Raw genomic sequence first — 115343 nt, 5'->3', positions numbered from 1 at the left:
CGCCACCCACACACCCCAGTCCGAAGAGTGGTAACCGCTTCACGTCTTCACGCAGACCCAACCGCATCGCAACCCGGGCGTCGATCGATGGTGCGGCCACTCCGGTCACCGTGGTGAACATCAGCACGTCGACGTCGGACAGCTCGAGTCCTGCGTCCGCCACGGCACCAGCGACCGCCTCAGCCCCCAGATCGACGGCTGCTGCGATCCAGGCGTCGTTGGCCGCGCCGAAGTCCTTCAGAACGCCGTACTGCTCGAGTGGGAGCGCCAGATGGCGTGACGACACCCCTGCGTTCGCGTGCAGCCGCCGCAGGAGCGCGTTGCCGCGGCCGTCCGGCAGACAGATCGCGGCGAAGGCGTCGGTGAGCTCCGCCTGCTCATACCGGTACGGCGGCAACGCGGGCCGGACCGCTGCGATCCGCGTCATCGTGGCATCGTGGTGTCGGTGAGAGCGCTGAAGGGACTGGCACTCGCCAGCCATCTCGGACCGACTGTCGCGGTCACGGCGCTGGTGACAGCCGTGGCATGGTCGGCCGGACGTAGTCCCGCCGGATGTCTCCTGGTCGCAGCAACGATCCTCACCGGCCACCTCTCGATCGGCTGGAGCAATGACGCGATAGATGCCGCCCGCGACACCATTGTGAACCGGAAAGACAAGCCGGTGGTGCGCGGGCTGGTGAGTCGCCGCACGCTCACGGTCGCCGCCGGTCTCATGCTGGTGATCACCATCCCCGTCTCCCTGGCCAACGGAATCGCGGCCGGACTGGTTCACCTGCTCTTCGTGGCGTGCGCCTGGGCCTACAACCTCGGCCTGAAATCGACCGTCATCTCCTGGCTCCCGTACGCCGTCGCGTTCGGCGCACTGCCGTCGTTCGTGACACTCGGCACCGCCCACACGTGGGCCCCGTGGTGGGCCACCACGGCGACCGCGCTACTCGGTGTCGGTGCCCACCTGGCAAACGTCGTACCGGACCTCCAGGACGACCTGGCAACCGGTGTACGCGGCTGGCCGCAGCGGATCGGCGCCAACGCCCGCCTGCTCGCCCCACTCCCCCTGGCCACAGCCACCGGACTCCTGGTGATCGCACCGGCCGGACCGATCGGCGTGGTCGGGTGGATCGCCCTAGCCATCGCCACAGCGCTCCTGATGGTCATCGTGCTGTGGCGGGAGGCGCCGTTCCTCGTCACGATCGCCATAGCCGGCGTGAGCGTGGCCGCGCTTGTCCTGCGCGGAGGCACGCTCTAACTCAGGCAGCGTCGGGTTTGAGCGGCGCGTTGCTGCCGAGGATGGCGGCTGTCAGGGCCTCGGCCGGTTCTTTGGCGGCTCGGGGATTGGTGATCAGCACCAGGTCGATGGGTGGCAACTCCGGGAGCCCTGCAGTGGGTGGCGGCTCTACAAGGTCCACGGGCATCAGGGAGCGGGCGAAGATCGCGATCCCCAGGCCGGCTCGAACCGCGGCCAGTACGCCGTTGACGCCGCGGACTATGCACGTGATGCGGCAGGAGCGGCCGGCCTGCTCCAGGGTCTGAACGCCTAGCGAGCGGCTGAGGCTGGGGGCCTGGTAGGCGACGAGTGGGACCGGACCATCGGGAGCTATCCGGGTGCCCGCGATGCCGGCCCACACCAGGGGGTCGCGGCGGACCAGCCGGCCGTTGGGTTCGTAGCCGGTGCCCACGGAGTGTTTGACGTAGGCGAGGTCCAGGTGCCCGGACTCGACACGGCGGAGCAGGTTCGGGCTCTGGGCAACGGTGAGCTCCAGATCGATCCGTGGGTAGAGCTGGCGGAAGTCGCGGAGGATCCGGGGCAGTGGGGTCAGCGCCAGGTCGTCGGTGACGCCGAAGCGCAGTCGGCCGCGGAGCTCGGAGCCGGTGAAGTAGCCGGCGGCCTCCTCGTGGGCGGCCAGGATCGTCCGGGCGAAGCCGGCCATGGCATCACCGTCGGCGGTCAGCGTGACCGTCCGGGTGTCGCGGAGAAACAGCGGTCTCCCCACCGCCGCCTCGAGTTTGCGGACGTGCTGGCTGACCGTCGGCTGCCGGATACCGAGTCGCTCGGCCGCCTGGGTGAAGCTCAGCGACTGGGCGACCGCGAGGAACGTCCGGAGCTGGTCCGGGTCGTACATCGATGGACCTCCTATCACAGGATGCAATAAGACTAATAGGAGTAATTCGCTGTCGGAATCCAGGGGCAACAGACAAGGATGGACATGTCCTCCCCTGACAACCCCACTCGCGTAGGGATTCCTTTTGACCACCCGGACCAGCGGTCCTGTCCGAGAAGCCGACAACCACAGCCACAACTCGACCCGACGAGCCGAACCCCACCGTCGCCCCGGGTTCCGCGAAACTTTCAGCGCGCTGCAGGTGCGCAACTTCCGCCTCCTGGTCAGCGGCCTGCTGGTCAGTTCGACCGGCGGCTGGATCCAGCGCATCGCCCAGGACTGGCTGGTCCTCACGATCACCGGCAGCGCCACCGCGGTCGGCATCACGACCGCCCTGCAGTTCCTCCCCACCCTTCTCCTCGGCCTGTACGGCGGCGTGATCGCGGACCGTTTCCCGAAGCGGAAGATCCTGCTCGTCACCCAGATCTCGATGGGCGCGGCGGCCGGTGTCCTGGCCCTGCTCGCGTTCACCGGCCAGGTGCAGGTCTGGCAGGTCTACACGATGGCCCTGTTCCTCGGCCTGGCCACCGCCGTCGACAACCCGACCCGGCAGTCGTTCGTCACCGAGCTCGTCGGCCGCGACCGGATCCGGAACGCGATCAGCATGGTCTCGTCGACGTTCCAGCTCGGCAGCATGATCGGTCCGGCGCTCGGCGGCGTACTGCTCGGCACGCTCGGCGCGGGCTGGGCGTTCGCGATCAACGCCTGCACGTTCTTCGCCTCGATCACCGCGCTCCTGAGGATGCGCGAGAGCGAGATGCCCGCCCGCAAGGCCGCCAGGCAAGCCGGTCTACGGATCCGGGACGGTTTGCGCGACGGCCTGCAGTACGCGTTCCACGAGCCCGCAGTCCGCTGGGCGATCGCGCTCGTCGGCATCTACGGCATGTTCGCGATCAGCCTGCCCGTGACCCTGACCGCGTTCGCGGATCGCGTCTTCCACACCGGCGCCACCGGGTACGGCGTACTGAACTCCGTGGTCGCAGTTGGTGCACTCGCCGGTGCGTTGCTGTCGGCGCGCCGCGTCCGGCCGACGCGCCTGCGCAATCTGGTCGGCATCGCGACCCTGCTGACAATCACTGAGGTGCTCGCGGCGATCCAGCCCTCGCTCTGGACCTTCATCCCCGTGCTCGCCGTCATGGGCATGGCGACCCTGATGTTCCTGACCGCCTGCCAGTCGATGGTGCAACTGACCACCCCGGACGGTCTGCGCGGTCGCGTGTCCGGGATCTACAACCTGGTCTTCATCGGCGGCGGCGCGATCGGCGGTCCGCTGGTCGGCCTGATCGCACAGAACTTCGGCGCCCGTGTCAGTCTCGCGCTGGCCGGTCTCGTCCCCGCGATCGCCACCATCGCCATCGGTCTCCGGCTCCGCAAGGACGGCCGCTTCAAAGTCGTCCTGGTCCGCACCCGCTCCCCCTGGCACCAGGTCCCGATCCGCCTGACCCTGCAGCAATCCGCCATCCAGCTGGCCGCCCCCAACCACGTTGAGCACCCACCAGTCACGATCGCGCCCAAGAAATGGTCGAGCGGCGCTCAAGGCGCGGAGTGCGCGCGGCCGCGACGGTCGCGGCTACGCACCAGCCGGAGATAGCGAAGGACCCCGAAGGCCGCCGGCGAAAGCGGTCTTCGGAGTCCCGAAATCACTTACGGCGCGTCGATCACGCCGACCTTCGGAACGGTCAGTGTGCGAGCGCCCTTGACGCCGCCCAGGATGACCTTGCGCAGAGCGGTGTTGTTCTTGGTGTTGCCCTCGATCAACTTGCCCTCCGGGTTCGCCTTGACCTCGACGAAGTACTCCCCGTTCGGCAGGTCGGTGATGTCGAACGACTGACCCGGCTTGGTCTGGTTGTAGGTGTCGCCGGATCCGACGTCCAGGACCTCACGCACCGACAGCGACGTGTGGTCGCCACAGGCGGTGTGCAGGTCGGTGTTCATCGGGTGCCAGTTGGCGTTCTTCACCGTGTAGTCCATCATGTCGGTCGCGGCCAGACAGAAGGCTTCCTTCTGGCTACGGACGACCTCGGACTGCTTGGCGTTCAGCAGGCTGTAGCGGGCGAAGTCGGTGAAGTGCCAATGCACGTGACCTTCCCGCGGGTCCCACTCCATCGTGCCGGTGTTCTGGTAGCCGATCTCCTTGCCCTTGTCGTCGTAGAAGTACTGGAACGCGTCCATCAGGTCCGCGCCCTGACGGCGGAAGCCGTCCAGCACCAACGGCGACGGTCCGGCGTTCCAGACGGTCGCCCCGAAGGACAGGTACTCCCGGCCGGCCTCCGGCGTCCCCTCTTCACCCTTGTCGATCGCCATCCCCCAGGCAGGCACCGAGATCAGGTCCGGCTTCGGACCCTTCGGCGTGCTGGGCTTGCCGGTCGGACGGGCCGCGTTCGCCTTCAGCGGCTGAGCCTTCGAGGCCTGCGCCTTCTGCCCCTTGGCAGCCAGGCAGCCCCGTACGCCGTGACCCGGGTCGCACGGGTCCTCCCCCGGAACGACGTTGACGTTCATCGTCAGCGTCGACTGGTTCGCCGGGATCTTGAACAGGTCCCGGTAGGCCTTGTTCACGGTGATCTTGGCCTTGTACTTGCCGACGGCAAGCTTGACCGGCTTCTGGTCGTACGAATAGGTGCTGGCCGACCAGCCGGTCTGCAGCCCCCAGACCGCACCCGTGGTGAACGGGTTGGAGTTGCAGTAGTCCGGGTACGGCGAGGTGGCCGGAGCGTCCGGCCGGGTCCGCGACCCGTCGCCGTTCAGGCACAGCGACTGGTCGACATCGAGAGCGGTCTTGCCCTGCGCGTCGGTCAGCGTGACGTGCAGGAACTTGCCGAGACCGGAGAAGTCGGTGACGAGGCCCTTCGGCATCGCGACCGGCTTGCCCTTCACATACTGCTTGGCGACGACGGGCGAGTTGAAGTCCGCGCGGGTCGCGCGCACCTCGATCGGCGCGTTGCCGGCGACGACGTACGTGCTGAGGTTCAGGTCGGTCCCGAACTCCTCGTCGGCGTTCAACGTCACTTCCGTGACCGGCGAGACCAGAGCCAGCGCGGGCCTGGCGGGCGCCGCCGATCCGGCTGCCGAGGCACTTGTCGCCGCGAGCGCGACCAGACCGGCAGCACCCGCTGCCGCGATCGCCGTTCGCACGGCTTTGTTCGACGTGATGATGATGGAACCCCCTCCACATCGGGCCGGGTCCTCACGAACCGGCCTCTGTGCGTACGACGCACTACCCCCCGAGGAAGGTTGATGACAGTAACGTCCCAGTCACGTCACAACGAGTCATCACGGCTTGATACTTGACGATGTAAATTAATCACACCTAGTCTCGGCCGGGTCCGCTCTCTTTCTCTCCCCGGACCCGCCACGGCGGATCCGAGACGGAGGAACCACCGTGAACTTGCGTATCCCCGCCACTCTTCTGGCTGCCGCCGCCCTGGTAACGACGGCAACCGTGATCGCCCCCGCCGACGCGGCCCAGCCCGTCCCGACACAGCCCCTGCCGGCACAGCCCGTGCTCACGAAGGCTCCCCGGCCGGTTCCCGCGAAGTACCCGCAGGTCGCCGCGAAGCCGTACCTGGGCTGGAGCTCCTGGAGCCTGCAGTCGACCAACTACCCGGGCGTGAACCCGGACGGCCCCGGCAGCTTCATCAGCGAGAAGAACATCCTCGCCCAGGCCAACGCGATGGCGACCAAGCTGAAGCCGTTCGGCTACGAGTACATCAACGTGGACGCCGGCTGGCAGGACGGCGGTGACGAGTTCGGCCGCCCGGTCGCGAGCGCGAAGCGGTTCCCGCGCGGGATGAAGGCCGTCGGCGACGACATCCACAAGCTCGGGCTGAAGTTCGGCATCTACACCGTGGTCGGCCTCGGCCTCGACGTCTACCGCGAGGGCAACACCCCGATCCACAACGCGCCCGGCTGCTTCACCCGCGACATCGTGTACCCGGACCTGCGCAAGACCAACGGCTGGGACGCGGCGTACAAGATCAACTACGAGAGCCCGTGCGCGCAGAAGTACGCCGACTCGATCACCAAGCTGTTCGCGAGCTGGGGCGTCGACTTCATCAAGATGGACGGCGTCGGCCCCGGTTCCTGGAAGGGCGCACCGGACGACCCGAACCACAACAACACCGAGGACGTCGAGGCCTGGTGGCGTTCGGTGCAGAACGCCGGCCGCCCGATGCAGTACACGCTGTCCTGGTCGCTGAGTCACCGGTACGCCGATGTCTGGAAGCAGAACTCGAACGGCTGGCGGATCGACACCGACGTGGAGTGCTACTGCGACACGATCGTCCGCTGGGACGGCTCGGTGAAGCAGCGCTGGTGGGACCTGCCGCAGTGGATCGACGACGCCGGCCCCGGGCACTGGAACAACCTGGACGCGATCAATGTCGGCGTCGGCGAGATGGACGGTCTGAACGAGGCCGAGCGACAGAGCTACATGAGCTTCTGGGCGATCAACGCCGCACCGCTGTTCGTCGGTGACGACATGACCAAGCTGGACGCCTACGGTCTCAAGCTGCTGACGAACCGCGAGGTCATCGCGATCAACCAGTCCGGCAACCCGGCCCGCCCGCTGAACCAGGACCAGCTGCAGCAGACCTGGTACGCCAAGAACGCCGACGGCAGTGTCACGGTCGGTCTGTTCAATCTGGCCGAGACGCCGGCCACGGTCACCGGTGACTTCGCTCAGCTCGGCATCAACGGCAAGGCGACCGTCCGCGACATCTGGGCCGACAAGAACACCCGCAACGTCGCCGGCTCGGTCAGTGCGGCGCTCCCGGCGCACGGCTCGAAGCTGTACAAGATCACCCCGAACAACCGCTCGTCCGTGAGCACTCCGGCCGACCTGACCGCGACTGACGTCAGCCGGACCACCACCTCCCTGACCTGGCGGCCGAGCACGGGCGCGTCGTCGTACAAGGTCTATGCCAACGGCAAGCAGGTGGCGACCACCTCATCCACGAGCGTTGTGGTGAGCGGGCTGCTGCCGCAGACGCAGTACACGTTCACCGTGAAGGGTGTGGACCGCGGCCGTACGTCGGACGCCGGCGCACCGATCACCATGCTCACGGCGAAGAACGGCGGACCGGTGCGGTACGAGGCGGAAGCCGCGAACAGCACGCTGACCGGCAACGCCAGCGCCAACGGCTGCACCCTGTGTTCGGGCGGGAAGAAGGTCGGCAACATCGGGTACGACGCCTCGGTCACTCTGAACGGCATCACCGTGCCGACGACCGGGACGTACCTGGTGAAGATCGCCTACACCGACGGCGACACCAGCCGGCAGAGCATGCTCACGGTGAACGACGGTGACAGCTACTGGGTGAACTACCACGGTCTCGGCGACAACGACTGGGGTACGCCGCAGGTCGTCTACCTGCCGGTGAAGCTCACCGCGGGGTCCAACTCGCTCAAGGTCAGCAACCCGTCCGGCTATATCGCGGACATCGACTGGATCACCGTCTGATACTGGGGGTATGAGCGACTACCCCTTGCCTTTCGTACCACCTGGCGGCAGCGCGCCGGTCCCTCGGCGGATCCGCGCGCTGCTCGACGGCCAGGTCGTCGTCGACACCCAGAACGCCCTCTACCTGTGGGAGTTCCCGCCGTACCCGCAGTACTACCTACCGCTCGCGGACGTGACCGACGGCGTACTGGTCGACACCGGAGAGACCAAGGTGTTCGAGCACGGGGTCGCGCGGGTTCATACCGCCGGTCGCGGCAAGGCCTGGGTGTACGACGAGCTCGGCCGGGTGCGGTTCCAGTGGGACGCGCTCGACAGCTGGTTCGAGGAGGACGAGGAGGTCTTCGTCCACCCCCGCAATCCGTACTCGCGGTGTGACGCGATCCGGTCGGACCGGCACGTCCAGGTGTCCCGGAACGGCGTGATCCTCGCCGAGTCGTCGTCGACCGTGATCGTGTTCGAGACCGGGCTGCCGTCGCGCTACTACTTTCCCCCGCTCGCGGTGAACTTCGAGCGTCTGACCGAGAGCGAGACCCGGACGGCCTGTCCGTACAAGGGCCGCACCACCGGCTACTGGTCGATCGACGGCCACGATCTCGCCTGGTGCTACGACTTCCCGACGGCTCCACTGCTCCCGATCACCGGACACGTTGCCTTCCTCAACGAACACGTCGACCTCACGATCGACGGTGTACCAATCGCTGGAAGTGTGCGCACGTAGTGAAGTCAGGCTCGCCGCAGTCCAAGGCGTGGCCGAGGAGGCGTCTGGCCTCCTCGGCCTGCTTGATCAGGTCGTCCAGCTGAGCCGCCTGCTCGGCCAGCACGGCGCGTCGCTCGGATCCGCCCGGGGCGTCGAACATCCGCCGGATCTGCTCGAGGCTGAGCCCGGCCGCCTTCGCCCGCTGGATCACCACCACCCGCGCCGCGTGCGACTCGTCGTACTCGCGCCGTCCCGAGACGCGGGCGAGCGGTGTCAGCAGGCCCACGTCCTCCCAGTGCCGCAGCACGTGCGTCGCCACGCCGAAACGGGCGGCCAGTTCGCCGATCCTCATCCAGCAAATCTAGATCAGATGATGGACGCGGTGCCGCCGTCCATCGTGATGACGGCGCCCGTCACATAGCTGGCCTTCTCCGAGGCGAGGAAGATCGCCACATTCGCGACCTCGGCCGGATCCGCCGGACGACCCAGGGGGATGTCGGCAACCATCTCGGTCAGCAGCTCGTCGCGCGGCCGTCCGCTCGCCCGGGTCGCGGCGTCCAGCCGGTCGTCGACCCGACCGGTCAACGTCAACCCCGGGTTGATCACGTTCACCCGGACGCCCTGACCGGCGTACGCCTTCGCGTAGCCGACCGAGGCGAGCATCAGCGCCGCGTTCGCAGCGCCGCCACCGATGTGCAACGGGTTCGCCGCCTTGCCGCCCGAGCCGACCACGTTCACGACCGAGCCACTGCCGCGCTCGGCCATCCCGCGGATGACGGCCTCGGTCGCATGCATGTAGGTGAAGTACTTCGCCTCCATGGCGGCGTGCAACGTCGTACTGCTCAGCTCGTCCACCGGGATCTGGCGCGCGGCCCCCGCGCAGTTGATCAGGATGTCCGGTACGCCGATCTTCGCGAACACCTCGGCCGTCGCCTCCGCGTCGGTCAGGTCGGCGAGCTCCGGGATGAACTCGAGCCCCTTCGCCGCGAGCTGCTCACGGGCCGCGCCGAGGTTGACCGGGTTGCGGGAGATGCCGAACACGGTCGCCCCTTCCCAGGCAAGCGCCTCGGCACAGGCCAGGCCGATCCCCTTGCTCGCTCCGGTGACGACGGCAACTTTCCCGGACAGTTGCAGATCCACTGCATTTCCTCCTCGGTGCTCTTAGCAACAAATTCGCATTTTCCCTTGGGTGGCCTTGAACGGGCCAGTACAGTGAGTGACTAGATCGACACTCTTTGTTTCGACGCCAGATGCCGTGAGCACCAGACGCCGGAGGGACCCGTGCCGACCATGTCAACTTCCCACTCACCACCGGCCTCGAGAACCAACTCCTTGAGGTCCATCCTTCATCATGACCTACCGGCCTCGCTGGTGGTCTTCCTGATCGCAATACCGCTCTCCCTGGGGATCGCCGCGGCATCGGGCGCTCCCCTGATCGCGGGCCTCGTGGCCGCGGTCGTCGGCGGTGTGGTCGCCGGCGCGCTCGGCGGTTCACCGCTCCAGGTCAGCGGCCCCGCCGCGGGCCTGACCGTTGTCGTCGCGGGCCTCGTCGGCCAGTTCGGGTGGGCCGCCACGGCCGGCATCACCTGCGCTGCCGGCCTGGTCCAGATCCTGCTCGGAGTCACCCGGATCGGGCGGCTCGCGCTCTCCCTCTCCCCCGCTGTCGTGCACGGCATGCTCGCGGGCATCGGCGTCACCATCGCCGTACAGCAACTTCATGTAGTGCTCGGTGGTCAGGCGCAGAGTTCGCTGATCGCCAACGTGGCCGCGCTTCCCGGACGCCTGGTCGCACACCATCCGCACTCGGTGCTGGTCGGTGTGCTGACCGTCGCGATTCTCCTGGCCTGGCCACGAATTCCGAGAGTCAATGTGGTTCCGGCACCACTGGTCGCGGTGGTCGCCGTCACGGCGACGGCCGCGGTCTGGATGCCCGATGTCACCCGGGTGAACCTGCCCGACCAGCCGCTGCAGGAGCTGATCCTGCCGGCCATTCCCAACGGGACGCCGGGACAGATCATCGCCGCCGTGCTGACCGTCGCCCTGGTCGCGAGCGTCGAGTCGTTGCTCTCGGCCGTTGCCGTCGACAAGCTTCACAACGGCAAGCGCAGCAACCTCGATCGTGAGCTGATCGGCCAGGGTGCTGCCAACGCGATCTCCGGCGCTCTCGGTGGGATGCCGGTGACGGGTGTGATCGTGCGCAGTTCGACCAACGTCGCGGCGGGCGCGAAGTCGCGGGCCGCGGCGATCCTGCACGGTCTCTGGATCGCGGCGTTCGTCCTCGCGGCCGGCTCGATGCTCGAGCTGATCCCGATGGCGGCGCTGGCCGGCGTCCTGCTGGTCACCGGGTTGCGGCTCGTGCAGCTCGCGCACATCCGCACGCTCCGCCGGCACGACGAGCTCCTCGTGTACGTCGTCACCGGCGCCGGCGTCGCCGTACTCGGACTGGCCGAAGGGGTGCTGAGCGGCCTGGTGCTCGCGATCGCGCGGGTGCTGTACCGGTTGTCGAGGGCAACAGTCACGGCGACCGAGGAGAACGGCGAGTGGACCGTGCAGATCCGCGGCACGCTCGTCTTCCTCGGGGTCTCCTCCTTGATCCGGACGCTGCGGTCGATCCCGACCGGTGCCCGGGTCCGCGTCGACCTGTCGGTCGACCATCTCGACCACGCGGCGTACGAGGCGATCGAGGACTGGCGTCGCGGCCACCTCGCCCGCGGCGGCTCGGTCGAGCTGAACCGGATGGCCTTCCGGGCCGCCCTACGCTCCACCCCCACGCACCGGCTGCTGCCCTGGCAACCCCAGGCCATCGCCGGGCCGGACGAGCGAGTGCTCGACGGCATCCGGGCTTTTGAGGAATCGGCCGATCAGATCCGGCCGATGCTAGCCAAACTCGCGGCCGAGGGCCAGCGCCCGACGCAGCTGTTCATCACCTGCGCCGACTCGCGGATCGTGCCGAACATGATCACCACCACCGGTCCGGGCGACCAGTTCTGCGTCCGGAACGTCGGCAACCTCGTTCCGCCCGACGGCTCCGGCAGCAACTCCGTCGACGCCGCGATCGAGTATGCGGTCGAGGTGCTAGGGGTCCGGTCGATCGTCGTCTGCGGTCACTCACACTGTGGTGCGGCCGCGGCCGCCCTCAAGGCGAACGCCACAGCCGGCACCGGCCTGCAGAACTGGCTGCGCCATCTCGAGCCATCGGTACGGCGGGCGCTCGCGATGCCCGAGATCATCGATCCGGCGACCGGGATGAAGCTGTCCCCGGCCGACAAACTGTCGGTCGCGAACGTCGGCGAACAACTGTCGAACCTGCGCAGCTTCGCCTGTGTCCGCAAGGCCGAGGCCGAAGGACGGCTCGAGCTGATCGGGCTCTGGTTCGACATCGGCGCGGCCGCGGCCCGGCTGGTGCTCGATCGTGAGCCCTATCTGGTCCGCGCCGACGAGGAGCTCGCCACCGCGGGCCGCCGTTCGGTCCGCTGAATCTCGTCCCCGGTGCCCCGATGGGCACCGGGGACGAACAGCACAAGCAATGGGATCGCGAGCGCGATCGCCACCAGCCCGTCGAACCAGTAGTGGTTGGCCGTCACCACGACCACGGCGAAGGTCAGCACCGGGTGCGCGATCCACAACCAGCGCCAGCGAGACTTCGAGATCCGGATCAGCACGACAGCGATCAGGAACGCCCAGCCGACATGCAGGCTCGGCATCGCCGCGAACTGATTCGCCACTCCCTCGGATGCGTCAGCGCCGTACACGGATTGTCCGAGCTGCACGCCGGTGTCCACCCAGCCCGGCATCATCCGCGGTGGCGCCAGCGGGAAGAACATGTGCCCGATCAGCGCCAGGCCGGTCAGCCCGGCCAGCGCCCAGCGCGCCTTCCCATAGGCATCCGGCCGGCGAATCATCAGCCAGAGCAGGACCACCGCGGTCAGCGGGAAGTGCACGCTCGCATAGAAGAGGTTGGCCGCGTGAGCCAAACCGGGGACCTGCAAGGCCTGGTTCTGTATGGCGGCCTCACTCGGCAGCCCGACCGCGTGCTCCCACCCGATCAGATCCCCTGCATGCCGGTACGCCGATCCCGCATGCTCGGCCGACACCAGCCGCCCGAGGTTGTACACCCCGAACAGCACCGCCAGCAGACCGATCTCCCGCAGGATCCGCCACACCCCTCCGCGGGGCGAATCCACTCCCACTCGCTCCAGAGCAAGCTGCGCCACGTTGACCCCCAGCCCAAACCGAACGCTCGTTCTCTGAGATTCCACTCTGCGCCTCGGCGCCGGGAGAAATCAAGAACGATCATTCGTTTTGGTCTGTGAACGCGGTCACAAGGTGGTGGGTCTGCCCGATCGGGCGGTCAGCGCAGCTCGCCGGGAGCCGCCGCGAAGGTGTTGCAGGCGCGCAGATCCCCGACCGTGAAGCCCTTCAGACTCCAGATCCGCCGGGTTGCCCCCAGGCCGTGCGTGTCGTCCATCGGCGAGAAGTCGTCGTACGTCGCGCTCCACGTCTCGACCCAGGCGTCGTCGATCGGAAAGGTCTTCCGTACCGAGGCCGCGAAGGCGCCGCTGAAACAGTCCGCCTGCAGCTCGATCCGCCGCGTCTCCTGCAGTTGGATGTCGACACCGTTGAGCGTCTCGTCGCGCGCATCCTTCACCTTTTGGATGCCGGTCAGCGCCTGGATGTGATGCGCGTACTCGTGGGCGATGAAGAAGACCATCAGGGCGCGATTGGCCGCCCGATCCTCCTTGTCGTAGTCGATGTCGACGCGCGCATCCATGTAGATCGTGCCGCGGCAGTAGTACAACTGGCCGTCCGGCGCGTCGCACGTCGAGTCCGGCGAGTGCCCGACGGTGACCACCAGCTGCGGCGCCTTGAAGGCGAACCCCGCCTTGCGAACCGGCGGCGCCCAGGCCTTGTTGAGGCAGGCAACCAGCTTCAGGTAGTAGGCGCGCACCTCGGCCAGTGCGGTCAGCTCGCCGGCCGGATCCGCGCACCCGGACGGCGCGAGCTTCCCGGCCCCGTAGATCGCGTTCTTCACCAAGGCCGGAGGCTCCGAGATCGCGGGCACCGGCGTACCGGGGACGTTCGACGGCGTCGTCGTCGGCAATGCCGACCGCGCCCGCGCAGCCTCGACGGCCGCGTCATCCGGCGGCGGGGACTCCTTGGCACAGCCGACAGCTAGTACGGCGATGCTCAGGCAGGCCGCGACGATCCGCATCAGCCGACCTCGCTGGAGGTGGCGGCATAGGTGTTGCATGCCGCCGGGTCCCCGGCCGCAAGCCCAGCCTTGGTCCAGCGAGCCTGATTCTTCGTGCTGCCATGGTCGTACCGCGGGTCGTAGACCAGCTTGAGCACCTCGTCGAACAGGGTGCGCCAGCTCGCGTTGTCACGGAAGTCGGAGTTCGCGCCGAAGTAGGCGCCGGCGAAGCAGGAGGCCTGCAGTTCGAATCGACGGGTCTCCTCGAGCGCCAGGTCCACGCCGTTGAGCTTGAGTCCGCGCTCGTAGGCGGCCTTCGAGATCCCGGTGAGCGCCTGGACGTGGTGGCCGTATTCGTGCGCGATGACGAAGGCCATCAACCCGCGATTCACCTTCGGATCCTCGTGGTGGCCTTCCAGATCAACCGTCGCGTCCAGGTAGATCGTGCCGTCGCAGTAGAGGCCGGAGCTGTCCCTCCTGCACGGCAGGTCCGGCGACTTGCCGGCGACCACGTCCAGCTTCGGCGGGGTGAAGGTGAAGCCGGCCTTGCGGATCACCGGCGCCCAGGCCGCATTCAGGCAGGCCACAGACTGCGTGTAGTACGCCCGGATGTTGGCCACTGAGGTCGCTTCAACCTTCGGCTCCGCGCAGCGCACGGCCGGCTTTCCGACGCGGTAGATCACGTTCTTCGTCATCTCGTCGGGATGCGGCGGGGCGGTGACCTTGCCGGGCGGCGCACTCGACGGCGTCACCGTCGGCACCGCCTCGCGGGCCTTGGCAGCCTCCGACGCGGCAGCGGCCGCCGGATCCTCGACCACGGCCGGCTTCGCACACCCCGTCAGCAGCAGGACCGCACACACAGCGGCCACACCCCGTCTCTTCACGGGGCCGACTGTAGGGCAATCGGACCGCCGTACAGCGCGATGCCAGGAACCTGCCAAACGGCGCGCCACCTACGGATGCAGCGAGCGCCCATGTCAAGGATTATCGGAGCATGCGGATCAGTCGAATGTTGTTAACCGCCTCCCTGCTGATCAGCGTGCTCACCGCGCCCCAGGCGCAGGCCGCTGCCACCTTCCCACGCATCGACGCGAGCGGATTCCAGCTCGTCTCCGGCGACACCTTCGCGACGTACGGCGGTCGCGTGGCGCAACTGGAGACCAAGCCGGCCCTCGCACCGGTCGGTGTCACCCAAGTCCTCGCAGCGTCGAATCGGACTGGACGCGCACTGTGCCACTCGACGTACCTGACCGCCGCACTGAATCCACAGGGGTTCTGCTGGCAGGACGGTGAGGACGACGACGAGAACGTCTGGATCCCACAGGGACTGTCGGGGTCCGGCGACGCACAGCCGGCCGGTGGTGCGCGCCGGGTGGTGGTCGCGAGCTTTCACAACAGCGGCGACACTGCGATCCGCGTGTCCTTCCTGGACGTAGCGACGAACAAGTACCGGCACGTGCTGCTGGTGGAGCCGACTGCGGATGGGAACTTCCAGGCGGTCGCCGGGCACGGCCACGGGTTGTACTGGTCCGGGAACATGCTGGTGGTCGCAACGGGCGGCGCCGTACTGCGGGTGTTCGACCTGCGACACATCTGGCGGACTGACACCAGCACTGGTGAGGTGGGGCTCGGTACTGACGGCAAGTACCACGCGCTCTGGCACGCGTTCGCGCTACCGCAGGTGGGTGCCTACTGGTACGCCGGAGGTGGGTGCGCCTCGACTACCGGCGTACGGCCGTGTTTCGCGAGTCTCGCGCTCGACCACGCGGGGACTGGTTCGTTTGTGGCGGCTGAGCACACCACTCGCGGCGGTGGGCGGATAGTGCGCTGGCCACTCGACAAGGCGACCGGTCTGCCTGCCGCTGGCACTGACGGAGTGGTGCGTGCCGTGGAGGCGTTCAACTCGCCGGTGTGGGGCATGCAGGGTGCGGTGTCCTACAACAACAGCTTTGTGATCGCTGGAGTCTGTCCCGAGTACGCCGACAACATCGGGGACGGTGTCGACTACCCCAGCTGCCTGCACCGGGGTACCGGTGGCGTTTCCACGGCTCTATGGACGAAAGCACCGAAGAACACCGAGAACCTGTCCTACTGGCCGGCTACCAACGAGCTGTGGCTGATGAACGAGCAACTGCGTGAACGCGTGACCGTGCACGTTGCCCTCTAGGAGTGTTGCTGGCGTAGTACTGCAAGGATGGGCGGGTGAGTGAGTTCTGGGACAGCATCACGTCAGCACAGCCCGAGCCGTCGATCCGCGTGGTGATCGGGACCGGCGTGGTCGCGCTGCTCCTGATCGCCTGGCGGCCCCTCTGGCGATTCACTCGGCAGGTGGTGACGATCGCGCATGAAGGTGCGCACGGTCTGATCGCCGCACTGGTCGGCCGAAAGCTGTCCGGCATCCAACTGCACTCCGACACCTCTGGAGTGACCGTGTCACGCGGTAAACCGACCGGTGCGGGAATGATCGCCGTACTGCTGGCCGGCTACCCCGGCCCGGCACTCTTCGGGCTCGCCGCCGCCTTCACACTCAGCCGTGGGTACGCCGTTGCGTTGCTCTGGGGACTGCTCCTCGCGTTGGTGATCCTGCTGCTGCAGATCCGGAACCTGTACGGCCTTTGGTCGGTGCTGGTGTTCGGTGCGGTCGTCTTCGGGGTCACGTGGTGGGGCTCAACGGCTGTGCAGTCGGCGTTCGCGCATCTGCTCACGTGGTTCTTGCTGCTCGCCGCGCCGCGCACGGTGATCGAGCTGCAGCGTTCTCGGCGCGGTGGGCAGGGTCGGAGTTCGGATGCCGATCAGCTTCGGCGACTGACCGGCGTACCGGCGGTGATGTGGGTCGGCGTGTTCGGGTTGGTCGCACTGGCCTGCCTGGCGGTCGGCGTGATCTGGTCCGGAGTCCTGCCGAGTTAGGTTCCGACGTCTGGTTCTGTCGGTGGTCGGGTCTAGGGTTGTGTGTCATGAAGGCGAACGAAGTACTTCTTGATGGCTTCAGCCGCGTGCAAGAGCAGGTGCACGAGGTGCTGACGGGGCTGGACGACAAGGTCCTCACGGCGCGACCGTCCGAGACAGCCAACTCGATAGGTTGGCTGGTCTGGCATCTGACCCGGGTCCAGGACGACCACGTCTCGGAGGTCGCCGGGCACGAGCAGACGCACACCGCCGATGGGTGGCACGAGCGCCTCGGACTGCCGTTCGACGCGGCCGATACCGGTTATGGGCACACGCCTGAGCAGGTGGGCCAGGTGACGGCCTCCGCAGAGCTGCTCGTCGGGTACTACGACGCTGTGCACGCTCGCACAGTGGAGTTCCTGAAGACGCTCGACGACCCGGACTTCGACCGGATCGTCGACAAGCGGTGGGATCCGCCGGTCACGCTGGGCGTGCGGCTGGTCAGCGTGGTGGACGACGACGCGCAGCACATGGGCCAAGCGGCGTACCTGAAGGGCCTGCTCAGCTGAGCTTGGTCTTCCAGAGCGCGCCGCCGGCGATCAGGTAGATCTCCTGGTCCGCCGTCCGGACCGCGGCCTGCACCGGCCCTTGGAGGCCGCCCGTGGACTCGAACACCTTCCAGTGATCGGGCTTGCCCTGGACGATCTTCACTTTGTTGTCCTGGGCAATCACTTGGGCGATGTCGCCGTCCGGGTCGGCGTTGATGAGCGGAGCAGGCAGCAGGTCCTTGTCGCTGACCGGGATCGCCGGTACGCCGCTCAGCCGCTGCGCCCCGGCGTCGCCGTACCGCCAGATGGCGAGCTTGTTGTCGACGAACCCGGAGATCACGCAGGACTGCAGACAGGTCGCGGTGTTCGCCTGACTGCGGCTGCCGGGGTCCGGCAGTGCGACCCGGGTCCAGCTCTGCGTCAGCTTCTGCGAGCGCCAGACGGCGGCGCCCTGCTCGACGACGTTGGGCGCGAGGCGGACCTGCGAACCGGTCAGGAGCAGACCATCGCCGTACGAGGTCGCATTGCTCGCGCCGACGAGGAGCTCCTTCGTGTTCTGCAGTGCGGTCTTCGCGGAGTCCTGCTTCACCCACTTGTTGTTGGCCTGCGGTAGCCAGACCGCGGCATCCAGGCCGGTCACGACTCCCTGCCACGAGCCGATCAACGCTTCCCCGGCCGGAGTGAGCACGGCCGAGTTCATCTGGCCGGCGGACAGGCCGTTGAAGGTGTTGAACGTCTGCGGGTGCTCCTGAAGACCGGCGTCGACCGAGCCGGTCCACACGGTCCAGCGGACGTTGCCGTGCGCACCACCCGTGGCACCGCCGAGGCCCAGGATCCGCTGGCCGTCCCAGGCGATCGAGTACCAGATCGCTTCGAACGAGTACGGGCTCGAGGCCGAAGGCTTGATGGCGATCGTCTTGCGCTCGGAGCCGTTCAGCAGGACGGCACCCGGGATGACCTTGGCGCCGGGGTGCTTGACGCCGACCAGGATCTGGCCGTCATGTTCGGCCAGGGCGACCGGCTCGGCGCCGACATCGACCTTCTCCCAGGTGAGCGTCGACTGCGCGGGCTGCTCGTTCTTGCTGCTGCAGGCCGCCAGGACGGAGGCGGCCAGGACAACGGCCGCGATGACGCGTCGCATCAGCGATTCTGCGGGAGGGTCGCCGGACGCTTCCGCCCACGCGGCGCCGACGGCGGCGGCACCATCGGCCCGATGTCGCCGTCCGGCGCGACATCGAGATCGACGATCACCGGCGCGTGGTCGCTCGGACCGGTCCCCTTGCGCGCCTTCCGGTCGATCCAGGTCGCCTGCACCCGACTGGCCACGGCCTCCGTCGCGAGCACCAGGTCGATCCGCATCCCGAGGTTCTGATGGAACATGCCGGCGCGGTAGTCCCAGTAGCTGAAGACCTGGTCGGTCGGCCAGCGATCGCGGACCACATCCCGCAGATCCTTCGCCGCCATCAACTCGGCCAACGCCTCACGCTCGGGCGGCGTCACGTGCGTCGAACCGACGTACGCCGCCGGGTCGAAGACGTCGGCGTCGGTCGGCGCGATGTTCATGTCACCGCAGACGATCTGGTCCGCCGGCCCGGCCTCGACCACCTCGGCGAGCGCCTTCAGCCAGGCCAGCTTGTACTGATAGTGATCCGAGTCGGGCTCACGACCGTTCGGCACGTAGAGCCCGTGGATGCGGATGCCGCCACACGTCGCCGCGACCGCCCGCGCCTCAGGATTCGGAAAGCCGGGCGCTCCCGCGATCCCGGTCGCCACATCCTCGAGACCAACCCGGCTCAGGATCGCAACGCCGTTCCACTGCACCTCGCCGTACAGGGCGGTCTCATAACCACGACCGGCCAACTCCCCACCGAGCAACGCCGTGAACGCGTCGTCGGCCAGCTTCGTCTCCTGCAGGCAGACGACATCCGGCTCCCGCTCGTCCAGCCACTCCAGAAGCCGAGGCATCCGCTGCTTCACCGAATTCACGTTCCAAGTAGCCACTCGCACCCGCCAAACCTACCCGCCCCCACCCCCATCCGTCCCCCACCCACCGCCGCCCCATCCACCGCTGCCACCTCGCGCCCAAAGGTGGGTCGCCTGCTCTTTGTGCACGCCGCGCATCTTTGAGCCCCCATCAACCACGCAAACCCCGTCGAAATGGTCGGTGGCTACCCAAAGCTGCCCCTCGCGCCCAAAGAGCAGCCCGCCCACCCTTGAGCACGAGGCGCAACTCTGGGCGCGGGGCGCAACTTTGGGCGCGCACCAACCACATGGAGCCCGCCGAAATGGTCGGTGGGTACCCAAAGATGCCCTGCGCGCCCAAAGAGCAGCCCACTCACCCTTGAGCACGAGGCGCAACTTTGGGCACGGGGCGCAACTTTGGGCGCGCACCAACCACATGGAGCCCGCCGAAATGGTTGGTGGGTACCCAAAGATGCCCTGCGCGCCCAAAGAGCAGCCCGCCCACCCTTGAGCACGAGGCGCAACTTTGGGCGCGGGGCGCAACTCTGGGCGCGGGGCGCAACTCTGGGCGCGGGGCGCAACTCTGGGCGCGGGGCGCAACTTTGGGCGCGCACCAACCACATGGAGCCCGCCGAAATGGTTGGTGGGTACCCAAAGATGCGCTGCGCGCCCAAAGAGCAGCGCACCCACCTTTGGGCGCGGGGTGGGTCGGCGTCTGGAGTAGCTGCTTCGTCAGGGAGTTATCCACCGATTTGAAATTGGCCGGTCACGGAGGGTGGTTCGGCTGCATCCTCTTGTCAGGAGAGAGGGAGCGGATGGCTGAGCACCTGGACTGCGAACCTGCCGACGTGACCGCGCTGGTCGCCTACCTGCGCGAGATCGGTCGGCACGAACTACTCACACTGGAGGAGGTCAACGAGCTTTCGCACTGGATCGAGGCCGGTGTCCTGGCCGCCGACCGCCTGACCGCGGATCCGGCGCCGGCCGACGCGGGCGACCTGCGGGAGGTCGTCCGGCTCGGGCGGCAGTCCTGGCGCCGGATGATCGAGAGCAACCTGCGGCTCGTGGTGACGATCGCGCGCCGCTACACCGGCAAGGGGATCTCGCTCCTGGACCTCATCCAGGAGGGCAACATCGGCCTGATCCGGGCGATCGAGCGGTTCGACCACCGCCTCGGCCACCGGTTCTCGACGTACGCGATCTGGTGGATCCGCCAGGCGCTGGGCCGCGCCATCTCCGACCGCTCCCGCCTGGTCCGGATGCCGGCCCAGGCCTATGCCGACGCCTGCCGGGTCGCCGGCGCCCGCCACGACCTGACCCAACGCCTGGGCCGCGAGCCCACCCCCACCGAGCTAGCCGGCGAGACCTCTCTCACCATCGCCCGCCTCGAGCGCGCCCACGCCTGGCAGATCCACCCCGAAGCCCTCGAGTTCGGCGACTCCGAGCCCCTCATCGACGACGAGGCGGTCATCCTCCAAGCAGCCCTCCGCCGCGACATCGCCTACCAACTGCAGTTCCTCGACGAGCTCCACGAGCAGGTCATCCGTCACCGCTACGGCCTCCAAGGCCACTCCCCCGCCACCATCGAGGAGACCGCCGCCCGCCTCAACCGCACCCCCGACCAGATCCGCGCCATCGAGCGCGAGGCCCTCCGTCACCTCCGCCGCCGAGCCACCCACCACCTCCGCGACTACGCCGCCTGACCCCGCACCGGCGGCGGGTTTGGCGGGGCTGGGATGATGGCGAGGTGAGATTCAGGCGCAGCACCTGGCCCCGTGAGCTTGCCGACGCCGTGGGCGGATCGGCCCCCGGGCGGAAGGAATCCATCCTGGCCGCGGCTCAGCTCGCCGACGGCAACTGGGTGGCGGGCACCCGCGCGGCCGTCTACCTCCCCACGGACGCGCCGACGGACACCGACAGCAAGCCGACCCCCGAGTCGGTACGACGGGTTGGGTGGGAGCAGATCGAGCGGGCCGGATGGGATTCGGAGGCGTCGGTTCTGCACGTCTACGAGACCACCGCGTTCGGGACGCCGTTGCGCGCGACCGACCTCAAGCTCAACGACCCCGGCCGCTTCGGGCAGTTGCTGCGTGAGCGGGTCGACGCGAGCATCGTCGTACAGCGCCATGTCCCCTTGGCCGGCAAGCGCGGCGTCCGCATCGTCGGCCGCCGGAACCCGGCGCTCACCGAGGCGCCGATCACCTGGAACTTCGTGCTGGACAAGGGCTTGGAGCCCACCCAGCCCGGGATCGTCGACGCCGCCGAAGCCGCCCTGGCCGCCGTCCGCGAAGAGTTCGGACTCTGACTCGGAAGGTTGAATCCCACCGCTGGAATCTCGTTTTTGCAGGACGCCTCCGGCCTGCTAATCTACTCAAGTCCTCAGGGGATCGAGGACAGAAAAATACGATCCCGCGTAGCTCAATTGGCAGAGCAGCCGGCTGTTAACCGGCAGGTTACTGGTTCGAGTCCAGTCGCGGGAGCTCCACAGACAGCAAGTCAGAGGCCGACTCCACCGGAGTCGGCCTTCGTCGTTCAAGGAGGTTTCCGCCCATGGAACCGCTGGTCTTCGAGCACGACGACGTCTACATCCACGTCGAGAGCGGCATCCTCGACCTGTTCAAGCAGAACCCGATGATCGGGGGCTACCGGACCCCGGTCAAGTGGGCGAAGGTCCGCTTCGCGGAGCAGAAGAAGGGCCTGAGCACCCTCTACTTCGGCAATATCCAGCAGCCCGACGAGCTGCTCTACGCGAGCGCCTCCGACAAGATGCCGTGGCGGATCGAGATCCGGACCACCGACGAGCCGCTCTACCGAGCGTTCTTCACCGACCTGGCCCACCGCATCAGCCGCCAGGTCGGCGCCTAGACACCCGTCCGCTACTTCTGCTTGCGCTTGTCGATCGCCCGCTGAATCCGCTGCTGCGGTTGCCCGGTCAGCTTGGCGATCAGCGGCACCCGGTACTTGTACGCCGCCACCGCCCCGACCACGAGCACCAGGAAAATGAACCAGCCCATCGCGCGTCCCTTCATCGGGTCCGACCGTCTTCCGGACCTGACCTCCATCATGCCCGCTCCACCCCCACAACCACTCCGTCAAACCCCTGACCCACCCCTGGTTTCCCCACCCACCCCCACACCTGGCACGGGGAGGTACCACCCCTGACCTGCCCAAACACCCACAACAGGTCGCAGACCAGGCCCAAAGGAGCCGTTATCCCCGCGTGCACCAGGCGACCGGACAGGGGCTAGGATCTTCGAGGCAGCAGCACCCGGGGCGGTAGCTCAGCTGGTTAGAGCACGGGACTCATAATCCCTTGGTCGCGGGTTCGAGTCCCGCCCGCCCTACCACACCCTCGAAACAGGCGGCAGCACTGCGGGCTCGCCTGCGCGAAGACGGGCATCGCGAGCGGATGCGGGCAACCTACCTCGGCGGTGTGGACGGCTAGGTCGACGACTGTCTTGCCATGACAATGCCCTGGGGATCGACCCGACCACGATCAGGGTCCCGTCAACGTCTGGAACGCCAGGAACTCCCAGCCGGCGGCCATGTACCGAGCGACGCCGACCTCGACGCGACCTATGGCTGCTACTCCACTTCAACGACCGTGGTTACCAGATTCGTTGACGATCGGGGATCACGTAGACAACTTCCTTCGTGCGATGGACGGCCAGGACTTCGTCGGCTCCATGGAAGGCAGGCTCAGTTGATTCAGCAGGCTTTGCCGTGACCCTGACGGCATGGTGCGGACCAGCATGACAACCGCGTTTGACGGCGCTCCCACGAAGGTGAAACCGCCCGAACTGGCCGCCGTCGCCTTCGATACCCTGCAGGACATTCTCTACCGTCGCGCAGGCGGGCCGCCCCGCATCAGTCTCGCCTCGACGGTGGGGAGGCTGCCGCCGGTAAGCGATGGACAACAGCACGGAGGCCACACTCGGCGTCCCACTCGCCACATTCGCCGTCCCTTCCTCCCAGGCCGGCGGCCACCGCATTGAGCGCAACGCACGCTATTTCGGAATTGGCCGGAAGCTGCCAGCACATCGCCGCTCCGGGTCGCGCGGGCTACGCTCGTTCGGCCTACATCGAGACTGGTCCGCCCGTCCTGCGGTATCACCTTGAGGAGCGCCGCCCGACCTCGCAGGGAATGTGATCGAACAAGTCGCAGGTCCCATTCGAATTGATGAGCACACGTGAGGGAGTTTGTCATGCGACGGTCACTGACGAAGGTTGTCGGAATAACTGTTCTAGCCATGACCGCAATGCTCATGGCACCGGCGACCGGATCCGCGAGCCCCGCCCCGGCGAAGCCGACTCCGGTCGTCGACTCCAAGGCACACGATCCGAGGCCAGTGGCGGTTCCCAGTGGCCTGAAGCTACTGGCCAGGGCTCCTGGCTCCCCGGAGTCGGGGCGAGACATCGCTTTCGAGAGCGCGGACTCCCGGCGATGTATGGACGCTGACCTCAATACGATCGGGGATGGGCAGATAGCTCAACTCTGGGACTGCAACAACAGTCAGCAGCAAGTGTGGCGCGCCACTTACTACAACGACACCGATATTCAGATCTCCAGTGGCCTGGGCAGCAACAGGTGCCTGGATGCCGATCTGAATTGGATCAACACGAACGGCGCGAGAGTGCAGCTTTGGAAATGCAATGGATCATTGCAGCAAAGGTGGCGCGTGTACGTCGTCAGCCCGGACGACCGTGCGATCATTCTGCAGAACCTGGCGGCCGATAGATTCGCGGTTCTGGATGCCGATCTGCACACGATGGATCGCAATGGCACCAAGCTGCAACTCTGGGACTACAACGGCGACGTTCAGCAGGTCTTTTACAGCAACCGGTACTGATCACATGCCGGCTCACATGGACCCGGCTCCTGTCGGGCGAGGTTACGTACTGCAGGCCCGGACGTACCAGATCGGTGTCCAGTCGTAGTGCACTGAGAAGTCAAACGCCATGGAGCCCGCGCAGTAGCCAGTTCGGGTGTAGGAATCAGCGATCGTGCCCGCCGTCTGATTGTTGATGAAGGATCCGTGCCCGGTCCAACCCGGCAGGCTGTAACGAGAGTTGCACTGATACAAGTCGACCTTGGTGCCGGTGTAGCTGGGGCCGCTGTCTGAGAAGTTGCGCGGGTGTTGCTCACCGGGGAGCGCGATCGTCATGACGGCGCCGTCGAACTGGATCCGATTCGGCGCCGTCTGCGCGCCTCCGCTGCGAGCGATGGTCCGGTCGACCTCGGCCTGCAGCCATCCGGCCTGGCCGTCGCTGAGCCCGGCAGCGGTTGCCTGCGCTGTGGACAGTGCTGACGGCAGCGATGCCGGGGCCGCCACGACTGATTCGGCAGTCGAAACGCTCAGGACCGCGATCAGAGATGAAATGATGCCTATGAATCGGGACGATCTCATGATTCCTCCCTTGTTCTTGCGAGCGGACAGAACGGCGTACGTTCGCTCGCCGGTACACCAAGAGTGTTGGCATGATCTCGCTCTGTCATGATCCTGCCAGGACTGGTCGGCCGCCAACTCCTGCACGTTGGCGGCGCTGCTCAGTACGCCGCGTGCCATGAGGGTGTCATTGGAATTTCATCGCCTTCGGTGACTATCGAGTGACGTTTCGCAGTCATGCTGTTGGACCTCACCGATTGGAGCTGAGCGATGTTCGCCTCTGGTGGTTCTCGATGGATTCTCGCTTTCGATGCGTCGTGTGGGACGTGTCTGAACATCTCGCAGGCAGTGGAACAGGCGGCGGACGGGCGCTTGTCCGTGCGGCCGTTGCAAGATCCGGAGGTTGTGCGGTGGCGCGCGGCTGTGTTGGGTGGTGACGCTGCCTTCGTTCCGACGTTGCTGCGGGTTGGTGGGGACGGTAGGCCGGAGGTTTGGACTTATCGGCGGATGGCGTTGCCGCTTGTTCGGTTGCTGGGGGTGCGGGCGACGCTGCGCGTACTGGCGGCGCTCGGGCGGCTGAGTGAGGAGGCGCGGGAGCCACTGTCTACTGCGGTTCCGGCGCGGGGTCTGAGCAGGAAGGCGTTTCTGCGGTTGAGTGCGGGCGCTACGGTCGCGGGCGGAATCGTCTTCGCCGGGACGGTCCCGGCATTTGCCGAGCAGCGCCGGTCGGCTGCCACAGCCTGGGTAGCTGCCAACGAGACCCGGCTGCCGCAGACTCTTGACGCCTTCGTCAGCTTCCCGCAGGTCTACCAGCAGGAGATCTACCTCGCACTGTCACCTGCACGGCGGGCCGGGTTGTGGCGCGAGCACGTCGCCGCGGTTCGCGCCGCCCAGCCGGCGTGGAACGAGCTGCAGCGTCGTGCCTACGAGACCGTGGAGCGAATGCTGGCGAACGACAACCTCTTCGACTTCGACCAGTTCGAGCAGCACGCACCGACGTTCGAGAAGATGCAGAGCACCGCCACGGATGCCTTCGGCCTCGACCGGGCCCGGCAGCTCATCGCCACACTCGGGCCGGAGAACAAGACCAAGATTCTCGCCGAAGGATGCAGTTGCTCGCGCGAGTCCGACCTCTGCGGCGTTGCCCCCTGGAACTGCGGATACACCGCACCGGCCTGCCAGGAAAGGCGCGGTTGCGGTGCTGGATGGGTATTCATCTGCAACGGACACTGCTTCTACTGAACCGCAGAGCAGTCAACCGAGGTGAGCGCCTTCGGGGTGCAGGAACTTGCCACTGGTATCTGTGAGGCGTGGCTCGCCGGGATCCTGGGTGGATGACTCGGAGATTGATCGCGCTGGTTGCTGTTGGGGCGGTGCTGGCTGGTGCGCTCGTCTTCCTGGGGGCGCGGCACTTGTTTCTGGCCGGGTCCTTTTGCCCGTTGAGGTTCGACAGTGAGAAGGTGCCGCGCCTGTCCGGCTTCGGTGGGAGTACTGCGGCCTACGCTGGGCCGGGTCCGCACAGTCTCGCGAGCTATCAGGCCGAGAGCGTGACTCCCGTGCTGTTCAAGATGGTGGCTTACAAACCATCGGACGAGGGCCTTCCGGCCTCCTGGGACGCGAAGTACGAGAACGGCAAGCCGGCCGACGTTCAGTTGCTGCTGTGTGCCTATGACAAGCAGTACGACGAGGATGCGGACAAAGTGAGCCAGGTACGGGGCCAGTGCGACGGCTACCGCTACCACGACTCCAACGGAGTCCCGGGGCCAGAGAGACAGATACCGGTGAAGGCTGCTCCCGTGACCTACCTCCTCTACGAGGCGGCCACCAAGCGTCTGGTCACCAGGTTCACCCTGATCGCCAAGGACTATACGCAGTCGGTCTGCCCGTATATCGCCTCCGCCGAGGATCCCGAAGTCTGGATCACCCCGAGACCGGCCGACCTCGCCGCCGCCCTCAAGCCTTTCGTCGAAGCATCCCGCTAGCGCGGGGCACGGTGGGTTCGACGGCTGGTTCCGGGGAAACGCCGAGTGACCTGGGGACCAACATTCGCGGACGTGAACACCCTTGCTTGGCGACGTCCGTCGGGTTGGCTTACTGTCAGGGTGACCAACTGTTCACCGTCCTCTCTCCCGGAGCCGTCGTGCCGCTTGCCGTGCGCCCCGCTGGTGCGTCGATTCTCTGCGGAATGGCGCTGATCCTCACCAGTTGCGCCGGCCACGACGCCGCGGGCGACGCTCTGAAGGTCACCGTTTCGCGGGGCAACTGCGGTGGCGGCTGGAAGTCTCCGCACAGTGGGCCGCAGGCCGTCCAGGTCAGCAATGTCGGCACGGTGACCACCGAGGTCGACCTGATCGACCCGGCGACCGGGGGCGTCTACGCCGAGGTCGAGGCACTGGCCCCGAATACGACCCGCCCACTGCAGCTCACCTTCGGCAAGGGCGACTACGCGTTCCGGTGTCTGGCCGAGGACACCGATGCGGTGACCGGGCCGACGATCCAGATCGCGGACGGCCCGCCACCACCCTCGCCGGCCATCCTGCCGATCAGCAACCAGGACCTCACCGGGGCGGTCGCTGCCTACCGCACCTACGTCAGCACCGGGCTCGGAACTCTCGCCGGCAACGTCACCACGCTGGTGCAGACACTGCGCGGCGGCGACCTGACCTCCTCGCGCTCCGCGTGGTTGACCGCTCATCTCGCATACGAGCGGCTGGGCGCGGCGTACGACACGTTCGGCGACTTCGCCGACCAGATCGACGGGATGCCGGACGGACTGCCCGCGGGAGTCAAGGATCCCGAGTTCGCCGGGCTGCGGCGGATTGAGTACGGCCTCTGGCACGGCCAGTCCCCCGCCTCTTTGGTTGCCGTCGGCAATCAGCTCGCCACCGCCGTGGCCGGCCTGCGCGCGGACTTTCCGAAGGAGCGGACCGACCCGAACGACCTGCCGCTGCGGGCCCACGAAATCATGGAGAACGCCTTGCAGTTCGAGCTGACCGGCCAGGCCGATCAGGGCAGCGGGACCGGTCTCGCCACCATCGGCGCGAACCTCGACGGCACCCAGGCCGTGCTGAACGCGCTCGCGCCACTGATGACCAAGCGGTACGCCGGTTGGCCCCAGATCGCGACGTGGATTGCCAAGACCCGCGAGCTGGTGACCAAGGCGCATCGGCCCGACGGCACCTGGATCGCGCCGACCGCATTGGACCCGCAGACCCGCCAGCGTCTGAACGCCGCGGTCAGCCAACTGGTGGAGGTCCTCGCGCCGATCGCGGCGATCGGTGACGTCCGGAGAACCTCATGAGCGAAAAAGCAGATCGGCGCGCGTTCCTCCGCGGCGCACTGACGGCCGGGGTGGCAGGCGTCGCGATCGGCGCAGGTGGCGGAGCCCTGGTCGGACGAGCCGATGCGACCCCAGCGGCCGACCCGGTCGTGCCCTTCCACGGAGTGCACCAGGCCGGGATCACCACACCGGCCCAGCCGCACGCCGTACATGTCGCGTTCGATGTTCTCGCTGCCAACCGGGCCGAGCTCACCGAACTGCTGAAGACCTTGACCGAACGCGCCAGATTCCTGACCGCCGGGGGTACGCCGCCCGATCCAGGCATCTCCGCGCCGCCAACCGATTCCGGCGTACTCGGCCCGGACGTCCCTGCCGACCGGCTGACTGTCACGGTCGGCGTTGGCGCCTCACTCTTCGACGATCGCTACGGACTGGCCGCGCGCAAGCCGAAAGGCTTGACCCCGATGACGACCTTCCCGAACGACCACCTCGATCCGGCCGAGAGCCACGGCGATCTGAGCATCCAGCTCTGCGCCGACAACCGGGACACGGTGGTGCACGCGCTGCGCGACCTCGCTCGGCACACCCGCGGTGCGATGCAGGTGCGCTGGCGCTACGAGGGCTTCAACTCCCCGCCCAGGCCGGCCGGCACGCCGCGCAACCTGATGGGTTTCAAGGACGGAACGTCGAACCTCGATGTGAACGATGCCGCCCTGATGGACAAGATGGTGTGGATCCAGCAGTCCGACCAGCCGTGGACAGTGGGCGGCAGTTTCCAGGTCGTCCGCCGGATTCGCATGCTCGTCGAGTTCTGGGACCGGGTCTCGATCAACGAGCAGGAGAACATGTTCGGGCGGCGAAGGGACACCGGCGCACCGCTCGACGGCAACCACGAGAACGACGTACCGAACTTTGCCGCCGACCCGATCGGCTCGGCCATTCCACTGACCAGCCACATCCGCCGGGCGAACCCGCGGACTCCGCAGAGCGACGACAGCCGGATCCTGCGCCGTCCCTACAACTACGACCGTGGCGTCGACAATGTCGGCAACCTCGACATGGGCCTGGTCTTCGTCTGTTACCAGCAAGATCTCCAGCGGCAGTTCGAGGCCGTCCAGCAGCGACTGGCCGACGAACCGCTGGTCGACTACATCCAGCCCGTCGGCGGCGGCTACTTCCTGGTGCTGCCCGGCGTGCAGAACACCGACGACCATTTCGGCCGCGGGCTGCTGACATGAACAAGGAGGCAAGTGTGGTCCTCAAGCCCCGCACCTGGAGCAAACGAACCCGTACGGCGGCCATCGCCGCCGCGGCCGGGGTCAGTGTGCTGGCGCTGGTCGCCGTGACCGGTCCCGCCTGGGCCGGCGGCTGGTGGCACCCCGGTGGCGACCATCACCAGCCGCCGGTGAGCGCGAGCACCCCGATCAAGCACCTGGTGGTGATCTTCGACGAGAACATCTCGTTCGACCACTACTTCGGCACCTACCCGAACGCCGCGAACACCGACGGCACGAAGTTCAAGGCCGCGCGCCACACCCCGAAGGTCAACGGCCTGACGCCGGCGCTGCTCAAGCACAACCCGAACCAGTACAACCCGAGCCGCCTGAGCCACGAGCAGGCGCTGACCTGCGACCAGAACCACGGGTACGGCGCGGAGCAGAAGGCGTACAACGGCGGCAAGGCCGACAAGTTCGTCGAGTTCACCGAGACCGACAAGTGCACCGGGCAACCAATTCTGTACGGCGCGCCCGGGCTGGTGATGGACTACTACGACGGCAACACGGTCACCGGGTTGTGGAACTACGCCCAGCACTACGCGCTGAACGACAACTCGTACAGCAGCGTCTTCGGCCCGTCCTCGCCCGGTGCGGTGAACCTGATCTCCGGCCAGACCCACGGGATCTACGCCGTCGATCCGATCACCGGTGCGAAGGTGACCGACGCCTACACGTCCGTCTCCCCCGATGCCAAGGGCATCGGCACGATGATCAACGACCCGGATCCGGCGTACGACGACTGCTCGGACAACAACCACACCTCGAAGAACGCGCTCGGCGTGATGACCGGCAAGAACATCGGCGACCTGCTGAACAAGCAAGGCGCCACGTGGGGCTGGTTCCAGGGCGGCTTCCGCCCGACCAGTAAGGCGAACGGTTACTCGGTCTGCGGCACCACCCACCAGAACATCGGTGGCAATACGGTCGTCGACTACAGCCCGCACCACGAGCCCTTCCAGTACTACAAGTCGACCAGCAACCCCAAGCACCTGCCGCCGACCTCGGTCGCCAAGATCGGGCACACCGACCAGGCCAACCACCAGTACGACCTGACCGACTTCGACGCCGCGGCGAAGGCCGGCAACCTCCCGGCGGTGAGCTTCCTGAAGGCCGGCGAGTACCAGGACGGCCACGCCGGCTACTCCGACCCGCTCGACGAGCAGCACTTCCTCGTGAACACGATCAACGAGGTACAGAAGTCCAAGGACTGGGCCTCCACCGCGGTGATCGTCGCGTACGACGACTCCGACGGCTGGTACGACCACGTGACACCGCCGAAGGTCAACGGGTCAACGGATGCGGCCCAGGACCAGGCAGTGCTCTGCGGCACCAAGCCGGCCGCCGGCGGGTACGCCGACCGCTGCGGCTACGGCCCACGCCAGCCCCTGCTGGTGATCAGCCCCTACAGCAAGACCAACTTCGTCGACCACAACCGCACCGACCAGACCTCGATCCTCAAGTTCATCGAGGACAACTGGCGCACCGGCCAGATCGGCGATTCCTCGTACGACGCCCGCGCCGACTCCCTGACCGGGATGTTCGACTTCTGGCACCGCCCGAACGCCCGCCCAGTACTCCTCAACCCCACCACCGGCGCCGTCACCAGACACTGACGACCTCGCCTGCGAAGGGTGAGCTCCGGGGAACACCGTGCCGGTCACGGTGTTCCCCGGAGTGCGATCAGAGGGTTGCTGTGATCGCGATCTTGGCCGGGTTCGGGCAGAGGAAGCTACCGCTCTTCTTCGGGACGCTCTGCTCGGGGAACGTGCCCGCGTTGCCGGAGTAGGTGCCGGTCAGCGTGCCTGAGTAGCCACAACCGATCGGCTTGGTCACGGAGACATCCAGGGTGAGGCTCGCGGCGTTGCCAGGGCCGAAGCTGAGCGTGCCGGACGCCGTACCGTCGGCGGAGCAACTGTTGTCGATGTCGATCGACTGGATCTGGACTGCAGCCGGCGGGGGGCCACCGGCATAGGTGAAGGTGAAGTTGCAGGACGTGCCCTGGAACGTGATCGTCCCGGAACCGGCCGCATCAGGCCGGGCAGACGCCGGACCAGCGGCCACACCAATGGACGAAACGACCAGCAGGGCGGACAAAACGGCAGTACGGAAGCGCATGGCGACCTCCAGGTGGGGGGCGGTTAGAGTCGCGGGGCAGCTGCCGCCAATGACGTTAAAGACCTCACCAGAGGTAGTCAACAGGTCACAGTGAGTTTTCTTACTTGTTGGTAGAATCACAGGACGGATGCCCGAAAGGGCCCGAGGTTGACAGCGTCAACCACACGCTACGATGCCTCGTGAGCTCCACCCGGGAATCCCTAATCACCGCCGCCACCGAACTGCTCGACGCGGGCGGGGCGGGCAACGTGACGCTGCGCGAGGTGGGCCATCGCGCCGGCGTCTCGCACAACGCGCCGTACAAGCACTTCACCGACAAGGAGTCCCTGCTCGCCGTCGTCGCCGCCCGCGAGCTCGATCAGCTGCGCGAGATGATGACCGCGACCCAGGCCGACGAGGTCGCGCCAGCGGAGGTGCTGCGCCGCATCCTTATCCAGTACGTCGACTGGGCGCTAGACCGGCCGGCCCGGTTCCGGCTCGTCTTCGGGCCGTGGACCCAGCCGAACGACACCCTGAGCACCTCCGCCGAGGCGACCTGGAAGCTACTGATCGAAGCAACCGCCGCAGCCCAACAGGCAGGCACCCTCCCAGGCACCGACCCCGAACGCATGGCCGCCCTACTACGAGCAACCACCCACGGCGCCGTCGATCTGGCCCTCACCGGACACTTAGTTGCTGATGGCAAGGGAAAGGCAACCCCCGCCCTCCTCGTCGCCGACCTCTTCGACTACCTGCAGAGCTGAGCTCAACCCCGAGACCGGGTGAAGGCGTACGTCAGGTACGCGACCTGGCCGACCCGCTCGACGTTCTCCAGTCGCAGATCGGCGGAGGTCAGAACGCTTGGAAACAAGGCCTTCCCGGCAGTCAGAACCGCCGGGACCACGCCGACCACCATGCGGTCGAGCAGGCCGGCCACTGCGAACCTCGCGGCGAGCCCACCGCCGCCGGCGATGAACACATCCTTGTCTCCCGCGGCGGCAACCATCGCCGCATGCACCGGCCGGACGTCGCCATGGACGAAGGTGATGTCCGCGCCCGGGATGGCGGGGAGTTCCCGGCTGCTGAAGACCCAGGCCGGTCGGCCCCGGTGCCCCTCGAGCCAGCGCTCCGGATGTTCGAGCAGGCCCGAGTCCCGCAGTACCGACTCGTAGCTCGACGAGCCCATCGCGAAGGCACCGATGCCCTTGAGGAACTCACTGAAGTCGCGGTCGGCCGGCTCGAGTTCGTACAGCCAGTCCAGCCCGTTGTCCTCCGCAGCGACGAAGCCGTCCAGACTCGCGAAGATGTAGTACGTCGTCAGCCCCATGCCCGAATCTTGCGCAGAGACCGGGCGAAGGAGTCAAGGGCCAGCGGACTCCGGCGCAGGGCAACGGACGACACCAAGGAAGCCAGACGTCGCGTCGGCGTACCGCAGCGCCCGACAGCACCTCGGGCAGCAGTCGCCACGCGCAATCGTCGCCACGCAGGCGGATCTCCCCCCATACGTGGGGGTGCGGCAGCAGCGGGTGGCGGTCACGGTGGTGGCCGGCGGTCGGTGGTGGCCGGCTGCCTCGTGTCGTGGCGAGGCGGCCGATCGAATGGTCACTCGATCCGAATCCGGCCGATCCTTGCGCTTGTGCGCCGAGGTCGTTCGCCTCGCCGCAGCAGTTGCAGATCGCACCGACTGCGGCAGCCGTGCAGGCGGATATTCCGGGGGCCGGGAGACGGGCCGCTGCGCTGCGAGCAACCGCCCCAGAGCTGTCGAGCACACCGCTCGGACTCTCGCGATGCTCGGATCCCTGCCGGCCTCCCACGCCTCGCCAAGGGTTTGGTTGCTGGCAGCAAGGAACTAGCGGACGCAGAGCTTCTCCGGCAGCGCGACACCGCCGGCACCTACACCCCGGGTGGGTCTTTGGGGATGCGGTGGGTGCCGGTGGGGTCGATGCGGAAGATGAAGCCGTGGGGTGTTGTCCATTCGATGGTTTTGGCGTCGATGCGGCGGACTGTCCAGCCGGAGGCGTGGGTTTTGACTCGGTGGGCGTAGCGGCTGAGGGGGATGAGGTTGCCGGTGTTGGTTTGGCCTGGTGGGCCGTCGGGGTCGTAGGCCTCGAGGTGGTCTTGGTCGATGTGGTTGGTGGTTTCGCGGGTGCCGTAGGGGAAGAGTTCGGCGGGGTGGGTGAGCTTGACGTGTTCGCGGATCTGGCCGGTGATCTCGTAGGCATCTGAGCTGACGGCTTTGTTGAGGTCGATGACGGGCTTGACGATGTAGGGGCCGTAGCCGGTGAGTTCGGTGAACTGGCTGAGTAGGAGCGGCCCGATCTCTTCTGCGCGCAGGACTCCGTCACCGCTGGCGAGGGTGTAGTCGGTGAGATGCACGTACACCTCGGTCTTCCCTGGGCGTGGCGGGGCAGGACGTTCACCGTGTGGGCGGGCATGGGCGTCTCGTTTGACCTGGGCGAGCCGGGCGGCGAGGGCACGTAGTTCGTCGGGGGTCATCGACTCGCCCGCCTCAGAATCACCACCGCCGCTCGCCGCCTCGAACGGCTCAGTCGCCCAGCCATCGCATTGATCGAGCGGATCAGGCAGATCGCTGCTACTGGGATGCGGCGCGTCACGATCAGCCTCATCATCCAACCCAGGCTCATCATCCAACCCGGGCACGCCACCCACGCCGGGCACCCTGACCGCACCATGCTCCTCGTCCGCACCAGGTTCGGTGACGGGACCTGGTTCGGTGACCGGGCCTGGCTCGGTGACCGGGCCTGGCTCGGTGACCGGGCCTGGCTCGGTGACCGGGCCGCGTTCAGGGACGACGTGGAGATCGACGCTCGCACGGTCTGCCCGGCGGTCTCGCGGCTCGTTGCCTGGAGCAACATCACCCGGCGCGACTGCCGGGTCGGGGATGTCCGCAGGCGCGGTGCCGGGGCTCGACACGAGGGCCGCATCTCGCGGGGAGATAGGTGTGGCGTCAGACGCGGGATCGGAAACAGGCGCGGGGCCGAGGGCAGGCGCGAGGGGCCGCCCTCCAGCAGACACAGGCGCCGAGGACACGGGAGTCGGGCCAGCAGCAGGTGCGCGCGAGCAGCCGGCAGAGGCGGCGGACTCGGGCGCGCGGCCAGTAGCAGACGCTCGGGCGGAGCCAGACGCCAGAGCGGGGACGGGAGCAGACACGAGGGCGCCAGCAGACGCGGAGGTCGGATCAGACGCGAAGCCGGGGTCAGACGCTGGAGCAGGGTCCGGCGTGAATTCCGCGTCGACTGCGGACGCAGGGTCGGGTGCGGACGCAGGTGCGGGTGCGGGTACGGATGCGGATGCGGATGCGGACGCAGGCTCGGGTGCGGGTGCGGGTGCGGGTGCGGGTGCGGGTGCGGGTGCGGGGGTGGTGTCTTGATATTGCCGGGCTCGAGCTAGGAGTTCGTTGGTGAAGACGGGGTCGGGCATGATGCCGACCGCCTCCGCGCGGCGGGCCTGGACGCTGCGCTTGTCGCCTTGGACCAGCAGGGCGTCGGCGATCTCGTCGATCTTCGCCTTGTGCCGCCGCACCGCCGCCGAGCCCGCCTTGATCACGCAGGTCTTGGTGCCGTGCTCATCAGACTGACCGACCCAGACACCACGCTCAGCGGTCTTCTCGTCAGCCTCGGACTTCGCCAGGCCCGGATCGGCATACATCTTCGCGGCCTTGATGATCTTGGCCAGCCTCGTCGGCGAAATCGTGTCCAGCAGATGCGCGACCCTCTTATCCACATACAGCGCCGCCTCCAACGACAACTTCTCGCACTCACGCGCCAGATTGCGCGCCTTCCACGCCGTCACCTCCTCAGCCAGCACTCGCACCCACAGAAGCGGGAACCGGTGCCGCAACCCCAACGCATCCGCCAAATACTGACGCCCCACCCCCGGCGACACCCCCACCACCGCCGCATACTCCGCAACACAGAACTCCAGCACCAGCGGACACCCCTCACCACCCAGCACCACCGCACGCTCCCGCCCATCAGCCACCCGACGACCCGGACGCCCCGGATGCACATCGGGATGGAAACGATCCGCATACACCACCGCATGCACCAGAGACCGCGCCGCCGACCGATACTCGGCCGCGCGCTCCCCGGCGGCCGACTCCAGCAAGTCGGCCGTCGACAGCGATGCGAACTCTTCCTCGAACATGTGTTCGACTATAGTCACAAAGCGATAACAAGCCAAATCCGCTTGCAGGCAAGGGGATCCGCCATCCAGACGAAGGCCACCGCCCCGCTGCGAGCGCAGCAGACCTACACACGGCCGCGCGCGAAAGGCTCCCCCGCGCCACCAAGAATGCCGCGAGACAACAAGTGCTGACCAGAGACCTGTGGTGCGGGGTCTCCGGCCATCGTTACCTGTCTCCGGCCGGCACGCCGCGAACGGCCGACGGCAGTGCTCTCCGTGCGACACCCCGCACAGCCCGCACAGCCCGCACAGCCTTGGTCGCGGGCGACAGCAAACTCCCCCGCGGGCACTATGACCGTTTCGCATCGAGCCGGACACTCCCACACCGACCAGCTCGGTCCGCCCGGGCCGCAGGTCTGCGATTAGGCCCGACGGAGTCAGCGCCACAGGGGTTGGTCAGTGCCGGCAGTTCCCACCCAAGGACAGCGGTGCCTGCAGTGATCGGTCAGCGGGATCTGGTGTAGGTGACGGCCATTTCGCCGGTGGGGCCGGTTTGCTGGTGGGTGAGGGTCCAGGTGGTGGTGGGAAGGCCGGTGCCGAAGAGGCGAGAGCCGCCGCCGGTGATGACGGGGACGATGGTCAGGTAGAGGCGGTCGATGAGGTCTTCGGCGAGCAGAGCCTTGATGACTGTTGGGGCGCTGTTGACCAGGATGTCGCCCGTGCCGGCGGCCTTCAGGTCGGCTACTGCTGAGGCGGCTGGGGCGTTGACGATGCGGGCGTGGTCCCAGGGGGCCTCGGTCAGGGTGCTGGAGAGGACTACCTTCTCGACGCCGACCAGCCACTTGGCGTAGCCGCGGTCGCGGGCGTCGGCGCTCTCGTCGTCGGCGACCGTGGACCAGAAGCCGAGGAAGCCTTCGGCGCTGTTGCGGCCGAGGAGCGCCGTGGTGGCGGACTCCCAGCTCCGGGACATCTGGTCGCGGGCGACATCCGTTGTGACAAAGGGGATGAACGGCGCGAAGTCCTGCGGACCGCCCGCTCCGTGGTAGTGCCCGTCGAGGCTGAGAGCGAGGTTGGCGGTCACCATGCGGTCGGTCATTTCGGGGATTCCTTGCTGTAGGCACCGATCACGTCGGCGAGATTGTCGAGTACTTGGTTCCAGCCGGTCTCGATGCCGGCAATGGAGGGAGCCGCCGCAACCGTGGTGTCGTCGAGCCGCAGGTCGAGCCGCAGCCGCGTGCCCGATGGGACCTCGGTCAGACCGACCTCGTACGTCGCACTGAACGCAGCACCGAGCACCGAGAGGTCGAAGACCAAGCGCTCGTACGGCGTCGCCTCGTGCACCGTCCCCTCGGATCGGTACCGGCCGTCGGCATCGCGGTACTCGAGCACCGCCAGCCCACCAGCTCGCGGTTCGAGCAGGCCCTCACTGACCCGCATCGACGGCGGCGCCCACCAGGAGGCGAGCAGCGACGGCTCGATCCAGTGCCGCCAGACGAGCTCGGCACTAGCCGGAAGCACGCGCTCAAACGAGAACGTCCGCCCGTCAGCCCAGTGATCGCTGTCCGCAAGCGCGACCTCTTGCGCGATGGCGTCCCGATACCGCGCCAGTACATCGCGATCCCCCGCCTGCGCCAACGAGGCCAACTGCTGCAGCCGGCCGGCGAACGCCGTCAGCGGTTCAGCCTCGAGCGCGTATACCCGGCGCTGACCGAGCGGGAAGACTGTCACCAGCCCCACCCGGCCGAGCGCCTGCAGATGCTTGGTCGTCTGCGGCTGCCGCAGACCGGTGAGCTCAGCGAGCTCACCCACGGAACGCGGTCGCTCGGCCAGCAACTCGACCAACCGCCACCGCGCTCCGTCACCCAGTACCGCTGCGATCTCCTCCATGACCCGAAGTATTCCCCAAGAGGAATATTCCTGTCAAGGAATACATTAGACGTCGACGCGGAACGGGTCGTGCTCGGCGAGCAGCTTGTCGAGCCGCGCCTGGTCGACGCGGGTGGTGACGACCGACAGCTCCTGCCGGTCCCGGACCACCTTCGACAGCGTGACCGTCGAGGTGACCAGGTAGATCAGGCCGAGGGCGAGGAAGGCACGGACCCAGCCGGCGGCGGGGAGATAGATGACCGCGACGGTCATGGCGGTCAGCGCGATGCCGAACGACACGACGGCCTGGACGTAGTACGCGGTGGTCTGCGAGGGCTGGATCGGTTTCGTCATACCGGGATCCTCGCGAGGAGCGAGCTGATCGGCATCCGCTGAACTACTCAACTGACGTGTGCTAAACAGGGAGCCAACCTAAGGGGCCCTGTGGACCAGCTCAATCTCGGCATCATCGCGCGCACGAACAAGGAGAACGAGCACCGCCTCCCGATCCATCCACGGCACTTCACGCGGATCGATCCGGAGCTCCGCCCGAGCATCTTCCTCGAACACGGGTACGGCGAGCACTTCGGCGTACCGGACGCGGAGCTGTCTCCGCTGGTCGGAGGAATGCGCTCGCGCGCGGAGCTGATCGAGCAGTGCGACATCATCCTGCTCACCAAGCCGCTGCCGCAGGATCTCGCCGAGCTGCGTGCCGGCCAGGTGCTGTGGGGCTGGCCGCACTGCGTGCAGGACACCGACGTCACGCAGCTCGCGATCGACAAGAAGCTGACGCTGATCGCGTTCGAGGCGATGAACCACTGGACCGAAGAGGGCTGGTTCAGCCTGCACGTCTTCCACAAGAACAACGAGCTCGCCGGGTACGCGTCGGTGCTGCAGGCGCTCTCACTCGCCGGGGTGACCGGTGACTACGGCCGCCGGATGACGGCCGCCGTGATCGGTTTCGGTGCGTCCGCCCGTGGCGCGGTCACCGCGTTGAACGCCCTCGGCGTACACGACGTGGACATCCTCACCAACCGCGACGTGGCCGCGGTCGCCTCGCCGATCCACTCCGCGCGGATCGTGCAGTTCGACCACGACGTCCACGACGAGACCGACGACCCCCGCCGCAGCTATGCGTCCACCGACGACGGCCGGGTGCCGCTGGCCGGCTACCTCGCCGAGCACGACATCATCGTCAACTGCGTACTCCAGGACACCGCCGAGCCGCTGACCTTCCTGATCGAGGATGACCTCGCCCTGTTCACCCCGGGCAGCGTGATCATCGACGTCTCCTGCGACGAGGGCATGGGCTTCAGCTGGGCGAAGCCGACCACCTTCACCGAGCCGACGTTCATCGTCGGCGACAACGTCCTGTACTACGGCGTCGACCACAGCCCGTCGTACCTGTGGGACTCGGCGACCTGGGAGATCAGCGAAGCCCTCCTCCCCTATCTGTCGATGGTGCTCGCGGGACCGAAGGCCTGGCAGGAGAGCGAGACGCTGCGGAAGGCGATCGAGATCGACACCGGAGTGATTCAGAACCCGGCGATCCTGGCCTTCCAAGACCGCTCGGCCGACTACCCACACCCGATCACGTAAGCCGTAGGCCGAAGAGCTGCTTGGCGTTCTCCAACGACTCCGTCACCGCAGCCATCCCGTGCGCGAGCATCTCCTCCTGGTACGACGCCAACGTGGTGGCTCCAGTGAGCGCCTCCGTCAGCCGCGCCGCGTCCCACAATGCGGTGTTCGCGCCGGCGCCGGCTGACGGCAACATCGGGTGTACGGCGTCGCCCAGCAGCACGACCGGACCCTCGGGCCACGGCAGAACCGACGTACAGGTTCGCAGGGTGATCGGGAACGCGGCCGACGCGTCAGCGGCATCGACCAACTGCCCGATCACCGGGTTCCACTCCGCGACCTGCTTCGCCACCAGACTCCACAGCTCCTCCGGCGCCATGGTGAACAGCTCGGTGTCGCTTCGTCCCAGCTGCTCTGCCGTTCCAGTCAGCACGGCCATCAGGTAGTCGCCGTACTCCGGCGGCGGCGTCCGGAACAGGACCGGCGCGAACGCCGCGCCCACCCCGGCCTCGTCCTTCACGAAACAGAATCCCCGCAGGAAGTCCTGCGGCACGATCGCCCGGACAGCATCCGTCAGTGGGATCTTCCCGTAGAGACAACGGATCCCGCTGTCATGCACCTGGAACTCCGGCACTAGCTGCGCCCGCACCCGCGACCCCGCTCCATCCGCGGCCACCAGTACGTCGGCCGCTTCCGTCGTACCGTCGGCGAAGCGGATCTCCACACCGTCACCCACGACCCCGTACGACATGAACTCCTTGCCGAAGGCAATAACCTCGTCAAGCCCGGTCATCATGGCCCGCCGGAACGCGTACCGATCGATCGAGGTCACGCTCTCCGGGTCCGCGACTGGGAACGTCTGCTCGAACAGCTTGTTCAGCTGCGGATCGAATCCCGCCACCAGGTCGCCGGGATGGGTGGCTGTCTCGACCACCCGGCGCCGCACCACCTCTGGCAGCACGGCCGCGAGGGCCTGCTCCCCCGCCGGGCTGATGTGGATCCGGTAGCCCTGGCGCCGGAACACCGGCGACGGATCCCGCTCGTACAGCCGCACCTCGACGCCCGCCTTGAGCAGCCCCTGGGCCAGCGCCAGCCCGCCGATCCCGGCCCCGACGATCGCAACCTTCATCTCAGTCACCTCTTGATTTAACTTAGTCATCTTTATGGTTGATTAAGTTAGCACGGCGGCTGGCGAGTTCGCTAGAGTGGTCCTCGTGCGGAGATCACCGGGGCCCGACGAGCGGCAGCGCGACGCCGAGCGGACCAAGCAGCAGTTGCTCGACGCGGCCGTGACCGAGTTCGGCGCGCACGGTTTCAGCGGCGCCCGGGTGAGCGCGATCGCCGACCGCGCCGGCGTGAACAAGCAGCTCATCTCGTACTACTTCGGCGGCAAGCAAGGCCTCTACCAAGCCGTCGCCGACCGCTGGCGAGCCGGCGAACCGACCGTCACCCAGGACGCCAAGGACCTCGGCGAGGTGGTCGGCGCCTACGCCCGGACGTCGATGGAGCAGCCCGATCTGCTCCGCCTGCTCGTCCGCGAGGGCCTCGACCGCGACACCGCGGGCGGCGACGAGGAGGCGCAGTACCAGCGCTTCCAGGGCATGCTCGCCGACTTCGCCCGCCGCCAGTCCGAGGGAGAGCTCCCGGACGACGTCGATCCGGCGTACGCGGCTCTTGCCCTGTTCGGCATCTCCGCCGCGCCGGTCGTCTTCCCGCAGATCGCCCGCGCCCTCGGCCTCGATCCGGACAGCCCGGACTTCGCCAGCCAGTACGCCGAACAAGCCGCCGTACTGGTGTCGCAGCTCAGATCGCGCCGGTGATCGCTTTCTTCCGCAGGTCGGCCCGGTAGGCCTCCAGCGCGATCAGCTCACCGAACATCCGGTTGTAGTCGTCGGCCTTGTCGATCGGGTTGGTCCGTTGCAGCTTCGACTTCAGATCCATGATCCGGCGCGCGCAGGTCAGCTCCTGCACGCGCGCCACCAGGGCCAGCGCATACAGCTCGTCGGGATCGCGGCCCAAGCGCAGCGGGTCGACGGCGAGCGCTCCGACCACGGCAGCGGCCGGATCGTTGCCGATGGCATCCCGTACGGCGACCACCCACGCCTCGCCCGGAGCAGCAGCGGCCGGTCCACCGATCTTCTCCATCCCGGCGCGCACCGCCGCGAGCCAGGGATGAGTGAAGTCGTGGTCGTCCAGCTCGTCGAAGGCGACACCAACCAGATTCGGGTGCTGCATGGCGACCTTCAGCACGTCCCACTCGATCACGAACCGCTGGTCGCGCGGCGACGGAAGATCCTGGCGCGGTGGCGGCGCCGGAGCCTCGGTGGTGGTCGTCACCGGGGTCCGTCCCTGCGGAGTCTGCGGCGCGGCGGCCGGGCGCGACGCGGCGCGGTGCACCTCGGACCGGACCTGGTCGACCTCCATGCCGAGCAGCCCGGCGAGCTCACGGGTGAACGCGTCCACCTTCGAGCGGTCCCGGATGCTGACCACCAGCTTCGCCGCATCCCGCAGCGCGTCGATCCGGGTGTCGGCCCGGTCGAGGTCGTACTTCGACAGCACGTTCCCGAGGACGAACCGGTACAGCGGGGTGCGGCGGCCGATCAGCTCACGGACGGCCGCGTCGCCCTTGTCCAGCCGGAGCTCGCACGGATCCATCCCATCCGGCTCGACGGCGACGTACGTCTGCGCGGCGAACGCCTGGTCGCCCTCGAACGCCTTGATCGCCGCACGCTGCCCGGCGCCGTCACCGTCGAAGGTGAAGATCACCTCGCCGCGGAACTGGTCGTGGTCGAGCAGCAGCTGCCGCAGCACGCGGGCGTGGTCCTCGCCGAACGACGTGCCACAGGTCGCGACCGCGGTCTGCACCCCGGCCAAGTGGCAGGCCATCACGTCGGTGTACCCCTCGACGACCACCGCCTGGTGGCTCTTCGCGATCTCCCGGCGGGCCAGGTCCACGCCGTACAGGACCTTGGACTTCTTGTAGATCGCGGTCTCGGGGGTGTTCAGGTACTTCGCTTCGATCTTGTCGTCGTCGAAGAGGCGGCGGGCGCCGAAGCCGATCACGTCCGAGGACGCGTCCCGGATCGGCCACATCAGCCGGCCGCGGAAGCGGTCGTACAACCCGCGCTGGCCCTCGGCGGAGACGCCGGCCGCGACCAGCTCGGCGTTCGTGAAACCGCGCTGGCGCAGGTGGTTGGTCAGCGCCTCACCACCGCGCGGCGAGAAACCGACGCCGAACAGTACGGCGGCGTCGCGGTCGAAACCGCGCTTGTCGAGGAACTGCCGGCCGGGCGCCGCCTCGGGCGCACCGAACAGCTGCTCGACGTAGTACTCCGCGGCGACCTTGTGGACCTCGACCAGGCGCGGCCGCTGATTCGCCGGGCCGCGCTGGATCGGTGCGCCGGACTCGTCGTACCGGAGCTGGATGCCGACCTTCGAGGCCAGCGTCTCGACCGCCTCGTGGAAGGTGATCTGATCGATCTTCTGGATGAAGTCGATCACGTCGCCGCCCTCTTGGCAGCCGAAGCAGTAGAAGAATCCGCGGGCCGGGGTGACGTTGAACGACGGCGACTTCTCGTCGTGGAACGGGCACAGCCCCTTCAGTGAGCCGCCCCCGGCGTTCTTCAAGGTCACGTAGGAGCCGACGATCTCGTCGATCCGCGCGCGCTCGCGCACCAGCGCGATGTCCTCGTCCTTGATCCTGCCTGCCACCCCGCGAGTCTACGATCATCGGCAAGGACTCCCGCCCACGGGACGACAATCTGGGGACAACTCGTGCGAAGAATCATCGGGCTGCTTGCTCTGAGTGCTGCCACTGTCGCTGCTCTGCTGACCGCTGGGCCTGCGCGGGCCGCGGACAAACCGGCTCAGCCGGCGCCGTTCGTGGAGCTCGTCTCCCCCGGCGGCGTCGGCCGGCTCTACACCGCGGACCCCCGCGAGCTGGACGCCGCGACCGCTGCGGGCTACCGCCGCCAGCCCGGTACGACGGGCTTCATCGACCGTACGGCGACCACCGGCTCGACCCCGTTGTTCCGGCTCAAGCCGTCCGCGACCGCCTCGAAGTGGCTCTTCACCGCGTCCACCTCGGAGCGCGACGCGCTGATCAAGCAGGGCTGGGTCAGCGAAGGCACCGCCGGGTACGTCGCGACTCAGCCGGGCGCCGGTCTGGTCCAGCTCCGCCGCTTCACGAACGGGTCCGAGTGGCGGCTCGCGCTCGAACCGCGTACCACCGAGCTGCTGAACGCGGGCTACACGCTCGACGGCCCGGTCGGCTACGTGCGCCAGACCTGGATCCGCGCCGGCGCGGTCTACTTCGGCATGTTCCACAGCGGCGGTCACCCGACGATCATCCAGCGCACCAAGGAGATCTACGGCCGCGACAACGACTGGTGGGGCGGCGTCCGCGACTTCCACGACGGCACCCACTACGCGACCGACAACTGGCCGAACGAGGACTGGTCAAGCCTCAAGCCCTCGATCGGGTACTACGACGACTCGCAGCCGGCCACGCTGGAGAAGCACATCACCCAGGCGACCTCGGCCGGGTTGAGCTTCTTCAACTTCTACTACTACTGGGACAACACCAAGCAGCGCCAGGATCTGACCGACAAGGCGCTGGACGCGTTCCTGCAGGCGCGCAACAAGGACAGCATCGACTTCACCGTCGGCGTCTGCGCCCACCCGTACGCACCGCTCAGCATCCCGGTCGCCCAGTACGACGCGGTCGCGACGAATCTGGCGCGCTACCTGCAGCAGGACAACACGCTGCGGACGAACGACGGCCGCAAGATCCTGAACATCTGCGACGCCCGCGGCCTGGGCGACGGCAGCAACGCCCAGGTGAAGCAGTTCATCGACGCGGTGCGCACGAAGTCCGGTCAGGACCTCTACGTGATGATCAACCAGGCCGGCTTCGACCCGCAGCAGGTCGCGAACGCCGGCGCCAACTCGCCGTACTGCACGACCGACGGGCCGAGTATCGAAGCCCGCTCGTACGCGACGTATCTCCGCGACCAGCGCAAGTTCTACAACCAGGCGCCGACCGGTGCCTACGGCCGCTGCGTGCTCTCCGACTTCGACGAGCGGCCGCGCTACCCGATCGAGAACATCGACGTCACCAAGATCCGCTGGATGCCCGACCAGTCCTTCGACGGCTTCCGCCAAGCGGTCCGCAACGCAACCGCCGACATGGCCACCTCCACCCGCCCCTCCACCGTCGACAACTACCTCTACCTCTACGCCTGGAACGAGTGGCACGAAGGCGGCTTCATCGAGCCCAACCAACGCGACGGCTGCGCATATCTGGACATCCTGCGCACCGAACTGGCCCTGTCCGGGCCGGGCTGCGTGGCCTCTCCCCCGGCCGGTTAGATTGGCTGCGTGCCCCGAAACCTGCGCGCCGGCCAACGCTCCGAGCTTTACACCGTCGACGTTCGGACGGGTGAGCACCGCTTGGTGTTCACCTCGGACGAAGTGCTGTTCGAAGCACCGAACTGGACGCCCGACGGCGACCTGATCGTGAACGGCAACGGGAAGCTCTTCCGGGTCGCCGACGACCTGGTCGAGATCGAGCTCGGCGGCGTACCGGATATCAACAACGACCACGTGGTCAGCCCGGACGGCTCAACCGTCTACGTCTCCGCCGACAACGGACACCTGTACGCCGTCCCGCTGGCCGGCGGTCCTGGTCGTCGGGTGACCAACGATCGGGGCGCGGGCTTCCACCACTACCTGCACGGGGTTTCGCCGGACGGTACGACGCTGGCGTATATCGGGCTCGAGTCGATCGACGGTCGGCGGATCACGAACGTGTGGACGATCCCGGCCGCGGGTGGGGCCGACGTACAGATCACGAACGACGAGCATGCGGATGACGGCTCGGAGTACGGGCCGGACGGGAAGTGGATCTACTTCAACTCCGAGCGAGCCGGGCAGGCCCAGCTGTTCCGGATCGCTGGTAGCGAGGTCGAGCAGCTGACCTTCGACGAGCGCGTCAACTGGTTCCCGCACCCCGCGCCGGACGGCTCCTCGATCGCCTACGTGAGCTTCCCGCCCGGCACCGAGGGCCACCCGGCCGATATCGACGACGTCCGCCTCCGCTTGCTCACGGCCGACGGCATCCGCGAACTCACGACGCTGTTCGGTGGCCAGGGCACGATGAACGTGCCGAGCTGGTCACCGGACAGCACCGCCTTTGCGTATGTCGCCTATCCGTTAAACGTCAGCTAGAGCGACCGAGGGGTCGGCCAGCTTGACCGGGTCGACCTGCCGGCCGGACTTGATCAGGTCGCGGACGCCGCCGATGCCGTCGTCCCACAGGTTCACGTGCATGCCGGCCAGCACGTGGTTGTCGTCGTCCAGCCAGAAGGCCAGGTAGGCACCGCTTTCCGGGTCACCACGCAGGACGACCTGGTACGACGCGCCGTGCGGAATGTCGCCGACGTACTCCATGCCGAGGTCGAACTGGTCGGTGAAGAAGTACGGGATCGCGTCGTGCGACACGTCCTGGCCGAGCATCGCCTTCGCGGCCGCGGCGCCGGTGTCCTTCGCGTTCTGCCAGTGCTCGAGGCGGACCGGACGACCGAACAGCGGGTGGTCCCAGCGCACCACGTCACCCGCGGCGTACACGTCGTCGGCGGAGGTCTTCAGGTCGGCGCCGGCGACGATGCCCGAGCCCGCCTCGCGGGTCGCGACCTCGATGCCGGCATCCGACGCGAGCTCCGAGTTCGGCTGGACGCCGACGCCGACCACGACCAGATCGGCCGGGACGACCTCGCCGCCGGAGATCCGGACACCGGTCACCTTGCCGGTGCCTTCGAAGCTCTCCACGGTCGCGCCGAAGTGGAAGACGACGCCGTGCTTGCGGTGGAACTCGGCGTACAGCTCGCCGACCTGCTCACCCATCACCGAGGCGAGCGCGGTCGACTGCGGCTCGATCACCGTGACCTCGCACCCGCGCTCCTTGGCGGCCGAAGCAGCCTCAAGACCGATCCAGCCGGCCCCCACCACGACCACGCGCGGCTTGGCGGCGTACGCATCGGTCAGCGCCTGCGCCTCGGCCGCGGTCCGCAGGTAGTGGATCCCGTCGAGGTCCCCACCCGGTACGTCGAGGCGCCGGACTCTGCTCCCGGTCGCGATCAGCAGCTTCGCGTAGGACTGCGTCGATCCGTCGTCCAGGGTGATCGTGTGCGAGGCGCTGTCGATCCCGGTCACGGTCGTCCCGAGCCGCAGCTCAACCGTGTTGTCGTCGTACCACTGCTGGTCGTGCAGTTGCGCCGACTCCGGCCCCTTCTTGGCCAGCAGCACGTCCTTGGACAACGGAGGCCGCTCGTACGGCAATTCGGTCTCACTACCGATCAGCACGATGCCGCCGGACCAGCCCTCCTCTCGCAGGGTCTTGGCCGCGGTCGCGCCCGCGAGGCTCGCACCAACGATGACGATGGGCTCTGCAGCAGTCATGTCACCGACCTTAGCCCTGCGTCACCAGAGTGTCGCGGCAGGCTCCGCGCGGCCGGCAACGCGTCAGTCCGGACGCACCAGATCCGCATGCCACGCGAGCGCCGAGGGGTCGGTCAGCGAGGCAACCTGATCGACGATCACGCGCAGTCTCGCCTTGTCATCCGCGGCCTCGCGCCAATCCGCTGCCAGCGCGGCGTCGAGATGGTTTGGCCCGGTCTTCAACAACGCGTCGGCCAGCTCGGTGAGCAGCTCGCGCTGCATGGCCCGGCGGGCTTGGCGCTCGGGCGAGTTCAGCACGTGGAACATGCCGACACCCTTGAGCAGCCCGATCTCCACGCGGACCCCATCCGGTACGACGAGATCCGCCTCGTACCGGATCAGGCGCGAGCGGCCGAAGACCGCGTGCGTCGCCTGCTCGGCCGACGTCACGAACCGGCCGATCAGCTGGCTGGTCAGGTCCTTCAGCCCGCCGAGCGCGCGCCGGCTGTCGTCGAAGACGCCACTCGGCCAGTAGTGCAGCCCGGTCAGCCGCCGCCAGCCCTCGTCCAGCTCCGCATCGGTTGCCTCCGGCAAATACATCTGCCGGACCGTCTCCCAGTACGGCGCCCGGTCCGCGTCGACCGCGGCCAGGTCGATGTGGTGCGCGACGATCCCATCCTCGACATCGTGCACCGAGTAGGCCACGTCGTCGGCGAAGTCCATCACCTGCGCCTCGAGACACTGCCGCTCGCCGACCCCCTGACGCAACCACTCGAAGACGGCGAGATCGTCGTCGTACACCCCGAACTTGCGCACGCCCGCGCGGCGCGGCCACGGATACTTGGTCGACGCATCGAGCGTTGCGCGGCTGAGGTTGAGCCCGACGCTGCGCCCGGCCGGGTCGAACGTCTTCGACTCCAGCCGGGTCAGCAACCGCAAGGTCTGCGCATTCCCCTCGAAGCCGCCGATCTCCGCGGCGAACGCATCCAGCGCCCGCTCACCGTTGTGCCCGAACGGCGGATGGCCGAGGTCGTGTGCCAGGCAGGCCGCGTCCACGATGTCGGGATCGCACCCCAGCGTCGAGGCCAGCTCGCGGCCGATCTGCGCGACCTCGAGGCTGTGAGTCAGCCGGTTGCGCACGAAGTCGTCACTGCCGGCGGTGGCGACCTGGGTCTTGGCCGCCAACCGCCGCAGCGCGGCACTGTGCAGCACCCGGGCCCGATCGCGCGCGAACGCCGTCCGGCCCGGCCGCTTCACCGGCTCCGCGACCCACCGCTCGGCGTCGTGCTCGTCATACCACTCGTGCTGCTTCCTCATCACCGCTCACAGTAGCTGCGAGCAGGGACACTTCAGTGCATATTGGTTAGCCCCAACCGCCTTGGGCCATCGTCTGGAACTTCCAGTCCCCGGCCACCTTCACCAGCAGGTCGCCGTACCGGACCGGTTGGGTGTTGCCGTCGTACGTCATGGTCCCGTCGGTGATCACGAAAACCAGGTCGTCGGACAGGAAATGCGGCGTCCGGGTCGTGTCGAACTGCACGTCACCCCCGCCGCCCATCACCTGCTCCATCTGCGCCAGGTACGCCGCCCGGTCGAACTGCTTCGCGCTCCCGTTGCCCTTGCCGTCGTCGGTCACCTCGTTCAGCGGGAACAACGCCAGGTCCGCCATCCCCTCGAAGTCCCGCGCCGCCGCCAGCGCGTCGTACCGCTCGAACCACTCCCGCACACTCGCCTCAGACAAGTTCCATCTCCTCTACCAGGTGAACTCCGTACACTGTACCCAGTTTAACCCCAGAAGCAAACCCTCTTATTCCCGACCCTCCCCCCGAGCCCCCTCCCGGCACCCAAGGTGGGCCCACTGCTCTTTGTGCACAGACCCCCACTTTGAGAACCCACCAACCGTTTCAACGGCCTCTCCGTGGTTGGTGGGTGCACAAAGATGCGGCGCGTGCACAAAGGTGGGCCGGCTGCTCTTTGGGCGCGAACGCGGACTTTGAGAACCCACCAACCATTCCAACGGCCTCTCCGTGGTTGGTGGGTGCACAAAGACGCGGCGCGTACCCAAAGGTGGGCCGGCTGCTCTTTGGGCGCGAACGCGGCCGGATCTCAGACACTGACCAACGGGCATCCGGTTCCAGCCGCCACGCTCAGCCAGTCGTGTCGACCCGGCCATCAGCGTGGTTGGTCAGTGGCTGGAGTCCGGACCGGCGGGCCATCACAACCGCGGACCGCGGCCGCACGCAGGCGGGGAGCACGAGAGCGCGAGCCAGTTGTGATGGCCTACGGGTTCGCGCCTTCGGCGACGACCTCGCGTCCGACAGCGTGTCGGCGAAGCGCCCAAAGGTGGGACGGCTGCTCTTTGGGCGCGGGGGCGGGGCAGCGGCTGGGCGAGTTGCCGTACTGAGGGGGGTTAGGAGACGCAGTAGCGGGACCAGACGATGCCGCCGGCGAAGACCTCGGTGCCGGCGTGGCGCAGGGTTACGCCGGTCGTGCCGCACCACGGTTGGCCGGCGCCGACTATGACTGGATGGACCAGGAGGGCTAGCTCGTCGACGAGTCCTAGCTCGAGGAGCACGGCGATCAGTGCGCCGCCCGACTCGACCCGGACCACGCGGACGCCTCGGTCGCCCAGTACGTCGAAGACCTCGGCCAGGTCGACCTGCTCGTACCCGGTGACGAGCTCGCGGGTTGTCGAATCGGGCGGTCGGGCCGGCGTCTGGTCGGCGTACAGGGCGAGCACGTCGGACCAGTGACCGAGCTGCCGCAGGGCGTCCCACTCGCGCACTCGCGCCCGGCTGTCCACAACCGCCAGCACCGGGCCGGTCTCGCGTGCATCGCTCCGCGGAGCCGCTCGCACCAAGGACTCCTGAGCCAGGATCGTGTCGGCGCCGGTCAGCGTGACGTCCTCCTGCCACAGCGTCGCCATCGCATAGAACCGCGCCAGATCCATGTCGAACCCAGCGGTCCGCCCGTCCAGCGAGACCGCCACCTGAGCCACTACCTGAGGCCGCATACCCCGAACGCTAGAGATCACCACCGACAGTTCCGATGGATTGCAGAGAACACTCTGCAGAGGTTACTCTGCAATCATGCGACGCATCGACGCCCGGAGCCTGCGCGGACTCGCCCACCCACTGCGGATGAACATTCTCGAGGCGATCGAGCTGCACGGACCGGCCACCTCGACCACCCTCGCCGCCCGGCTGGGCGAGAACACCGGCACGATCAGCTGGCACCTCCGGCTGCTCGCCGAGCACGGGTACCTGGAGGAGGACACCGAGCGGGGCAACAAGCGCGAGCGCTGGTGGCGGATCCCGAAGGGCGCGACCGTGCTCGACCCGGCCGAGTTCCGCGACGATCCCGAGACCAGCGGCGCGCTCCGCGTCTACCTGAGTCACCTCGTCGAGCGCTACTTCAGCCGCGTCCGCAAGTACATCGACGAGAACTGGCCCGGCGAATGGCAGTCCGCCGCCTCCCTCTCCGACTGGCGCAACCTCCACCTGACCCCGGCCCAGCTCCAGCACCTGAACGACGAGCTGGCCGAAGTCATCAACCGCTACATCGCCCTGGACCCCGCCCCCGACGCCGAACGCGTCATCGTCCAGCTCCAGTCCTTCCCCCAACGCCCGGAGGAAAAATGACAACGTCCGAAGAACCCGCAGGCCCCGTCTCCGGATCGTCGGACGTTGGCGAGCGCTCCCCCGCAACGTCCGAAGAACCCGCACACCCAGCCTCCGGATCGTCGGACGTCAGGAGTTTGTTGCGGCGGGATCGGGACTTTCGGTTGTTGTGGAGTGGGGAGACCGTTAATCGGTTCGGGAGTGCGGTTTCGGGGGTTGCGATTCCGTTGATCGCGATTTCGGAGCTGGATGCGAGCACGTTCGAGGTCGGGTTGCTGACCGCGGCTGCGTGGGCGCCTTGGCTGGTGATCGGGTTGCCGGTGGGTGCGTGGATCGATCGGCGACATCGCCGGCCACTCATGCTCGGTTCGTCGCTGGTATCGCTGCTGCTGCTCAGCGCCGTACCGGTTGCTGCGTTTGCGGGGCTCCTGACCATCCAGCTCCTGCTCGCGGTCGCACTGCTGACCGGCGCGGCGAGTGTCGTCTTCCAGACCGCCTACACGGCCTACCTCCCCGCACTGCTCGACCCCGCAGACCATGCGGAGGGCAACGCCAAGCTCCACGGCAGCGCCTCGGCCGCTCAGATCGCCGGACTCGGCTGCGGCGGTCTGATCGCGCAGTTCGCCGGTGCGACCAACGCCCTGTTCGTCGACGCGGCAACGTTCGCACTCGCCGTCTGCTGCTTGGCCGCGATCCGATTCCGAGAATCCCGTACGGCGACCGCCCGCCGAGCCGGCGCGATTCGTGAGGGCGTCCGGCTGGTGGCCCAGGACGTCTGGCTGCGGACACTCACGATCTTCGGCGCCACCTCGAACCTGGCCCTGATGGGCTACCAGGCCATCATCGTGGTCTTCCTGGTTCGTACCGTCGGCCTGACCCCGGGCACAGTCGGGATCCTCGTCGCGGCCGGAGCCAGCGGCGGTGTCGCCGGCGCGTTCGTCGGCCGCCGCCTCGCCGCGCGCTTCGGCAACGCCCGAGCACTGCTGCTCTGCGAGCTAGGTCTGCCGACCCTCGCCCTGCTCATCCCGCTCGCGCACCTCAACCCAGCGCTCTACGTGATCGGCGCGTTCGGCGTCGGCGCGGGCGTCGTAGGCGGCAACGTGGTGAAGTCGACGTTCCTGCAGACCTACTGCCCGCCCGACCTGCTCGGCCGGCTGACCGCGACCACCTCGTTCGTGAACTACGGAACGATCCCGCTCGGCGCACTCCTCGGCGGCGCGCTCGCGTCGCTGCTCGGCACCGAGGCCGCGCTCTGGATCACCACGGCCGGGGTCCCGCTGGCCGCATCGGTGCTCTACTTCTCACCGATCCGGCACCGGCGGGACCTACCGACCGATCAGGGTGTGTCGTTGGCTCCGCGCCGTAGCGAGCAGGTGCTCGGTGCGGTGCATCGGTGCGCTGGAGCGAAGGGTTAGATGCGGAGCATCTTGCCTTTTGCACCAGTGCGGCGAGGTGCCGTGCCGAGTGCCGCGCAGTAGGCGGGGAGCCGACGACACACCCTTAAATGTCGCGGAACGTCTCGATCTGCGCGCCGAGGGAGTTGAGCCGCTCAGCGAGCTCCTCGTAGCCGCGGTTGATCACGTAGACGCTGCGCATCACCGAGGTGCCCTTGGCTGCCATCATCGCGATCAGCGTGACGACGGCCGGTCGCAGCGCCGGCGGGCACATGATCTCGGCGCCGGAGAAGTGCGTCGGACCTTCGACCATCACGCGGTGCGGGTCGAGCAGCTTGACCCGGCCGCCGAGCTTGTTCAGGTCGGTCAGGTAGATCGCGCGGTTCTCGTAGACCCAGTCGTGGATCAGCGTCTGACCGGTCGCCGTCGCCGCGATCACCGCGAAGAACGGCAGGTTGTCGATGTTCAGGCCCGGGAACGGCATCGGGTGGATCTTGTCGATCGGCGCGTGCAGCTGCGACGGCCGGGTGGTCAGGTCGACCAGCCGGGTCCGGCCGTTCTCGGCCAGGTACTCGTCGGTGCGGCTGTAGTCCAGGCCCATCTCCTCGAGCAGGGCGAGCTCGATCTCGAGGAACTCGATCGGCGCCCGACGGATCGTGACCTCTGAGCCGGTCACGATCGCCGCGGTCAGCAGGCTCATCGCCTCGATCGGGTCCTCCGACGGCGCGTAGTCGACGTCCACGTCGATGTTGGCCCTGCCGTGCACGGTCAGCGTGGTGGAGCCGACGCCGTCGACCTGGACGCCGAGCAGTTCGAGGTAGAAGCAGAGGTCCTGGACCATGTAGTTCGAGCTGGCGTTCCGGATCACGGTCACCCCGTCGATCCGGGCCGCGGCCATCAGCGCGTTCTCGGTGACGGTGTCGCCGCGCTCGGTCAGCACGATCGGCTTGCCCGGCGTGACCGCCCGGTTCACGATCGCGTGGTACTCACCGGCGGTCGCCTTGACCTCGAGGCCGAACGGCCGCAGCGCGGTCATGTGCGGTTCGACGGTGCGCGTGCCGAGGTCGCAACCACCGGCGTACGGGAGCTGGAAGGTGTCCTCGCGGTGCAGCAGCGGGCCGAGGAACATGATGATGGAGCGGGTACGGCGGGCCGCGGCGGCATCCATCGCGCCGAGGTCGAGGTGCGCCGGCGGCACGATCTCCAGGTCACCGGCGTCGTTCAGCCAGGTGGTCTTCACGCCGATCGAGTTCAGCACCTCGAGCAGCCGGTTGACCTCCTCGATCCGGGCCACCTTGCGCAGCGTGGTGCGTCCCTTGTTGAGCAGACTCGCGCACAGAAGTGCGACTCCGGCGTTCTTGGACGACTTCACATCGATGGAACCGGACAATCTCAGTCCACCGACGACACGGAGGTGGACCGGACCGCCACCGAGAGAGACAATCTCGGAGTCGAGTGCCTCACCGATCCGGGCGAGCATCTCGAGGGTGAGGTTCTGATGACCCTTTTCGATCCTGTTCACCGCGCTCTGGCTGGTGTTCAGTACTTCCGCGAGCTGCGTCTGTGTCCAGCCGCGGTGCTTGCGGGCGTCCCGGATGAGATTGCCGATCCGGCTCAGGTATCCATCAGTCATGCGCCGGACCTTATCTCACATGTGAGATACCTCTGCACCGACCCGCCGCTGTCAGGGTAGCCAATGTCACTTAGAGGGTGCCTGGGGGGTCCACGCCGTAGCGAGCATGTGCTCGGTGCGGTAGCTCGGCGTGCTGGGGCGGAGGCCTCGATGCTCTTCCATCGTGGTCTTCGCACCAGTGCGGCGAGGTGCCGTGCCGAGTGCAGCGCAGTAGGCGTGGAGCCCCCAGACACCCTCTCAGCCACGGCCCGCCGCCCCCTCGCCCGTGCTGCTCTCCGCGCCGCCTACACTTACCCAACTCCCGCCGCCATTCGGAGAGGACCATTACATGTATGAGGACACCTCCGCGGTGGTGAACGAGTTCGAGGCGGAGGCCTGGCCGCTGGAGGCAGCGGCCGACAGTCTGCATCAGGTCATCGACGGTTTCCAGGACGGCGACACCCGGCCGCTGGTGATCGGCGACGGCGACCAGCCGGTGCTGGTCGTGCTCGCGATCGCCGACCTGGCCGACTTCCGGTCCCGGGTCGCCGAGCTGCTCGGCAACCCGGTCGACGCCGGCTGGCTGCGCTACTACCTGCGCTCGAACTTCGACATGAGCTCGGAGCGGTTGATCGAGCTGCTCGGCGTCGACACCGACCACGGCCTGTCCTCCCTGGCCAGCCAGGTGAACGTCGAGCAGGCCGCGATCCTCATGCCCGACCACCTGCGCCGTACCGAGGCCGGCGGGAATCCGCTGATGCTGATCGGTGACGGGATGATGGCGACCGCGGCGCTGCTCGCGTTCCCGGCGTTCCAGGTGCTGCTCGCCATGGACGGCGGCGGCACCACGGTCGAGGACGACTCCTGCGCGCACGACGACGAGGACGGCAAGCCGACCACCCCGCTCGAGGTGCTGGCCGAGCGGCTCGGGCCGATCTCCACCCAGCTCGTCGCGCGGATCAACGCCGGTCGCGAGCCCGGCCTACCGCGGTACGAGCTGCACTTCGAGGACGACCTGATCGACCATCTGCGCGACCTCGAGGGGAAGGCGCAGAAGTCGCCCGGCGGCGACGCGTACGACGAGCTGAGCGGTCTACTGCACCAGTTCGACGAGATGCGCAGCCAGGGCGACATCGATGACGATGACGACGAGCCGGACGAGGCGCCGTACCTGGAAGCGACCGATCTGCAGGCCGCGCTACCGGAGCTGCGCCACAACTTCCGCAGCGGCGTCGAAGACCCCTACCTGATCGGGTACGACGGCCGCCCGCTGGCCGGCCTGATCACCTTCGACCTGTACGAGGAGCTGCAGCAGGTCTCGGTCCAGCTCGACGGCACCGACGAGGCGCCGGTGCTCCCGCTCCCCCAGCCGCGCTGGGAGAACGGGCCGGAGGTGCTGATCTTCGAGGCCGCGCTCGCGGTCTGCGAGGCGGTCGTCCAGGACATCTCGAACGGCGAGGGCTCGATGATCTTCATCGGCGACGAGGACGGCGATGTCGAGCTCGTCCTCGCCCCACTGGTCTGGCTCTGGGCCTACGTCGATCACCTCGACCTCGAGGGTGCCGAGGTCTAACTAGCCGGCGAAGCCGTGCACCGGCTCCCACTCGGTGAGGAGTGCGAGCTGGTAGACCTCGGCCGGGGTGTAGGGGTCCTTCGCGAGGATGTCGCGGAGCTCCGCCTCGTCGGCGACGTTGTACACCAGGAGTGCGCCGGTCTGGTCGGTGAAGGGACCGGCGGCGACGAGCTTGCCGGCTTCCTTGAGCTCGTTCAGGTAGTCCCGATGGGCCGGACGGACCGCCAGCCGCTCATCGGTCTCGGCGAGGTCGAACTGCAACTGCACCACGAAAAAGGCCATACCCCGAACCCTACAACGAGGGCGGACACGGCCTTGTCCACAAGAAGATTTGGTGCGGGAGAGGGAGTCACGAGCCGCCACAGCGGCTGGTTCAGGTCAGACCCGAAAGTCGACAGTGCACTCCCTTCCCGCCCGGCTATTCTCACCAGCCGGAGACCCACTACGCAAGGGCTTGGTGAAGAGAAACTGCACCAGAAAGTTGAGCCAGGTAACGCTTGGTGACCGTTCTCCCGGCCGCGTCGATGAGAGCGCGCACACGGTCGTACAGACCGTCACGCGCCCCCACTGTCAAGACGCGGCACCCGGAAGACGAGGACAGAAATTCGTCCGCTGAGTAGACCACTTCCCACCCGCGACATGATGCGTCGAGACGTCTTCCGCAACTCCGGTCGCCCCATCCGGCGACCCCAGCGAAGGCTAGGCGGGCCGAGGAGTGAGGCCGGCGACGACGAGGTCGGCCACCGTCTCGGCGTGGCGGCGGATCTCGTCCTCGCTCGGTTGCGCGGAACCACCGAGAAGCACGGTCTCGACCGGGCTCGCGTACGGAGCGCCGCCACCCTGGACGACCAGGTAATGGAGAGTCGCGTACGGCATCTCGCGAATCCGGCCGGCCGCGACCAGCCGCCCCATCCGCTCCTCGACCAGCGGGCGCAACGGATTGACGAAGTGGTCGACGACATAGCGGATCCGGGGGCTGTCGATGGCGCCCTCGTGGCTCATGATCCTGAGCACCTCCGGATGTGCGGCCGCGAACGTCACCTGAGCGACGACCGCCCGCCGGAGCGCCTCGAGGTCATCCAGCGCGGGGTCGTCTGACAACTGTCGCCAGGACCGCTCGCTGACGGCCAGCGCGTGCTCCATCGCCGCGAACCACAGCCCCTCCTTGGAGCCGAAGCGCGCGGTCAGGAGGGCGTGGCTCACCCCGAGCCGCCGACTCAGCTCGCGGACGGACGTCCCGTCGTACCCCTTCTCCGCGAACGCCTCCAGGGCACCCTGCAGCAGCGGGCCGACCTCGAGCCCCTCACCTGACCGGGGCCGGCCACGGCCGCGTGTCTGCACCATCACAATTCTCCTACTTGCCGATTCGTGGGCGGTCGGCGCATGCTGATTCCGGCAGGTTAATAGACGGTTGGATATTAAAACACACCCTTGGAGCAGTGCCATGACACGCGACCAGATCAGCCCAGCCAGGATGGGCAGCACCCCGCAGGACTACACGCGGTTCGGGATCGAGCCCGGTGCGATCAAGCCGCACGAGGACGGCCTGCGGACCGACGGCGGTCCGGGCAGCTACGAATGGTGGTACTTCGACGCCCACCTGGACGACGGCGCGAAGCTGGTCGTGGTCTTCTTCACCAAGGAGTTCACCGCGATCGGTAAGCCGCTCGCACCGATGATCCGGATCGACCTGACCCTGCCCGACGGCACCACGGTGGAGAAGCTGGCCGAGTTCGACACGAGTACTTTCTCCGCCTCGACGGACACCTGTGACGTCCGGATCGGCGAGAACGTCTTCGCCGGGGACCTGCACACCTACACGATCCGCGCCAAGGCCGAGGACGTGGAGGTCGACGTCACCCTGACCGGTACGGTGCCGGCCTGGCGCCCCGAGTCCGGGCACTGGTTGTTCGGCGAGAACGGCGAGCAGATCTTCGCCTGGCTGCCCTCGGTGCCCGAGGGCCGGGTCGAGGCGACGTACAGTCTGGCCGGCCGGAGCAGCACGACGACGGGCGTGGGCTACCACGACCACAACTGGGGCAACACCGTCATGCTCAAGCTCATGCACCACTGGTACTGGGCTCGCGGCTCGGCCGGCCCGTACTCCGTGATCGCGTCGTACATCACCGCCGAGAAGCAGTACGGCTACTCGACCCTCCCGGTCTTCATGCTCGCCCGGGACGGGAAGCTGATCGCCGACGACAAAAGCAAGGTGACCTTCGAGGAGCTCGGCAGCTACACCGACACCGAGACCGGCAAACCGGTCGCGAACGTCACCCGCTACACCTACACCGATGGCGACGAGCGGTACGTCGTCACCTACACCCGCCACTCGGACCTGTCGACGGTGAAGTTCGCCGACAACCTGACGCCTCCGAAGCGGTTCGCCGCCAAACTCGCCGGCTTCGACGGCGCCTACCTGCGCTTCGTCGGCGAGGTCCGGATCGAGCACTACGAGGGCGGCAACCTCGTCGAGAGCCACGTCGACGACGCCCTCTGGGAGCTCATGTACTTCGGCAAGGCGCGCCCCTGACTGTCGTCGGGGACGCGCCTGCGACGAGCGTCAGTCCAGGGCGGCGCGGCCGGCTTCGAGGCGGGCGATGGGGACCCGGAAGGGCGAGCAGGAGACGTAGTCGAGGCCGGCTTCGTGGAAGAAGTGGACGCTGTCGGGGTCGCCGCCGTGTTCGCCGCAGATGCCGAGTTTGAGGTCGGGCTTGGTGGCCCGGCCACGGTCGACGCCGGTCCGGACCAGCGCGCCGACGCCTTCGACGTCGATCGACTCGAACGGCGAGACCGCGAAGATGCCCTTCTCCAGGTAGCGCGAGAAGAACGAGCCCTCGACGTCGTCGCGGCTGAAGCCCCAGGTGGTCTGGGTCAGGTCGTTGGTCCCGAAGGAGAAGAAGTCGGCCGCCTCGGCGATCTGGTCCGCGATCACCGCGGCCCGGGGCAGCTCGATCATCGTGCCGATCGGGATGTTCCACTCGACGCCGACCTCGGCCAGCACCTTGCTCACCTCGTCCCGCGCCAGGTGCAGCTCCTGTACGGCGCCGACCAGCGGGATCATGATCTCCGGCTGCGGGTCCTTGCCCTGGCCGCGCAGCTCGACCGCGGCACTCGCGATCGCCCGCACCTGCATCGCGAACAGGCCGGGAATCACCAGACCGAGCCGTACACCGCGGAGTCCGAGCATCGGGTTCTGTTCGTGCAACCGCTGCACCGCGGCGAGCAGGGTCGCGTCCCGGCCGGGATCCTGACCACGCTCGTTCGCCAGGGCGACCTTGACCGCGAGGTCCTCCATCGACGGGAGGAACTCGTGCAACGGCGGGTCGATCAACCGGATCGTCACCGGCAGACCATCCATCGCGCCCAGCAGCTCGAGGAAGTCACCGCGCTGCAGCGGCTCGAGCTCGGCCAGCGCGGCCTCGCGCTCGGCGTCGTCGTTGGCCAGGATCAGCCGCTCGACCGCCTCCCGCCGCTCCCCCAGGAACATGTGCTCGGTCCGGCACAGCCCGATCCCCTCGGCACCGAACCGCCGGGCCCGGGCCGCGTCATCGGCCGTGTCCGCATTCGTCCGTACGCCGAGCCGCCGTACCTGATCGGCGTGCGTGATCAGGCGGTGCACCGAGGCGACCAGATCGTCGCCGGCATCCGCGGCCAGCGAGCCCTCGAAGTACTGGACGACCGGCGAGGCGACGACCGGGACCTCACCGGCGAAGACCTCGCCGGTGGTGCCGTCGATCGAGATCGTGGCGTCACTGTCGAGGACCTTGCCGTTGATCTTGATGGTGCCCTCGGCAACATTCACCTCGAGCTCCTCGGCACCACAGACACAGGTCTTGCCCATGCCGCGGGCAACGACGGCCGCGTGCGAGGTCTTGCCGCCGCGGCTGGTCAGGATGCCCTGCGCCGCGATCATGCCGTGCAGGTCGTCCGGGTTCGTCTCGCGGCGGACCAGGATCACCTTCTCACCCTTGTCGGCCGCCGCAACCGCCGCGGCCGAGGTGAAGACGACCTTGCCCGAGGCCGCACCCGGCGACGCACCGATCGCCTTAGTGAGCAGCTCGGTGTCCGCGTCCGCGTCGAACCGCGGGAACATCAGCTGCGCGAGCTGCGCACCCTTCACCCGCCTCAACGCCTCGTCGGTGTCGATCACACCCTCGTCGACCAGGCCGGTGGCGATCCGGAACGCGGCCGCCGCCGTCCGCTTGCCGACGCGCGTCTGCAGCATCCACAGCTTGCCGCGCTCGACCGTGAACTCGATGTCGCACAGGTCGCGGTAGTGCCCTTCGAGCTTGGCCATGATCGCCATCAGTTCGTCGTACGACGACTTGTCGATCTGCTCGAGATCCGCGAGCGGGACGGTGTTGCGGATGCCCGCCACCACGTCCTCACCCTGCGCGTTCTGCAGGTAGTCGCCGTACACGCCGGGCTGGCCGGTGGAAGGGTCGCGGGTGAAGCAGACACCGGTCCCCGAATCCATGCCGAGGTTGCCGAAGACCATCGAGCAGATGTTGACCGCCGTACCGAGGTCGGTGGCGATGCGCTCCTGGCGGCGGTAGAGGATCGCGCGCTCGGAGTTCCATGAGCCGAAGACCGCCTCGATCGCGAGGTCCATCTGGGTCCGCGGGTCCTGCGGGAACTCGCGGCCGGTGTGGTCCTGCACGGCCTGCTTGAAGGTCTGGACGATCGCCTTCAGGTCATCGGCGTCGAGGTCCAGGTCGTTCGTGGTCCCCTTGGCCTGCTTGGCCGACTCGATCGCGTCCTCGAAGACGTCGCCCTCCATGCCGAGCACGGTCTTGCCGAACATCTGGATCAGCCGGCGGTACGCGTCCCACGCGAATCGGGGATTGCCCGACTGGTGCGCGAGACCGTTGACCGAGTCGTCGTTCAGGCCGACGTTCAGGACCGTCTCCATCATGCCCGGCATCGAGACCGCGGCGCCGGAGCGGACCGAGACCAGCAACGGGTCGTCGGCCTGACCGAGCTTCTTGCCCATCTTCTGCTGCAGTACGTCGACATGGTGGTCGATCTCGTCCGCCATGTCGGCAGGAACCGAGCCGGTGCTCAGGTACGCGCGGCAGGCGTCGGTGCTGATCGTGAACCCGGGCGGCACCGGCAGACCGAGGTTCGTCATCTCGGCGAGGTTCGCACCCTTGCCGCCGAGTAACTCCTTCATGGTCTTGTTGCCTTCGGCGAAGTCGTAGACGAGTTTCGGCACGTTCACTCCCTGGGGTGCGGGTGATGCTGCTGAGACGCGGTGCGGTAGTCCGCTGGCCCCTCGACTTCACTGGCGTGGGCGTTCTTTCAGAGTAAGCCAGAAAACCAGTCCAGTTGAACACTGGTCTCACAATGAGCACGTGACGCTCCCCACAGACCGAAGGCCGGAAAACCCTTACCTGGTTGACAACGGGAGACAAACAGCCTCTCCATCGATGAATCGCAACCGGCGCGTGTCAACGAGGTTCCGCCCGGGTACCGGAGAGGTTTCATCTACAGTCGCCTGGTGCGCATCGTCTCGCTCCTGCCCTCGGCGACCGAGATCTGCTTCGCCCTGGGCGCCGGTGACGAAGTGGTCGGCGTCACGTTCGAATGCGACTACCCGGCCGAAGCCCGTACCCGCCGCATCGTCTCCACCTCGGCGCTTCCTGCCGGTCTGACCCCTGGTGAGATCGACGCGGTGGTCCGCGCCCGGGTCGCCGCCGGCGAGGACCTCTACAAGCTCGACGCCGGCGCCCTCCGCGACCTCGATCCCGACCTCGTCATCACGCAGGACCTGTGCGCGGTCTGCGCACTGGACGTTGATGACGTGGACGCAGCCCTCACGTACCTCGGTTGCACCGCCGAGGTGGTCACCACCAACCCCCACACGCTCGCCGAGGTCCTCACCTCCATCGAGCAGATAGCCAAGGCTCTCGACCGCGACCCAACACCCCTCCTAGAAGACCTGCGCCACCGCCTCCACCAGCTGTCCCAGCAGACCCGCACCGGCCGGCGAGTGGCCCTGCTGGAGTGGACAGACCCGCCGTACGCGCCCGGTCACTGGCTCCCCGAGCAGGTGGAACTAGCCGGCGGCGTGAACATCCTCGGTACGGCGGGAGCCCGATCGCAGCCTGTCGAATGGGCGGACCTGTCCGGTGCCGAGGTAGTAGTGGTCGCACCCTGCGGCTTCGGAGTAGACCAAGCGGCCGAACTAGCCGACGGCCTCCTCCAGGCCGAAGTCCTCCCGCCGACCGCCGAGGTCTGGGCCGTCGACTCCAACAGCCACTTCGCCCGCCCCGGCCCCCGCCTCGTCGACGGCATAGAACTCCTCACCACCATCCTCACCACCCAAACCCCCAGCCCCACCCAAGCCCGCCGCCTCCGCTGAACCCGAACCGCCCCCACTCACCAAACCCAAAGCCGACGCCGACCCCACGCTCAGAGCAAGCCGCGGAAGCTGCCCGCAGCCGGGTTGGTGAGTGGGGGCGGTCCGCCGCGCCACCACAAGGTGGTCGGGTGGTTCGGGGTGCGGCGGGGGTGGGTTAGAGGTTGCGGCGGGTTTTTAGGTAGTCGCCTACTACGGCGGCGCCTAGGCCGTCGGTGTCGGGGGCCAGGACTCGGCCGCCGCTGCGGCGGGCCAGGAGGTCTACGAAGGCGTTCAGGCGGGGGTCGTCGCCCAGGCGGAAGACGGTGAGGGTGGCGCCTAGTTTGGCTAGGCGGTCCACCTCGAAGATCGTCTTGCGGAGGGTGGCCGGCTCGGGTGGGTAGGAGAACTCGGCCGTGCCGTCGGGCTCCAGGTGGGCGGTCGGTTCGCCGTCCGTGACCATCAGGACGACCGGTTGGGCGTCGGGGTGCCGACGGAGGTGTCGACCGGCCAGCAACAGCGCGTGGTGAGCGTTGGTCCCTTGCTCCCACGTACCTTCCATGCCGATCAGCTGCGGTAGCTCGACCACCCCGGCATACCGTCCGAACGTGATCAGTTGCAGCGCGTCGTTCCGGTAGCGCGTCGAGATCAGCTGATGCAGTGCGAGCGCCGTCCGCTTCATCGGCAGCCAGCGGTTCTCCTGCACCATCGACCACGACGTGTCGACCAGCAACGCAACGGCGGCCCGGGCACGATGCTCGGTCTCGGCGATCTCCACATCGGCCACGTCCAGCCGCACTGATCCACGTCGACCAGCACCGGCAGTCCGCAGTACGGCGTTCCGCACCGTCCGTGACACGTCCCACGACTGGGTGTCGCCGAACTGCCACGGCCGCGTCGACCCGCTCAACTCACCAGCGGCCCCGGCACTCGCGGCATCCCGCTCACCCGAACCACGCGCAGACCGCAGTACGTCGGCCAACGCCGTCTGTCCCAACTGCCGCAGCGCCTTCGGCGACAACTGCAGCGAGCCATCCGGCGCGCGCTCCAGCAAACCCTGGTTCCGAAGCTGCCGCTCGAGCTCGCTCAACCGCCGAGCATCGACCGTCGCCTCATCACCCAACTGCCGGGTCAACGCATCCAGGTCAATGTCCTCCAGCCGCGCCCCCGGATACGACTGCGACAGCTGCTCGGCCAACGCATCCAGCTCCGCCAGATCCGACATCGCCCGCGCACCCTCGGCCAGACCGAGCGGATCATCACCGCTCATCCGCTCCGACCCGCTCCAGTCCTCACCCGGTCGCAGGGACTGCAACTGTGCATCCAGCTGCGCGAGCTGCTGCGACAGCTGCGGACTCCCGAACGCCTGCTGCGACAACTCCGCCAGCTCAGCACGCTGCTCCGGCGTCATCGAGTTCATCATCCGTTGCGCCGCGGCCGCCCGAGCCGCCAGTACGTCGATCAGCTCCTCGACCGTGCGCGGATTCTCCGGGAAGAACTCCCCGTGCTTGGCCATGAACTGCGAGAACAAATCCGGTACGTCGGACCGCCCCTGCGCGTGCGCGGCCAGCAGCGCGTTCAGATCGCCGAGCATCTCGTTGATCCGCTCGACATCCTCGGGCGTCGTCTGCTGCAACGCGTCCTTCATGCCCTCGAACCGTGACCCGAGCAACTCCCGCCCGAGCAGTTCGCGAATCTCCTCGAACTTCGCGCGCCCCTCAGCCGACTGCCAGTCGTACGAAGACAGCTCCCGTACGGCGGCCGCCGTACCCGAAGGCAGTGCGTCGAGCTGCGCCTCCCGGAACCGCGCATCGTCGGAAGGGTTCGGGAACAGCTCGCGCCGCTCCGCCTCCAACGCTTCATCCAGCAACCGCTGCACATCGCGCAGCGTGCCGTCGAGGTTGTGCCGGCGCTGGATCTCCCGCCGGCGCTCCCACATCCGCCGGGTCAGATCGTCGAGGCCCTGCGTCCGCTCGGTCCCGCGCCGGAGCAACTCCTCCAGCGCGGACCGCGGCGAGGACCCGTTCATCACGTCACGGCCGATCTCGTCGAGCGCGTCACGCAGATCCACCGGCGCCGCCAGTGGATCCGGCCCGTCGTGCCACGGCCCGTAGGACCAGCCTTCCGGGATCGATGCAGTCATCAGACCCCGTACACCGTCGTGTCGTCGTCGGCGTCCTTGGCGACTCGCTTGGACAGGTACAACGCCTCCAGCGCGAGCTCGACCGCGGCCGCGATCCGCCCTGGGGACTCGTCCGCCTCGACACCGGCCCGGGCCGCGACATCGTGCAGCACCGGAAGCTCCGGCAGAGCAGCTAGCACGTCCTTGCCGGGCACCCGCTCACCGGTGACGACAAGGTTGCCCTCAGCAATGGCATTGGCGAGCGGCGTCAGGTCGAGACCGGCGAACCGCTCCCGCGCGGTGTCGGCGACCGAGCGGCGCATCAGGTACTCGAGCAGCTCGATCTCACGCCCCTCCTCGCCCGGCTCGAACTCCAGCTTGCCCCGCAGTACGGCGGGGACCGCGTCGAGGTCGACCGGACGAGCCACCGCGGGCTCCTCACCGGTGATCGCACTCCGGCGTAGCGCGGCCGCGGCGATCGTCTCCGCCGCGGCGACCGCGAACCGGGCCGAGACACCCGACCGCTGATCGATCGCCGGCGACTCCCGCAGATGCCGGACGAAGCGCGCGAGCACCTCCAGCAACGGCTCGCCGACCTCGGCCGTGAGGTGGGCCTCCTGCCGGATCACGTCGACCTCGGCGTCGATGTCGAGCGGGTAGTGCGTCCGCACCTCGGCACCGAACCGGTCCTTCAGCGGCGTGATGATCCGGCCGCGGTTGGTGTAGTCCTCCGGGTTGGCCGTTGCCACCAGCAACACGTCCAGCGGCAGCCGCAGCGTGTAGCCGCGAACCTGGATGTCGCGCTCCTCCATCACGTTCAGCAACGCGACCTGGATGCGCTCGGCAAGGTCCGGCAGCTCGTTGATCGCCACGATCCCGCGATGGGCCCGCGGGACCAGCCCGAAGTGAATGGTCTCCGGGTCGCCGAGACTGCGGCCCTCGGCAACCTTCACCGGGTCCACGTCGCCGATCAGGTCACCGACCGACGTATCCGGGGTCGCCAGTTTCTCGGCGTACCGGAGGCTGCGGTGCAGCCACGCCACCGGCAGCTCGTCACCGAGCTCGGCCGCGCGGCGGATCGAGGCGGGCGTGATCGGCTCGAGCGGGTGCTCGGGCAGCTCGGCACCCTCGATCACCGGGGTCCACTCGTCCAGCAGTCCGACCATGGTGCGCAAGAGCCGGGTCTTGCCCTGGCCGCGCTCACCCAGCAGTACGACGTCGTGCCCCGCGAGCAGGGCACGCTCCAGTTGCGGAATCACCGTCCGGGTGAATCCGACGATGCCGGGCCAGGGATCACGTCCCGCCCGGAGTTCTGTCAGCAGATTGTCACGAAGCTCGGCCTTGACTGACCGAGGCAGATAGCCGGCGGCCCGAAGGTCACCAGCCGTACGGGGAAGTTCAGCAGGTGCACTGGTCACGAGACGACGTTAGCTCGCATCCCCCAAAAGTCGAGGCGTAATTCGACCCGAGGTCAGTACATGGGACGGGGCGAACGTCATCGGGACCCACGGATGCTTCGGGGAATCGCGCAGAACGAAGTGGTTGCCGTCGGCAGGTTCGGTGGGGAGCAGTTCGAACTCGGTGACCGGGTTTTCCGCGAAGGCCAGCCGGTCCCCGGTCGCCTGGTACTGCGCCCAGAGCCGACCATCACGCCGTACGACGTCCAGCCGGACCGAGGTGCGTTCGTACCGACCGACGTGGCGGTCGTCGGTGAGGTGGTCGATGGGTTGCGGTGCCGCCGGGTGGACAGCGCCGGTGAGGTGAGTGAAGACCTCTGTGGCGAGTGGTTCGAACAGTGCGTTGCCGTTGCCGGAGTTGGTCAGCAGACAGACCGCCACCTGAGCCTCGGGATCGATGCGGAGGTAGGCGAGCTGCGAGATGGTCGCACCGTCGTGGCCGAACAACTGGTGACCGCCCCAGTCGTACAGACGCCAGGTCAGGCCGACGTCGAACCCGCCGGACCCACCGGTGTCGATTCCGTGCGGCTCGCGCATCCCGAGGTAGCGGTCGGTCAGATGGGTGCGGGCGAAGGTGAGCAGGTCGGCGGCGGTCGAGGCGATCGTGCCGGCGGGGCCGATGCTGCGTGGGAGCTGCCAGGTCTTGACCGGTACGCCGTCGACGTCGCGGTGGCCGACGGCGGCACGGTGCAGGATCGCTTCTTCGGGCAGGGTGACGGTCTTGGTCAGACCGAGCGGGTCGATCAGGCGGGCGCGGAGCGAGTCGTCCCAGCTGCGGCCGTCGAGGACCTCGATGACGCGGCCGAGCAGGACGAAACCCGCGTTGCAGTAGGAGTACGCCGTACCGGGTTCGAAGAGGAGCTGGACCTCGGCAAGCAGGGCGACGTACCGCTCGACGCAGTCGTCCCCGCGGCCGGTGTCGGTGAAGACGTCACCGTCGATCCCGCTGGTGTGGGTCAGGAGGTGCCGGACGGTGATCCGCGGATCGATCAGTGCCTCTGGCAACAACTTGACCACGCTGTCGTCGAGACCGAGCCGGCCCTCCGCGGCCAGCTGCACGATCATCGTCGCGGTCCACGCCTTGCTGATCGACCCGAGATGGAACACCGAGTCGGCGGTGGTCTCGACACCGGTCGCGACATTCAGGACGCCGTACGGCGTGATCGTCATCTCGCCGGCGGCCCAGATACCGAGCACCGCGCCCGGCACCGCGGCCGCCTCCGCCAACTCACTCAACCGCACAGACCAGTCAGGCATGCACCCCAACCTACTTCGAGTACTGGTCGAGCAGTGCGCGCGCGTCCTGCCAAGCGGTCTGCTCATCGAGCTCCTGCTCGAGAAGCACCTTTGTGGCAACGGTTTCCCGGTCTTGGTAGAAGGCGAGCAGGAGGTGCTCGGTGCCGACATAGTTGTGACCGAGTGTCAGAGCCTCCGCGACGGCCCCGTGCAGAACCTTGGTCGCGCGCCGCGTATACGGCTGCTCGCCCTCCGTCGCCGACGTGGGCTCGGCCGCCGGGCTCAGTACGTCGACTGCCTCGCGCACCGTCTGCTCGGTGATCCCGCGGGCGGTGAGCACCTTGGTGGCGATCGAATCCGGCTCGGCGAAGAACGCCAGCAGCAGGTGCTCGGTACCCACGAAGTTGTGGTTCCGCTCGCGAGCCACCTGCGTCGCGGCCTGTACGACGTTCTTCGCGCGCTGCGTATACCGGTCGAACTGTGGCGACGTACTCCACGAGTCCGCGAACCGTTTGTGCGCGGCCTGCTTGCTCACGCCGAGCACCGCGCTGATCTCGACCCACGACTTGCCCGCGCCGCGCGCCCGGTCCACGAAGAACCCGAGCGCCGCATCGCCGGTGCTGGTCAGCTCGCTGATGGTCGACGCCGCGGTACCGAGCTGCTGCAGCTCGTCGTCACTGCCTGCGTCGGCCTTGATGGTGTTGATGAGTTGCTGAAGATCAGGTCCAGGAGTCATGCGTCAACCGTAGGTTGACAACCTCATCGCGTCAACCCCAGGTTGACGATCAGCAGCTGTGCCGCACGTAGTCCGTCAACGACCAGCCGGTCCGCCCGTCCGGCAACCGCACATGCACCCACGTCTCCCCGTCCCGCGCCGCGATCGGCACCAACCGATCCCCGCGGTACACCGTCGCCACCACGGTCTTGCTCCGTGGCGCGTCCCGCACCGTCGCGTCCTGGGCACAAACCGTCAGCTCGTCAGTAGGCGCCGACCGCCCGTGCACCACCATCGCCGCAATCCCAACCCCCAACACCGCAACCCCAGCAGCCGCCACCCCCACAACCAGCCGCCGGCTCCACCCGAACCTCCCAGCGGAGACCTCAGCGTGAGCCGGCCCAACGGCGCCCTCCCCCGCCGCACGGAGGGCGGTGGCGAAGGCGGCGGCGGTTGGGTAGCGGTCGGCGGGGTTCTTCGCCATCGCCTGGTGAATCACCTCGTCGTACGGCGTGGAGGTGGTTGGCGGCGGGAGCATCGCTACGGCATAAGCAAGCTCAGGAAGCGTGCGACGTTCGTACGGGCGGCGGCCGGTAAGCAGTGCGTAGAGCGTCCCACCAAGCGCATAAACGTCAGTCGCCGGCGAGACCGGATCGCCGCGCCATTGCTCAGGCGCCATGTACGCAACGGTTCCAGCCATCGACCCGAGCGACGGACCCGACGGCGTACCGCTGTGCAACCAGGCATCACCACTCAGGTCCAGACCGGTCGTCGACTCGAGGCTCGCCAGCTGACGCGCCACCCCGAAATCGGCGACCATCGGGCGACCGTCATCCAGGATGATGTTGGCCGGCTTGAGATCCCGATGAATCACCCCCGAGCGATGTACGGCGTCCACCGCATCAGCCACGTCGGCCAGCAGCTCGACCGCACGCTCCGGAGTCAACGGGCCCTCAGAGTCCAGCAATTGCTGGAGATCCGGCCCGCTCAGCCGATCCATCACCAGCCAGGCCTGGTCGCGTTCCCCGCCGACCTCGTGCACGCGGACAACCCCCGGATGCACAACGGCTTCGGCCAGCCGGGCCTCACGGCGCAGCCGGTCACGGTACTGCGGGTCGACCAGCTCCGGATGCACGACTTTGACCGCGACAGACCCCCCATCGGCCAGCCGGACCCCCGCGTACACCACCCCTGTCGCACCCGCACCCAGCGGCTCCGCCAGGCGGTAGCCAGGTACTTCGACGATCACGGCACGCACACTAACCCGCACTGTCTGCTTCCGGAAGGGATTCTGCCGCCAGGTCCACCACGGTCTCCAGCTGTGTCAGCTCAGCAAGCACTTTCCGCCGGAATCGGTGCAGGTTGCCCGGGTCGGGAGCACGCAACGGCGACAACACCGCCCGTACGGCGCGGCCGAGCGGATCGTCGGCCGCATCCTCGGCGATCGGCAGCAGCTCGCGCGCCTCGGCCAGCGACTGGCTGAGCAGTTTGAGCCGGATCGGCTCCTCCAGCAGCAGCGCGGCGACCCGGAGCATCCGCCGGCCCGCCTTCAGCGCGAACTCGGGGCTGATCGGCTGCGCCGGCGAATCCCGTTGCGACCGGACCACCTCGATCCAGGGCTCGATCGTCGTACCGCGCCAGATCGGACCCGACGACAGCTCGCCGTCGGGATCCGGGATGCCGTGACTGCGGCGCCGCCGCCAGGCCGTCACCAGCTGGCGGTTCAGGCCGAGCGCGTCCGCGATCTCGGCGATCCCGTAGAAAGCCTTGCGTTCCGCCCGGGCAACCATCGGCTCACTGTATCCACTGATGACAGGCATTGCCATCTTGGGCGACACGATTTACCGTCATCTCAGACTACAACTCCATGGAGGTTCTGATGACAAGGAAGTCCGCCCCCTTCCTGGTGACCGCAGCGGCGGTGACCGGCGCCGTACTGCTCGCCGGCACCCAGGCCGCGGCCGCCGTCGAGGTCCCGGAGCACGCGGTGATCACGTGCACGGACGCCACGATGTACGAGAACTACGACTTCTCGATCCCGGGTCCGGTGCACAAGCTGCGCACCCTGGAGAACGGCAACAAGGTCGGCCACACCCGCGGCAAGCACCCGGTCTACAACGGCTGGGCCTCGATCCAGGACTTCGGCCCGAACGACTGGGGCTTCGTCCGCTACGAATGCCTCGGCGGATGGGGCAGCTGGTGAACGCGCGCCGAGTTGCCCGCGGTACCGCCTTCGCTGCTGCGCTACTCGTGGCCGGCGCGGGACTGACCGCCGTACCGGCCAATGCCGCGGGTGGCACCGTCGGCGTCCGCGAAACCGTCTGCGCCCAGGACCTCGAGCTGCGCGTGAAACCCCAAGGCGCCCGGATGGGGACGCTGCACAAACCGCAGACCTTCCTGGTCAAGGAGATCCACGGCGAGTGGGTCTTCGGCTTCGCCTACGGCGACATCAACCACGACGGCTGGGTCCAGGACGGCTGGTTCTGTTGATGAGACGACTCGTCGCAGCCCTTGTCGTCGCCACGCTGTGTGCCCTGGCCACTCCGGCCTACGCCGTCAACCAGTACGTCACCAACGGCAATGTCACCAAGCCGGCCGCCTGCAACAACAACGGCATCATGCCCGCGGGCGGTTGGCTGGCGAACAAGTCGTGCGGATACGTCATGGGGACGGCGGTCGCGGGCACCCGGTTCGACGTCCACACGACCACCCCGAACAACTTCCACTTCGGCCGCTGGCGTGCCGGTGACGGCTCGAACTTCTGCGCCTTCCTGGTCCCCGGCGCTCTGGACACCTCGAGCTCGACCACGGTCGCCGCGAGCTGCAGCGACGACACCAGCGATCGGCTGTCGCACCGCCGTACCTTCGGCCGCGACTTCGACGCCGCCCCACACACCGGCAACGGCGCGATCATCGTCCGCATCAACCCCGCCGCCTGCACCGGCTACTACAACTACTTCGTCGACAGCAACTACGCCTCCGGCCGTCTCCACGACCCGGTCGGCTTCGCCCTTCCCACCACGGGCGGCTACCGCTACTCCACCAACGACCGCGGCGCCTCGATGATCCGCGTCGACGCCCTGGGCGAAACCATCTGGCTCTTCGTGGCCCGCAGCTGCATCGCCGCCCAACTCCCCGCCAACCTCAACAACGACAACGACTGACCCCCGAACGACAGGACGTATACGTCTCCCATCCGGCCACCGGAGCCTCCGCCCCGAGCCCCCGCGGCCGAATCAGACCTATACGTCCTGTCGCTAGGCATGAAGAGGCGTCGGTAAGGACACGTACTAGGGGGAGGTTGGGCGGCGCCGGGAGGCGTGGGGCCGGGCGATGAGGGCCTACTACGTGTCCTTCGCTACCGTTTCTGCGTGCAGCCTCTTCCGGATGTGATCGCGCGTGGGTTGAGGGTGCTGTTCTGCGGGATCAATCCGGGGCTGATGTCGGCCGAGACCGGGCATCACTTCGCGCGGCCGGGGAACCGGTTCTGGCCGGCGTTGCATCAGGGTGGATTCACGCCGCGGCAGCTTCTACCGGCAGAGCAAGCCGAGCTGCTCGGGTACCGGCTGGGGATCACCAATGTGGTGGAACGGCCGTCCGCGCGGGCCGAGGAACTGACCCGCGCGGAGCTGATGGCCGGTGGCGAGCGACTCGTCGACCGGGTGCTGGAGTACCAGCCGGAGTGGCTCGCGGTCGTCGGAGTTACGGCGTACCGGGATGCCTTCGGCGAACGGAAGGCCCAGATGGGTCGGCAGGAGCGGCTGATCGGGTCCACCCGGGTGTGGATCCTGCCCAACCCGAGCGGACTCAATGCGCACTACACCCTTCCGAAGCTCGCGGCCGCCTTCGCCGAGCTCGAGCACGTCAGCTGAGAGTCGCCTCCCCCGCTGACTCCGTCATTGGGCAGGATGGCCCCATGCGTGCCATGGACCTGCTGCGTTCGATCGACGACCTCCCGTACGGCGAGCGCCTCCGCCGCGTGTCCACCGAGGCCCGCCGCCTGAGCCCGGCCGACCTGCAGTCGCTGCTCGGCGAGCTGGGCGCCGGTACGCCGTACGAGCGCGTCCTCGGCCTCACCGTCGCCGAGGCGACCCGCGATGTCAGCTACGTGACGCGCCTGCTCAACGACCCGATCCCGTCCGTGCAGTCGCGCGCCCTGGCCGCGGCCGGCAACGGCGTACCGGTCTCCGACGACGACCTGCGCATCCTGTACGACGACGCGCCCGCGGCCCTGCGCACCCGGCTCCTCCAGGTCATCCGCAAGACCCGGCGAACCCAGCTCGCCGCACGCCTGATCGACGAACACCGCGAACGCTGGGGCGACCCCGCAGCCGCCGCTCTACTCATCGCCACCGACGACGAGACCGTCACCCGTCTGCTCCCCGAACTCGCCTACTGCCTGGGCAGCGGCGAGTGGAGACGTCTGGGCGCGCAACACCCCAAACCGGTCCACGACTACGCGTTCAGCACCCTCCCGACCGGCCCGGACCGCGACGAGTGGTGGCAGGGACCCGCGTTCGGCCTGACCGGCGTACTGGACCACGATCCCGAGCGAGCAGCCCTCCTCCTCATCCGCGCGCTCCCGGCGACACAGTTGCCGACAGCAATCACCTCGGTCCTCGGCCGGCTGATGGACATCGACCCGCTCACCGTCGAGCTCCTGCTCGAGCCCGAACGCGCCGGTGCCCTCCACTGGGCGCTGACCCCGGCCGTCCGCCGCCGCCTGAACCGGTACGCCGACGACGACCTGATCGCCCTCGGCGAACTGCTCTGGCCCGACCCCACCCCGGTCCTCGAAGACCTCCCGCCAAGCCGCCGGGCCGCCATCTTCACCGGCATCACCAAGTCCGTCGACCTCGGCCAGGCCATCCTCCCGACCTGGCTGCTCTTCGTTCTCCCCCACCAACTCCGTGCCGAGCATGCCCGCCGGATGCTGACCCTGGCTCCGATCACCGACGACGACCGGCAGCGCTGGCACATCACCGAATTCCTCCCGTACGACGAGGCCTTCGCCTTGCTCGAGCCGGACATCCACCGGCCGGAGGCAGCCGACCGCGCGCACGTGTACCGAGCGGTGATCGCGGCCGCCGGTAGCTCACGCCAGCCCGAGGCCGTCACCGCCGCGTTGTCGTGGGCGACCAGGGTTCGCAATGACCGCGATCCGGTCCGCGAGGCCGTGGCTTCGGCAGCTCAGCGCCTGCCTGCGTCGACCTTGACCGACCAGACCGTCGAGCCGCTCCAAGCTCTCCTTACCTCCGCACTGGAAGCCCGGGACACCTCCTTCGGCACCCGCCACGAGCTGGCCGAGATCGCCTTGACCGCGATCAAACAAGGGGCCGCGCGCAACCAGATCGCGCTGCTCGACTGGGGTCTGGAGGCGCACGCCCGGGTCACCCAGAATCAGGGCACCTTCATGCTCTACGGCGTGATCGACAATCTCCCCCGCGGCCAGGAACTGCCGGTGTACGACGTACTCCGCGGCCCTGTCGACGATGCCGTGGCGCGCAACGAGTTCCGGCTGCCGTTCGCGATCGCGCGCGCCTTCGACCGGCGCGGCTGGACGATCGATCACCTGCAGGACGCACTGGAGAAGGGCGTCTGGTCCAACCAGGAGAACACGGTCGGCGAGGCCTGCGAGCTCTGGTTGTGGCGGCCGGACACGCGGGCCGAACGAGTCGAGCAGATCATCAACCGCGACGTCGGCATGGCCCAGTGGCTGCACGTCTGGGGCGGCGTCACCGAACTCCGCACCGACCTGCTCGACGTGGTCCTCGCCGAGCCCGACCGCATCCACCGCTTCAACCGCAACCACCCGGGCTGGGAGGTCCCCGACCGGGCGCTCCGTGCCTGGCTCCCCCGCCAGCACAGCCGGTACGCCGAATTGGTCGGGCAGGCAGCAGCCGACGAGCGCATGCCCGAGTCGGCGCGCGCCAACGCGGTCGCCACGCTCGGCCGGATCCCCGGAGTCGGCCGAGCCGCGCTCGAGCCGTTCCTTCAGCACGACAACGTCCTGCTCCAGGAAGCCGCGTTGAGCGCGCTGGCCTGGACCGATTCTCCGCAGGACGCGATGCCTGTCCTGCTGTCGCATGCCGGTGACGATCGCGCGCGGGTCGCCCTGTACGCCGCCAGCCGGGCGGCGCGGTTCGTCCGGCCGAGCGTGCTGCCGGGGCTTCTGCATCCGATCCTGGTTGGCGATGGCGCGAAGGTGACCTCGCGGAAGGAGGCCGCCCGCCTCCTCGGCTCACTGCGCGCGCCCGGGGCGAGCGCCGTACTGGCTGATGCTTGGGCGGACGCGCATCGGGACGTGCGGGCAGCGATCGCAAGTGCGGCCTCGCTCTATCTGTTGCACGAGCCGGCGAGCTGGGCGTTGTTGCAGGAGGCGGTTCACGACAGCAATGCCACGGCGATCGTGCTGACGCAGCGACCGGCGTACGGGCTCGCCACAAAGTACCGCTCGCGGTACGCCGAGCTGGTGGTGGCGGTGACCAACCGGCCGGAGACCGAGGTCGTGCGCGCCGCTCTGCTCGCGCTGCCGCGGTGGGCGCCGTGGAGTCCTTCGGTGGCGGCCGTCTGCGCCGGCTTCATCTCCGACCTGGATTCCAAGGCCTGGAGTGAGGCGACCACCTCGCTGGTCGCAGTCGTCGGCGCCGACCCGAGCCTCGGGCTCGACCAGCTGCAGTCGGCCGTCCGGCTGCTGGTCCGGGCCGAGGATGATCCCGGTCTGCCGAACGCAACGCCGCAACGCGACCATCCGGCGCGGCAGCGTCTGACCGCGCTCGGTGCGCGGCTGATCCGGGCCTTGCACGGGAAGCCGGCCGAGGTACGGCGGACGCTCAAGGTGATCGCGGCCGAGTTGGAGAGTCCGGAGCTGCTCGACCTCCGACTGGACCTGCTGATCCAGGGCATCCCCTGGGACCGGCTCGCGATCGAGCTGCCTTCGCTCGTCGAGGCAGTTGCCGGGCGGCCGATCGTTGCCTACAACACCGCTTCCAGGCTCAGCACCCGGCTCGACCGGTACGACGCGCAGTGGGCACCGGAGCAGCTCGAACCGACCGCACGCGAGCTCGTACGCGACGAGTCGTTGATGGCCGGCCTGCTCGGCTGGGCGATCATTTCCGCTGCCGGCCGTCGATCCGGATGGGCACCGGTGTGGCGCGAACTACTAATTGCCCTGCGCAACCACCCCGATGCCGACGTCCGTCAGGCGGCCCTGGACACGGTCACCGCGACCGAGGCTTAACCCTGGCCTTCTTCGGCCTCGCGCTGGGCTCGTTTGCGGCGTTTGCCTTCGTGCATGGCGACGACGCGGGCGATCGGGATCGCGCGGCCCTCCTCGAGCAGGTCTTCGGGGAGGGACTGCGGCGCGGGGAGCTGGTCTGCCCAGCGGTCGGCTCCGCCCAGGAGGTCAACCGCGGTCTTGACGGTGAAGTCGCGTGGGCTCACCCGGTCGAGGTCGTCCCAACCGACCGGGAACGACACCGGCGTACCGGGCCGGATCCGCGGACTGTAGGCCGCAACCACCGTCGCACCGCCGGAGCGGGTCGAGTCCACGAACACCTTCCCGTGGCGGTCCTCCTTGATGTACGCCGTTGTCGCGACCTCGGGGTCGATCCGCTCGGCCCGCGCCGCGATCGCGCGAGTCGCCGCGGCCGCATCGTCGATCGGCACCGAGTCGTCGATCGGGACGATCACGTGCACACCCTTCGCACCGCTGGTCTTGACCGCGCCGGTCAGCCCCGCGTCAGCCAACGCCTGCCGCACCAGGAAGGCCGCCTGGACAGCATGCGCGAAGGTGTCGTCACCTTCTGGCGGGTCGAGGTCGAGGACCAGATGGGTGACGCGGTCCCAGCGATCGGCTCGCATCAGGGTCGGGTGGTACTCGACCGCGCGCTGGTTCGCGAACCACAGCAGGGTCCGGCGGTCGTCACACAGCGCGTACGACACCTCGCGCTTCGACGCCTCGGCCCACACCGAGGTCGTCTTCACCCACTCAGGCGTGTACTTCGGCACGTTCTTCTGCATGAACGCCGGCTGCCCCGGCCGGATCCGCATCACCGACAACGGCCGCTCCCGCAACTCCGGCAGCATCCACTCGTGCACCGCATCCAGATACTCGACCAGGTCCCGCTTGGTCGCCTCAGCCCCGTCGAACAGCGGCTGATCCAGGTTGGTCAGATCAACGCCGTCACGCGTCTCATCCACCTTGCTCGCCATCTGCCGAGCTTAAGCCGTGCCGGGGCCGGATGCCCCGGCTCAGAACCGCGGTCGGTCTCGCGCCGGATCGAGAGGTTCGGCACTGTCGATCTGTCGCTGGACCCCAAGGTCGTCCCGAACAGCCCAGTGCTCAGCCAACCTGCCGTCGATAACGCGGAACAGGTGCACCGCCTCCGCAACAATCACTCGCCCGCTCGGCTCCCGCCCAGCAAGCTGTGGAAACCCATTACCGACATGCCGAGCCCGGCTGGAGAACCACAGCATCACAAGCCCACCGCCACTCGTAACCCCATGCACCTCGTACTCGGTATCAGCGAAGCTCCCTCGATCCACCCTCGCACGACGCGCATCATCTCAACGCCCCGCCGACCGCTCACATGATCAAGAAAATCAGGCGCGAACGCCTCCTCCAGAATCACCTCGTCCCCCGTCCTGAAGTACTCCACATACCGCAGCGCAACCGCGACCTCAACCGACTCGTCCATAACCATAGGCCGACCCCACCCCCGCCCACCCCAACCCCAACAGGCACCCACCTCTGCCCCGACCGGACGCGCATCACCCAGCAAGTCGGCCAGACAGCGCACCGGCGGACGGTGCTGAGCGTGAGGACGGCGGCTTGGGACGGGTTGGTGGGTGGCGGGGATCCGCGGGCGACGTTGGCGGACGCCCCACACTGTCCAACCCCGCCAACCGGGCGGCGGCGACAGACACACGAGCGCGCGACCACCGCTCGCGGCCGAGTTGATCAGTGGCTGAGATCCGGGCCGACGCGCATCACCAGTAAGACGGCCGGACAGCACACCGGGCGACGACGTCGAGCGTGAGGACCAAGCCTTGGGACGGGTTGATGGGTGGTGGGGATCCACGGGCGACGTTGGCGGACGCCCCACACTGTCCAACCCTGCCCGCTGCGTCGCGGCGAGAGTCAAATGAGCGCGCGACTGACAGTGGCGGGCGAGTTGATCAGTGGCTGGGGTTCGGGCGGACGCGCATCACCCAGTAAGTCCGCCGGACAGCACACCGGGCGAAGGCGCTGAGCGTGAGGACCGAGCCTTCGGGCGGGTTGGTGGGTGGTTGGGGGTCCGTGGAGGTGGGTGTTAGGGGGTGGGAGTCCGCGGGGGCCGCAGGGGTTGGTCAGGGATGGTGGTTTTTGGGGGTCAGGAGGTGGCGGAGGGCGGTTAGGACTAGTCGATCTTCGCCTGGTTGGAGGGTTTGGGGGTTGAGGGCGATCTCGTTGTCGGCGAGGCGGAAGGTGCCTACGGAGATGCGGGGGTCCAGGTCCCAGAGGGCGTCGATGATCTGCTGGCGGTTTCCGTCGGCGAAGCGGAGGACGGCGCGGCCGTGGGGTTGGCCGGCTTCGCTGGGGTAGCCGCGGTAGGCGGTGATGCCGGGGAGGTCCTGGAGCCCGTCGAGCCAGAGGGTGACGGAGCGTTCGTAGGCGGCGAGTTGGGCGTCCTCGTCCTGGGCCAGGGTCCACTCGACCGTGGCGAGGATGGCGGCCAGTTCTTCCTTGCCGACCTTCATGCCGCGGCCGATCTCCTGGTACGGCGATGCATGCCGTCGGCAACGATCTACCAGCCACCGGCGGCCGAGCACGAGGCCGGTCGTCTGCGGGCCGCGCAACCCCTTGCCCCCGCTGACGATCACCGCATCGGCACCGAGCTCCGCGGTGAACCGCCACAGCGACGACACCGGCGGAATCTGCGCCGCCGCATCCACGATCACCGGTACCCCGGCCGCTCCCGCGATCCGCACCACATCCTCGATCGGCAACGCCCCCGCCGCATAATGCGCCCCCGCAAACCACAACACACACGCAGGCCGCTGCAGTCCGCCGGCCGGTTGCGTGGGGCGGCCGGTTAGTGCTGTTTGCAGGTCCTCGGCGGTTGGGCCGATTTCGATGATGTGGGCTCCGGTTAGGCGGGCGGAGTAGTCGTAGCCGTTGCGCTGGGAGGCGAACATGACTACCTCCGCCTCGAGCGGGAAGGCTTGGGCGGGCTCGCCGATGCAGGACGCGACCACCAGCGTGATCGCGGCCGCAGCACCAGCGGTTACGCAGGCGGCCTCGTTGTGGGTCAGCTCCGCGATCCGTTCGCCGACCTGCTCATACAGCTCCGGCAGATCGACGAAGTAGGCCGCCGCCTCGGCCATGGCCTGCACCACCGGCGGCGGCATCAGGGATCCACCGAGCACCGTGACCGTGGCGTTCGCGTTGATGACCCGGCGGACCTTCATCGCACGAACTTCGACATCGCCGGTACGCCGGACAACCCCGCGAGCCACGCGTCGTAGAAGTCGGCATCCGTTCCGTCCAGATGCGTCACCTCATACGCCTCGCCATCCGGCAGCGCGTCGACCAGCGGCGCGTACCAGTCCGCATCCTCAACCGCAACCAGCGTCCGCGCCTTCACCGCCGGCGCATGCCGGATCGGATCGAAGTACGACAGCGTCCGCGCAACGACCTCAGCCGACGAACCAGCCCGCAGGTGATCGTTCAGCTCCTCCAGCGGATAGTGACTGGACGCGAGCCGAGCCTCCATCGCCCGATACAGCACCATGTCCGACACTCGCACCGCGCTGATCCCCGGCCGGCGCGCGGCCGTCAGGATCGCCAGTTCGTTGCCCACGGCAGCGACCCGCGCCGGATCGACCTCGGCCAACCCCGTCAGGAACTCGGTCGCCCGCAGACAGTCCGCCACGATCCCGCGATAGATGTACGTCGAAGGATCGTCGATCCCCAACGTCAGCAATCCCGGATAGGTAGCCCGGAAGAACTCGTCGGCCAGCCGCTGACCACGGTGCATCAGCGTCAGTACGACGTACCGGCTGCGGTCGTTGGGATGCGCCATGTTGTTGACGCTCCCGTACCGCGGCACCTGCAGCAGCGCGGGGAACGGCCCCTCGCCCACCGGAATGCTCAGCGAACCGAACACTCGATACGGCCCGACACTGGTGATCCGAACCGCAGAGGTCGTCGCCTCGGAGTTCGTCCGCTGCGGAACCAGATCGAGCACCGGCCGACCCGGAATCGCCGCCAGCTCGTCATCGACAGCATCCCAGTAAGAGGAGAAATCCATTCAGATCACCGGCTTCAAGTGGTCGGCCAGGAAGTCTTCCACCACCCGCATCACCCCAGGCAACCCAGCGTGATGCGCGCAGTGTTCATACGTATGTAAGACCTTCGGGCACGTCAGCACGCGATGCAGCGCGAACCCGGTCTCCGGCGGACAGACGTCGTCCTGCAGCCCGAGGTAGATCATCGTCGGCGCCTTGACCGCCGGCGCGAAGTTCAGCCCGTCGTAGTACGCGACCGTTTCCCGAACGCGATTCACATCCTTGGGATGCAGTCGCAGATACTCGTTGATTTCCTCATACGGATACGACCGCGTCAGTGTCGGCGCCGTCATGATTCCGCACAGGTACGGCGCTCCGCACGCGACCGCCTTGATCACGTCGGGCCGCAGCGCCGCCGTACTGATCCCGAGCCCGCCGCCCTGACTCGACCCCGCCAGCCCGATCCGCTCGCGGTCGACCTCGGGCCGCTCCACCAGCAGGTCAACCGCGCGAACGACGTCCAGATAGAAGCCGCGGTACCCATAGGTGTTGTGATCCACGATGTTGTTCGTCAGCAACCCCGGATACCCCGGATTGAACACCGCGTTCGACCGCAGCTTCCCGCGCGGCGCGACCGCGAGCGCGGCGTACCCGAGCTCGGCCCACTCCTTCGGGATCGTCGGCTCCGAGATGTACCCGGGGATCGTGACCAGACCCGGGTACGGCGCCGCGCCGCCCCGCGGTACGGCGTACCAGCCGGAGACGCGCAACCCGCCGAAGCTCACGTACGAAACGTCGTACACGATCACTCGTGATGTCGACAGCGCCGGCATCTCGGTCAGCAACGGATCCAGCGGGTACGACGAACAGTCGGCCAGTCCGGCCGCCCAGAACTCGTCGAAGTCGGCCGGCCGTTCCACCAGAACCGTCGCGTTCTCCGGGTCTCTCACTATGCAGCCTCCTGTCTCGGCGCTTGCAGGGCGGATCCATCCGAGGATGTGAACAGGTGTAGACGCTGCGGATTGAATCCCACATAGACCGGCGCGTCATGACCGAGCCGGAACGGCGTGGGGACGCGGGCCTTCAGCAACTCGCCCTCGATCCGGACAGTGACCAGTACGTCGGGACCGAGCGGCTCGGAAACGAACACCCGGCCCTGGCGGTACCCCGCGACCGGGGTCGGCGACAACGACACGTCCTCGGGCCGGATCCCGAGCACGACCGCGGGGTCAGCCGGCTGATCGCCGTACAGGGTGATCTCCTGCGTCAACGCGTCGCTACGGAACATCCGGACGCCGTCGACATCGGCGAGCTGACCGCTGATGAAGTTCATCGGCGGTGAACCCATGAACGAGGCAACGAACCGGTTCGCCGGGCGCTCGTAAATCTCCTCGGGCGTCGCGCACTGCTGGATGATGCCGTCGCGCATGACCGCGATCCGGTCGGACATCGTCATCGCCTCGACCTGGTCGTGCGTCACATAGATGAACGTCCGCGCCACATCGACATGCAGTCGCTTGATCTCGGCACGCATCAGCACTCGTAGCTGGGCGTCAAGGTTGGAAAGCGGTTCGTCCAGCAGATACGCGCCGGCATCGCGAACGATCGCCCGCCCGAGGGCCACCCGCTGCCGCTGCCCACCGGACAGCTCCCGCGGCTTGCGTTCCAGGAGATCCTCGATGTCGAGGGTCCGCGCAGCCTGCAGTACCTGCTCGTCGATCTTTGCCTTCGGCACCCGCATCATCTTGAGCGCGAACCCGATGTTCTGCCGAACGGTCTTGTGTGGATAGAGCGCGTAGCTCTGGAAGACCATCGCGACGTCCCGCTTGTTCGCCGGCAGCCAGCTGACCGGCTTCCCGTCGAAGAACACGTTTCCACTCGTGGCGCGCTCCAGCCCGCAGATCATCCGCAGGGTGGTGGACTTCCCGCAGCCGGACGGACCGACGAGCGTCAGGAACTCCTGGTCCTCGATGGTCAGGTTCAGGTCGTCGACGACCAGCTTGCTGCCGAACGACTTGGTGATGCCTTCGAGCCGTACCTCTGCCATCGTCTCAGCCCTTCACAGATCCGGCGGCCATTCCCTGGACCAGCTTCCGCTGGAATGCAAGCGCCAGTACGAGTGGTGGAACGACCGCCAGCACACCGGCTGCGGCCATCACCGTGAACTGGGTGTTGAAGTCGGTGGCGAAGTTCGCCGCCACCACCGGGATCGTCTTCGCGGCCTTGGTGCTGGTCAGGAACAGCGCGAACATGAACTCGTTCCACGCCGTCATGAACGCGAACACCGCCGCCGCCACCAGCCCCGGCGCGGCGACCGGCAGGAACACCGACCACATCGTCCGGAACCAGCCGCACCGATCGACCCGGGCCGCTTCCTCGAGCTCCCGCGGTACCGACCGGAAGAAGTCCTTCAGGATCCAGATCGTGATCGGCAACGCGAACGTCGTGTAGGACAGGATCAGCGCCAGATACGTGTCCAGCAGCCCGAACTGCCGCATCAGCAGATAGAACGGGATGATGATCGCGATCCCCGGCACCATCCGCGTCAGCAGATACAGCACCAGCAGCACCTGACTGCCCTTGAACTTCAACCGGCTGAACGAGTACGCCGCGAACGTCGCCAGCGCCAGATTCAGTACGGCGGTCGCCGACGCCACGATCAAGCTGTTCCGCAACGAGTACGGCGTCTCGGACACCGCGCGCCCGCCGACCAGCTCCTGCGCCGAGTTCGGATTCACGAACCCCAGATAGTTCTCCAACGTCGGATGCACCGGCACCCAGTGCGGCGGTACGGCGATCGCATCGGCCTCGTGCATGAAGCTCATCGCCACGATCCAGTAGAACGGCAGCACCAGATACAACCCGAACGCGATCGCCAGCACATACAGCCCGATCTTCTTCCACGGAATGCGATACCTCAGCGGAACTTGCACAACGGTGCTCATACCTCGAAGTTGCCTTTCCGGTAGAGGAGGCCGATGTAGCCGATCGAGATGATCAGGGTGATGGCGGTGATGACCCAGGCGTAGGCGCTGCCGAGGCCGAAGTCGGTGAAGGTCAGCACCGTCTGTACGTCGAGGAGGGCGATCGTGGTGGTGGCATCGCCGGGACCGCCGCCGGTGAGGACGTAGATCGTGTCGAAGGCGCGGAAGGCGTTCATGGTCTCGAGGATCAGCACGATCAGCAACGGGTGCAGGAGCCAGGGGACGGTGACCTGGGTGAACCGTCGGAAGGCGCCGGCGCGGTCGACGGTGGCGGCGTCGTACAGCTCGGAAGGGATGGTGGACAGGCCGGCGAGCAGGATGATCACGGAGAACGGCAGGGTGTTCCAGACCTGGGCCAGAGCGGTGAAGAGGAAGGCGCCGGTGCCGGAGGTCAGCCAGGCTTGGTAGCTGTCGATCAGGCCCAGTTGCATCATCAGGCCGTTGAGTGCACCGGTCTTGGCGTCGAAGATCGTTCGCCACATCAGGCCGTTCACTACGCCAGGCATTGCCCAAGGCAACAAGGCGAGGCTGAGCAGCAGGCCGCGACCGCGGAAGCGTTCGTTCAGGACCAGCGCCAGGATCAGCGCGAGGACGACGGTCAGGCCGAGGACGACCAGCACGAACAGTCCGGACACCTTCAGCGCCGACAGGAAGGCGTCGTCGCTGAACAGCGCCTTGTAGTTGTCGAGGCCGATGAACCGCTTGGCCCGCGGGCGTTTCAGGTTGTTGCGCTGCAGGCTGACGTAGAACGAGTAGCCGATCGGGTACGCGACCAGCAGGGCGATCACCGTGATGGCCGGGGCGTTCAGCGCCCAGGCCTTCCCGGTGTCGCCGAGCGGCCGTCGCTCGGTCAGGACACTCACGTCAGGAGTACTTCTTCTTGAGGGTCTCGGCGCTCTGCGCGAGGCTCGCGACCGCGGCGGCGGGCTGAGTCTGGTTGCTCAGCACGCCCTGGACCACCTTGTGCATCTCGGTCTCGAACTCGGTGTACCAGGCGACGCCGAGAACGTTGCGCGGCTTGGCGATCTCGGCCAGGTGCGCGTAGATCGCCGGGTCGGCGAACTTCTTCAGCGTCGCGGTGATCTCCGGGTCCTTGGCCAGATCCTTGTACGCGAATCCCAGACCGCGCTGCTGGAACCAGAACCGCGCGGTGATCGGCTGCTTGCTCGCGTCCAGCCCGCCGAGGTAGGTCAGCAGCTTGAACGCGTCGTCCTTCACCTCGGTGTCCTTGGCCAGCCCGTACATCCGGGTGCTGCTGATCGTCCCGTGCACCTTGCCGTCCAGGCTCGGCACGAGCGCCATCTTCATCTTCCCGGCCGCCTTCGACTTCTGCGGGTCGTTGTAGTCGCGCAGGGCGTACCGCGCCCCGATGGTGAACGCGTACCGGTTGGCCTTCATCGCGTTGTCGACCGGCACCGGCAACAGTTGCAGCGAGGCCGGGTCGAGCACCTTCGACTTGTTGGCCGCGTTCTGCAGCCAGGTCAGCACGTCCTTGGTCACCGTGTCGGTGGTGTTCATGATCGGCGCCTGCTGGTCGTCGAACATGTTGCCGCCGCTGGCATAGATCAGACCCCACACCCAGGCCCACCAGGTGTCGGACAGCTGGGCCGGCAACCCGATCGGGTGCTCGAGCAGACCGAGCTGCTTGATCTTGGCCGCCTGCGACTCGAGCTCCTCGAGGCTGGCCGGCGGCTTGCTGAAACCGGCCTTGGAGAGGATCTCCGCGTTGTAGATCAGGCAGTTCGAGTCGGTGTAGTAGGGCAGGCCGTAGCGCTTGCCCTGGTACGTCATCGCCTCCGCGTTGCCGGGGAAGATCGCGGCGTACACCTCGTCGACACCGGGCATGCCGTCGATCGGCTGCAGGTACTCGCCCTCCACCCAGGCGGCGAGCGAATCGTCGTACACGTAGAGAGCGTCCGGCCCACCGCCACCGGTGAACTCGGCGACGACCTTCTGGACGTACTGCGCACTCGTGATCGGCGTGTAGTTCACCTTGACGTTGCTGGCCTGGGTGAACCGGTCGAGGTTCTGCTGGACCAGAGTCGCCTCGTAGTCCCAGCCCTCGAACTTCACACTGCCGTCCCCGGCGCCTCCACCGGAGCCGTCCTTCGAGCAGGCGGCGAGCAGGCCGGGCGTGGCCGTCGCGCCCAGGCCGAGGCCCGCGAGCTTCAGGACCTGGCGGCGATTGAACTCCATGATGTGGTTCCCTTCGCTAATGCGTGGGCGATGCGAAGCCGATAAAGACGTGTGGGACGTCCTTTGGGGTGGTGCTGCGCGGTTCCCTCGTCGCTGACCAGGCCACCCGCGTCGAGGGTGCGGATCAGCCGGCGGCCGCTCTGATCCGTGATGCCGAGCCGGTCGGCGAGCTCTCCGGGCGAGATCGCGCGGCCTTCCAGCTCGTGGTCCAGGGCCGCCAGCCGCGACACGGTGGCCGCGCTGAGACCGACCGACTTGGCGAGCTGCTCGACGTCTTCGCCGTGCTCGCGGTACGAGAAGCTGAGCGCCTCGCGGTCCGTGGTCGTCAGCGGACCCATCGGCCCGATGATCACCCCGCTGTCCTCGATCAGGTAGGCGCACGGCTCGTTCTCCTGCTCCGCCCGGGCCGCGGCCTGCTCGGCGAGCAGGACGCAGTTGCGCGCGGAGACACCGACCCCGAATCCCGCCGACACCTGCGCGCCGAGCGCCGTACCGGCTTCAGCCAGAGCCGGGACGGCGACCCAGTTGCGGGTCACGCGCTCGAACAGGGCCTTGTGGGCGAAGACGACGACGCCACGGCGACCGCGGTCCTCGATCCAGGCCCCGGCGAATTCGGGGGTGTTCAGCAACAGGTTCATCAGGCCGACCCGGGCGCGCTCCTCGTCGGCCGACTGCGAGATCAGGAAGACCCCGGCCGCGAACCGTTGCGCACTCGCCCGATCGGACTCGATCCGCAACGCGAGCTCGTGCAGCTCGGTCCGGATCGTGGCCGGCACCGGCATCCCGCTCATGATCCCGATCTCGTCGTCGGCCAGCTGCTCCCGTACGGCGGCCCGCACACTGATCACGTAGCCGCGGTCACCGAAGCGCTGGTACGCCGAACGGTGGAACGCGATGATGTCCTCGACCGACTGGGTCGGTGCGTAGGGCAACGAAGCGATCTCGTCCTGGTCCAGCTCGAGCGCACTCGCGACTGCCTCGACGGCCTCGGCAGGGAAGGTGTCGATACTGACCGGCGTCCGGCCCCAGCCGCGCTGCTGCGCCCGGTACAGCGCGAGTGTCAGATCGAGCGCGGACGGCCGGATGACGCCGACCGGAAGGCCGGGCGGTAGCAGCTCCCGGCTGGCTGTGTACGGGACCGGGCCGGCCAGGAATCCGTCGAGCCGGGTCGTGCTCAGGAACTCCGCGACCTTCTCGCGAACGTTCTCCTCGTGGTCGTAGCTGACCCACTCCAGATCGACGCCGCGCAGCGTGCTGGCCGCCTCGCGGAACAGCACTCCGTGCGTCGAGTGGGTAACAACCCCGATCACGATGGACAACTGCACTCTCCCTTACACACCAGGTTCGACTCTGCCTATTTCCGAACTACGTTCGGAAGTGATTCGTAAATCTGATGCGGACAAACTTGCTCCTTGGTCCAGGGCAGGTCAAGGGATCAGCACAAAGAAAATCTCCCGGAAACACTCGCGGTTGCTACGTTGAGCGGGTGGAGGCCACCGAGTCGTACGTCGAGCGTCTGCCGGTGCCTGGCTTGGCCGGCGTGGTGCGCACGGTGTGGATCCAGCGCATCGGGGCGACCCCGCATGTGCATCGCCATCTGCCAACCGGCGGGGTCGAGATCCAGTTCCCGCTCGGCGGGCGGCCACGGTTGCTCGGTCCGTTGACCGGTCCGGCAATCGAGGTCATTCCCGCGCACACCACGCTGGTGGGAGTCCGGTTCCATCCCGGGACCGCTCCCCCGCTCCCCGCCGTACTGGATGATCTGGTCGATCAGCATTTGAGCCTGGCCGATCTGTGGGGACACACCGTCGACCGACTCGTCGAGGCGATGGCGCAGGCGACGACGCCGGAGCGTGCGTTGCTCTACCTGCAGGCGCATCTGCTCAATGAGTTCCGCGCTGCGGACGGGTTGGATCCGCTGGTTGGTGCGGCTGTCCAGGCGTTGATGCCGTGGCGTCCGCTCACGATCGACACGGTCGCGACGCAGCTCGCCTTGTCCGCGAGCCAACTCCGCCGCCGCTGTCTGCAGGCGGTCGGCACGACTCCCAAGGTGCTCCAGCGAACCTTGCGCTTCCAGGGCTTCCTCGCCTTGGCGCAAGCCGGCGCGACACCCTCGGGACACCGCGGACTCGACGGTACGGCGGGTTTGGCGATCGATGCCGGATACGCCGACCAAGCGCATCTCAGCCGCGAGTGTCTCCGGCTGACCGGGCTCACTCCGACCCAGCTGCTCGGAACCAATCTGGATCGCTGCGGCTGCGAACACGACCACGCCGGCTCGTACGCACCGTTCCTCGCGCGTCGCCGCTGAGCATGCACGTTTTGTTCAAGAACCAGGCGGTACGCCGCTCCTAATCTCGACCGCATGGAACCCCGCGTACTGCCCGGCCTCCTGCACTGCCGATCCGTCGAGGACGTCGTTGCCGCGATCGAGAACGGCGGCCGGGTGGTTCCGCGCGGCGGCGGGCACTGCTTCGTCGACCGGTCGTCGGGCAGCGACGTCGTACTGGACATGTCTGGGCTCGACACCATCTCCGTGCGGCCGGACGGCCAGGCGACGATCGGCACCGGTGTGCTGTTGGGCCAGGTGTACGCCGGCTTGCACGCTTCTGGACGGGGTTTGCCGGCTGGGTGCGGGGAGTCGGTCGGCATCGCCGGTCTCACGCTGGGTGGCGGGATCGGGCTGATCGGCCGCAAGTTTGGGCTCACCTGCGATCGGCTGGTCGGCGCGCAAGTGGTGCTGGCCGATGGCAGTGTCGTGGCCTGCGACGCCGACCGGGAGCCGGACCTGTTCTGGGCGTTGCGTGGGGCGGGTGGCGGTCAGTTCGGCGTGGTCACGTCGCTGTCGTTCGAGACCGTGCCTGAGCCGATCACTACGCGGATCGCGGCGAGCTGGGTGCCGGACGATCCGGAGGAGCTGATTGCTGTTTGGCAGGCCTGGGCTCCGGACAGTCCGGACGAACTCACCTTGAATCTGGCGCTTTCTGGTACTCCGGGTCGGCCGATCGAGGCCACGCTGAGTGGTGCCGCTGTTCTGCGGGAGGGCCGACCTGGGCGTTGTTGCGCGAGCTCAGCGATCTTGCCGGTGCACGGATTCCCTTTGCAGTGCGGGCCGGTCTGCCTCTGCGAGACCTGAAGCGCAGCTTCGCTGGTGAGGATTCTGTTGTACGGATTCGTTCGGAGTTCTTTGACGGATCGCTGTCCGATCGCGTGCTCGCGGCGCTCCTGACGCAGCTTCGGGGGCGGTTGGCGTTCACCGCGATGGGTGGCGCTTACAACCGGGTCGCTCCGGATGCGACGGCGTTTGCCCATCGCAACCAACGGTTCCTGCTGGAGCACATCGGTGAACCCGCGTGGGTTGATGCCTCCTGGAATCTCGCGCACGCGGACGGCAGTGGGCGTGTGTACCCGAACTTCCCCGATCTGGCGCTGGCCGACGGGCCCGCGGCGTACCACGGCGAGAACCTCGAACGGTTGCGCGCGGTGAAGCGGGCCTATGACCCTGATCGGTTTTTCGATTTCCCCCAAGCAGTGTGAAAGGACGTCTGATGAGTAAGGTCATCGTTGCGCTCGCGGTGTCGGTCGACGGCTACATCAGTGGCCGGACGCCGGACGGCGCGGACGAATTCGGTCGCGGGCTCGGCGACGCCGGGATGCTGTTCGACTGGTACTTCAACGGCGATACCCCGAGCCAGGTCTTCGGCGACGGGTTCAAGCTGAGTGCCCCGAGCGCGCGAATCTTCGACACGCTGGCGGCTCGGGACGGCGCGGTCATCTGCGGGCGCACGACGTACCGGCACTCCAGCGACTTCGGAGGTGGGAGCCCGCATCCTCATGCACCGCTGGTGGTGCTGAGTCATGGGCCGCTGGAGGTTGGGCCGGCGCAGACGCTTGCCTCGAGCATCGAAGAGGCGGTGGAGGTGGCGCGGAAACTGGCCGATGGCAAGGATGTCGGGATCATGGGCGGCGGTGCCGTGACGTCCGCGCTCGCAGCCGGCCTCGTCGACGAGATCGTGCTGCACCAGGTACCGATCCTGCTCGGCGGCGGTCACCGGTTCTTCAACGAACTACCCGAACACGTCGAACTGCGGCTGATCGAGGCCGTTCCCACGCCGGGCGTGACGCACCTGCACTACGAGGTGATCCGATGATCCTCGTCACCGGCGGCCTCGGCATGATCGGGGCCCACACCGCACTCGCGCTCACCGGGTTCGGGCAGGAGGTGGTTGTCACCTCGCACCGTCGCGGCGACGTACCGTCGTTCCTGGCCGGCGATGTCGCGGTGGAGACACTGGACATGACCGATCGGGACGCATTCCTTGCCTTAGGCAAGAAGTACGACATCACGGAGATCGTTCACCTGGCCGGCAGCAGTCCTGGCGAGGATCCGATTGCGTTCTTCCGCCACGATTTGGCCGGTCTGCTCAACGCGCTGGATGCCGCTCGTGCCTGGGGTGTCCGCCGGTTCGCGGTCGCCAGCAGCCTCGGCAACTATATCGGCCGCCCCGAAATCCCTTGGCACGAAGAGCTCGCGCTGCCGGAGGCCGACCTCCCGCTGGCGATCGTCGCCTTCAAGAAGGCCGTCGAACCGATCACCGTGCAGAGCCTGCAGGGTACCGGCATCGAACCCGTCCTGCTCCGGATCGGCAGCGTCTGGGGACCGCTCATGGATCCGGAATCGCCGATCATCACGATCGCGCCGTACGTCAGCGCGATCCTCCGCGGCGAGAAACCAGAGGCCCGGTACGCCGACGACGGCGGCGACTTCTGCTACGCAGCCGACGCAGGCCGCGCGATCGCACTTCTCACCACCGCCAAAACCCTGCCGCACCGCGTCTACAACGTCTCCAGCGGAACCCGCTCCACCAACCGCCAAATCGCCGAAGCCCTCGAAGCCATCACCCCCGGCCTCCACCTGGACCTCATCCCCGGCCGCCAATCCGGCCCCGGCGCCGACCCCTACCTGGACATCTCCCGCCTCGCCACCGACACCGGCTTCACCCCCGCCTTCAACGTAACCACCGCAGTAGCCGACTACGTAACCTGGCGAACCACCAACCCCCGCTAACGCCGTACCGACGGACGGTTGGTACGTCGCCCCCGCCCTAGCCCGTCAGCCGTGGGCAACGCGCCACCTCGATCGCCGACCACACCATCCGCCCCAGCCAAAGAACCGCCCAGCCACCCCCCTCAGTAAGCCGGCCGCGGCGACGACCAGCCCCCGCCTATCTCGCCGACCGCATCGCAACGAGCGAAAGCTCCGCTTTGCGTGGATCTACTGCCGCCCAGCGACAGTAGACCCACGCAAAGGCGCACCGACGACCCCGCCGCCATCATTTCCAGCGATGTCTACTGCCACGGAGTGGCTATTGCGATTTGGTGGCCGCTCTTTCCCGAACCGGTTTGGGGAACGGGGTCGCCAACGGTGTTCGGTCGCGGTGGCTGAGGGCTTCGCCTGGCCAGGAACCCCTCCTTCCCGGATGTGCTCGTCCCGTCCGGCCGCTCGGATTCGGCCGGCCGCGTACTCGGTGGCTGGTCGCCGCCGCGGCCGGATTTACAGAGACGGGTGGCCGGGGCAGTCTCTAGCTGGCCCGGATGGTGCGGCCGGTGATCGAGTGCCCCGTTGCCTGAGCTTCTGGGCTTCGGTTGCCGCCGGCGATCAGGAGGCCTGTTGAGTGGCCCGTTCGCGGTGGTTTTTCGCGGTTTGCGGGGATCTGCTGCCTCTGACCGGCAGTAGATCCCCGCAGAGGCGCGAGGAACGGGCCTATCAGCAGGTTCACGGAGCAGTCGCGCATAACGTCCGAAAAACCGGAGGCTGAGCCCGCGGGTCCTTCGGACGTTAAGGACGAGCCGGGGCTAACGTCCGAAAAACCGGAGGCTGAGCCCGCAGGTCCTTCGGACGTTACGGACGAGCCGGGGCTAACGTCCGAACAACCGGAGGCTGAGCCCGCGGGTCCTTCGGACGTTACGGACGAGCCGGGGCTAACGTCCGAACAACCGGAGGCTGAGCCCGCGGGTCCTTCGGACGTTACGGACGAGCCGGGGCTAACGTCCGAACAACCGGAGGCTGAGCCCGCAGGTCCTTCGGACGTTAGGGGTGGGGGTTGGCCTCGGCTGGCGTTTGGCGGTTGGAGGTGGTGAACCGCAGCCGCAGCGCGTGGAAGGTCGGGTTTGCGGGGATTGGTTGCCGCCCGGCGACAGTAGATGCCCGCAAAGAGGTGTATCGGTGGGACTGGGGCGGGGCGTGGAGTGGGGCAGGGTTGGTACCGGCGGACGGGTAGTGGTGGTGGTTGGCGGCTGTTCGTGAGGGTGCTCAGGCTCGGGGGATTGGTGGTCGGGGTACCTCTACCCGTTGGTTGGTACGGCGGATAAAGGGGTCGCCGGGGTGGGAGGGGGCGGATAGGTTCGCTGGGTGGAGACGGTGGATATTGCGCGCGCGGTGGCTGCTTGTCAGGCGATTACTGGGGCCGACGATGCTGTGGTGTTGAGCAACTCGAACAAGATCGTGGTGCGGCTGTTGCCGGGTGAGGTGTTGGCTCGGGTGGCGTTTGACGGGGAGCACGGGTTTGCGGGGGAGCTCGAACTGGGGCGGCGGCTTGCTGCGTTGGGGAGTCCGGTGGTCGCGCCGACGGATCTGACGGTTCATCAGCGGGACGGGTTCGCCATCAGTTTGTGGCGGTATTACGAGCCGCAGGGGGACGTAACGCCGGCCGAGTTCGGTGCCGCGTTGCACCGGCTGCATGCGGGGATGCGCGAGGTCGACGTACCGGCGCCGCATTTCATGGAGCGGGTCGAGGAAGCTCAGGCGGTGCTGGCGGATCGTGCACTGTCGCCGGAGGTGCCGGAGGCCGATCGTGAGCTTCTCGTCGCGACGCTGACCGAGCGCGGGAAAGCAGCCAGTACGTCGGGTGCCCGCGAGCAACTGCTGCACGGCGAACCGCACCCGGGCAACCTGCTCAGTACGACGGACGGGCCGCTGTTCATCGACCTCGAGACGATGTGCCGCGGGCCGGTCGAGTTCGACCTCGCTCATGCGCCCGAGGAGATCGCTGCGCACTATCCGGGGATTGACCGGAAGCTGTTGCAGGACTGCCGGATCCTCATGCTCGCGATGGTGACGGCCTGGCGCTGGGACCGCAACGACCAGCTCCCGAACGGCCGGCAACGCGCGGAAGAGTGGACCGCCCAGATCCGATCAGCCGACTCAGTCGCCTGAGACTCAGCCGCCTGAGACGCCGATCTCGGCGTCGGCCAGGTCCTCGGTGAGACCGTCGGTGTTGTCGAGCCAGCCGTGCGGGAGGATGACGCGCTCCCGCGGGCTGCCTTGGCGGCCGCGGGGTGCGCCCAGCTCGCCGGTTGGGAACGGGACGGTCGGGTCGAGCTGATCGAGCAGCTCTTCCAGATGGGCGAGCGTGTCGACCATGCCCAGGGCCGCGCGGAGCTCGCCGCCGGCCGGGAAGCCCTTGAGATACCAGGTCACGTGCTTGCGGAAGTCGCGCAGCCCGCGCTGCTCCCCCATCAGGTCGGCGAGCAGCTCGCCGTGCCGGCGCATCACCGCGGCAACCTCACCGAGCGTCGGTAGGTTGAGCGACTCGCCACCCGCGAAGGCGACCGCGAGATCGCGGAACAGCCACGGCCGTCCGAGGCACCCGCGCCCAACGATCACACCGGCGCAGCCAGTCTCGGCAACCATCCGGAGCGCGTCGCCGGCCTCCCAGATGTCACCGTTGCCGAGCACCGGGATGTTCACGTGCTCGACCAGCTCGGCGATCTTCGTCCAGTCCGCCTCGCCCGAATACGCCTGCGCGACCGTCCGCCCGTGCAGCCCGATCGCCGCGGCTCCCGACTCCTCCGCGATCCGGCCGGCGTCGAGGTAGGTCTGGTGGTCGTTGTCGATCCCGATCCGGGTCTTCATCGTCACCGGGATCCCGTACGGCGTCGCCGCCTGCACGGCCGCCTTCAGGATCGCGCCGAGCAGATTGCGCTTCCACGGCAGCGCCCCGCCGCCGCCCTTCCGGGTGACCTTCGGGACCGGGCAGCCGAAATTCAGGTCGACGTGGGCAACGCCGTACTGGTCGCAGAGGAGCTGGACGGCCTTGCCGACGTAGACCGGGTCGACGCCGTACAACTGCACCGAACGCACGGTCTCGCGCTCGTCGAAGGTGAGCATGTCGAGCGACTTCTGGTCGCCCTCGACGATCCCGCGCGAGGTGATCATCTCGCACACGTAGAGGCCCGCGCCTTGCTCAGCACACAACCGCCGGTACGCCGCGTTGGTGATGCCGGCCATGGGGGCCAGCACCACAGGGGTATCGATGGTCAGATTGCCGAGCTTGAGCATAGTTTTTAGGCCTTCGCGACGATGATCTTGCCGTCGCCGGAGATTCGAGCGTTGTGGGGGACGACCGCGTTCGCGGTGGTGGTGACATCACAGCGGATGCCGTCACCAGTCGATGGTACGACGGCGACCAAGTCCATCGTGCAGGTGATCTTCGAAGCGTCCGGGACCGCACGCAGGACGGCGTCGACGACCTTTTCCTTGACGATGGCAACTTGTTCGGACGTGAACTTGTACGACGCGTTGTAGGGCTGGGCGTCGACGGTCAACGTGCCGGTGAAGGACTTCCCGGCGTACGTGACCGTGCATTTCAGGGAATGGTTGCCAGGCTTGTCGGCGGTCTCGATCCCGGGACAGCTGACCGTGGTCTTGGCGGCCTTGCCGGCGGTGACCTGGGTCTGCTTGGCGATCGCGAAGCGGATCCGGTTGGCCAGCGGGGCATCCGACGCGGGGGCGCCGGTGACGACCGGGGTCGGATACGGCTTGGCCGGCGTCGGCAGCGGCTTCAGAGTCGGTGTCGACGCGGTCGGGATCGGCGCCGTCGACGGACCAGAGCTGCTGCTCCCCGGAGGAGGAGCTGACGGGCTGCCGCCCGACTTCGGGTCGGTGTCGGAACACGCGGCCAGCAGGAAGACGGCCAGCGCCGACACTCCGAAAACAGCCAGCCCGAAACGCAGGCGCTCACCGGTCAGCAACTTCATTTCAGCAACTCCAGCATGTCAGCAACCCACCAGCGCCTGGGCGAGGTAGCCGGTGACTTCGCTGAGAGCGACTCGCTCCTGCTTCATCGAGTCGCGCTCGCGGATCGTCACCGCGTGGTCCTCGAGGGTGTCGAAGTCGACGGTGATGCAGAACGGCGTACCGATCTCGTCCTGGCGGCGGTAGCGGCGGCCGATCGCACCGGCGTCGTCGAAGTCGACGTTCCAGTTCTTCCGCAGCTCGGTGGCCAGATCGCGAGCCTTCGGCGAGAGGTCGGTGTTGCGCGACAACGGCAGCACGGCGGCCTTGACCGGGGCGATCCGCGGGTCGAAGCGCAGTACGGTCCGCTTGTCGACGCCGCCCTTCGCGTTCGGCGCCTCGTCCTCGGTGTAGGCGTCGAGCAGGAAGGCCAGCACGTTCCGGGTCAGGCCGGCCGCGGGCTCGATCACGTACGGCGTCCAGCGCTCGCCCTTCTCCTGGTCGAAGTACGACAGGTCGGCGCCGGAGTGCTTGGAGTGCGTGGAGAGGTCGAAGTCGGTGCGGTTCGCGATGCCCTCGAGCTCGTCGAACTCCTTGCCGCCGAAGTTGAACCTGTACTCGATGTCGACGGTGCGCTTCGAGTAGTGGCTCAGCTTCTCCTTCGGGTGCTCGTAGAACCGCATGTTGTCCGGGTTGAGCCCGAGGCCGGTGTACCAGTCCCAGCGCGCCTTCAGCCAGTACTCGTGCCACTCCTCGTCGGCGCCCGGCGCGACGAAGAACTCCATCTCCATCTGCTCGAACTCACGGGTCCGGAAGATGAAGTTGCCCGGGGTGATCTCGTTGCGGAAGCTCTTGCCGACCTGCGCGATCCCGAACGGCGGCTTCTTCCGCGCCGTGCCCATCACGTTCGCGAAGTTCACGAAGATGCCCTGCGCGGTCTCCGGGCGGAGGTAGTGCAGGCCCTCCTCGGACTCGACCGGGCCGAGGTAGGTCTTCAGCAGGCCGTTGAACATCCGCGGCGCGGTGAAGGTGCCCTTGTTCCCGCAGTTCGGGCAGGCGATCTCGGACAGCTCGACGGTGTCGGCGTCCTTGTTCTTGCGGCGGGCGTAGTCCTCGCGCAGGTGGTCGTCACGGAACCGCTTGTGGCAGGACTGGCACTCGGTCAGCGGGTCGACGAACTCCTGCAGGTGCCCGGACGCCTCCCAGACCTTGGTCGGCAGGATCACCGAGGAGTCCAGCCCGACGACGTCGTCACGGCTCGTCACCATCGACCGCCACCACTGGGTGCGGACGTTGTTCTTCAGCTCCACCCCGAGCGGACCGTAGTCCCAGGCCGACTTGGTTCCGCCGTAGATCTCGCCGCAGGGGTAGACGAAGCCTCTCCGCTTACTGAGGCTGACGACGGCATCGACGGTTTCCACGGGCACTTTTGAACTCCAGAAACGGGCACAGGTCGGGTACGGAAAACACCAGGCTAACGGTCCGGGGTGCCCAACGTCGCATTCAGTGCTGGGTCAGGAACTCGGTCCGGTCCAAGGCCAGGTCCTCGTAGGCGGTGGGCTCGTCGATTGCCTGCGACAGCAGCGGTACGGCGGTCAGCTTCACGTCGTACGGCGAGAGCGCGCGCCGGTAACTGCCGATGTTCACGAACTCGAGGTTGAGCGCCAGCAGCTCGGGGTCGTCGACGTTCCGCCCGGTGCGCGCCGCGACGAACCCCTTCTGCCGGCTCAGCACCTCGACCGCCGCGTCCAGCCGGACCGCGAACTCCCCTTGCTCGGTCTCCGGCACGCGGAACCTGATCACGACGAACACCCGCGTCACCCTACGGCGTCGCGGTCGGAGCCGGTTCGGTGACCTGGAACAATGGGTCCATGAGTTCCCCCAGCAGTCAGCCGGTGAGCCCGTTGCGGCAGCGGATCACCAAGATCAGTTACCCGTACGTCGCGCGGCTGCACGGGATGCCGAAGCTGACCCTGCCGATCATCACCGGGGTCCTGGCGCTGGTCGGAGTGTTCGCTCCGGTCCCGGTCGCCGTACCGGCCCTGATCCTGCTCGCGCTGGTGCTCGGCTGGCTGGCGTTCCTGTCCTGGCCGGCTGTCACCACCGGCCCGAAGTTCCTGCGGATCTTCTCGATCCTGGTGATCCTGCTGTTCGCCGTCTCCCGGATCGCCGGGGCCTGATTCACCAGTCGTGGACCGTGCCGTCCGCTAGCCGGTTGACCGGCAGGTAGGCGGGTGCGTAGGGGTGGGCGGCGGCCAGGTCGTCGTCCAGTTCGACGCCGATCCCCGGTGCTTCGCCCGGGTGCAGGTGACCGTCCTCGAAGGTGAACGCGTGCCGGAACACGTCCTCGGTCGCGGGGGTGTATCCGGCGTACTCCTGGATGCCGAAGTTGTGGATCGCCAGGTCGAGGTGGATCGCGGCCGCCATGCCGACCGGCGAAATGTCTTCCGGTCCGTGAATGGCGCTCTTGATCTGCTGCTGTGCCGCAAAGTCGAACAGCTTCTTCAGGGGTGAAACCCCACCGAAGTGTGTGACCGCTGCGCGCACGTAGTCGATCAACTGCTCGTTCACCAGCGTGCGGAAGTCGTGAATGGTGTTGAAGACCTCGCCGATCGCCAGCGGGGTCGTGGTCTTGCTGCGGACCAGCCGCAGCCCCTCCTGGTTCTCGGCCGGGGTGCAGTCCTCCAGCCAGAACAGGTCGTACGGCTCCAGGTCCTTGCCCAGCCGAGCCGCCTGAATCGGCGTCAGCCGGTGGTGCGAGTCGTGCAGCAGCGGCAGATCCGGGCCGAACTCGTTCCGCACCGCCTCGAACACCGTCGGCATGTGCCGCAGATACGCCCCCGTGTCCCAGTCCTCGACCAGCGGGCGCGGGTGACCATCCGGCGTCACCTCCGGTTCGCCGTGAACGCCATACACGCGCTTCAATCCCGGTACGCCGGTCTGGATCCGGATCGACTGGTATCCCTGTGCCATCCGCTCCCGTACCGAGTCGAACAGCTCGGGCAGGTCGCGACCGTTGGCGTGACCGTAGGTGCGGACGCGATCACGGCTCGCGCCACCGAGAAGCTGGTAGAGCGGCAGGTTCGCGACCTTGGCCTTGATGTCCCACAGCGCCACGTCGACCGCGGCGATCGCAGCCATCGTGACCGGTCCACGCCGCCAGTACGCACCGCGGTAGAGCAGCTGCCAGGTGTCCTCGATCCGGTGCGGATCGAGACCGATCAGCAGCGGCGCCACGTGGTCGCGCAGGTAGCTGACCACCGCGAGCTCACGACCGTTGAGGGTCGCGTCCCCCAGCCCGGTCACGCCGTCGTCGGTGGTGATCCGCAACGTGACGAAGTTGCGGCCCGGGCTGGTGACGACGACGGAAGCGTCGACGATCTTCATATGGTTAGCCTTTCGTGGCACCGGCGGTCAGGCCGGCAACGAGATGCTTCTGCGCGAGTACGGCGACCACGACGACCGGAATCGTCATCACGGTCGAGGCCGCCATCAGGCCGCCCCAGTCTGTCCCGGCGTACGAGATGAACGAGAACAGGGCGACCGGCACGGTCATCGTGTGCTCGTCGGACAGGATCAACGCGAACATGAAGTTGTTCCAGCTGGCGACGAACGCCAGTACGGCGGCGGTCGCCGTACCGGGCGCTGCCAGCGGCAACGCGATCCGGCGGAACGCGCCGAACGCGCTCAGGCCGTCGACCCGGGCCGCCTCCTCGAGCTCGATCGGCAGGCCCTCGAAGAACCCGATCATGATCCAGAGGATCAACGGCACCGAGACGAACATGTGGCTCAGGATCAGCACGGTGTAGCTGCCGACGAGCCCGGCCTGGGCGAACAGGTAGTACCAGGGCACGAGCAGCGAGATGGCCGGCACGATCCGCGCGACCAGCACCAGCGAACCGGCGCGGTGCATGCGGAAGCGGCCGACCGCCCAAGCCGCCGGTACGGCGATGATCGCGGACAGGACCGTGGACACGACCCCGACGATCAGCGAGTTGACCATCGACGGGAGGATCCGGTCGTCGGCGAGCACGGCCTTGAAGTTGTCGAGCGTGGGCTTGAAGATCAGCCCGATCGACGGATCGGTGACCTGCACGTTGGTCTTGAACGCCGCGGCGAACATCCAGACGATCGGCAGACTGAAGAACAGCGCCACCAGTGTGATCGCGATTCCCCGCAAAGTTTTCATGCTGACCTCCGGCGCAGAACCACGACCACACCGATGATGAACAGGGTGAACAGCACGAGCACCGCCGCGGCGAGGCCGTACTCCTGGTAGTCGAAGGTGAGTCCGTAGGCGTAGACGTTGAGCGTCTCGGCCTCGAACGACGACCCACCGCCGGCGCCCTTGGTGGCGTAGATGATGTCGAACGTCTTCAGTCCGTCGACCGCTCGGAGGACGAGCGCGGTGGTCAGGGTCGGCCCGAGCATGGGCAGGACGACGTACCGGAATCTTTGCCAGCCGTTGGCGCCGTCCATGCTGGCGGCCTCTTCCGGCTCCTCGGAAAGCGTCGACAGGCCGGCGAGCAGCAGCAACGTCATCATCGGGGTCCATTGCCAGACATCGATCAGCACGAGCGTGGGCAGGGATCCGGAGACCGAGCCGAGGAACTCCTGCGGCGGAATCCCGAGTACGCCGAGCAGGTGGTTCGCGATGCCGTTGGTCGGGTCGAGGATCAGCAGCCAGAGGATGCCGATCGCCACCGGCGTCGCCAGCAGCGGGATGATCAGCACGGTGCGGACCCAGCGGATACCGCGGAAGGCTCTGCGCATCAGCATGGCCAGAGCTAGGCCGAAGACGGTCTCGAGAGCGACGGCTCCGACGGTGAAACCGATGGTGCGCCAGACCGCCGGCCAGAAGCGTCTGCTGTCGCCGAATGCGTCGGCGAAGTTCTGCAGGCCGATGTGCTTGGCACCGGCGTTCACCGCACCGAAGGCGTCGGTCGTGCTGAGGTTCAGGGTGAACACGAGCGGGAAGATGATCATCGCGCCGACGAAGAGCAGCGCGGGAGTCAGCATCGCCCACTTGAGCCGGCGGTTGGACTGCTCGATCGTGAGGGCCATCAGGACTCCCGGTGGCGGTTGTCGCGCACGAGGAACTCGGCGAACTCTTTGTCCGCGTCGCGCGCGACCGGCGCGACCTGCTCCTGCAGTACGGCGGTCACCAGCGGGCGGCCGACGATGTCGCGTGCGCGTCCGACCTGCAGCACCTCGGGCCGGTCGTGGCCGACGCCGTTCCGCGCGTTGACCTGCATGGCTTGAGCGAGCTCCTGCGGGAAGCCCTTGTTTGCTGCTGGGTTCGCCCAAACGGACGCGCGTGCGCCGGGGATGCCGGCCGTTTGCAGCGCTGTCACGGTTTCCCGGCCCGCCGCCCACCTGATGAACTCCCAGGCGTGGTCCTGCAGTTGCGAGAAGCGGTTGATGCCAAGACTCCAGGATGGGATGTTGTACGGCTTGGAACCGGCCGGACCGGCGGGGAACGGCGCGTACCCGATCGTCTTGCCGACCGCGGAGACCTTCGGATCGATCAGACCCGTGTAGATCGCGTCGGCGTCGATGTAGAAGGCCGCCTTGCCCTGCGCGAAGATCGGCATCGCCTGCTCGAGGCTCATGTTGGTCGCGCCGGGCGGACCGGACTTGCCGAGCAGATCGCCGTAGTACTGGTACGCCGCGATCGCCTCCGGAGTCGCGATCGCGGAGCGACCGTCACGGGTGAAGTCGCCGCCGTACGAATAGAGGAAGCTGGACCATTGGGTCACGGCGCCGCTGCGTTGGCCACGGCCGACGTACCCGAAAAGGTTCTTGGTGGTGAGGCGCGCGGCGGTCTGCTGCAGTTCGTCGAGGGTGCGTGGTGGGTTCGGGACGAGGTCCTTGCGGTAGTACAGGACGGGCCGCTCGGTCACCACCGGAACGCTCAGCACTTTGCCTGCTGTGGTTGAGGCTTCTCGGGGCGCGGCTTGGAAGTCCGCCCAGTTGAAGTCGCCGCTTTGCGCCCGGTCGGAGAGGTCGGCGAGCCAGTTGTTGTGCGCGAACAGCAGCTGCTCCTGCAGCGGCCGAACCATCATCACGTCGATATCGGTCGCCGAAGCATTCAGCTTCACGTTGTAGCTGCTCGACAGTTGATCACCAGTCAGCAGCGACATCGAGACCCGCCGCCCGATCAGCTCCTCGAACTCCGGCAACCGCTTCTGGATCGCCCGGGTCCACACATGATTGACCGCGGCCACCCGCAACCGCGTATCCCCCGACGGCCGCCCCGGCGAACAGGCCGCAACCGCCAGCCCACCCGCCACCCCCACGGCAAGCCGCCCGAACGTCCGCCGACTCAAACCCCGATCGCCCAGCATCGAGCACACCTCCAACCCGTGGTCCAACTGGTACTACCAGTTGCACTCTAACAACCCACCCCACCCAGGTCCACCCCCTGCCCCGCGACCGCGCGGCACCGGATTCGCGGACCGCCACCACTCACCAACCGCTGCAGCATCCGCCTTCGCACGCTCAGCCACTGCCCGAAAGCCCTCGCCGGGGTGAGTTGGTGAGTGACGCAGGTCCGCCTTCGCGACCAGACCGCCGATCTGCGCACGCAGACGCACCCAACCTGCCTGGGTATGCGTTAGCCGGTGGATTTTCGTCACTGGGAGGCTGTTGCAGAATCGGCGTGGCGTTGGTGCCTGCAATCCGGTGACTGGTCGGGGTTGGTGCGGGTTCACGGATGATTGCTGCCGGTATTTGGCAGTAGGTCTCCGTGGATCTGTGGCTGGGCGGGGTTTGTGCGTGTTTGCGGGGAGCTGCTGTCGCTGGGTGGCAGCAGATCCCCGCAGAGGTGGTTGGTGTGCCCCCGATTCGCGCCGCACCGGACAGGCCGGACACGTACCCGGTGGCTGGTCGCCGCGGCGGCCGATTTACTGAAGCGCTAGGCGGGCGTGGTCTGGGGCTGAGGGGGATGGCGAGCCCGGTGACCACAGTTGCGGCCGCTTGAGCTTCCGGGCTTCGGTTGCGGTCGCGGAAAACGAGGGGATCTCCCCGCAAGTTGCTGGTTCTCCCCTCAATATTTGAGCAGAGAAGGGCCCATTTGAACGGATATCCAGTGAAATTCCGCACGCTGGCAGCCGACCCGAACCGCACTGGACAACCACGGCGGCGAATCACCTGACAGGCCTCCTGATCGGCGGCGGAAGCCACAGCCCGCCAGCCACAGGCGACCCCAACCGCGGTCGCCGACCGCACCATCCCCCTCAGCCGAAGACCGCACCAGCCACCCGCATCAGGAGAACCGGCCGCAGCGGCGACCAGCCACCGCGTACGAAATCGGCCGGATCCGAGCGGTCGGATGGGACGAGCACCTTCGGGGAGGAGGGGTTCCTGGCCGGCCAAAGTCCTCAGCCACCGCGACCGATCACCTGCGGCGATATCGCAACAGGCACAGGACACCCAAAATCCACCGAATAGCGCGGTATCGCCTGCCTGGTTTCGTTAGCCGGTGGATTTTCGTCGCAGAGCACCCACAATCCACCGGATAGCGCGAGATCCTGTACCTCAGCCACAGCCCGGTCAGGCTCAGGCATCGGGATCGCGGTCGCCGGCCTCGGCATTCGGCTCAGCCATGCGCTCTGCTCGCTGTGCGTTTCTGTCGGCTGGCCTTGGCGGTCGGGCGAGGTACAGACCGAAATGGCCTCGGCCGGGGACGTCGGTTTGTGGTTGCTCGCCGCGACCGGCCGACCTGAAAGAAAGCATGGCTGGCCGCCGCGCTGGCTGAGCCGGACGGCGAGGCCGGTTCCCGCGCTTCCGTTGCCTACGGCTAACGGGCCCCGGTTGCGGTCCGGCAAGGGAGGCCAGTTCCCGCGCTTCCGTTGCCTACGGCTAACGGGCCCCGGTTGCGGTCCGGCAAGGGAGGCCAGTTCCCGCGCTTCCGTTGCCTACGGCTAACGGGCCCCGGTTGCGGTCCGGCAAGGGAGGCCAGTTCCCGCGCTTCCGTTGCCTACGGCTAACGGGCCCCGGTTGCGGTCCGGCAAGGGAGGCCGGTGCCCGCGCTTCCGTTGCCTACGGCTAACGGGCCCTGGTTGCGGTCCGGGACGGGATGCCAGTTCCCGGGTTTCCGTTGCCTGGGGCTGACGGCTCCGGTCGGGATCCGGCAAGGGAGGCCGGTGCCCGCGCTTCCGTTGCTTGTGGTTGCTGGCTGTGGTTCGGGGCGGATGCGGGGGGCTTGAACAGGAACCGGTGGGCGTGAACAAGGTATTACCTGTTCACGGCCCCCACCGGGTAGGCGCACCCCCGGGTTGTGGCCGGCGCGACCGAAGCCACCGCGCACAGCTACGCCGTACCGGCCACGCCTGGGACGGATCAGCCCATTTGGTGGGCTCACCCACCGGGTTATGGGTGGGCTAGCTGCATGCGGTTGGCCGACCCACAATTTGCCTGGCCCGCCCATCAAATGGGGTGCCGCGCGGCGTCGTACCGGGATTTCGTGGTGGCAGTGGGCCGTGGCGTTAGGTGGGTGGGTGGTCGAGGAGGGTTTTGATGTGGTTGGCGGCCATGACGTCCAGGGCGAGGTCCAGGTCGGGGCCGTAGGTGCGGAGGGCCAGGGAGAGGTGTTCGCGCATGTGGTGGCGGGCGCGGTCGGGGTCCCGGGCGGTGATGGCTTCGAGGATCTCGGGGTGGTGCGGGACGCCTGGTTCGGCGATGGAGGGGTCCGAGTTCGAGCGGAGCATCATCTCGAACATCATGCCGCCGATGGAGGAGAGCATGATGCGGAGAACGGGGTTGCCGGCGGCGGCCGCGATGGTGTCGTGGAACTCGAGGTCGGCGCGGGCTTTGACGACCGGGTCGAGGGCCGCGATCATCGCGGCGTTGGCGGTGCGCATCGCTTCGATCTGGGCTTCGGTGGCGCGTTCGGTGGCGAGGCCGACGATCTCGACCTCGATCGGGATCCGGGCCTCGATCAACTGGCGGACGGTCGGGCGGCCGGCGCGGTAGAGGGCGTCGTAGCTGCGGGCGTCGGCGGTGGACTGGTCGATGACGAAGGAGCCGCGGCCGGGGGCGACCTCGATCAGGTGCTGGGCCTCGAGGCGGCGGAGGACCTCGCGCAGGACGTTGCGGCTGGCTCCGAACTGTACGGCGAGCTCGCGCTCCGAGGGCAGTTTGGCGCCGACCGGGATCGCGCCGGAGCGGATCTCGTTCTGCAGCCGCCGGGCGATGCTCTCGGTGAGCAGACCCCGGTGGGCAGGCGGTTCGAAGGCATCGGCTGGCACAGCACGAAGCTACCCCAGCCGGGCGGCCTGCGCGGTCCGATCCTTCTCGATCGTGGTTGCGAGCTGCTTCACGCCCGCCTCCTGGCCGGCGGCCTGCACACTGCGGGTGACGAGGGCCGACTGGGCCAGGTGGTCCTTCACCTCGGCCCGCAGCACCTTGTCGAAGGCAGGGCCGCGCAGCTTCTGCAGCGCGACCACCTCCTCCTCGGTCATCATCCCGGGCATGTTGTGTCCCTGATGCGCGTTCCCACTCGGCAACCGGGCACGGTCGCGAAGCGCGTTCAGCTGCTTGAGCTCGGTCTGATGAGCAACGGTCAGTTCCGCGGCCAATCGCCGTACGGCGGGGTCCGTGGAGTTGGTCGGCGCGAAGCCGAGGACCCGGAGGAACTGTTCGTCCATCGGAATCATCAGCCCGAGCCAGGCGGCGTCCGTCGGGTTGAACGCCGGGTCGACCGAGGAAGCGACGGTGGCCGCCGGAGCAGGGGGCTGGGGCTGCGAGCCACAACCTGCGAGCACTCCGGCGACCAACGCCAGTACTAGGTACTTCTTCACGGATGGCCGTCCGCCCCGCACTTGATGATCGGGCGGATGCAGTCGTTGACGCGGCGAGCCATCTCGTCCACCGGCCACGCGTTGAAGAAGTCACCGTGCATGGTGAACCCGCCACCACTCGCCAACCGGAAGCCGGCGGTCGAGCCGCTCACCGGATAACGCAGTACCTGCCGCAGCTTCGGCACCGGGACCGGGTGGGTCGCCGGGCAGTCGCCGTTCACCGGGTACGCCATGTGGCTCTTGTGATCCGGTGAGTCGAGGTCGCGACCGTTCCAGCACTGCGGGAAGTCGAGGTACGACTCCAGCATCGACCCGGCCGGACAGGTGATGAAGTCGTGCCCGGAACCCGCGTCACCGGCGTGAAGACACGACCACCGGGAGATGGTGTTGTCGTTCGGCCCGGTGGCTTTCGCGTTACCGGCAACGATCCTCAACCCGTACGGCAGCGGCTGGGTGCGCGCGATCACATCATCGCGAACGCCTTCACCCAGGTAGTAGAACGTCGTCCCCGTCGGCTCGACCGGCTGGTTGTTCGAGTAGAACGTCGGCACCCAGTACGACGACCTGTCGATCGACGGGTTGCAACTGGTCGGCGAATTGGCCAGGTCGTCCACGGTTGTGTTCGCGTTCGTCACCGTGGCACCGAAGAAGCTGTGCATGTGCGAGGCACCAGGCATGTTCGGGAACACGATCGGGTCGTCGGGCAGCCGGTGCGTGTACGCGCAGTCCGCCAGGAACTCCGCGACCCGGACGATCGGGCCGCCGGTCCCGCCGTACACCTGGAACTCCCAGAGCGACGCCCCGTACTGCGTCGCGCGCTCGGTGATCAGGATCCGGACGTACCGGCCGGAACCATTGACGGTGAGGTTCTGCTCGCCGCCGGTGCCGTTGGTGGTCGTCTGGACGGTGGTCCATTCATTGCCGGTGCTGGACGTCTGGATCTGGAACCCGCGAGCGTACGCCGCCTCCCAGCGCAGCAGCACGCGGTTGAACGACTGGGTCGATCCGAGGTCGATCCGCAGCCACTGATTGTCGGTGAAGCTGCTGGCCCACCGGGTTCCGTTGTTGCCATCGACGGCCGCGGCGGCCGGCGTACCGGCGTTCTCGGTCGAGGACGCGAGGGCCGGGCGGCCTTGGGACAGCAGGGTTTCAGCAGCTTGTGCGTTGCCCGACGCCACCAGGAAGGCGCCGAGGACCGCGAGCACGGTCAGTAGAGCTCTTTTCATCAGCGGACCCCTCTCAGTGGTAGACGCGGACGTAGTCGACGAGCATGCGGGACGGGAACGGGGTGGCAGCGTTCGGCGGACCGGGGAAGTCGCCGCCCACGGCCAGATTCAGGATCAGGTAGAACGGGTGGTCGTAGATCCACGGCCCGCGTGTCGCCTCGAGCTGCGCCTTGTCGACGGTGAAGACCGTGGTGCCGTCGACCTGGTAGGTGATGCCGGTGGAGTTCCACAGCATCGTCCAGGTGTGGAAGTCGTTGGCGAAGTCCGCTCCGCCGGGCAGACCGTAGGTCCCGCCGTACCCGCCGGCGCCGTTGTAGGCCGGGGCGTGCAGCGTGGAGTAGCCCTTGGTGGTCTCGCGACCGAGGATCTCCATGATGTCGATCTCGCCGTTGTACGGCCACGGGCGTCCGGTGAGGAAGTCGCTCCCCATCATCCAGAACGCCGGCCACAGGCCGTTGTCCTTCGGCACCTTGATCCGGGCCTCGACCTTGCCGTAGGTCGTGTCGAACTTGGTGCCGGTGTTGATCCGGCCGGATGTGTACTGGCAGACGCCCTTACCGCTGACCGGGTCGATCGGGCACGCCGTACCGGGGGTCTCCTGGCGCCGGGCCTCGATCACGAGGTGGCCCTGGCCGTCGGTCTGGACGTTGTCGTTGTTGGTGTAGACCTGCAGCTCGTTGTTCTGGCCGATGCCGGGGTCGGCGCGCCACTTCGTCGCGTCCGGCTTGGCGCCGGCCGGGGTGTCGAAGTTGTCCTGCCAGATCAGCTGCGGCGGGTTCGCCGGGTCGGCCGGCGGGGTCGGCGGCGTGTTCGGCGCTCCCCCGGTCCCGTAGACCTGGAACTCCCACAGCGAATACCCGTACGGCGAGTTGCGCTCCGTACCGTACATCCGGACGTAGCGGCCGGTGCCCGAAACGGTCAGCGTCTGCTTGAACCCGGGGCCGGTGGTGGTCGAGTAGATCGTGGACCAGTTGTTCGCGTCGTTCGAGACCTGCAACTGGTAGGACTTCGCGGAGGCCGGATCCCATTGCAGGACGACCTTGTCGATCTGCGCGGTCGCGCCGAGGTCGACGTAGATCCAGCCCGGGTCGACCCAGCCGGAGTCGGTCGCGGTCGCCCAGCGGCTGGCCGGGTCGAGGTCGAACGCACGGGCCGGGGTGCACTCGAAGCAGTTGCCGTCACTCTGCTGCGTGGAGGCGAAGCCTGGCTTGTTGTAGGACAGCAAACCGGAACCCGGGCCAGGGCCGCTGGTGCTGCCGAAGACCTTGAACTCCCACAGCGAGTAACCCCACTGTGTCGCTCGCTGCGTGCCCACCAGGCGGACGTAGCGACCGGTACCGCTGACATTCAGAGTTTGGTTGCCTCCGGCACCATTCGTGGTGCTGTTGATCGTCGTCCAGGTGTTGCCGTCGGTGGAGGTCTGGATCTGGAAGGCGGTCGCGTACGCCGCCTCCCAGCTGAGCTGGACCTGGTTGACCGCGGAGGACGTGCCGAGGTCGACCTGGATCCACTGCGGATCGCCGAACGCACTCGACCAGCGGGTGCCAGGGTCGCCGTCGACAGCCGAGGCGGCGCCGAAGACGACGTTCTCGGAGGAGGAGGCGGTGGCGGTCTTGCCTTGGGACAGCAGTACGTCGGCGGCGCGCGCGGGGAGCGCGACGAGGATGCCGATCAGGATCGAGAGGGCGGCCAACGCGGCCGCGGCTCGGTAGCGGACTCTGGGGCGGGCGAGATATGGCATGGGCGGTCTCCGGGGGCAGTCGGAAGATGCGCATCAGGGAACGTTCCCTGAGGGTGAGACTGTGCCCGTGAGGGAACGGTGTCAAGAGTTGACAGGTTCCGGAACCGTGGGATCCTCAAGAGCATGAGACGGCCGACCTTGCATGCGGTGGCGGCCCGGGCCGGGGTGTCGAAGTCGAGCGTTTCCCGCGTGATCAACGGGGAGCCGACGGTCGCGCCCGCGATCCGGGAGATCGTGATGGCCGCGGTCGCCGAGCTCGGCTACGTGCCGAACGGCGCGGCCCGCAACCTGGTCACCCAGCGGACCAACACGATCGCGATCATCGTCTCCGACCCCCCGGCCGGTCTGGTCTCCGACGACCCGATGTTCGCGATGGTCGTCCGCGCCGCGAGCCGCGAACTGGAACGCGCCGGCAAGCAGGTCTCACTCGTCCTCGCCGGCTCCGACGAGAGCCGGCTGCGCGTCGAGCAGTATCTGGCCGGCGGTCACGTGGACGGCGCGATCCTGGTCTCGATGGACGGCGCCGATCCGCTCCCCGGCGTACTGTCACGGACCGGACTCCCGATCGTCTCGCACGGCCGGCTCGCGACCCCGGGCCTGATGCCGTGGGTCGACAACGACAACCACGGCGGCGCGACCCAGGCCGTCCGGCATCTGCTCGATCAGGGCCGGCGCCGGATTGCCACCATCTCCGGGCCGCTCGACATGACCGCCGCACAGGAGCGCCTCGCGGCGTACCGGGACACGTTGAAGGACACCGGACGTCGTTCGATCGTTGCCCTCGGCGACTTCACCCGCATCTCCGGCGCCGAGGCGATGCGCCAACTACTGGACGACGATCCGGGCCTGGACGCCGTCTTCGCCGCGAACGACCTGATGGCGATCGGCGCGCTGCGCACCCTGCGCCAAGCCGGTCGCCGCGTCCCCGACGACGTTGCTGTCATCGGCTTCGACGACATCGAGGCCGCGCTCTACACCGCTCCCGCGCTGACCACCATCCGCTCCCCCATGACCGATCAGGCGATCCAAACCACCCAGCTCCTCCTCGACCTTCTCGCTCATGGCAGCGCCGACCCCGTCACCCTCCCGACCGAACTGATCGTCCGCGAATCGGCGTGAGCACGTCAGGGCAAGTCGCAGCCGCCTTCGAGCTGGGCGAACCTGAAGGCGACCTCGTCCACATCCGGCGCGGGGACAGCGACGCCTGGCGCCTCAACACGTCCACCGGCAGCTACTTCGTCAAGGGCTATCTGGGTGAGGTGTCGGCCGACCAGCTCGCGATCGCGACGGCGTTCGAGCAGCGCGCACTCGATGCAGGGGTCGACATGCCGAAGCCGATCGACTCCTCGCTGGGCTGGGTGACCCGCATCGACGATCGCCTGTTCCGGGTGTACCCATGGATCGAGGCCGGCCCCACCCAGGACGTCTCAGTCTGGCTCGGCCAGACGATGGCGCGAGTGCATCAACTCCAGCCCCTCGCCCAGATCGGCCTGCCACCGTGGTGGCAGCAAACCGTTCCCCCACTCACCGGTCGCCCATCATGGGCGAGCTTGTACGACGACGCCGTACCGCACCTGATCGCGATCGCCGAACGCATCGCGGAGCTCGCCGAAACAGCCCCGGACCCCGTGCTCACCCACGGCGACTTCAAACCCCACAACATCGTGGCATCGCCCACCGGCCCCATGCTCGTCGACTGGGACAGCGTCCGCACCGACAGCGCAGCCCTAGAAGCAGGCCGAGTCGCCTACACCTTTGCCGCCGGCAACCCCCAGCAAATCAACAAGATCCTCACCGCATACGTCGCCGCCGGTGGCGAACTGGATTGGTCCGGCCCAGACCTCTTCCTCAGCGTCGCCCGCCACGACCTACAAATCCTCAACGACCTGATCCAAGCCTCACTCGGCCAAACTCCCCCAGCCCCCTGGATGGGCAACATCGAAACCACCATCACCACCACCCTCCAAAACCTCCCCCACAAACTCATCCAGCTCCGCACCCTCACCCAGGGCAGGTAGTCACGCCTCCGCCGAGCCCTAAGCAACGCGAGCCTCGGCCACCGGCCTCCCTTGCCGGACCGCAACCACTGCCGGTCAGCCCTAGGCAACGGAAACTCGGTCGCCGGCGTCCTTTCCGGACCGCAACCAGAGCCCGCCAGCCACCGGCGACCGCGATCCACGTTGCCTCGGGCTGACGGGCTGTGGCTGAGGTGCGAGATCTTTCGCTATCCGGTCGATTTTGGGTGCTCGGCGACGAAAATCCACCGGATAACGCGCGACCTCCCGGGCAGCCCCGATCGGCGGCACGGATCGGCCGGGAGTTGCACTATCCGGTGGATTGGGGGCACTCAGTGACGAAAATCCACCGGATAACGGGGTCAGGTGGGCGGGCCTAGGCAGTCGGTGGCTGCGGATACGGCGGCGGTGCGGAGGGCTTGTAGGGGTTCGTCGTCGAACATGACTGCTGAGTCGGAGAGGCCGCCCAGGGCGACCATGGCTCGGACCTTGGCGTCGAGGGTTGGGGTGGGGCCGATGAGGAGTTCGGTGAGGCGGGCTCGCCATTCCATGAAGCGGCTGGCGAGTTTGAGTTCGGTGAGGACGGCCAGGTCGCGGATGACGATCTGGATCAGCCAGCGGTGCTTGTGGGCGAGGTCGAAGTACGACGTCAGCAGGTCCTGCGGGGCTACCGGGGCGGCTGCTTCCTGGGTGGCGACGTAGGCGTCGAAGTCGTCGATGAGGGGCTGGACGAGGCTGCGCAGGAGCTCCTCGCGGGACGCGAAGTGGTAGTAGAGCGCGGGCTTGGTGACGCCGAGGCGCTCGGCGATGTCGCGCAGGCTGGTCTGCTGGACGCCGCGCTCGGCGAACAGCTCGACCGCGACCTGCTGGATCCGGGCCTTCGGGTCGTCCGTGCGCAGTCTCGGCATGTGTCGAGGATAACTGACCTTCCGTTAAGTAAACCCGTTGACACGACCCCGGCGACCCTGCTTACCTTCCGTTAAGTAAACAAAGGAGGCACGCCATGAAAGTCCTCATTTCAGGCGCGAGCGTGGCCGGACCGGTGCTCGCCTACTGGCTGGACCGGTACGGCGTCGAGACCACCGTCGTCGAGCGCACGCCGGCGCTCCGGCACGGCCTCGGCGGGCATGCGGTCGACCTGTTCGGACCGGCCACCGACGTCGTACAGAGGATGGGACTCTGGGACGAGATCACCGCATCCCGGACGATGATCGAGGAGCTGACGATCGAGCGCTCCGGCGGCCGTCCGGTGCACGTCGACCTCGGCCGCCTGTACGCCGGGATGTCGGATCAGCACGTGGAGATCCTGCGCGGCGAACTGACCCGGATCCTGTCTGCCGCGGATCCGTCCGAATATCTGTTCGGCGACTCGATCACCAGCCTGACCGACGACGGCGCCGGGGTCGACGTGACCTTCGAGCGCAGCGAACCTCGGCGATTCGACCTGGTGATCGGCGCGGACGGCATGCACTCGAACGTCCGCCGACTGGCCTTCGGACCCGAAGAGTCGATGCGCCGCCACCTCGGCGGCTACCTCGCGGTCTACTCATTGCCGAACCTCTTCGACCTCGGTACCCGCATGCTCACGCACCAGTCCGTCAACCGGCTGGTCGGAACATACAGCGTCCGTCAGACTGGACAGTCCCGAGCAATGTTCCTGTTCCGGACCGCGACCGAGCTCGAGTACGACCACCGCGACAAGGATCAGCAGAAGCGCTTACTGGCAAAGGAGTTCCGTGACTACGGCTGGCGCGTACCGCAACTGCTCGAGCACCTCGAAGCTGCCGACGACTTCTACTTCGACGCCATCGCCCAGATCACCCTCGACACCTGGCAGCGCGGCCGGATCGGCCTCGTCGGCGATGCCGGCTACTGCCCCGCGCCCGCAGTCGGTGGTGGAACCAGCCTGGCCGTCGCGACGGCCTACATCCTCGCCGGCGAGCTCGCCGCGCACGGCCCCGCCGGTCTGCGCAGCTACGAGCTGAAGGTCCGGCGCATGGTGGACCTGAGCCGGGCGATCGGGCCGAAGGTGATGGGCACGATCATCCCGGGCGGACCGGCCGCACTCCGCCTCCTCCCGCTGGCGGCATCCGTCGTACCGAAGTTGCCGACTCCGGTCCAGCGCTTCATCTGGTCGCAGAACGCCGTCGGCAAGGCGCTCGGCTCGACGCCACTGCCGGACTACTCCGCTCTAACAAAGAGCCCTAGTCCAGGATCTCCCGCAAACCCAGTCCAGTCAGGCGGTCCCGGAGCCACTCCAGCTCCTTGACGATGCGTTTGGCGAGCTGCACTCGAGTCCGCGGCTGGCGGGGCCAGGTGTAGGTCTCCGACTCCAGATGGTGTGTCATCGGGTGCCCGCCGCCGACCATCCGGTTCAGACACTCATCCAGTACGGCGGTGGTCGCAGTCAGCGGCGCAGGCGGCGGCTCACTGGCGGCGATGTGCGCGTGCATCCGCCAGCAGGCGTGGCCGGACAACTGGTAGGCCAGGTCGACGTCATCGACCCCTGGCCCACACCACTCGCGCACCTGACGCAGATACTTCGGATCACTCAAGTCATTCAGCGCCTGGCGACCGACTCCGTCGGAGGGGTCGACCAACTGCGGCGCTACCGACAGCTGCGCCTTCACCACATCCACACCGGCTCGCCATAGCGTTTCGAACGCCGGACCGGGCTCCTCGAACTGGACCGCCAGATGACACGTGTCCAGTCCGAGGCCGATCCGCGACTTCCCGGCGTCCGGGCTGACGTAGTTGCTCAACCAGCCGGCGGCCTGCCCGACCATCTCCAGCACGCACCCTGGCTCAGGCTCGACCGCAATCCGGATCCGGTGGCCGGTACGGCGCTCTGTCCGGTCCAGGTGGAATTCCAGCCGGTCGAACGCCACCCGGGTCGCCTCGTTGCGCTGCTTCGACCATGGCTCGCGCCAGGCCAGCGGAAGCGTCGAGATCGAGCCGTACGACGCATCTGCCGGCAGCAGCTCGGCAAGGATGTCGACCAGGTCGACGGTGTACCGCAGGCGCTCGGTGTCGGTCCAGTCCGGGCAGTAGACCTTCGAACCGACCACCTTGTCGGCGAACGCCGAGTGGGCGACGCCGTTCAGCGAAACGACCTCCAGCTGCTGACGAGCCAACGCACGCTGCAGCTTGCGCAGTGCGACCGGCGAGTTGGCCAGCCGGTCGGCGAGTGGGCTCACCAGCCAGAGCCCGATGCCGAGCGTCGGGACGCCGAGCTCAGCCCGGGCCACCCCCGCACAGCCGTCCAGCCACTTGATCAGCTCGTCCAGCTCCGTGGCAGGCAGAACTGTGGCGGAGTACCCCAGATGGACGGTGGAACCGTCCCGATGGCGGAATCTCATCAGTTGCTCCTCACCCCGTATTGGCCACAGAAGGTAGTCATTGGCGGACTCTCTGTGACCTAATTGCACTGTAGGAGGCTGGGCCTCTCGGGGGAAGGGCTGATTTTCAGTTGTTGTCAACGGGTTGCGCGACGCTGACCAAATCCCGGTTGCGGTCGGCCACCGCAAGGGCAGCGAGCGTGGTGGTGAGCGGTACGGCGGCGATGATCCCGAGGCTTCCGACCAGGCCGCGGACGACCTCCATCGCGACCATCTCGGTCGACAGCACGTACTGACCCGGCAGCCCCTGGATCGCGAATGTGATCAGCACCGGCATCGCAGCACCGGCGTACGCGAGGACCAGCGTGTTCACGACGGAGGCGACGTGGGTGCGGCCGATCCGCAGCCCGGCGCTGATCAGCTCAGCGCGGGACGCGGACGGATTGGCAGCCGAAAGCTCCCACACCGCGGCAGCCTGGGTGACCGTGACGTCGTCGAGCACACCCAGCGCACCGATCACCATGCCCGCGACCAGCAGACCGGTCAGACTCAGATTCGGGAAGAACTGCTTGGCCGCTGACGCTCCGTCCGACGCGAGACCGGTCAGCTGACAGAACTTGGTGAAGAACCACCCCAGTACGACGGTCATCCCGAGCGCGGCGATGGTCCCGGACAACGCGATCGAGCTCTCGGCGTTGATCCCGTGCGTCAGGAAGAGCGCTATCGCCATGATCACCGTGCCGCCGACGACCGCGACCAGCAGTGGATTCGAGCCCTTCAGGATCGCCGGCAGGATGAACTGCGTCAGCATCACCGCGGTCACCGCGAGCGCGATCAACGCGGCGAATCCGCGCCAGCGGGACAGCGCGATCACGGCCGCCGCGAAGACCAGGGCCAGGATCAGCAACGGCTTGGTGCGGTCGTGATCGACGTACTGATAGCGATCGGCGATATCCTTCGCGTCGCTCTGGACGCCGAGCATGATCGACTGGCCGACCTCGACCGAGATCGGCACCTTGCCCGCCTGCGGCACCTGGACCGGCGCGACCTGCCCCTTGTCCGCGCCGGTCGACAGCTTGATCGACGCGAGATCGCACTGATCCCGCTTGTCCGGGCACGGCACGAGCTTGGTGACCTCGCCGCGGGCCGTCTCGGTCTGGTACGACGCGACCTTCACCCCGCCGCCCGGCCACATCACGATCATCGCGATCACCGCGGCCGTGATCAGCGGTGCGAGCACAGCCGCGACCACGATCCGGACCCGGCGGGCGACGATCGCGTCCTGGTCCACCACCGACGTGTCCACGACGTGATCGCCATGGCCGTGACCATGCCCGTGACCGTGCCCTGCCGGGGTTTCGAGGGTACGCCGGCGGGTCCCCCGGCGCTCGGCGCGGCGGCGCCCCACGGGTCGGCTGCTCATCGGTTGAACTCCCTGTTTTGACAATCATCTCCAACTAAATGAAAATGATTGTCATGAGATCTAATGCTCGCGCTGTCGTCGCCGGTGCCGCCGTCCTGGCGGCCGTCGCTCTCGCCGGATGTGGCGGGTCACCGTCCGCCGGTGGCTCCGGCGGCAAGCTCGACGTCGTTGCTTCGTTCTACCCGCTCGAGTTCATCGCCCGCACAGTGGGGGGTGACGCGGTCGATGTCACCACCCTGACCGCACCCGGCGTGGAGCCGCACGACCTCGAGCTGACGCCGAAGCAGGTCGGCCAGATCGCAGGCGCGAAGCTGGTCGTCTACGAGAAGAGCCTGCAGCCGGCCGTCGACGAGGCCGTCGAGCAGAACGCGAAGGACGCCGGCTTCGACGTCGCCCCGGCCGGTCAGCTCGAGGCCACCGGCGCGGACTTCGAGGAGCACGAGGAGGGCGACGTCAAGCCCGCCGCCCACAACGAGAAGGCCCTCGACCCGCACTTCTGGCTGGACCCGGTCCGGTACGCCGCGGTCGTGACCGCCGTCGCGGACAAGCTGGCCGCGGCCGACAGCGCCAACGCGGACGGCTACAAGGCCCGCGCCAAGACGCTGCTCGACGAGGTCGGCAAGCTCGACACCGAGTACAAGACGGGTCTGGCGAACTGCAAACTCAAGACGTTCGTGACGAGCCACCAGGCCTTCGCCTACCTCGCGAAGCGGTACGGTCTGACGATGGTCGGGATCGCCGGATTCACCCCGGACGCCGAGCCGACCCCGACCCGCATCAAGGAGGTGCAGGAGATCGTGAAGTCGCAACACGTCACCACGATCTTCTACGAGGAGCTGGTCAGCCCGAAGGTGGCCGAGTCGATCGCGCGTGACGTCGGTGTCAAGACCGCCGTCCTGAGCCCGATCGAGGGTCTGTCGGACGCCAACTCCTCCGAGACCTACCTGAGCCTGATGCGGGAGAACCTCTCCGAGCTCCGGAAGGCGAACAGCTGCGCGTGACATCTCCCTCCAAAGACGCGGAACCAGACACCGCCGCGAAGGCCGTCCAGGTCACCGATCTCTCGGTCGACCTGGGCGGTCGCCTGGTGTTGCGGGGCGTCAACCTGCAGATCCGCCAGGGCGAGGTGGTCGCCGTACTGGGGACCAACGGCTCCGGCAAGTCCACTCTGATCAAGACCGTGGTCGGACTGCTTCCGGCCGCCCGTGGCGAGGTCCGCCTGTTCGGTACGCCGGTTCCGCGGTTCCGAGCGTGGAAGCGGATCGGGTACGTACCGCAGCGGATCACCGCAGCGGGCGGCGTACCGGCGACCGTGTATGAAGTGGTGTCGTCCGGGCTGTTGTCGCGGCGGCGGATCTTCGCACCGCTGGGTGCGGCCGGGAAGGCTGCGATCGAGGACGCGCTGCGGGTCGTGGACATGGCCGACCGGCGCAAGGACGCGGTCGCCGAGCTGTCCGGCGGTCAGCAGCAGCGGGTGCTGATCGCCCGCGCGCTGGTCTCGGATCCGGAGCTGCTGATCCTCGACGAGCCGACGGCCGGGGTCGACCTGGCCAGTCAGCAGATCTTCGCGGACGCGATCCGCGAGCGGGTCGAGCGCGGCACGACCGTGGTGATGGTCAGCCACGACCTCGGCCCGATGGACGCGCTGATCGACCGCTCGGTCATCCTGCGCCGCGGCCGGATCGTGTACGACGGTCCCCCGCACGCCTCGCAGACCCATGCGCACGTCCATCACTCACACACTGACGACGAACCAGGCTGGCTGACCTCATGACTCTCTTCCAGCTGGAGTTCATGCAGCGCGCGCTGATCGCGGGGCTGCTGACCGGGCTGTCCGCGCCGGCGATCGGCACGTACCTCGTGCAGCGGCGGCTGTCGCTGATGGGTGACGGCATCGGCCACATCGCGATCACCGGTGTCGCCCTGGGTCTCCTGACGGGTACGGCGCCGGTCTTGACCGCGATCATCGTTTCGATCGTCGGTGCGACCGCTATCGAGTTCGTCCGGGCCCGTGGGAAGGCTTCCGGCGATGTGGCGCTCGCGCTGCTCTTCTACGGCGGTATTGCGGGTGGTGTGCTGCTCATCGGCCTAGCTGGTCAAGGCGCAGCCACACTGAACACCTATCTGTTCGGCTCACTCACCACGGTCTCCGCCAGCGACCTGTACGTCGTGGTCGGGCTGGCCGTGACTGTCCTGGTGATCGCCATCGGGCTGGGGCCGCAGCTGTTCGCGGTCTGCCAGGACGAGGAGTTCGCTCGGGTCACCGGGCTACGGGTCCAGCTGCTGAACCTGCTGATCGCCGTGATGGCCGCAGTGACCGTGACCGTGGCGATGCGGACTGTCGGGCTGCTGCTGGTCAGTGCGCTGATGGTGGTGCCGGTGGCGACTGCACAGCAGATCACCCGGTCCTTCCGCAGCACGTTCGTGACTGCGTGCGCGATCGGTGTGACCGCGTGCCTGGCGGGCATCATCACGTCGTACAACGCGAACGTCGCTCCGGGCGCAACCATCGTCGTGCTGGCACTGGCCGGGTTCGTGGTGGCCGCGACAGTCGGGACGCTGTTGCGGCGGCGCTCCGGCAGGGTCGCTCCACTGGACGACGAGGAGCCGGAGGTCGGCGTACCAGGTCCGGAGCCGCACGTCGTGAGCGCCGGGCACCCGCACGCGCACGGCGAGGAGTGCAGTCACAAGAAGGTCGAACACGGCGATCACGTCGACTACGTTCACGACGGTCACCTGCACGCCGCGCACGGCGACCACTGGGATGAGCACTAGTGGCGCACGGCGGGGAGGCTTCGAGTGATTGCGGTGTCCAGGTGCGTGCATCGGGGTGCTTGGGGAGCGTCTTCGATGTGGTTCATCGTAGATGCTCGCCAAGTGCCGCGAGGTGCGTGCCTGGGCGCCGCAAGCGCCGAAGAATCCCCGCCGTGTGCCACTCGTTTGCTGAGTTCTGAGACAATTGCTGGCGTTGCCGCGGAAAAGCCGGTGAGGACAGGAGGAACGGTGGCTATCGGAACACGCTCGACCCGTCAGCGCGCTGCGGTCGCTTTGGCGCTCGACACGCTGGACGACTTCCGGACCGCGCAGGAGATCCACGCGCAGCTCCGTTCGTCAGGCGAGGCCGTCGGGCTCACCACCGTGTACCGGACGCTGCAGGCGCTGGCCGACTCCCGCGAGGTCGACGTCCTCCGGACAGCCGACGGCGAGACGGCGTACCGGCGCTGTTCGAAGGGTCACCACCACCACCTGGTCTGCCGCAACTGCGGCCGCACCGTGGAGGTCGAGGGCCCGGCCGTCGAGCGCTGGGCCGACAAGGTCGCGGCCGAACACGGCTACGCCGACATCAGCCACACCCTGGAGATCTTCGGCACCTGCGCCGACTGCCAGAAGGTGACCTGACACACATTTGCCTTTGAGCGCACTCGAAGGTTTACGGTCGAAGACATGAACACGATCGTCGCCGCTCCCGTGGATGTCGAGCTGCTCGGGCTGCTGGAGCTTCCTCCGGATCTACCCGACCGCCTGTCGATCGCCGAGGCGGCCGAGATCACCGGTCTGACCGCTCACACCCTGCGGTACTACGAACGCTCCGGCCTCGTCACCGTCGACCGGGACGACTCCGGGTACCGGTCGTACGGCCGACAGGCGATGGCGCGGATCGTGTTCATCAGCCGATTGCGTGCCTCCGGGATGACGATCGGCACGATCGAGCTCTACATCGACCTTGTCGAGCAGGGTGCGGAGACCGAGCCGTTGCGGCTCGCGCTGATGCAGGCCCACCGCGCCACGATCCTGGAGAGCCTGCACGAGCTGCAGGCCGCGCTCGCGGTCACCGACTACAAGATCGCCACCTACACCAAGTAGCGACTACTTTCCTCCGCGCCGGTTCGTGGGCGGAGCCATGCCTGAATCTGGAGAAGCATCATGACACTGGACACTGTGAAACTGGGCGGGAGCGGCTCCGAGGTCAGCCGGTTGGGGCTGGGCTGCATGGGGATGAGCTTCGCGTACGGCGAGCCCGACGACACCGAGTCCGTCGCCACCCTGCACCGGGCGCTCGACCTGGGTATCACCTTCCTCGACACCGCCGACATGTACGGCTTCGGCGCCAACGAGGAGCTGATCGGACGAACGATCAAGGACCGTCGCGACGAGGTGTTCCTGGCGACCAAGTTCGGGATCGTCGGTGATCCGCGGGACCGCGCGGCCCGCGGCGTGGACGGCTCACCGGAGTATGTGCGTGCCGCGATCGACAGGTCGCTCACCCGCCTCGGCGTCGACCACGTCGAGCT

108 protein-coding genes and 2 tRNA genes (2 of these 110 running past the window's edge) are annotated in these 115343 nt (G+C 67.6%); 50 read left to right on the top strand and 60 right to left on the bottom strand.

The features are described from left to right. Positions 1–427, bottom strand: the beginning of a protein-coding gene (locus tag OG474_RS32805) for a type III polyketide synthase (RefSeq protein WP_405057481.1). Its footprint begins 623 nt before the window's first position; 427 of the gene's 1050 nt are visible here — the first part of the coding sequence; the start codon lies at positions 425–427; its stop codon lies off the left edge, out of view. Positions 428–445: 18 nt separating this feature from the next. On the opposite strand from OG474_RS32805, the gene OG474_RS32800 reads away from it, so the two are divergent. Then, positions 446–1246 (top strand): UbiA family prenyltransferase, encoded by an 801-nt coding sequence (locus OG474_RS32800; protein ID WP_405057480.1) that lies wholly within the window; start codon positions 446–448, stop codon positions 1244–1246. A gap of 1 nt (position 1247) precedes the next feature. On the opposite strand, the gene OG474_RS32795 is transcribed toward OG474_RS32800, so the two are convergent. Then, positions 1248–2120 (bottom strand): LysR substrate-binding domain-containing protein, encoded by an 873-nt coding sequence (locus OG474_RS32795; protein ID WP_405057479.1) that lies wholly within the window; start codon positions 2118–2120, stop codon positions 1248–1250. Between the two features lie 124 nt (positions 2121–2244). Here OG474_RS32795 and OG474_RS32790 point away from each other — a divergent pair, with 124 nt between their 5' ends. Next, positions 2245–3750: an MFS transporter gene (locus OG474_RS32790; RefSeq protein ID WP_405057478.1), complete on the top strand. Its 1506-nt coding sequence runs from the start codon at positions 2245–2247 to the stop codon at positions 3748–3750. A 53-nt stretch (positions 3751–3803) separates the two neighbouring features. Here OG474_RS32790 and OG474_RS32785 read toward each other — a convergent pair whose 3' ends face one another. Further along, positions 3804–5291: a lysyl oxidase family protein gene (locus OG474_RS32785; RefSeq protein ID WP_405057477.1), complete on the bottom strand. Its 1488-nt coding sequence runs from the start codon at positions 5289–5291 to the stop codon at positions 3804–3806. A 247-nt stretch (positions 5292–5538) separates the two neighbouring features. Here OG474_RS32785 and OG474_RS32780 point away from each other — a divergent pair, with 247 nt between their 5' ends. Both OG474_RS32780 and OG474_RS32775 read left to right on the top strand, forming a co-directional pair. After that, a complete protein-coding gene (locus OG474_RS32780; RefSeq protein WP_405057476.1) occupies positions 5539–7617 on the top strand; it encodes a fibronectin type III domain-containing protein in 2079 nt (692 codons plus the stop codon). Positions 7618–7627: 10 nt separating this feature from the next. Then, entirely contained in the window at positions 7628–8335 is a 708-nt protein-coding gene (locus OG474_RS32775) for a DUF427 domain-containing protein (RefSeq protein ID WP_405057475.1), read from the top strand. Here OG474_RS32775 and OG474_RS32770 read toward each other — a convergent pair. Both OG474_RS32770 and OG474_RS32765 read right to left on the bottom strand, forming a co-directional pair. After that, the gene (locus OG474_RS32770; RefSeq protein ID WP_405057474.1) at positions 8292–8666 is read right to left on the bottom strand and encodes a MerR family transcriptional regulator; all 375 of its coding nucleotides are present in this window, start codon (positions 8664–8666) and stop codon (positions 8292–8294) included. The two genes, OG474_RS32775 and OG474_RS32770, sit on opposite strands and share 44 nt — an antisense overlap. 14 nt (positions 8667–8680) lie before the next feature. Then, positions 8681–9454 (bottom strand): SDR family NAD(P)-dependent oxidoreductase, encoded by a 774-nt coding sequence (locus OG474_RS32765; protein WP_405057473.1) that lies wholly within the window; start codon positions 9452–9454, stop codon positions 8681–8683. Between the two features lie 192 nt (positions 9455–9646). On the opposite strand from OG474_RS32765, the gene OG474_RS32760 reads away from it, so the two are divergent. Further along, on the top strand, positions 9647–11791 hold the full coding sequence (locus OG474_RS32760) for a SulP family inorganic anion transporter (RefSeq protein WP_405057472.1): 2145 nt from the start codon (positions 9647–9649) through the stop codon (positions 11789–11791). Here the strand turns inward: OG474_RS32760 and OG474_RS32755 are convergent. The 3 genes from OG474_RS32755 to OG474_RS32745 all read right to left on the bottom strand — a co-directional run bounded on the left by OG474_RS32755 (position 11734) and on the right by OG474_RS32745 (position 14389). Beyond that, positions 11734–12498, bottom strand: a complete 765-nt coding sequence (locus OG474_RS32755; RefSeq protein WP_405057471.1) for a phosphatase PAP2 family protein — start codon at positions 12496–12498, stop codon at positions 11734–11736. The genes OG474_RS32760 and OG474_RS32755 overlap by 58 nt on opposite strands. Before the next feature lie 167 nt (positions 12499–12665). Next, positions 12666–13526, bottom strand: coding sequence for a neutral zinc metallopeptidase (locus tag OG474_RS32750; protein WP_405057470.1), 861 nt, complete (start codon positions 13524–13526; stop codon positions 12666–12668). Continuing rightward, the gene (locus OG474_RS32745) at positions 13526–14389 is read right to left on the bottom strand and encodes a neutral zinc metallopeptidase (protein ID WP_405057469.1); all 864 of its coding nucleotides are present in this window, start codon (positions 14387–14389) and stop codon (positions 13526–13528) included. The genes OG474_RS32750 and OG474_RS32745 overlap by 1 nt, the downstream gene beginning before the upstream one ends. 110 nt (positions 14390–14499) lie before the next feature. Between OG474_RS32745 and OG474_RS32740 the strand changes: the two genes are divergently transcribed. From OG474_RS32740 to OG474_RS32730, 3 genes are read left to right on the top strand one after another with little or no spacing between them, the layout of a single operon-like run. Beyond that, positions 14500–15672 (top strand): hypothetical protein, encoded by a 1173-nt coding sequence (locus OG474_RS32740; RefSeq protein WP_405057468.1) that lies wholly within the window; start codon positions 14500–14502, stop codon positions 15670–15672. 35 nt (positions 15673–15707) lie between these two features. Further along, positions 15708–16412, top strand: coding sequence for a M50 family metallopeptidase (locus tag OG474_RS32735; RefSeq protein ID WP_405057467.1), 705 nt, complete (start codon positions 15708–15710; stop codon positions 16410–16412). A gap of 47 nt (positions 16413–16459) precedes the next feature. Beyond that, positions 16460–16960 (top strand): DinB family protein, encoded by a 501-nt coding sequence (locus OG474_RS32730; protein ID WP_405057466.1) that lies wholly within the window; start codon positions 16460–16462, stop codon positions 16958–16960. On the opposite strand, the gene OG474_RS32725 is transcribed toward OG474_RS32730, so the two are convergent. Continuing rightward, entirely contained in the window at positions 16953–18080 is a 1128-nt protein-coding gene (locus tag OG474_RS32725; protein ID WP_405057465.1) for a hypothetical protein, read from the bottom strand. The genes OG474_RS32730 and OG474_RS32725 overlap by 8 nt on opposite strands. Beyond that, the gene (locus OG474_RS32720; protein ID WP_405064638.1) at positions 18080–18940 is read right to left on the bottom strand and encodes an exodeoxyribonuclease III; all 861 of its coding nucleotides are present in this window, start codon (positions 18938–18940) and stop codon (positions 18080–18082) included. Before OG474_RS32720 ends, OG474_RS32725 begins: the two co-directional genes overlap by 1 nt. 776 nt (positions 18941–19716) lie before the next feature. Between OG474_RS32720 and OG474_RS32715 the strand changes: the two genes are divergently transcribed. From OG474_RS32715 to OG474_RS32700, 4 genes are all read left to right on the top strand, one after another. Next, a complete protein-coding gene (locus OG474_RS32715) occupies positions 19717–20604 on the top strand; it encodes an RNA polymerase sigma factor RpoD/SigA (protein WP_405057464.1) in 888 nt (295 codons plus the stop codon). A gap of 44 nt (positions 20605–20648) precedes the next feature. After that, the gene (locus OG474_RS32710) at positions 20649–21206 is read left to right on the top strand and encodes a hypothetical protein (protein WP_405057463.1); all 558 of its coding nucleotides are present in this window, start codon (positions 20649–20651) and stop codon (positions 21204–21206) included. Positions 21207–21308: 102 nt separating this feature from the next. Next, a tRNA-Asn gene (locus tag OG474_RS32705) sits at positions 21309–21381 on the top strand. Between the two features lie 70 nt (positions 21382–21451). Further along, positions 21452–21766 (top strand): hypothetical protein, encoded by a 315-nt coding sequence (locus OG474_RS32700; RefSeq protein ID WP_405057462.1) that lies wholly within the window; start codon positions 21452–21454, stop codon positions 21764–21766. 11 nt (positions 21767–21777) lie between these two features. On the opposite strand, the gene OG474_RS32695 is transcribed toward OG474_RS32700, so the two are convergent. After that, on the bottom strand, positions 21778–21915 hold the full coding sequence (locus tag OG474_RS32695) for a hypothetical protein (RefSeq protein ID WP_391545647.1): 138 nt from the start codon (positions 21913–21915) through the stop codon (positions 21778–21780). Positions 21916–22171: 256 nt separating this feature from the next. Here OG474_RS32695 and OG474_RS32690 point away from each other — a divergent pair. Both OG474_RS32690 and OG474_RS32685 read left to right on the top strand, forming a co-directional pair. Continuing rightward, a tRNA-Ile gene (locus OG474_RS32690) sits at positions 22172–22248 on the top strand. A gap of 903 nt (positions 22249–23151) precedes the next feature. After that, a complete protein-coding gene (locus OG474_RS32685) occupies positions 23152–23751 on the top strand; it encodes an RICIN domain-containing protein (protein WP_405057461.1) in 600 nt (199 codons plus the stop codon). A 42-nt stretch (positions 23752–23793) separates the two neighbouring features. Here OG474_RS32685 and OG474_RS32680 read toward each other — a convergent pair whose 3' ends face one another. Beyond that, positions 23794–24309: a hypothetical protein gene (locus OG474_RS32680; protein WP_405057460.1), complete on the bottom strand. Its 516-nt coding sequence runs from the start codon at positions 24307–24309 to the stop codon at positions 23794–23796. A 486-nt stretch (positions 24310–24795) separates the two neighbouring features. Here OG474_RS32680 and OG474_RS32675 point away from each other — a divergent pair, with 486 nt between their 5' ends. The 5 genes from OG474_RS32675 to OG474_RS32655 all read left to right on the top strand — a co-directional run bounded on the left by OG474_RS32675 (position 24796) and on the right by OG474_RS32655 (position 30458). Continuing rightward, the gene (locus tag OG474_RS32675) at positions 24796–25530 is read left to right on the top strand and encodes a bacteriocin fulvocin C-related protein (RefSeq protein ID WP_405057459.1); all 735 of its coding nucleotides are present in this window, start codon (positions 24796–24798) and stop codon (positions 25528–25530) included. Between the two features lie 92 nt (positions 25531–25622). Continuing rightward, positions 25623–26270, top strand: a complete 648-nt coding sequence (locus OG474_RS32670) for a hypothetical protein (protein ID WP_405057458.1) — start codon at positions 25623–25625, stop codon at positions 26268–26270. Between the two features lie 203 nt (positions 26271–26473). Continuing rightward, positions 26474–27589, top strand: a complete 1116-nt coding sequence (locus tag OG474_RS32665) for an EfeM/EfeO family lipoprotein (protein ID WP_405057457.1) — start codon at positions 26474–26476, stop codon at positions 27587–27589. Continuing rightward, positions 27586–28806 carry an iron uptake transporter deferrochelatase/peroxidase subunit gene (gene efeB / locus OG474_RS32660; RefSeq protein ID WP_405057456.1) on the top strand — a complete coding sequence of 407 codons (1221 nt, stop codon included), beginning with the start codon at positions 27586–27588 and terminating at the stop codon, positions 28804–28806. Before OG474_RS32665 ends, efeB begins: the two co-directional genes overlap by 4 nt. Beyond that, positions 28803–30458 carry a phospholipase C gene (locus OG474_RS32655; protein WP_405057455.1) on the top strand — a complete coding sequence of 552 codons (1656 nt, stop codon included), beginning with the start codon at positions 28803–28805 and terminating at the stop codon, positions 30456–30458. The genes efeB and OG474_RS32655 overlap by 4 nt, the downstream gene beginning before the upstream one ends. A 67-nt stretch (positions 30459–30525) precedes the next feature. Here the strand turns inward: OG474_RS32655 and OG474_RS32650 are convergent, their stop codons facing one another. Beyond that, entirely contained in the window at positions 30526–30960 is a 435-nt protein-coding gene (locus tag OG474_RS32650) for a hypothetical protein (protein ID WP_405057454.1), read from the bottom strand. Between the two features lie 179 nt (positions 30961–31139). Here OG474_RS32650 and OG474_RS32645 point away from each other — a divergent pair, with 179 nt between their 5' ends. Further along, positions 31140–31703, top strand: coding sequence for a TetR/AcrR family transcriptional regulator (locus tag OG474_RS32645; RefSeq protein ID WP_405057453.1), 564 nt, complete (start codon positions 31140–31142; stop codon positions 31701–31703). Between the two features lie 2 nt (positions 31704–31705). On the opposite strand, the gene OG474_RS32640 is transcribed toward OG474_RS32645, so the two are convergent. From OG474_RS32640 to OG474_RS32620, 5 genes are all read right to left on the bottom strand, one after another. After that, positions 31706–32266 (bottom strand): dihydrofolate reductase family protein, encoded by a 561-nt coding sequence (locus OG474_RS32640; protein WP_405057452.1) that lies wholly within the window; start codon positions 32264–32266, stop codon positions 31706–31708. Between the two features lie 566 nt (positions 32267–32832). Continuing rightward, complete coding sequence (locus tag OG474_RS32635) at positions 32833–35106, bottom strand: hypothetical protein (RefSeq protein ID WP_405057451.1); 2274 nt, start codon at positions 35104–35106, stop codon at positions 32833–32835. Between the two features lie 484 nt (positions 35107–35590). Further along, complete coding sequence (locus OG474_RS32630; RefSeq protein ID WP_405057450.1) at positions 35591–36181, bottom strand: dihydrofolate reductase family protein; 591 nt, start codon at positions 36179–36181, stop codon at positions 35591–35593. After that, the gene (locus tag OG474_RS32625; RefSeq protein ID WP_405057449.1) at positions 36178–36972 is read right to left on the bottom strand and encodes a metalloregulator ArsR/SmtB family transcription factor; all 795 of its coding nucleotides are present in this window, start codon (positions 36970–36972) and stop codon (positions 36178–36180) included. The genes OG474_RS32630 and OG474_RS32625 overlap by 4 nt, the downstream gene beginning before the upstream one ends. Before the next feature lie 45 nt (positions 36973–37017). Next, complete coding sequence (locus tag OG474_RS32620; protein ID WP_405057448.1) at positions 37018–37305, bottom strand: YiaA/YiaB family inner membrane protein; 288 nt, start codon at positions 37303–37305, stop codon at positions 37018–37020. Positions 37306–37395: 90 nt separating this feature from the next. On the opposite strand from OG474_RS32620, the gene OG474_RS32615 reads away from it, so the two are divergent. Continuing rightward, positions 37396–38550: a N(5)-(carboxyethyl)ornithine synthase gene (locus OG474_RS32615; protein WP_405057447.1), complete on the top strand. Its 1155-nt coding sequence runs from the start codon at positions 37396–37398 to the stop codon at positions 38548–38550. Here OG474_RS32615 and OG474_RS32610 read toward each other — a convergent pair. After that, a complete protein-coding gene (locus tag OG474_RS32610; RefSeq protein WP_405057446.1) occupies positions 38543–39658 on the bottom strand; it encodes an FAD-dependent oxidoreductase in 1116 nt (371 codons plus the stop codon). The genes OG474_RS32615 and OG474_RS32610 overlap by 8 nt on opposite strands. Positions 39659–39743: 85 nt before the next feature. Between OG474_RS32610 and OG474_RS32605 the strand changes: the two genes are divergently transcribed. Then, entirely contained in the window at positions 39744–40349 is a 606-nt protein-coding gene (locus OG474_RS32605; protein ID WP_405057445.1) for a TetR/AcrR family transcriptional regulator, read from the top strand. On the opposite strand, the gene dnaG is transcribed toward OG474_RS32605, so the two are convergent. Next, complete coding sequence (dnaG, locus tag OG474_RS32600; RefSeq protein ID WP_405057444.1) at positions 40333–42240, bottom strand: DNA primase; 1908 nt, start codon at positions 42238–42240, stop codon at positions 40333–40335. The genes OG474_RS32605 and dnaG overlap by 17 nt on opposite strands. 63 nt (positions 42241–42303) lie before the next feature. On the opposite strand from dnaG, the gene OG474_RS32595 reads away from it, so the two are divergent. Both OG474_RS32595 and OG474_RS32590 read left to right on the top strand, forming a co-directional pair. Next, on the top strand, positions 42304–43899 hold the full coding sequence (locus OG474_RS32595) for a glycoside hydrolase family 99-like domain-containing protein (protein ID WP_405057443.1): 1596 nt from the start codon (positions 42304–42306) through the stop codon (positions 43897–43899). Between the two features lie 9 nt (positions 43900–43908). Continuing rightward, positions 43909–44757 (top strand): TolB family protein, encoded by an 849-nt coding sequence (locus tag OG474_RS32590; protein ID WP_405057442.1) that lies wholly within the window; start codon positions 43909–43911, stop codon positions 44755–44757. Here the strand turns inward: OG474_RS32590 and OG474_RS32585 are convergent. The 4 genes from OG474_RS32585 to OG474_RS32570 form a co-directional block, all read right to left on the bottom strand. Next, complete coding sequence (locus tag OG474_RS32585; RefSeq protein WP_405057441.1) at positions 44743–45987, bottom strand: NAD(P)/FAD-dependent oxidoreductase; 1245 nt, start codon at positions 45985–45987, stop codon at positions 44743–44745. The two genes, OG474_RS32590 and OG474_RS32585, sit on opposite strands and share 15 nt — an antisense overlap. A 63-nt stretch (positions 45988–46050) precedes the next feature. After that, complete coding sequence (locus tag OG474_RS32580) at positions 46051–47283, bottom strand: deoxyguanosinetriphosphate triphosphohydrolase (RefSeq protein ID WP_405057440.1); 1233 nt, start codon at positions 47281–47283, stop codon at positions 46051–46053. A 46-nt stretch (positions 47284–47329) separates the two neighbouring features. Then, positions 47330–47707, bottom strand: a complete 378-nt coding sequence (locus OG474_RS32575; protein WP_405057439.1) for a nuclear transport factor 2 family protein — start codon at positions 47705–47707, stop codon at positions 47330–47332. 669 nt (positions 47708–48376) lie between these two features. After that, the gene (locus OG474_RS32570) at positions 48377–48979 is read right to left on the bottom strand and encodes a dihydrofolate reductase family protein (RefSeq protein ID WP_405057438.1); all 603 of its coding nucleotides are present in this window, start codon (positions 48977–48979) and stop codon (positions 48377–48379) included. Positions 48980–49055: 76 nt separating this feature from the next. Between OG474_RS32570 and OG474_RS32565 the strand changes: the two genes are divergently transcribed. Further along, a complete protein-coding gene (locus OG474_RS32565; RefSeq protein WP_405057437.1) occupies positions 49056–49607 on the top strand; it encodes a helix-turn-helix domain-containing protein in 552 nt (183 codons plus the stop codon). Between the two features lie 116 nt (positions 49608–49723). Further along, positions 49724–51001 (top strand): MFS transporter, encoded by a 1278-nt coding sequence (locus OG474_RS32560; RefSeq protein ID WP_405064637.1) that lies wholly within the window; start codon positions 49724–49726, stop codon positions 50999–51001. An 85-nt stretch (positions 51002–51086) separates the two neighbouring features. On the opposite strand, the gene OG474_RS32555 is transcribed toward OG474_RS32560, so the two are convergent. Further along, the gene (locus tag OG474_RS32555; protein ID WP_405057436.1) at positions 51087–52613 is read right to left on the bottom strand and encodes a helix-turn-helix domain-containing protein; all 1527 of its coding nucleotides are present in this window, start codon (positions 52611–52613) and stop codon (positions 51087–51089) included. Between the two features lie 328 nt (positions 52614–52941). Here OG474_RS32555 and OG474_RS32550 point away from each other — a divergent pair, with 328 nt between their 5' ends. Continuing rightward, positions 52942–54165: a hypothetical protein gene (locus OG474_RS32550; protein WP_405057435.1), complete on the top strand. Its 1224-nt coding sequence runs from the start codon at positions 52942–52944 to the stop codon at positions 54163–54165. Here OG474_RS32550 and OG474_RS32545 read toward each other — a convergent pair whose 3' ends face one another. After that, positions 54166–54447 (bottom strand): YciI family protein, encoded by a 282-nt coding sequence (locus tag OG474_RS32545; protein ID WP_405057434.1) that lies wholly within the window; start codon positions 54445–54447, stop codon positions 54166–54168. It lies immediately after the preceding gene. Between the two features lie 417 nt (positions 54448–54864). Continuing rightward, positions 54865–55509 (bottom strand): TetR/AcrR family transcriptional regulator, encoded by a 645-nt coding sequence (locus OG474_RS32540; protein WP_405057433.1) that lies wholly within the window; start codon positions 55507–55509, stop codon positions 54865–54867. 100 nt (positions 55510–55609) lie between these two features. Between OG474_RS32540 and OG474_RS32535 the strand changes: the two genes are divergently transcribed. Then, complete coding sequence (locus OG474_RS32535; RefSeq protein ID WP_405057432.1) at positions 55610–56698, top strand: lipocalin-like domain-containing protein; 1089 nt, start codon at positions 55610–55612, stop codon at positions 56696–56698. 30 nt (positions 56699–56728) lie between these two features. Here OG474_RS32535 and ppdK read toward each other — a convergent pair whose 3' ends face one another. Further along, complete coding sequence (ppdK, locus tag OG474_RS32530; protein ID WP_405057431.1) at positions 56729–59383, bottom strand: pyruvate, phosphate dikinase; 2655 nt, start codon at positions 59381–59383, stop codon at positions 56729–56731. A 285-nt stretch (positions 59384–59668) separates the two neighbouring features. On the opposite strand from ppdK, the gene OG474_RS32525 reads away from it, so the two are divergent. Then, positions 59669–60532 (top strand): cobalamin-binding protein, encoded by an 864-nt coding sequence (locus tag OG474_RS32525; protein ID WP_405057430.1) that lies wholly within the window; start codon positions 59669–59671, stop codon positions 60530–60532. Between the two features lie 154 nt (positions 60533–60686). Here OG474_RS32525 and OG474_RS32520 read toward each other — a convergent pair whose 3' ends face one another. From OG474_RS32520 to OG474_RS32495, 6 genes are read right to left on the bottom strand one after another with little or no spacing between them, the layout of a single operon-like run. Further along, entirely contained in the window at positions 60687–62651 is a 1965-nt protein-coding gene (locus tag OG474_RS32520; RefSeq protein WP_405057429.1) for a hypothetical protein, read from the bottom strand. After that, positions 62651–64048, bottom strand: a complete 1398-nt coding sequence (locus OG474_RS32515) for an ATP-binding protein (protein ID WP_405057428.1) — start codon at positions 64046–64048, stop codon at positions 62651–62653. The genes OG474_RS32520 and OG474_RS32515 overlap by 1 nt, the downstream gene beginning before the upstream one ends. Before the next feature lie 9 nt (positions 64049–64057). After that, on the bottom strand, positions 64058–65344 hold the full coding sequence (locus OG474_RS32510; protein ID WP_405057427.1) for a serine hydrolase domain-containing protein: 1287 nt from the start codon (positions 65342–65344) through the stop codon (positions 64058–64060). Positions 65345–65354: 10 nt separating this feature from the next. Then, the gene (locus OG474_RS32505; RefSeq protein WP_405057426.1) at positions 65355–66059 is read right to left on the bottom strand and encodes a Clp protease N-terminal domain-containing protein; all 705 of its coding nucleotides are present in this window, start codon (positions 66057–66059) and stop codon (positions 65355–65357) included. Between the two features lie 49 nt (positions 66060–66108). Further along, positions 66109–67287 (bottom strand): serine/threonine protein kinase, encoded by a 1179-nt coding sequence (locus OG474_RS32500; RefSeq protein ID WP_405057425.1) that lies wholly within the window; start codon positions 67285–67287, stop codon positions 66109–66111. 10 nt (positions 67288–67297) lie between these two features. Further along, positions 67298–67828: a hypothetical protein gene (locus OG474_RS32495; RefSeq protein ID WP_405057424.1), complete on the bottom strand. Its 531-nt coding sequence runs from the start codon at positions 67826–67828 to the stop codon at positions 67298–67300. An 89-nt stretch (positions 67829–67917) separates the two neighbouring features. Here OG474_RS32495 and OG474_RS32490 point away from each other — a divergent pair, with 89 nt between their 5' ends. The 5 genes from OG474_RS32490 (at position 67918) to OG474_RS32470 (ending at position 73278) form a co-directional block, all read left to right on the top strand. Continuing rightward, positions 67918–68241 (top strand): hypothetical protein, encoded by a 324-nt coding sequence (locus OG474_RS32490; protein WP_405057423.1) that lies wholly within the window; start codon positions 67918–67920, stop codon positions 68239–68241. Further along, positions 68238–68528: a hypothetical protein gene (locus tag OG474_RS32485; protein ID WP_405057422.1), complete on the top strand. Its 291-nt coding sequence runs from the start codon at positions 68238–68240 to the stop codon at positions 68526–68528. Before OG474_RS32490 ends, OG474_RS32485 begins: the two co-directional genes overlap by 4 nt. Next, positions 68528–69202, top strand: coding sequence for a hypothetical protein (locus tag OG474_RS32480; RefSeq protein WP_405057421.1), 675 nt, complete (start codon positions 68528–68530; stop codon positions 69200–69202). The genes OG474_RS32485 and OG474_RS32480 overlap by 1 nt, the downstream gene beginning before the upstream one ends. Positions 69203–69409: 207 nt before the next feature. Then, positions 69410–69910 carry a G/U mismatch-specific DNA glycosylase gene (mug, locus tag OG474_RS32475; RefSeq protein WP_405057420.1) on the top strand — a complete coding sequence of 167 codons (501 nt, stop codon included), beginning with the start codon at positions 69410–69412 and terminating at the stop codon, positions 69908–69910. 44 nt (positions 69911–69954) lie between these two features. Beyond that, a complete protein-coding gene (locus tag OG474_RS32470; protein WP_405057419.1) occupies positions 69955–73278 on the top strand; it encodes a hypothetical protein in 3324 nt (1107 codons plus the stop codon). Here OG474_RS32470 and ligD read toward each other — a convergent pair. The 11 genes from ligD to OG474_RS32415 form a co-directional block, all read right to left on the bottom strand. Beyond that, entirely contained in the window at positions 73275–74252 is a 978-nt protein-coding gene (gene ligD, locus OG474_RS32465; RefSeq protein WP_405057418.1) for a non-homologous end-joining DNA ligase, read from the bottom strand. The genes OG474_RS32470 and ligD overlap by 4 nt on opposite strands. A gap of 39 nt (positions 74253–74291) precedes the next feature. Continuing rightward, on the bottom strand, positions 74292–74549 hold the full coding sequence (locus OG474_RS32460) for an ester cyclase (RefSeq protein ID WP_405057417.1): 258 nt from the start codon (positions 74547–74549) through the stop codon (positions 74292–74294). After that, positions 74516–74743 carry a hypothetical protein gene (locus OG474_RS32455; RefSeq protein WP_405064690.1) on the bottom strand — a complete coding sequence of 76 codons (228 nt, stop codon included), beginning with the start codon at positions 74741–74743 and terminating at the stop codon, positions 74516–74518. The genes OG474_RS32460 and OG474_RS32455 overlap by 34 nt, the downstream gene beginning before the upstream one ends. 646 nt (positions 74744–75389) lie before the next feature. After that, positions 75390–76490, bottom strand: coding sequence for a hypothetical protein (locus OG474_RS32450; RefSeq protein WP_405057416.1), 1101 nt, complete (start codon positions 76488–76490; stop codon positions 75390–75392). After that, positions 76487–77332 carry an acetylxylan esterase gene (locus OG474_RS32445; protein ID WP_405057415.1) on the bottom strand — a complete coding sequence of 282 codons (846 nt, stop codon included), beginning with the start codon at positions 77330–77332 and terminating at the stop codon, positions 76487–76489. Before OG474_RS32445 ends, OG474_RS32450 begins: the two co-directional genes overlap by 4 nt. Beyond that, positions 77333–78259: an acetylxylan esterase gene (locus OG474_RS32440; protein WP_405057414.1), complete on the bottom strand. Its 927-nt coding sequence runs from the start codon at positions 78257–78259 to the stop codon at positions 77333–77335. Continuing rightward, positions 78259–79356, bottom strand: a complete 1098-nt coding sequence (locus OG474_RS32435; RefSeq protein ID WP_405057413.1) for an ABC transporter ATP-binding protein — start codon at positions 79354–79356, stop codon at positions 78259–78261. The genes OG474_RS32440 and OG474_RS32435 overlap by 1 nt, the downstream gene beginning before the upstream one ends. Before the next feature lie 4 nt (positions 79357–79360). Further along, complete coding sequence (locus OG474_RS32430) at positions 79361–80254, bottom strand: carbohydrate ABC transporter permease (protein ID WP_405057412.1); 894 nt, start codon at positions 80252–80254, stop codon at positions 79361–79363. Beyond that, complete coding sequence (locus OG474_RS32425) at positions 80251–81156, bottom strand: carbohydrate ABC transporter permease (protein ID WP_405057411.1); 906 nt, start codon at positions 81154–81156, stop codon at positions 80251–80253. The genes OG474_RS32430 and OG474_RS32425 overlap by 4 nt, the downstream gene beginning before the upstream one ends. 1 nt (position 81157) lies before the next feature. Next, positions 81158–82489 carry an extracellular solute-binding protein gene (locus OG474_RS32420; RefSeq protein WP_405057410.1) on the bottom strand — a complete coding sequence of 444 codons (1332 nt, stop codon included), beginning with the start codon at positions 82487–82489 and terminating at the stop codon, positions 81158–81160. Next, positions 82462–83808: a hypothetical protein gene (locus OG474_RS32415; RefSeq protein WP_405057409.1), complete on the bottom strand. Its 1347-nt coding sequence runs from the start codon at positions 83806–83808 to the stop codon at positions 82462–82464. Before OG474_RS32415 ends, OG474_RS32420 begins: the two co-directional genes overlap by 28 nt. Positions 83809–83975: 167 nt before the next feature. Between OG474_RS32415 and OG474_RS32410 the strand changes: the two genes are divergently transcribed. From OG474_RS32410 to OG474_RS32385, 6 genes are all read left to right on the top strand, one after another. Beyond that, on the top strand, positions 83976–84800 hold the full coding sequence (locus OG474_RS32410; protein WP_405057408.1) for a helix-turn-helix domain-containing protein: 825 nt from the start codon (positions 83976–83978) through the stop codon (positions 84798–84800). A 54-nt stretch (positions 84801–84854) separates the two neighbouring features. Next, the gene (locus OG474_RS32405) at positions 84855–85625 is read left to right on the top strand and encodes an FAD-binding oxidoreductase (protein WP_405057407.1); all 771 of its coding nucleotides are present in this window, start codon (positions 84855–84857) and stop codon (positions 85623–85625) included. Beyond that, complete coding sequence (locus OG474_RS32400; protein ID WP_405057406.1) at positions 85550–86026, top strand: BBE domain-containing protein; 477 nt, start codon at positions 85550–85552, stop codon at positions 86024–86026. Before OG474_RS32405 ends, OG474_RS32400 begins: the two co-directional genes overlap by 76 nt. An 11-nt stretch (positions 86027–86037) precedes the next feature. Beyond that, positions 86038–86640 carry a dihydrofolate reductase family protein gene (locus tag OG474_RS32395; RefSeq protein WP_405057405.1) on the top strand — a complete coding sequence of 201 codons (603 nt, stop codon included), beginning with the start codon at positions 86038–86040 and terminating at the stop codon, positions 86638–86640. Then, positions 86637–87557, top strand: coding sequence for an NAD-dependent epimerase/dehydratase family protein (locus OG474_RS32390; protein WP_405057404.1), 921 nt, complete (start codon positions 86637–86639; stop codon positions 87555–87557). The genes OG474_RS32395 and OG474_RS32390 overlap by 4 nt, the downstream gene beginning before the upstream one ends. A 1344-nt stretch (positions 87558–88901) precedes the next feature. Next, positions 88902–89705 carry a phosphotransferase gene (locus OG474_RS32385; RefSeq protein ID WP_405057403.1) on the top strand — a complete coding sequence of 268 codons (804 nt, stop codon included), beginning with the start codon at positions 88902–88904 and terminating at the stop codon, positions 89703–89705. A gap of 3 nt (positions 89706–89708) precedes the next feature. On the opposite strand, the gene dusB is transcribed toward OG474_RS32385, so the two are convergent. The 4 genes from dusB to OG474_RS32365 all read right to left on the bottom strand — a co-directional run bounded on the left by dusB (position 89709) and on the right by OG474_RS32365 (position 93317). Then, positions 89709–90830: a tRNA dihydrouridine synthase DusB gene (gene dusB / locus OG474_RS32380; RefSeq protein WP_405057402.1), complete on the bottom strand. Its 1122-nt coding sequence runs from the start codon at positions 90828–90830 to the stop codon at positions 89709–89711. A gap of 5 nt (positions 90831–90835) precedes the next feature. Then, the gene (locus OG474_RS32375; RefSeq protein WP_405057401.1) at positions 90836–91528 is read right to left on the bottom strand and encodes a hypothetical protein; all 693 of its coding nucleotides are present in this window, start codon (positions 91526–91528) and stop codon (positions 90836–90838) included. 18 nt (positions 91529–91546) lie between these two features. After that, on the bottom strand, positions 91547–92932 hold the full coding sequence (locus OG474_RS32370; protein WP_405057400.1) for a glycine--tRNA ligase: 1386 nt from the start codon (positions 92930–92932) through the stop codon (positions 91547–91549). Between the two features lie 76 nt (positions 92933–93008). Further along, complete coding sequence (locus OG474_RS32365; protein ID WP_405057399.1) at positions 93009–93317, bottom strand: antibiotic biosynthesis monooxygenase family protein; 309 nt, start codon at positions 93315–93317, stop codon at positions 93009–93011. Positions 93318–93376: 59 nt separating this feature from the next. On the opposite strand from OG474_RS32365, the gene OG474_RS32360 reads away from it, so the two are divergent. After that, a complete protein-coding gene (locus OG474_RS32360; RefSeq protein ID WP_405057398.1) occupies positions 93377–93685 on the top strand; it encodes a DUF6703 family protein in 309 nt (102 codons plus the stop codon). Between the two features lies 1 nt (position 93686). Here the strand turns inward: OG474_RS32360 and manD are convergent, their stop codons facing one another. From manD to OG474_RS32320, 8 genes are all read right to left on the bottom strand, one after another. Then, on the bottom strand, positions 93687–94892 hold the full coding sequence (gene manD, locus OG474_RS32355; RefSeq protein ID WP_405057397.1) for a D-mannonate dehydratase ManD: 1206 nt from the start codon (positions 94890–94892) through the stop codon (positions 93687–93689). 4 nt (positions 94893–94896) lie between these two features. After that, entirely contained in the window at positions 94897–95694 is a 798-nt protein-coding gene (locus OG474_RS32350; RefSeq protein ID WP_405057396.1) for a carbohydrate ABC transporter permease, read from the bottom strand. Continuing rightward, positions 95691–96569, bottom strand: coding sequence for a carbohydrate ABC transporter permease (locus OG474_RS32345; RefSeq protein ID WP_405057395.1), 879 nt, complete (start codon positions 96567–96569; stop codon positions 95691–95693). Before OG474_RS32345 ends, OG474_RS32350 begins: the two co-directional genes overlap by 4 nt. Continuing rightward, a complete protein-coding gene (locus OG474_RS32340; protein WP_405057394.1) occupies positions 96569–97852 on the bottom strand; it encodes an ABC transporter substrate-binding protein in 1284 nt (427 codons plus the stop codon). The genes OG474_RS32345 and OG474_RS32340 overlap by 1 nt, the downstream gene beginning before the upstream one ends. A 2142-nt stretch (positions 97853–99994) precedes the next feature. After that, positions 99995–100756, bottom strand: a complete 762-nt coding sequence (locus OG474_RS32335) for a FadR/GntR family transcriptional regulator (RefSeq protein WP_405057393.1) — start codon at positions 100754–100756, stop codon at positions 99995–99997. A gap of 9 nt (positions 100757–100765) precedes the next feature. Then, a complete protein-coding gene (locus tag OG474_RS32330; RefSeq protein WP_405057392.1) occupies positions 100766–101308 on the bottom strand; it encodes a DUF305 domain-containing protein in 543 nt (180 codons plus the stop codon). Then, a complete protein-coding gene (locus OG474_RS32325; RefSeq protein ID WP_405057391.1) occupies positions 101305–102534 on the bottom strand; it encodes a DUF1996 domain-containing protein in 1230 nt (409 codons plus the stop codon). Before OG474_RS32325 ends, OG474_RS32330 begins: the two co-directional genes overlap by 4 nt. A 13-nt stretch (positions 102535–102547) precedes the next feature. Next, positions 102548–104275 (bottom strand): discoidin domain-containing protein, encoded by a 1728-nt coding sequence (locus OG474_RS32320; RefSeq protein WP_405057390.1) that lies wholly within the window; start codon positions 104273–104275, stop codon positions 102548–102550. A gap of 123 nt (positions 104276–104398) precedes the next feature. Here OG474_RS32320 and OG474_RS32315 point away from each other — a divergent pair, with 123 nt between their 5' ends. Next, positions 104399–105394: a LacI family DNA-binding transcriptional regulator gene (locus OG474_RS32315; RefSeq protein WP_405057389.1), complete on the top strand. Its 996-nt coding sequence runs from the start codon at positions 104399–104401 to the stop codon at positions 105392–105394. Further along, positions 105391–106293, top strand: a complete 903-nt coding sequence (locus OG474_RS32310; protein ID WP_405057388.1) for a phosphotransferase enzyme family protein — start codon at positions 105391–105393, stop codon at positions 106291–106293. Before OG474_RS32315 ends, OG474_RS32310 begins: the two co-directional genes overlap by 4 nt. Positions 106294–106652: 359 nt before the next feature. On the opposite strand, the gene OG474_RS32305 is transcribed toward OG474_RS32310, so the two are convergent. Further along, complete coding sequence (locus tag OG474_RS32305) at positions 106653–107198, bottom strand: TetR/AcrR family transcriptional regulator (RefSeq protein WP_405057387.1); 546 nt, start codon at positions 107196–107198, stop codon at positions 106653–106655. Between the two features lie 95 nt (positions 107199–107293). Between OG474_RS32305 and OG474_RS32300 the strand changes: the two genes are divergently transcribed. Next, positions 107294–108559, top strand: a complete 1266-nt coding sequence (locus OG474_RS32300; protein WP_405057386.1) for an FAD-dependent monooxygenase — start codon at positions 107294–107296, stop codon at positions 108557–108559. Here the strand turns inward: OG474_RS32300 and eboE are convergent. Both eboE and OG474_RS32290 read right to left on the bottom strand, forming a co-directional pair. Then, on the bottom strand, positions 108495–109649 hold the full coding sequence (gene eboE, locus OG474_RS32295; protein ID WP_405057385.1) for a metabolite traffic protein EboE: 1155 nt from the start codon (positions 109647–109649) through the stop codon (positions 108495–108497). The genes OG474_RS32300 and eboE overlap by 65 nt on opposite strands. A gap of 106 nt (positions 109650–109755) precedes the next feature. Next, on the bottom strand, positions 109756–111051 hold the full coding sequence (locus OG474_RS32290; RefSeq protein ID WP_405057384.1) for a YibE/F family protein: 1296 nt from the start codon (positions 111049–111051) through the stop codon (positions 109756–109758). Between the two features lie 53 nt (positions 111052–111104). Between OG474_RS32290 and OG474_RS32285 the strand changes: the two genes are divergently transcribed. The 6 genes from OG474_RS32285 to OG474_RS32260 all read left to right on the top strand — a co-directional run. Next, positions 111105–112052 (top strand): metal ABC transporter substrate-binding protein, encoded by a 948-nt coding sequence (locus tag OG474_RS32285; RefSeq protein WP_405057383.1) that lies wholly within the window; start codon positions 111105–111107, stop codon positions 112050–112052. Beyond that, positions 112049–112825, top strand: coding sequence for a metal ABC transporter ATP-binding protein (locus OG474_RS32280; protein WP_405057382.1), 777 nt, complete (start codon positions 112049–112051; stop codon positions 112823–112825). The genes OG474_RS32285 and OG474_RS32280 overlap by 4 nt, the downstream gene beginning before the upstream one ends. Beyond that, positions 112822–113826 (top strand): metal ABC transporter permease, encoded by a 1005-nt coding sequence (locus OG474_RS32275; protein WP_405057381.1) that lies wholly within the window; start codon positions 112822–112824, stop codon positions 113824–113826. Before OG474_RS32280 ends, OG474_RS32275 begins: the two co-directional genes overlap by 4 nt. A gap of 228 nt (positions 113827–114054) precedes the next feature. Beyond that, positions 114055–114450, top strand: a complete 396-nt coding sequence (locus tag OG474_RS32270) for a Fur family transcriptional regulator (protein WP_405057380.1) — start codon at positions 114055–114057, stop codon at positions 114448–114450. Positions 114451–114495: 45 nt separating this feature from the next. After that, positions 114496–114915, top strand: a complete 420-nt coding sequence (locus tag OG474_RS32265; protein ID WP_405057379.1) for a MerR family transcriptional regulator — start codon at positions 114496–114498, stop codon at positions 114913–114915. Between the two features lie 60 nt (positions 114916–114975). Next, positions 114976–115343: the beginning of an aldo/keto reductase gene (locus OG474_RS32260; RefSeq protein ID WP_405057378.1), read on the top strand. It continues 622 nt past the right edge of the window; only the first 368 of its 990 coding nucleotides appear in the window; it begins with the start codon at positions 114976–114978; its stop codon lies off the right edge, out of view.

This window comes from Kribbella sp. NBC_01505 (assembly GCF_045040285.1).
Classification (GTDB): domain Bacteria; phylum Actinomycetota; class Actinomycetes; order Propionibacteriales; family Kribbellaceae; genus Kribbella.
This window is presented reverse-complemented; position numbering and strand designations above follow the sequence as displayed.

Excerpts from the sequence above, each read along its gene's own strand:
- OG474_RS32795 (WP_405057479.1), bottom strand. The coding sequence starts at position 2,120 with ATGTACGACCCGGACCAGCTCCGGACGTTCCTCGCGGTCGCCCAGTCG.
- OG474_RS32775 (WP_405057475.1), top strand. The coding sequence starts at position 7,628 with ATGAGCGACTACCCCTTGCCTTTCGTACCACCTGGCGGCAGCGCGCCG.
- OG474_RS32770 (WP_405057474.1), bottom strand. The coding sequence starts at position 8,666 with ATGAGGATCGGCGAACTGGCCGCCCGTTTCGGCGTGGCGACGCACGTG.
- OG474_RS32750 (WP_405057470.1), bottom strand. The coding sequence starts at position 13,526 with ATGCGGATCGTCGCGGCCTGCCTGAGCATCGCCGTACTAGCTGTCGGC.
- OG474_RS32740 (WP_405057468.1), top strand. The coding sequence starts at position 14,500 with ATGCGGATCAGTCGAATGTTGTTAACCGCCTCCCTGCTGATCAGCGTG.
- OG474_RS32730 (WP_405057466.1), top strand. The coding sequence starts at position 16,460 with ATGAAGGCGAACGAAGTACTTCTTGATGGCTTCAGCCGCGTGCAAGAG.
- OG474_RS32725 (WP_405057465.1), bottom strand. The coding sequence starts at position 18,080 with ATGCGACGCGTCATCGCGGCCGTTGTCCTGGCCGCCTCCGTCCTGGCG.
- OG474_RS32715 (WP_405057464.1), top strand. The coding sequence starts at position 19,717 with ATGGCTGAGCACCTGGACTGCGAACCTGCCGACGTGACCGCGCTGGTC.
- OG474_RS32700 (WP_405057462.1), top strand. The coding sequence starts at position 21,452 with ATGGAACCGCTGGTCTTCGAGCACGACGACGTCTACATCCACGTCGAG.
- OG474_RS32695 (WP_391545647.1), bottom strand. The coding sequence starts at position 21,915 with ATGGGCTGGTTCATTTTCCTGGTGCTCGTGGTCGGGGCGGTGGCGGCG.
- OG474_RS32685 (WP_405057461.1), top strand. The coding sequence starts at position 23,152 with ATGACCGCAATGCTCATGGCACCGGCGACCGGATCCGCGAGCCCCGCC.
- OG474_RS32680 (WP_405057460.1), bottom strand. The coding sequence starts at position 24,309 with ATGAGATCGTCCCGATTCATAGGCATCATTTCATCTCTGATCGCGGTC.
- OG474_RS32675 (WP_405057459.1), top strand. The coding sequence starts at position 24,796 with ATGGCGTTGCCGCTTGTTCGGTTGCTGGGGGTGCGGGCGACGCTGCGC.
- OG474_RS32670 (WP_405057458.1), top strand. The coding sequence starts at position 25,623 with ATGACTCGGAGATTGATCGCGCTGGTTGCTGTTGGGGCGGTGCTGGCT.
- OG474_RS32665 (WP_405057457.1), top strand. The coding sequence starts at position 26,474 with ATGGCGCTGATCCTCACCAGTTGCGCCGGCCACGACGCCGCGGGCGAC.
- efeB (WP_405057456.1), top strand. The coding sequence starts at position 27,586 with ATGAGCGAAAAAGCAGATCGGCGCGCGTTCCTCCGCGGCGCACTGACG.
- OG474_RS32655 (WP_405057455.1), top strand. The coding sequence starts at position 28,803 with ATGAACAAGGAGGCAAGTGTGGTCCTCAAGCCCCGCACCTGGAGCAAA.
- OG474_RS32650 (WP_405057454.1), bottom strand. The coding sequence starts at position 30,960 with ATGCGCTTCCGTACTGCCGTTTTGTCCGCCCTGCTGGTCGTTTCGTCC.
- OG474_RS32640 (WP_405057452.1), bottom strand. The coding sequence starts at position 32,266 with ATGGGGCTGACGACGTACTACATCTTCGCGAGTCTGGACGGCTTCGTC.
- OG474_RS32635 (WP_405057451.1), bottom strand. The coding sequence starts at position 35,106 with ATGTTCGAGGAAGAGTTCGCATCGCTGTCGACGGCCGACTTGCTGGAG.
- OG474_RS32630 (WP_405057450.1), bottom strand. The coding sequence starts at position 36,181 with ATGACCGACCGCATGGTGACCGCCAACCTCGCTCTCAGCCTCGACGGG.
- OG474_RS32625 (WP_405057449.1), bottom strand. The coding sequence starts at position 36,972 with ATGGAGGAGATCGCAGCGGTACTGGGTGACGGAGCGCGGTGGCGGTTG.
- OG474_RS32620 (WP_405057448.1), bottom strand. The coding sequence starts at position 37,305 with ATGACGAAACCGATCCAGCCCTCGCAGACCACCGCGTACTACGTCCAG.
- OG474_RS32610 (WP_405057446.1), bottom strand. The coding sequence starts at position 39,658 with ATGAAGGTTGCGATCGTCGGGGCCGGGATCGGCGGGCTGGCGCTGGCC.
- OG474_RS32585 (WP_405057441.1), bottom strand. The coding sequence starts at position 45,987 with ATGACTGCTGCAGAGCCCATCGTCATCGTTGGTGCGAGCCTCGCGGGC.
- OG474_RS32580 (WP_405057440.1), bottom strand. The coding sequence starts at position 47,283 with ATGAGGAAGCAGCACGAGTGGTATGACGAGCACGACGCCGAGCGGTGG.
- OG474_RS32570 (WP_405057438.1), bottom strand. The coding sequence starts at position 48,979 with ATGCGGCCTCAGGTAGTGGCTCAGGTGGCGGTCTCGCTGGACGGGCGG.
- OG474_RS32565 (WP_405057437.1), top strand. The coding sequence starts at position 49,056 with ATGCGACGCATCGACGCCCGGAGCCTGCGCGGACTCGCCCACCCACTG.
- OG474_RS32555 (WP_405057436.1), bottom strand. The coding sequence starts at position 52,613 with ATGACTGATGGATACCTGAGCCGGATCGGCAATCTCATCCGGGACGCC.
- OG474_RS32550 (WP_405057435.1), top strand. The coding sequence starts at position 52,942 with ATGTATGAGGACACCTCCGCGGTGGTGAACGAGTTCGAGGCGGAGGCC.
- OG474_RS32545 (WP_405057434.1), bottom strand. The coding sequence starts at position 54,447 with ATGGCCTTTTTCGTGGTGCAGTTGCAGTTCGACCTCGCCGAGACCGAT.
- OG474_RS32540 (WP_405057433.1), bottom strand. The coding sequence starts at position 55,509 with ATGGTGCAGACACGCGGCCGTGGCCGGCCCCGGTCAGGTGAGGGGCTC.
- OG474_RS32535 (WP_405057432.1), top strand. The coding sequence starts at position 55,610 with ATGACACGCGACCAGATCAGCCCAGCCAGGATGGGCAGCACCCCGCAG.
- OG474_RS32520 (WP_405057429.1), bottom strand. The coding sequence starts at position 62,651 with ATGACTGCATCGATCCCGGAAGGCTGGTCCTACGGGCCGTGGCACGAC.
- OG474_RS32510 (WP_405057427.1), bottom strand. The coding sequence starts at position 65,344 with ATGCCTGACTGGTCTGTGCGGTTGAGTGAGTTGGCGGAGGCGGCCGCG.
- OG474_RS32505 (WP_405057426.1), bottom strand. The coding sequence starts at position 66,059 with ATGACTCCTGGACCTGATCTTCAGCAACTCATCAACACCATCAAGGCC.
- OG474_RS32495 (WP_405057424.1), bottom strand. The coding sequence starts at position 67,828 with ATGGTTGCCCGGGCGGAACGCAAGGCTTTCTACGGGATCGCCGAGATC.
- OG474_RS32490 (WP_405057423.1), top strand. The coding sequence starts at position 67,918 with ATGACAAGGAAGTCCGCCCCCTTCCTGGTGACCGCAGCGGCGGTGACC.
- OG474_RS32480 (WP_405057421.1), top strand. The coding sequence starts at position 68,528 with ATGAGACGACTCGTCGCAGCCCTTGTCGTCGCCACGCTGTGTGCCCTG.
- OG474_RS32470 (WP_405057419.1), top strand. The coding sequence starts at position 69,955 with ATGCGTGCCATGGACCTGCTGCGTTCGATCGACGACCTCCCGTACGGC.
- ligD (WP_405057418.1), bottom strand. The coding sequence starts at position 74,252 with ATGGCGAGCAAGGTGGATGAGACGCGTGACGGCGTTGATCTGACCAAC.
- OG474_RS32455 (WP_405064690.1), bottom strand. The coding sequence starts at position 74,743 with ATGGTTATGGACGAGTCGGTTGAGGTCGCGGTTGCGCTGCGGTATGTG.
- OG474_RS32450 (WP_405057416.1), bottom strand. The coding sequence starts at position 76,490 with ATGAAGGTCCGCCGGGTCATCAACGCGAACGCCACGGTCACGGTGCTC.
- OG474_RS32445 (WP_405057415.1), bottom strand. The coding sequence starts at position 77,332 with ATGGATTTCTCCTCTTACTGGGATGCTGTCGATGACGAGCTGGCGGCG.
- OG474_RS32435 (WP_405057413.1), bottom strand. The coding sequence starts at position 79,356 with ATGGCAGAGGTACGGCTCGAAGGCATCACCAAGTCGTTCGGCAGCAAG.
- OG474_RS32430 (WP_405057412.1), bottom strand. The coding sequence starts at position 80,254 with ATGAGCACCGTTGTGCAAGTTCCGCTGAGGTATCGCATTCCGTGGAAG.
- OG474_RS32420 (WP_405057410.1), bottom strand. The coding sequence starts at position 82,489 with ATGGAGTTCAATCGCCGCCAGGTCCTGAAGCTCGCGGGCCTCGGCCTG.
- OG474_RS32405 (WP_405057407.1), top strand. The coding sequence starts at position 84,855 with ATGGAACCCCGCGTACTGCCCGGCCTCCTGCACTGCCGATCCGTCGAG.
- OG474_RS32395 (WP_405057405.1), top strand. The coding sequence starts at position 86,038 with ATGAGTAAGGTCATCGTTGCGCTCGCGGTGTCGGTCGACGGCTACATC.
- OG474_RS32390 (WP_405057404.1), top strand. The coding sequence starts at position 86,637 with ATGATCCTCGTCACCGGCGGCCTCGGCATGATCGGGGCCCACACCGCA.
- dusB (WP_405057402.1), bottom strand. The coding sequence starts at position 90,830 with ATGCTCAAGCTCGGCAATCTGACCATCGATACCCCTGTGGTGCTGGCC.
- OG474_RS32375 (WP_405057401.1), bottom strand. The coding sequence starts at position 91,528 with ATGAAGTTGCTGACCGGTGAGCGCCTGCGTTTCGGGCTGGCTGTTTTC.
- OG474_RS32360 (WP_405057398.1), top strand. The coding sequence starts at position 93,377 with ATGAGTTCCCCCAGCAGTCAGCCGGTGAGCCCGTTGCGGCAGCGGATC.
- manD (WP_405057397.1), bottom strand. The coding sequence starts at position 94,892 with ATGAAGATCGTCGACGCTTCCGTCGTCGTCACCAGCCCGGGCCGCAAC.
- OG474_RS32350 (WP_405057396.1), bottom strand. The coding sequence starts at position 95,694 with ATGAAAACTTTGCGGGGAATCGCGATCACACTGGTGGCGCTGTTCTTC.
- OG474_RS32345 (WP_405057395.1), bottom strand. The coding sequence starts at position 96,569 with ATGGCCCTCACGATCGAGCAGTCCAACCGCCGGCTCAAGTGGGCGATG.
- OG474_RS32340 (WP_405057394.1), bottom strand. The coding sequence starts at position 97,852 with ATGCTGGGCGATCGGGGTTTGAGTCGGCGGACGTTCGGGCGGCTTGCC.
- OG474_RS32325 (WP_405057391.1), bottom strand. The coding sequence starts at position 102,534 with ATGAAAAGAGCTCTACTGACCGTGCTCGCGGTCCTCGGCGCCTTCCTG.
- OG474_RS32320 (WP_405057390.1), bottom strand. The coding sequence starts at position 104,275 with ATGCCATATCTCGCCCGCCCCAGAGTCCGCTACCGAGCCGCGGCCGCG.
- OG474_RS32315 (WP_405057389.1), top strand. The coding sequence starts at position 104,399 with ATGAGACGGCCGACCTTGCATGCGGTGGCGGCCCGGGCCGGGGTGTCG.
- OG474_RS32305 (WP_405057387.1), bottom strand. The coding sequence starts at position 107,198 with ATGCCGAGACTGCGCACGGACGACCCGAAGGCCCGGATCCAGCAGGTC.
- OG474_RS32300 (WP_405057386.1), top strand. The coding sequence starts at position 107,294 with ATGAAAGTCCTCATTTCAGGCGCGAGCGTGGCCGGACCGGTGCTCGCC.
- eboE (WP_405057385.1), bottom strand. The coding sequence starts at position 109,649 with ATGAGATTCCGCCATCGGGACGGTTCCACCGTCCATCTGGGGTACTCC.
- OG474_RS32290 (WP_405057384.1), bottom strand. The coding sequence starts at position 111,051 with ATGAGCAGCCGACCCGTGGGGCGCCGCCGCGCCGAGCGCCGGGGGACC.
- OG474_RS32285 (WP_405057383.1), top strand. The coding sequence starts at position 111,105 with ATGAGATCTAATGCTCGCGCTGTCGTCGCCGGTGCCGCCGTCCTGGCG.
- OG474_RS32275 (WP_405057381.1), top strand. The coding sequence starts at position 112,822 with ATGACTCTCTTCCAGCTGGAGTTCATGCAGCGCGCGCTGATCGCGGGG.
- OG474_RS32265 (WP_405057379.1), top strand. The coding sequence starts at position 114,496 with ATGAACACGATCGTCGCCGCTCCCGTGGATGTCGAGCTGCTCGGGCTG.